The sequence below is a fragment of the Streptomyces kronopolitis genome (genome assembly GCF_050953795.1).
In the GTDB taxonomy this organism is placed as follows: Bacteria; Actinomycetota; Actinomycetes; order Streptomycetales; family Streptomycetaceae; genus Streptomyces; species Streptomyces kronopolitis_A.
The window spans coordinates 5,755,999-5,870,529 of the sequence record NZ_CP191850.1; the positions used below are offsets into that span (position 1 = coordinate 5,755,999).

Here is a 114,531-nt window from a genome sequence, read left to right on the forward strand (position 1 = left end):
GCCACCAGCCCGACGATCGCAGCACCCTCGACCTCCGTACCGTCCAAGGCTTCGGCGACGCCTTGCGCGGGGTTCACCGGTGTCGTGCCGTACCGCTCGAAGCCCGATACCAGCACTGTGGTCACTCGTCACGCTCCCCAGCTGTTCGCGACACCCGGGCCTGCCGACGGCTGTCCCCGTCCCGGCCGGCGGTCGTCCTCCGTCCCGGCCGGGCGGCCGCACATGCAGCGTCTCGCTGCCCGGCCGGCGCCGCTCCACTCCTCGTGGCGGACGGCACCACCCGATGGATTCAGGGTATTTGTGGTCATTTCGACCCGCCAGCCGGACGGGCGGGTCAGTCGGAGCGGCCGGGCCGGTCCGGCGCCGGCCCGCCGTCGGAGGGTGCGGACCGACCGTGGGCGGCGAGGTGCCCGGTCCCGTACCGGCCGTTCTTCCGGCCGGGAAGCGGCGCCCCGTGGAGAAACGCGCGGTAGGCGTCTGCGGCGTCGTCCTCCACGGCCGGCCCTTCCGGTCCGTACCGTGTGTCGCTGCGGTCCCGCTTCGGTCCGGAGAGCCAGAATTCCTCGTCGGTTTCGACGTCGTAGAAGTTGGCGTCGAACAAGCCGAACCCCGTGGCACGCCGTAGGGTCCGCCCTTGGAAATAGGCCGTTTTCCAGGTCTTGGAGAAGTCCACCCATCCGATCCACGACGGTCCGCGGTCGGTGTCGTAGCCCGTTTTGAGGTGGACGAACATGATTCTGCAAGGCATGGTCCCCACCTTGGCCGCTGCGCCGTCCCCAGCGCACCCCATTTCTGAGGACTCCGGCATCTCCGGACGAAACGCTCTGCGGGCTGTCCGATACGTGCTCCCGCGGGATCAGCCCGGCCCGGGCTGTCCCTTTGGCTCGGGCGACCCCTCCGCCGCCCCTGCGGCCCGGTGCAGCTCGGCCCGGACCAGCCGCAGATAGCGGTCCCAGTCCCAGTGCGGCCCCGGGTCGGTGTGATCCGTCCCCGGCACCTCCACATGCCCCACGATGTGCTCCCGGTCGGCCGGGAAGCCGTACCGCCGGCAGATCCCCGCCGTCAGCCGCGCCGACGACGCGTACATGGCAGTGGTGAAGGACTCCGGCCGGTCCACGAACCCCTCGTGCTCGATCCCGATGCTGCGCTCGTTGTAGTCGCGGTTCCCCGAATGGAACGCCACATCCAGTTCCCGGACCATCTGGGCGAGGAATCCGTCCCCGCGGACGACGTAATGGGCGCCCGCCTCATGATCCGGATCCTGGAAGACCCGCAGCGCGGTCGCGAAGCTGCCCTGGACGACATGGATCACCACCCGGTCTATCGGGTGGTCCGCCGGCCGGTCGGCCCGCCGGTAGTTCGCCGGGGACGCCGCGACCCACCGCGCGCCCCGGAAGTCGACCGCGCCCGCCGTCCGCGGCTTGTCGTTCCCCGGCAGCCGCCACCACCAGCCCGCCAGCTCGTCCCGTGCCGCGACGGCCGCCGCCCCCGCGGCCAGCACCGAGCCGCCCCCGATCCACAGCGCCCGCCGCCGCGTCACCCCGGGTGCGTCCTGCTCGCCACCGCTCCCGTCACCGTGCTCCCCGCCACTTTTCCCCATGCGCTCCTCAACGCTTTCCACCCTGTCGGCGGTTCCGTCTACCCTGGACGGGCTATGACTGATGACGCCCCCCGCCGCCTCCGCGTACTCGCCGCCATGTCCGGCGGCGTCGACTCCGCCGTTGCCGCCGCCCGCGCCGCCGAGGCCGGCCATGACGTGACCGGCGTGCATCTCGCGCTCTCCGAGAACCCCAAGTCGTTCCGCACCGGCGCCCGCGGCTGCTGCACGATCGAGGACTCGCACGACGCCCGCCGCGCCGCCGACGTCATCGGCATCCCCTTCTACGTCTGGGACCTCGCCGAGCGCTTCCGTGAGGACGTCGTCGACGACTTCATCGCCGAGTACGAGGCCGGGCGCACCCCCAACCCCTGCCTGCGCTGCAACGAGAAGATCAAGTTCGCCGCGCTCCTGGACAAGGCCCTGGCCCTGGGCTTCGACGCCGTCTGCACCGGCCACTACGCCACGGTCGTCCTGCGCGAGGACGGCGCCCGCGAGCTGCACCGCGCCTCCGACATGGCCAAGGACCAGTCCTACGTCCTCGGCGTCCTCGACGACCGCCAGCTGGCGCACGCCATGTTCCCGCTCGGCGACACCCTCACCACCAAGGCCGAGATCCGCGAAGAGGCCGCCCGCCGCGGCCTGTTCGTCGCCAAGAAGCCCGACAGTCACGACATCTGCTTCATCGCCGACGGCGACACCCAGGGCTTCCTCGCCAAGCGGCTCGGCACGGCCGAGGGCGACATCGTCGACGAGTCCGGCAACCGCCTCGGCACCCACGAGGGCGCCTACGGCTTCACCATCGGCCAGCGCAAGGGCCTGCGCATCGGCCACCCGGCCGCCGACGGCAAGCCGCGCTACGTCCTCGACATCTCCCCGGTCGACAACACCGTCACCGTCGGCCCCGTCGAAGCCCTCGACGTCACGGCCCTGACCGCCATCCGCCCCCGCTGGTGCGGCCGCCCCCCGGTGGCCGGCCCCGCCACGTACACCGCCCAGCTGCGCGCCCACGGCGGCGAGACCGAGGTCACCGCCGACCTCGTCGACGGCACGGAACTCCGCGTCTCCTTCACCGAACCGGTCCGCGGCGTGGCCCCCGGCCAGGCGATCGTCCTCTACGACGACACCCGGGTGGTCGGCTCGGCCACCATCGCCACCACGGAACGGCGGGCGCGGGCGGAGGCGTAGCGAGGGCGATCCGTCGCCGCCGCTTCACAGGCCTCCCCGGTCCACTCGCTCACCCGGCCTCCAGAGCCTCGGCCTCGCACTGGGCGGTGCGCACGATGGCCCCGATCTCCTGAATGGCGGCCTGTCTCTCGTCCTCGGCGTCGCTGGACCGCAGCAGCTGCTCCGCCGCATGGAACCGGGCCGCCCTGGCCGGGTCGCGCTCGATGGCGATGAAGGTGGCCCAGCGGCGGTAGAACATGCGGATCGGTGCCGTGCTGCCGTCCTGGCCGGCCCGGTCGAACGCCTGCTGCATTTCCTCGACCAGCTCCGGCAGCTTGGCGGGGGCCAAAACGGCGACCGCCGAGCGCAGGGCGGGGAGGGTCAGATCAGGCATCGGCATGAGGGGCCCGTCGTGGTGCACTGGTTGGCTGCTCATGCGGAACTCGTCTCCTCGCTCTGCCGGGCACCCCGGCCTACCCGCGCGCCTCCCGCAGGTGCCGGGGATCCTGACGGCTCTCGTGGCGGGGCTGGCCTCATGCGGCACAACGAGTCCTTTCGGAGGCTTGGCAACCCCGGCAGCGGCCGGGACGGGCGGCGCGAAAAGCGCGGTCGCAGCCCTCGCAGTTCTGGAGGGGGACGACGGGTGGCCGGTCGGTCCGTGGGGGCGGGGCCGGACGGGACGGTGGGCGCAGCGCGGCGAGGCGGTGGGCGAGGAGGCGGGCCGGACGCCGGGTGAGGCGTGCGGGCAAGCCACCGGTCAGGGCCTCGGTGATCTCCTGCGCGGCCGCTCCCCGGTCCAGCCATTCCGTGACGGCGGGGGCGAGCGCGGTGATCTCCCGCTCGGAGAGGAGCAGGCGGCGATCGCGGTGGGGGAGGGCGGCGAGGAGCTCCGCCGCTTGCGGCGAGGGCGGGCCGGTGACCGGCGCGGGCGAAGATCGCGGCGGGCGCTGCGGCCCGGTGGCGGGCTCGGAGCCCGGACCGGACGCCTCCGGGGGTGCTCCCGGGTCTGCCCGCCGGGCCCCTCGCGGCAGGTCGTGCACGAACGTACGGGTGACGATCCGGCCCCGCGGCCCGCGCTCGACACGGCGCTCCAGCCAGCCCTCGGCCTCCAGCTCGCGCAGCGCCCCGGCGAGGGCGGTCTTGCCCTCGGCGAAGTGCGTGCAGAGCGCGTCGATGGTGATCGGAGCGCCATCGGGGAGGGACAGGATGTACGCCGCGACACCTACCGTGACGGCGCTACCGGCGCGCTGCGCGAGGCGGTTGGCGAGGACGGTGAAGTGGGAGGTCTGGCGCGTACGGATGTGGATGACGCCGCCGGAAGGGCGTGAGGGCGCGGAGGAGGGCGCGTTAGAATGTGCTGAAGTCATCGGGAAGCTGATTTCTTCCTTGTGATCAGGCCCTCGGAGTGGGATTGCCGTCCCGCCGGGGGCCGTTCTGTGTGCGGTTGTTGCTGCTCTGGCGTTGCCGTCGCAGTGGAACTGCGGTGAGCGTAACCGCATTCCGGACGCTCTCGCGCCCAAGTCACCCGATGGGGTGAGGAGTGGGGATGCCGGTAGGTGGGTGGGGTTCTCTTCCCGGGTTCTTTGGTTGGTCGGCCGGGTCACCGGCGGACGGTGGGGCGGAACCTGGTGCCGCCCCACCGGTGTCCGGTCAGCCGGCTTCCGGTGCGACCTGGGCGAATGCGAGGAACGAAGCCCAGGTGGTGGGGGTGACCGCGAGGGAGGGCAGCGAGGTGTCCTTGGAGTCGCGGATGTGGACGGTGTGGGGGCAGGCGGATATCTCGACGCAGGCCTCGCCTTCGCCACCGCTGTAGCTGGACTTCCTCCAGGCGACGGCTATTTCGACGCAGGCTTCGCCCGTTCCGCCGCTGTAGCTGCTCTTGAACCATGCCAGTTCGGTGTTCATGCCTCTCCTGTCAGCAGACGCTGAATGAGGGCTCGCGACGCCTCGGCGTCGAGGGCCTGGGATCGCAGTGTGCCGTATCGGTGGCTCACCACACTGATGTCGTCCGGCTCTGTGAGGAAGTAGCTGCCCCTCTGGCCTTCCACGTAACCGATGGTGTGATGCTCCGGCGTCTCCAAGAGTGTCATCGGGCCATCCATGCCCGCGTGGGTCTCACGGGCGAGCGGCATGATCTGGAGCTGGAGATTGTGCAGCTCGGAGAGTTTGAGGAGGTTCCTCAACTGGCCCTCCCATACGGCCTGTCCGCCCATCTTCCGCCGGAGTACGGGCTCCTCCAGGACGAACGTCATCCGGCAGGCGGGCTTGCGGGTCAGCAGCATCTGCGTGGCCAGACGGGCTTGTACGGACCGTTCGATCTCGTCGCCGTCCATGCTCGGCCGTACGGACCGGAACACCGCGTCCGCGTACTCCTCCGTCTGCAACAACCCATGGAGGAAGTGCGTGCAGTAGGAATGCAGCGCCAACGCCTCCGCCTGCAGCTTCACGTACTCCTCGGCCCACGCCGGATGGTGCTTCTCCGCCACGTCGGGGATCAGTACGCGCAGCACGCCGCCCGCGCCGAGCGCCGCGTCCACCGCGTCGACGTATCCCGGCTTGGGCGGCCGCTCACCGCGTTCGACCATGGCGATCTGGGAGTCGGAGTAGGGGATGAGCGCGGCCAGTTCACGGCGGGTCATGCCGCGTTGCTCGCGCAGGAAGCGGGACTGCTTCCCGAAGATCTTGAGGCTGACGGGCGGTTCGTTGTTGTGGGGCATCGCACACCTCGCACAGTTGCGGAGTGGTAGCGCACAGTAGGCGCCGTTCGATGGCCAGGCTAGATCCGTACGGCGAGGCTTGTCCGCATGATGAATGAACCGCCGCGATGCGAACGCCCCGAAACCTCTGCACCCTCTGCAACCTCTGCACCCTCTGTGCCTTCCGGGTCTTCAGTGCCTTACGCACCTTCCACGACGCAGGTGCGGTTGCTGCCGTGGACCACGACGGACGACCGGCCCTGCCTCCTCATCACGGACGGTGAGGGCGGCCCGGTCTCCGATCTCGCCGACGGTATCGAGGAGATGCAGCTCGACATCGGCGAGGAACTACTGCGCCACGCACGGGCGATGCACGCCGATCCGAAAGTGCCGGACCGCGAGTTCCGCTTCCTTTCCCGGCGGTTGGCCGAGGCGCTGAGCGATGCGCTGCGCGTCGCGCGGAACTGAGCCCGGGCCGCCGTGCGTCGACACCCGCGTCCCGACACCCGCGTACCGACATCTGCGTACTGACAAATGTCATGCGGAAGCCAGGACGGTCGAGTCTGTTGCGGTCGGCGGCCGTGCCCGAAACTGAAGGCGTAGAAGGAACACGCAGTCGGACACCAACTCGGGGGAGCCATCGTGAGTCGGATCGAGAGCCGGAGTCAGCGCGAGAGTAACGGCGCCGGGGGCGGCAAGCAGCCCAACCCGCTGGTGCAGAGCCTGCTGCCGCTGGTGGTGGACGTCGGCGTTCCGATGGCCTCGTACTACCTCCTGAGCGACGGGTTCGGGCTGAGTGAGGTGGCCGCGCTGGCCTGGAGCAGTGTGGTGCCGGCGCTGCGCACGGTCTGGAGCCTGGTGCGGCGCACCGGCGTCAACGGCCTCGCGCTGCTGATCCTCGTCGTCAACCTCGTGGGCCTGGCCACCAGCACGGTGACCGGTGATCCGCGGCTGATGCTCGCCAAGGACAGCGTGACGAGCAGCGTCATCGGGATCGCGATCATCGTCTCCGTGTTCCTGGGGAAGCCGCTGATGACCGCGGGGCTCAAGCCGTTCGTGACGAAGGGCGGCGCGGCCGGTGAGGCCGCCTGGGACCGTCTGATGGCCGGGTCCGAACGGTTCCGCCGGGCCGAGCGGAGGTTCTCGCTGATCTGGGGGACCGTGCTGCTGACCGAGTGCGTGGTGAAGGGGATCGGCGCGTACACGGTGCCGGTGCACACGATGGTGTGGCTGGGGACCGTGCTGACGCTGGTGGCCGTCGCGCTGGCGATGGTCGTCGGGGGCGGAAGCTGCGCGGACCCGATGGAGAAGATGGTCAAGGCCGAGGCCGAGGCCGAGCGGGCGTCGGGGGACCCGTCCGGCGACGCGGGAGCCGCCGCCTTCGCCGCCCCCGTCGCCGGGGCCGCGAGCTGAGCGGACCGGGGGCCGGGAGACCGCCTCGTCAACCGGTGCGGGGTCGGCCGAGTGGGGGGCGGTCAACTGTGAGGTGCCGCACAGCGCGCGGGGGCGCCGTGCGGTGCCCGGTGACCTGTGGCGATGCGTTGACCTGCGGGCATGGGGCGGTCCCGGGGCACGTCCGGGGAGCCCGCCGGGGGCGTACGTGATCGACGTGTCGCGCATCCCACAGTCGATCGGCGCGATGTTGCCCCATAGTGTCGGCGGTGCGACAGGGCGTCGGCGGCTGCCGGGCGAGGAGTGGTGACGACATGCGCGCACAGACGTTCCGTGCGTGTGATGGGTCGTCAGATTCCCGGGACCGCAGACGGCCTTTCCGCGGCCACGAAGGGAACGGAAGTCATGTCGACTGTGCAATCTGAGGTCAAGCCCGGCGCTCATCAGGCCGGGCCGGCATCCCTGTACGCCGAGCTGGTCCGGCGCAATCCCGGGGAGCCCGAGTTCCACCAGGCGGCTCTGGAGGTCCTGGAGACGCTGGCCCCCGCGCTGGCGGCCCGTCCGGAGCTCGCCGAGGCGAAGATCCTGGAGCGGATCTGCGAGCCCGAGCGGCAGATCATGTTCCGCGTCCCCTGGCAGGACGATTCCGGGGCGATTCACGTCAACCGGGGCTTCCGGGTGGAATTCAACAGCGCGCTCGGCCCGTACAAGGGCGGTCTGCGCTTCCACGCGTCGGTGAACCTGGGGATCGTGAAGTTCCTCGGCTTCGAACAGATTTTCAAGAACTCCCTGACCGGGCTGAACATCGGCGGCGGCAAGGGCGGCAGCGACTTCGACCCGCACGGGAAGTCCGACGCCGAAGTCATGCGCTTCTGTCAGTCGTTCATGACGGAGCTCTACCGCCACCTCGGGGAGCACACCGACGTACCGGCGGGTGACATCGGCGTCGGCGGCCGCGAGATCGGCTACCTGTTCGGCCAGTACCGGAAGATCACCAACCGCTGGGAGGCCGGTGTCCTCACCGGCAAGGGACTGGCCTGGGGCGGCTCCAAGGCCCGCACCGAGGCCACCGGCTACGGGAACGTGCTGTTCACCGAGGAGATGCTCCGGCAGCGCGGCGAGGAGCTGGACGGGCAGCAGGTGGTGGTCTCCGGGTCCGGCAACGTCGCGATCTACACCATCGAGAAGGCCCAGGCGCTCGGCGCCAACGTGCTGACCTGCTCGGACTCCGGCGGCTACGTCGTCGACGAGAAGGGCATCGACCTGGCTCTGCTGCGGCAGATCAAGGAGGTCGAGCGCGGCCGGATCAGCGAGTACGCCCAGCGGCGCGGGGTGTCGGCCACCTATGTGCCCGGCGGGCGCGTGTGGGACGTGGCCTGCGATGTGGCGCTGCCGTCGGCGACCCAGAACGAAATGGACGAGGACGCCGCCCGGATCCTGGTCCGCAACGGCGTCAAGGCGGTCTCCGAGGGCGCCAACATGCCGACGACACCGGAGGCGGTGTCGCTCCTGAAGGCGGCCGGAGTGGCCTTCGGCCCCGGTAAGGCCGCCAACGCGGGCGGCGTGGCGACCAGCGCGCTGGAGATGCGGCAGAACTCCTCGCGGGAGGCCTGGGCCTTCGAGCGCACGGAGGGCGAACTCGCGACGATCATGCGCGGGATCCACCAGCGCTGTTACGAGACCGCGGAGCGCTTCGGCCTGCCCGGTGACTACGTCGCGGGCGCCAACATCGCGGGCTTCGAGCGGGTGGCGGACGCGATGCTGGACCAAGGGTTGATCTGAGGGCGGGGTATCCCCCCCCACCCCCGATCCCACCCCCGCCCCCTCCCCCGAAGGGGGAGAGGGGGAGGGGGCGGGGGAGCGCGCCGCGGGCCGGCCTCCGGTCCCTCGCGGCCCTGGCTCCCGGTCCCTCGCGGCTCCCGGCCCCGGCCCTCCACAGGTCCCCCCGCCCTCCACGGGCTCCCGGCCCTCCACCGCCTCAACGGTGAAGCCCGCGGTTGTCCACAGCCCCCGGCGCCCCCGCCGCCCGGCTCGTATCGTGGCCGCATGAACATCTGTGTCTTCTGTTCCGCCGCCGATCTCGACGACCGCTATGTCCTTCCCGCCCGCCGGTTCGCCGAGTTGATGGGTACGGGCGGTCATGCGCTGGTCTGGGGTGGTTCGGACACCGGCCTGATGAAGGTCATGGCCGACGGGGTGCAGCGGGCCGGCGGGAAGCTGATCGGTGTCTCCGTGGAGTTCCTGGCGCACAAGGCCCGTGAGGGGGCCGACGAGATGATCGTCACCAAGGATCTCGCCGAGCGGAAGGCGCAGATGCTGGCGCGCGCCGATGCCCTCGTCGTCATGGTCGGCGGCACGGGCACCCTGGACGAGGCCACCGAGATCCTGGAGCTGCGCAAGCACGGGCTGCACACCAAGCCGGTGGTGCTGCTGAACACCGCAGGTTTCTATGACGGGTTGCAGGAGCAGTTCCGGCGGATGGAGTCGGAGGGGTTCCTGCCGATACCGCTCGCCGACCTGGTCTTCTTCGCGGCCGACGGCGCCGGCGCGCTGGCGTACCTGGAGGAGCGCGCGGGCAACGGGGCCTGAACGCCCCCTTCCGCGGCCTCCGCGCTTCCGAGGCCCCGGCCGCCCTCCCTCCGCCGGGCCGCTGCTCTCCCTCCACCCCGCGGCGTCCGTCTCCCGCTCGTTAGGATCGCCCCATGGGTACGCACTTGATCACGGGCGCAGGGTCGGGCATCGGAGCGGCGGTCGCACGGCGGCTCGCGGAGCGCGGGGAGGACCTGTGGCTGCTGGCGCGCAACGCGGTCCGGGCGAAGGAGCTGGCCGAGCAGTTCCCCGGCGCGCGCACGCTTGTCGGTGACCTCGCGCACCCCGAGAAGCTGTCGTGGGCCTTCGGGCAGCAGCCGCTGCCGGACCGCATCGACTCCCTGGTGCACAGCGCCGGAGTGATCGAGCTGGGTCCGGTCGGCGATCTGCCGGCCAAGGCCTGGCAGCGGCAGCTGGCCGCCAACCTGGTCGCGCCCGCCGAGCTGACCCGGATGCTGCTGCCGCTGGTGCGCGTCGCCAAGGGACATGTCGTCTTCGTCAACTCCGGTGCCGGGCTGAGCGCGCGCGCCGAGTGGGGCGCCTACGCGGCGAGCAAGCACGGTCTGAAGGCGCTGGCCGACGCGCTGCGCGCGGAGGAGCACGACAACGGGATCCGGGTGACGTCGGTCTACCCGGGGCGGACGGCCACGCCGATGCAGGAGAGCACCCACCGGCAGGAGGGCAAGGAGTACGACGCGTCCCGCTGGATCGACCCGGAGTCCGTGGCGACGGCCATCCTCACGGCCCTCGATCTGCCGCGGGACGCGGAGATCAACGACGTGTCGGTGCGACCGGGGCGCTAGCCGCCGGCGGCGGCGGGCCGGGTGCGCGGAGCGAAGCGCCGGTGACGCGGCCGGTCCGGCGCGCGTACCGGCACCCGCACCCGGGCGTGAAGAGCGGGCGTGCGGGCCGGGGGCGGCCGGTGCCGCCCGTCCCGCCGCACCCCGGCCGGGGTGCCGCCGCATACCCTGCCTGGGTGAGTGAGAACAGCACGCAGAAGTGGGCCGCGGGCGCGGCGACCGGGGTCGGATCGATGCCGGGCGGTGACGCGCGGGAAGCGGCGAAGACCGTCACCGGGTCGCTGGAATCCTTCCCCCACCTGCCGGAACTCCCGGCCCGGGGGCCCGGCGCCGACATGATCGGGCGGACCCTCGGGATGCTCGTCGAGGTCTACGGTCATGTGGAGCCCAGCGGCTGGCGGATCAGTGACCGGCCGGGCCGCGACACCCGGCGCGCCCACTCCTGGCTGGGGGAGGATCTCGACGCCCTGGAGGAGTTCACCCAGGGGTACCAGGGGCCGCTGAAGGTCTCCGCGGTCGGCCCGTGGACCCTGGCCACCGCCCTGGAACTGCGGGGCGGCGAGGCGGCGGTCGGCGATCCCGGGGCCTGCCGGGATCTCGCGGCGTCCCTGGCGGAGGGGCTGCGCGGCCATCTCGCGGACGTACGGCGGCGGGTGCCGGGCGCCCAGGTGGTGCTGCAGCTCGACGAACCGTCGCTGACGGCGGTGCTCCAGGGGCGGGTGAAGACCGCCAGCGGCTACCGCACCCACCGGGCCGTCGACCGGTCCGTCGTCGAGGGCGCGCTGCGCGATCTGGTCGCGGTGGCCGACGGCGGTCCCGTGGTCGTCCACTCGTGCGCCCCCGATGTGCCCTTCGGTCTGCTGCGGCGCGCCGGTGTCGCGGGCATCTCGTTCGATTTCTCGCTGCTCACCGAGCGTGAGGAGGAGGCGGTCGGGGAGGCCGTCGAGGGCGGGACGCGGCTGTTCGCTGGCGTGGTGCCGGGCGTGGACGGTCCATTGTCAGACCCTGCCGGTAGCGTCATGGGTGTCAGGACGCTGTGGCGCAGGCTGGGGCTGACGCCGGGGACTCTGAGCGAGTCCGTGGTGATCACTCCCGCGTGCGGGCTCGCGGGCGCTTCGCCCGCTTATGCCCGCTCTGCCCTCGCCCACTGCGTCCGGGCGGCGAGATCACTCGCAGACAACCCTGAGTGACCGCACTCAAGGACCACGGGAGGACAAGACGGTGGCTGGCGAACAGCACGCAGCGGAATCCGACGTGCCCGCGGCGGCGCGGGAGAAGCACGCGCAGCTCGCTGAGCAGATCGAGGAGCACCGCTTCCGGTATTACGTGAAGGACGCCCCGGTCGTCAGCGACGCGGAGTTCGACCGGCTGCTGCGCTCCCTGGAGGCCCTGGAGGACGAGCACCCCTCGCTGCGCACCCCGGATTCCCCGACCCAGAAGGTCGCCGGCGCGTACGCCACGGAGTTCACCGAGGTCGAGCACCGCGAGCGGATGCTCTCGCTGGACAACGCCTTCGACGACGAGGAGTTGGCCGCCTGGGCCGAGCGGCTCGCCGGTGAGCTGGGCGGCGACCCCCGGAGCGCCGGCTACCACTTCCTGTGCGAGCTGAAGGTCGACGGCCTGGCGGTCAACCTCACCTACGAGCAGGGCCGGCTGACCCGCGCCGCCACCCGCGGGGACGGCCGGACGGGCGAGGACATCACCCCCAACGTCCGCACGATCGCCGAGATCCCGCACCGTCTGACGGGCGAGCGGGTCCCGGAGCTGGTCGAGGTGCGCGGGGAGGTCTTCTTCCCGATGGAGAAGTTCCTGGAGCTCAACGAGCGGCTGGTCGCCGAGGGCAAGCCGCCGTTCGCCAACCCCCGTAACGCCGCGGCCGGTTCGCTGCGGCAGAAGGACCCCAAGGTCACCGCCGGCCGCCCGCTGCACATGGTCGTCCACGGCGTCGGCGCCCGCCGGGGCCTGGAGATCGACCGCCAGTCGCAGGCCTACGACCTGCTCAAGGAGTGGGGCCTGCCGACGGCCACGCACAACGAGGTCGTCGACTCCCTGGAAGCGGTACGCGCGTTCATCGCCCACTACGGCGACGCGGACACCCGCCGTACGGCCGTCGAGCACGAGATCGACGGCGTGGTCGTCAAGCTGGACGAGATCCGGCTCCAGGGGCGGCTGGGCTCCACCTCGCGCGCACCGCGCTGGGCGATCGCCTGGAAGTACCCGCCCGAGGAGGTCAACACCAAGCTGGTCGACATCCGCGTCGGCGTCGGCCGTACGGGCCGGGTCACGCCGTACGCCGTGGTGGAGCCGGTGACGGTGGCGGGCTCCGAGGTGGAGTTCGCGACGCTGCACAACCAGGACGTGGTCAAGGCCAAGGGCGTGTTCATCGGCGACACCGTCGTGATCCGCAAGGCCGGTGACGTCATTCCGGAGATCCTGGGCCCGGTCGTGGACCTGCGGGACGGCAGCGAGCGGGAGTTCGTGATGCCGGCCGAGTGCCCCGAGTGCGGGACGGCGCTGCAGCCCGCCAAGGAGGGCGACATCGACCTGCGGTGTCCCAACGCCCGCGCCTGCCCCGCCCAGATCCGCGAGCGGTTGTTCTACCTGGCCGGCCGCAAGTGCCTGGACATCGAGAACTTCGGCTATGTCGCGGCCACGGCCCTCAGCCAGCCGCTGGAGCCCGCGGAGCCGCCGCTGAAGGACGAGGGAGATCTTTTCGGCCTCGACATCGAGCAGCTGCTGCCCATCAAGTCCTATGTCCTGGACCCCGATTCGGGTCTGCCCAAGCGGGATCCGAAGACCGGCGAGGAAAAGGTTGTCACCTTTTTCGCCAATCAGAAGGGCGAGCCGAAAAAGAACGCGCTGGCCATGCTGAAGAACATCGAGGCGGCCAAGCAGCGCCCGCTGGCCCGCATCATCACCGGCCTGTCGATCCGTCATGTGGGCCCGGTGGCCGCCGAGGCGCTGGCCCGGGAGTTCCGCTCCCTCGACCGCATCCGGGACGCCGACGAGACGGAGCTGGCCGCCGTGGACGGCGTCGGGGCCACCATCGCCGCCTCCCTGAAGCAGTGGTTCGCCGTGGACTGGCACCAGCAGATCATCGAGAGCTGGCGGGCCGCCGGTGTCCGCATGGAGGAGGAACACAAGGGTGACGAGGGCCCGCGGCCGCTCGAAGGCGTCACCGTCGTCGTAACGGGCACACTTCAGTCACACACCAGAGATGGCGCGAAAGAGGCCCTCCAGAACCTCGGAGCGAAGGTGACCGGTTCCGTTTCGAAGAAGACCGGATTCGTAGTGGTGGGTGACAACCCGGGTTCGAAGTACGACAAGGCCATGCAGTTGAAGGTCCCCGTGCTGGACGATGACGGCTTCGCGGTGCTGCTGGAACAGGGTCCCGACGCGGCACGAGCGGTAGCTGTCACTCCGCCTGAGGAGGAGTGAGGTGTCATCCCATCGGCGCATACCAGATTGATCCGCGACGCCTGGTCGCATTCGGGCAACCGTCACCGATCGCTGCCCGAGGCGGCCTTCCGCGGCCTACTGTTGAGGAGTGCGCCTGCCGTGGCGCGGGCACAGCCGGCTGTGAGAGGGATCGGAATGAAACCGACCGACAGCGCCGCTCCGGCGTCGCGGCTCCGGCGGCTCGTCGTGCCCGCGCTGCCCGCGACCATCGTCACCGTGGCGGGCCTCGCGCTCGCCACGGGCGTCCTCGTCAACCTCGGTGAAGGCGACGCGCTGTTCCCCGGCGGCTCCATAGGCTGGTCGCTGGCGCTCCTCACCGGCATCATCGTGGGCCATCTGGTCGCCCTCGGCCGGGACCGCTGGTGGGGCGGCACGGGCTCCGGCGCCGCCCTCGCCCTCGCCGTCCTGCTGCTGTTCGGCTGGGTGCCCGCCGCCCTCGTCAGCCTCTCCGTCGTCGTCCTGGTCGGCGCCGCCCGCCGCCACCGCTGGCGCCAGGCCCTGGTGCACGGCGCCGTGGACGTCCTGGGGATCGGTGCCGCGGCGCTCGGCCTCGCCGCGTTCGGGGTGGCCTCCAGCGTCCGTCACCCGTGGTCGCCGCCGTCCTGGAACCTCTCCGTCCTCCCCGAGGTCGTGGTCACCGCCGCGGGCTATCTGGCCGTCAGCCGCGGGCTGCTCTGGCTCAGCCTCACCCCGCGCACCGGCCAGCTGCCCGCCATCCCCCGCACCGCCGTCGTGCGGCAGGCGCTCGTCGGCACCGCGCTGCTCGGCATCTCCCCGCTGATCGCCGTCTGCGCCGTCCACGCCCCGCTGCTGCTGCCGCTGTTCGCGGTCCCGCTGATCGCGCTGGACTCCACCCTGTGGATAGCCCGCGCCCGCGCCGAGGAGCAGCTGCGCGACCCGCTCACCGGCCTGCCCAACCGCCAGTGGCTGCTGGAGCGCACCTGGACCGCGCTGGACGACGCCGAGCGCGTCAACGCCCGCTCCGCGCTGGTCCTCATCGACCTGGACCGCTTCCGTTCCGTCAACGACACCCTCGGCCACCTCGCCGGCGACCGCCTGCTGCTCCAGATCGCCGACCGGCTGCGGCACGCCCTCCCGCGCGGCGCCGAGGCCGCCCGGCTCGGCGGCGACGAGTTCGCCGTCCTGCTGCCCACCACCGACTCCCTCACCAGCGCCCAGCGGGTCGCCCGCCATCTCGTCGCCGCCCTCGGCTCGCCGCTGGACCTCGACGGGCTGACCCTCGTGCTCGAGGCCAGCGCGGGGGTCGCGGTCTTCCCCGACCACGCCCTGGACGCCGAAGGCCTGCTGCGCCGCGCCGATGTGGCGATGTACCAGGCCAAGCGGGACCGCAGCGGCGTCGAGCTGTACGAGGCCAAGCGGGACGGCAACACCCCCGACCGGCTCGGCCTGTTGGGCGATCTGCGGCGCGCCCTGGACGCGGGCGACGTCGAGCTGCACTACCAGCCCAAGGTCGGCTTCGACGGCCATGTCGCCGGTCTGGAGGCACTGGTCCGCTGGGTGCACCCGGACCGCGGCAGGGTCCCACCCGACGAATTCATCGCCATAGCCGAGTCCTCCGGGCTGATGCCGCGGCTGACCGAATACGTCCTGGAGACCGCGCTCGCCCAGGTGGCGCGCTGGCGCGCGATGGGCCTGGAGGTGCCGGTCGCGGTCAACGTCTCCCCGCGCGATGTGCACTCCCCGGGCTTCGCCGGCGCGGTCGCCGCCCGGCTGGCCCGGCACCGCGTCCCACCGGGAGCCCTCCAGTTGGAGATCACCGAGCATGTCCTCCTGGAGGACCCGCAGCGGGCCGCCGACACCCTCGCCGGGCTCACCGCGCACGGCGTGAAGATGTCCCTCGACGACTTCGGCACCGGCTACTCCTCCCTGGTCCATCTGCGGCGCCTGCCGGTCAGCGAGCTCAAGATCGACCGCTCCTTCGTGGCCCGGCTGGCGGTCGACACCGAGGACGCCGAGATCGTCCGCTGCACCCTCGACCTCGCCCACTCCCTCGGGCTCCTGGTCGTCGCGGAGGGCGTCGAGGACGACGAGACCTGGGAGCGGCTGCGCGACCTCGGCTGTGACGCCGTACAGGGCTGGCTGGTGGCCGCAGCGATGCCACCGGACGAAACCACGGCCTGGCTCAGAGCCCGCGGCGAACGCGGCTGGCAGCGTGAATCGGAGACGGCCGCCCTTGCGGCGGAGAAGGCCGCCGAGCGCCCTTCGGGACAGGTCCTGAACTGACCCGGCCACCGGCCGTCCCACATCCCCGCTCCGAAGAACACCCCGAAGCCACCGCCGAGGCCACCACCGAAGCCCCCGTGGAAGGTCCCACGGAGGGTCCGCCGCCGCGCCCGGTGCCGCAGCTCCCGCCCGGCCGCAGTGATCGCCGCACCGAGCCCGCCCGCGACGATCCCCGGGGCGACGGGGCCGAGACCCGTGAGTCCGGGCCCGGCAGGGCCGAGGCCACCGGGGCCGAAGCCGTCGATCCCGGGGCCGTCGATCCCGTCCGGGAGGATCCCGGGGCCGACGGACCGTAAGGCCGGCCCCGGCCGACGGGCCGCCGCCGACGGGCGCCCCCGAAGGACGCCCGCCGCCCACCCACCCGGCCCCCGGACGCGGGCCGCCACCCGGCCCGTGGCGGGCCCGCCCGCCCCCGCGGGAAAGCCCTGCGCAATTCCCCTGCGGTACGCCATAGGATTGGGCCCGCATATAGCTACAGCCAAGAACACTCCGAGAACCCAGCAGAGGATCGCTGCATGCCTGGCATCACGCGCGAGGAGGTCGCCCACCTCGCCCGGCTGGCACGTCTGGAGCTGCAGGCCGAAGAGCTCGACCACTTCGCCGGACAGCTCGACGACATCATCGGCGCGGTCGCCCGCGTCTCCGAGGTCGCCGACCAAGACGTACCGCCGACCTCCCACCCGCTGCCCCTGACCAACGTGATGCGGCCGGACGAGGTCCGTCCGTCGCTGACCCCCGAGCAGGCGCTCTCCGGCGCCCCGGCCCAGGAGCAGCAGCGTTTCAAGGTGCCGCAGATCCTGGGGGAGGAGTGACCGTGAGCGACGCACGCGCGGCCGCCGGGCCGCACCCGACCGCGAAAGCCGCACCTCTGCGCCGCGCGGGCGGAGAAGCGAACGAAGAAGCTAGGGCCATGGCAGACCTGATCAAGCTCACCGCCGCCGAGATCGCGGCGAAGATCGCCGCCGGCGAGGTCACCGCCGTCGAGGTGACCGAGGCCCACCTGGCCCGTATCGAGGCCGTCGACGAGAAGGTGCACGCCTTCCTGCACGTCGACCGCGAGGGCGCGCTGGCCCAGGCCCGCGCCGTGGACGACAAGCGCGCCCGTGGCGAGAAGCTCGGCCCGCTGGCCGGCGTCCCGCTCGCGCTCAAGGACATCTTCACGACGGAGGGCATCCCCACCACCGTCGGATCGAAGATCCTCGAAGGCTGGCTGCCGCCCTACGACGCGACGCTGACCAAGAAGCTCAAGGCCGCCGACGTCGTCATCCTCGGCAAGACCAACATGGACGAGTTCGCCATGGGGTCGTCGACGGAGAACAGCGCCTACGGCCCGACCGGCAACCCCTGGGACCTCACCAAGATCCCCGGTGGCTCCGGCGGCGGCTCCAGCGCCGCCCTCGCCTCCTACGAGGCCCCGCTCGCCATCGGCACGGACACCGGCGGCTCCATCCGCCAGCCCGCGTCCGTCACCGGCACGGTCGGCGTCAAGCCCACCTACGGCGGCGTCTCCCGCTACGGCATGGTGGCGTTCTCCAGCTCCCTGGACCAGGGCGGCCCCTGCGCCCGCACGGTCCTGGACGCGGCGCTGCTCCACGAGGTCATCGCCGGCCACGACCCGCTGGACTCCACCTCCATCGACGCGCCGGTCCCGCCGGTCGTCGAGGCCGCCCGTAACGGCAGCGTCGAGGGCATGCGCGTCGGCGTCGTCAAGCAGTTCCGCGGCGAGGGCTACCAGGCCGGCGTCATCCAGCGCTTCGACGAGTCCGTGGCGCTGCTCAAGGAGCTGGGCGCGGAGATCGTCGAGCTGGACTGCCCGTCCTTCGACCTGGCGCTGTCCGCGTACTACCTGATCGCGCCCTCGGAGTGCTCCTCCAACCTGGCCCGCTTCGACGCCATGCGCTACGGCCTGCGGGTCGGCGACGACGGCAGCAAGTCCGCCGAGGACGTCACCGCCCTGACCCGTGAGGCCGGCTTCGGCGCCGAGGTCAAGCGCCGGATCATGCTCGGCACGTACGCGCTCAGCTCCGGCTACTACGACGCGTACTACGGCTCCGCCCAGAAGGTGCGGACGCTGATCACCCGCGACTTCGAGAAGGCCTTCGAGCAGGTCGACGTGATCGTCTCGCCGACCACGCCGACCACCGCCTTCCCGATCGGCGAGCGCGCCGACGACCCGATGGCGATGTACCTCGCCGACCTGTGCACGATCCCCACCAACCTGGCGGGCAACGCGGCGATGTCGCTGCCCTGCGGCCTGGCTCCCGAGGACGGGATGCCGGTGGGCCTGCAGATCATCGCCCCCGCCATGGCCGACGACCGGCTCTACAAGGTCGGTGCCGCGGTCGAGGCCGCGTTCACCGACAAGTGGGGTCACCCGCTGCTAGAGGAGGCACCTGCACTGTGAGCGCCATGACCAAGAAGGCCAAGAACTTCAAGAAGTCCAAGGGCGGCCTGTACCTGTCGATCGGCAGCACCGCGTTCGGCGCCATCAGCGTCGCGAAGCAGGCGAAGCTGGCCCGTCAGGAGAGCGACACGCTGCGGCTGGTCGACGCCGCCGTGTCGGCCGCGGCGATCGTCACCGGCCTGGCGATCCTCTACCGCGAACTGAAGCGCCTGGGCGACGACGACGTCCTGCTGGGCTGAGAGGGAAAGTTTCACCGTGACTGTCACTGACCTGGTGTCGTACGAGGACGCCCTCGCGACGTACGACCCCGTCATGGGCCTGGAGGTCCATGTCGAGCTCGGCACCAAGACCAAGATGTTCTGCGGGTGTTCCACGACCCTCGGCGCGGACGCCAACTCGCAGACCTGCCCCACCTGCCTGGGCCTGCCCGGCTCGCTGCCGGTCGTCAACGCGATCGGTGTCGAGTCCGCCGTCAAGATCGGCCTGGCCCTGAACTGCTCCATCGCCGAATGGTGCCGTTTCGCCCGGAAGAACTACTTCTATCCGGACATGCCGAAGAACTTCCAGACCTCCCAGTACGACGAGCCGATCGCCTTCGACGGTTACCTCGACGTGCAGCTGGAGGACGGGGAGATCTTCCGGGTGCACATCGAGCGCGCCCACATGGAGGAGGACACCGGCAAGTCCACCCACATCGGCGGTGCCACCGGCCGCATCCACGGCGCCCGGCACTCCCTGCTGGACTACAACCGTGCCGGCATCCCGCTCATCGAGATCGTCACCAAGCCGATCGAGGGAGCGGGCGAGCGGGCCCCCGAGGTCGCCAAGGCGTACGTCGCCGAGCTGCGCGAACTCATCAAGGCGCTCGGCGTCTCCGAGGCCCGCATGGAACAGGGCCAGATGCGCTGCGACGTGAACCTGTCGCTGCGCCCCCGGGGGACCGAGAAGTTCGGTACGCGTTCGGAGACCAAGAACGTCAACTCCCTGCGCTCGGTGGAGCGTGCGGCCCGCTTCGAGGTCCAGCGGCACGCCGCGGTGCTCTCGTCCGGCGGCACGATCATCCAGGAGACCCGGCACTTCCACGAGGAGGACGGTTCCACCACGGCCGGCCGCATCAAGGACAACGCCGAGGACTACCGCTACTTCCCCGAGCCGGACCTGGTGCCGGTGGCCCCCTCCCGCGAGTGGGTCGAGGAACTGCGCGCCGCGCTCCCCGAACTGCCGCGGCTGCGCCGCAACCGGCTGCGCGAGGAGTGGGGCATCTCCGAGCACGACATGCAGTCGATCCTCAACGCCGGCGCGGTCGACCTGATCACCGCCACCGTCGACGCCGGCGCGGACTCCGCCTCGGCCCGTAAGTGGTGGATGGGCGAACTGGCCCGCCGCGCCAACGAGGACGGCGTCGAGCCGGCCGCCCTGCCGATCACTCCCGCGCAGGTGGCCCGGGTCACCGCGCTGGTCGCCGACGGCTCGCTCAACGACAAGCTGGCCCGCCAGACCATCGAGGGCGTCCTCGCCGGCGAGGGCGACCCGGACACCGTCGTCGAGAAGCGCGGCCTGAAGGTCGTCTCCGACGAAGGCGCCCTGGGCACCGCCGTCGACGAGGCCATCGCCGCCAACGCCGCCATCGCCGACAAGATCCGCGGCGGCAAGGTGGCCGCGGCCGGCGCCCTGGTCGGCGCCGTCATGAAGGCCACCCGCGGCCAGGCGGACGCGGCCCGCGTCCGCGAACTCATCCTGGAAAGGCTGGGCGTCGAGGGCTGACCCCCGCCACCTCCCGGCAACGCCGAGCGGCCGCCCCTTTGCGGAGGGGCGGCCGCTTCGTCGTCGGCCGGGCGCCGCGGACCGCTCAAACGACGCCGGAGCGGACCATGTCGCCGTCCAGCCCGTGGCGGGGGACGGCGGCCTGGGGGTCGAGCAACTGCGGCAACTCGCACCGGTGTTGCTCGGGTCCTGATGGCGAGGTGCCACTTGGGTGGCGGCGGGTGGTGCGTGCCGTTGCCCGCCGCCCCGCGTTCAGGAGGCGGTGCCCGTCGGCGGGTGCTCGTCCGGGGTGTCCCCCTGGCGGAGTGCCAGGTAGCCGACGAGGAGGGCGATCGGGGCGAGGAGGGCCAGGGTGACCGGGCCGGTGCCCCAGCCGAGGCCGCCGTGGGTGGGGGAGACGCCCATCCAGTCGGCGAAGGAGGCGCCCAGCGGGCGGGTCAGAACGTAGGCCCACCAGAAGGCGGCGACGGCGTTGAGGCCGAGGAAGCGGCCGGCGAGGGCGGGGATCGCGATGAGGGCGGTGAACAGGAGGCCGGAGGGCAGGTAGCCCCAGCGCAGGGTGCCCGCGGTGAGATCGCCGACCGCGGTGCCGAGGGCGAAGGTGGTGAGGACCGTCGCCCAGTAGAAGGTCTCGCGGCGGCGGGTGCGGATGCTGTGGATCGACAGCGTTCCCTCGGACACGTACCAGGCGGTCAGGAGCGCGGCGAGGCCGAGGGAGAAGGCGAGGACCGAGACCGTGTAGGGGATGCCGGCCATGACGTGCACGACATCGGCGGCCATCGTGCCGAAGACGCTGACCATGACGATGGCGGACCAGTAGACCCAGGGGCGGTAGCGGGTGGTCCGGAACTGGAGGACCAGCAGGGCCACCAGCCCGGCCAGTCCGAGGGTGCCGGCCGGTATCGGGCCGAGCGTCCGGCCGAGGTAGTCCGAGGCGGTCTCGCCCATGCCCGTGGTGAGTACCTTCACTGCCCAGAACAGGGCCGTGACTTGCGGCACCTTGCTCCAGCCCGGCCCGGGTCCGCCCACGGGAGCGGGGGTGCGGGCCCCCTCCCCGCCCACCGGTCGCCTCAGCGCCTCGCTGCTCGGCTGCGCCATCGTCCTGTCCGCCCTTCCGGCGCGGTGCGCCGTGTCGGCAAGCTTGTGCATGTCGGGCGCCGGGCGGTCGGCCACGCGTGAGCGGCGGCCACCGTCCGGCTTTGTCTACAAGACTGTAGACGATGGGTGGGAGGGGCGAGGGGGTGCCCCGTGGTGGTGGAGGAGGGTGCGTGGGTGGGCGTGGCCGGCCGTCGCGGGGAGTGAGCCGCCGTGGTCCTCGTGCGGGGATGTGGCCGCGCGCGACATCTCGAACGTCCGCGGGGCCTTGGTTTGGCACACTCGGCGAGTGACCGGAGCGGCGACCGTGGGGTGCGGCGGCCGCCGATGAAGACCCGGCGGTGCGGGCGGCAGTCCTGTCGAGCACGCCGGGGGTGAGGGATGAAGGGTACGTATTTTGTCCTCTGCGGGGATGAGTGAGGGCGACGGCAAGGCGACCGGGAAGGGTCCCGGTGCGCCGCGCAGGAACTGGCGTCTCTACGGCGTCGCCGCCCTGGGTTTCGCGTTGATTTGCGGAGTGGCGGCGACGGTCGGCCAGGTCGCCCGCGCTCACGAGGCGACCGCGGTGAACGCGCCGAAGGGCGCGGTGGGGCAGTCCGGCGGAACGCGGCTCGACCTGCCGGTCCGGCCGACCGTGCCGGTGACGCTCACGGTGTACGAGGACCCGCGCAGCCCGCAGTCCCGGGAGTTCGCCCAGCGGTACGCGGACACGTTCTCCCGTCTTCTCGCGTCCGGTCAGGCCCAGATCAACTACCGTCTCGTCACCCAGAGCGACAAGCGGTACGGCGGAAGCGGGGCGACGCAAGCGGCCGCGGCGGCCGCTTGTGCGCAGGACCAGAAGCGGTTCGCCCCGTTCATGGACCAGATATGGCAGCACCAGCCCGCTCCCGCCAAGGACGCGTTCACGGACCGCAAGCTGCTGTCGGACCTGGCGAAGAAGGCCGGGAAGATCGATCACGACTCGTTCGAGACGTGTGTCGACCGCAGCGAGCGGAAGGGCTGGGTGGCGCGGTCGCAGTCCGAATTCGCCGCCTCGGGCCTGGGGGAGGTGCCGGTCGTCGAGATCAACGGCCGTCCCCTTCCCGGGCCCACCGCCCAGCTGACGCCCGGCAAGCTGACCTCCCTGGTGCACAAGGAGGCACAGCGCGTCGCCGCGGCGGCCCAGCCGTGATCCGTGCGGCTGCGCGTCCGGCCCGGCAAGAGGGGCCCGCTTCCGGTGGTGGCCGGGCCACCGGCCCCGCCCCTCTCCGTGCGGAGGGGAGCGGGACTGTGGCGGCAAGGGCTACGGCAGGCCGTGCACGTGCGGGCCGACCGCGTTCGACCAGGCGTTGCCGTTCGCCGCGTCCCAGTTGGTCGACCAGGTCATCGCGCCCCGGAGGTCCGGGTAGGTCCTGGCCGGCTTGAAGGAGCCGCAGGACGTGCCCTTGGTGAGGCAGTCCAGGGCGGCGTTGACGACGGACGGGGCGACGTAGCCGCTGCCCGCGCCGTGGGGGGAGGCGGGCAGCCCCAGGCCCACCTGGGACGGGGCGAGGCCGCCCGCCAGCTGGATGCAGGCCAGGGCGGTGAGGAAGTCGACGGTGCCCTGGGAGTAGACCTTGCCGTCGCAGCCGAGCATCGAACCGCTGTTGTAGTACTGCATGTTGACGACGGTGAGGATGTCCTTCACGTTCAGCGCGGTGCGGAAGTAGCCGGCCGAAGTGGACTGCATGTCGAGGGTCTGGGGGGCCATGGTGAGGACGAGACGACCGCCCGCCTTCTGGGAGAGCGCGCGCAGCGCCTGGCTCATGTAGGTCGCATCGAGGCCGTTCTCCAGGTCGATGTCGACGCCGTCGAAGCCGTACTCCTGCATGAGGGCGTAGGCGCTGTTGGCGAAGTTGGCCGCCGACGTGGCGTCGTTGACGGAGACGGTGCCGCGCTCGCCGCCGATGGAGAGGACCACGGAGGTGCCGGCCGCCTGCTTGGCCTTGATGTCGGCCTTGAACCGGTCGACGGTGTAGCCGCCCAGGCCGGCCGAGTCGAGGGAGAAGGTCACCGCGCCCGGCGTGGTGGTGGCGTCCGCGAAGGCCACCGCGATGATGTCGTACGCGGCGGGCACGTCGCTGATCTTCTGGACGGTCGCGCCGTTGTCGAAGTTCTGCCAGTAGCCGGTGACCGCGTGCCGGGGAACGGCGGGGGAGCCGCCGCTTCCGGAGGGCGCGGTGGCGACCGTGAGCTGCGCCGAACGGGCCGATTCGCCGGCGGCGTTGGTGGCCGAGACCTGGAAGCGGTAGGAGGTGGCGGCGGCCAGGCCGGTGACCGTCGTGGACGCCCCGCTCACCGCCGCGTACGTGGTGCCGTCGCGGTAGACGGTGTAGCCGGTGGCGCCGGCGACCGGGGTCCAGGACAGGGCCACGGAGGACGGGGTCACCGTGCCGGCGGTGAGGCCGCCGGGTGCGTCCGGGACCTGTGACCCGGGGTCGGTGCCGCCCCCGCCGTCGGGCCCCAGGACGCTGAAGTCGTCGGCGAGGTAAGCGGGTTGCCCGTACCAGCCGTGAGTGTAGACGGTGACCGAGGTGGTCTCGGGGCCGGTGGTGAAGGTGGTGCTGAGCAGTTGCCAGCCGGTGGCGGACGGGGTCCAGGTGGAGACGTCCGTGGTGCCGGTGCCGGAGGCGCCCAGGTAGACGTAGGAGCCCTGGACGTAGGCGCTGAGGGTGTAGGCCGAGCCGGGCCGGACGGCGACGGTCTGGGAGCAGGTGGCGTTGTCGGCGGCGGTGGGGGTGGCCCTCAGGGCGCCGCTGCCGCTGTGGACGGGGGAGGTGACGGTGCCGCCGCTGCCCGCCGAACAGGTCCAGTCGCTGAGGCCGGATTCGTAGCCCGCGTTCCTGGCGGCGTTGACCTCGGCCGCGGTGGCCGGGGCGGAGCCGGCGAGGGTGGCCGCGGCGGCGGCGAGGGCGGTCAGTGCCGCCGTGAGCGGGCGTCTGCGGCGGGGTGGGCGGGGGCGCGCGGTGCGTGGCATGGCGGTCTCCAGTGCCGAAGGGGGGAACACGGGGAGAACTGCAGCAAGACGGTGGCCACCGCTTCTGGCCACAGAATGGTTCAGACCAATAGGGCGGTCAAGGGGTCCGGCGCACGGGGGACTTGTGGGGTGAGCCGCCGTCGACCCTCCGGACCGCACGGAATCGGCCCTGCCGGACTCCCATTCAACTCGCCTCGGGCAAAGTGAAGTTGGTCCCCCGCATGCCTGTCCTCCGGCGCGTCCGTCCGCTACCGTCCCCGTCGCCGCGTCGCACCGGACGGGCGGGGCGCGTGGCGAGGGCCGTCGACTGGGAGGTCGGGCGTGGCAGCGGAGTGGTCTCGTAGACGGGTACTGGGAGCGGGAGCCGCGGTAACGGGGGCGGCGGTGGCCGGCTCACTGCTGCCGCCGTCGCTGCAACAGGCGCTGGCGGCCGACGCGGCGCGGCCGGCGACGGGCGCAGAAGGGCCGGCCGACATCCGGCACGTCGTCGTGCTGATGCAGGAGAACCGATCCTTCGACCACTACTTCGGGACGCTGCGCGGCGTCCGCGGCTACGCCGACCGCAACGCCGTCGAACTGCCCGGCGGCCGCAGCGTCTACGCGCAGCCGGGGCTGCTGGGCCTGGGCACCGTACTGCCCTTCCCGGTGCGGGCGGCGGCCACCGCGCAGAAGAAGGACCTCCAGTACATCGGGGCCCTGGACCACAGCTGGTTCGGCGGGGCGGTGGCCTGGCACGGCGGCTGGATGAACGGCTGGGTCACCGCCAAGACGGCCGCCACGATGGCGCATTACGACCGGCAGGACATCCCGCTCCACCACGAACTTGCGGACACCTTCACCGTCTGCGACGCCTACCACTCCGCCATCCACTCCTCCACCAGCCCCAACCGCAACCACCTGGTGAGCGGCTGGACGGGCTTCGAGCCCAACGGCGCGCGGGCGGTGGGCAACGACGCCTACGAGGAGGACACTCACACCGGCTACACCTGGACCACCTACGCCGAGCGGCTGGAGCAGGCCGGCCGCAGCTGGCGGGTCTACCAGGAGTGGGACAACTTCACCGACAACAACCTGGAGTTCTTCGCCGTCTTCAAGGCGGTCGCGAAGAAGGCCCTGGTGAAGGTGGACGGGGTGCACACCATGACCGCCTTCTACACCAGGGCGGCCGGCGCGGACGAGGCCGGGCGCGCCCGGCTCCAGACGCTGCTGGAGGAGGGCGTGGCGGGCCTGGACCGCGGCGAGCGGAGCCTGTTCGAGCGGGCGCTGCGACGCGGCCTGCCGGGCAGCACCGCCACCGCCTTCGCCGCCGACGTGGCGGCCGGCACGCTGCCCGAGGTGTCCTACCTCGTCCCGTCGGCCGCCGATTCCGAGCACCCCGGGGCCTCCTCCCCGGCCGCGAGCGCCACCCTCGTCTACCAGGTGCTGGACGCGCTCGGCGGGCACCCGGACGTCTGGCGCCACACCGCGCTCTTCCTGACCTATGACGAGAACGACGGGTTCTTCGACCACGTGCCGCCGCCGGTGCCGCCGCCCGGCACGGACGGGGAGTTCTGGCAGGGGCTGCCGACCGGGCTGGGCGTCCGGGTGCCGATGCTGGTCATCTCGCCGTGGTCGGTCGGCGGCTACGCCTGCTCGCAGGTCTTCGACCACACCTCGATCACCCGGTTCCTGGAGCGCTGGACGGGGATCGCGGAACCGAACATCAGCGCCTGGCGACGCACCGTCTGCGGGGATCTGACCACCGCCTTCGACTTCTCGCGCGGGCGCCGGCAGCCGGCGGTGCACCGGCCGGGGGCCGTCCCGGAGTTCACCGGGCGCTGGTCACCGTGGCCGCCGCTGCACCAGGAGCTGCCCCGGCAGGAGCCCGGCAGCCGGCCGGCCAGGGCGCTGCCGTACCAGCCGGACGCCGACGGCGGCTTCGACCCGGGCGCCGCGCTCTTCCGGCTGGCCGTGCGCAACGCGGGGCGGGCCTCGGCGCACCTGGCGCTCTATCCGTACGCGAAGGAGTGGGACGCCCCGCAGCATCGCGAGGTGCACGGCACGGGCGAGTGGGATGTCCCGGTGAAGGGTGGTACCTACCGGTTCACGGTGACCGGGCCGAACGGTTTCCGGCGGGAGTTCGCCGGGACGGCCAAGGGCGCGGCCGCGGCCCTCGGCATCGCCACCCGGATCGACGCGGCGCGGCGCACCCTCCATCTGACCCTCACCAACCCCGGCCGCGCCGCGCTGACCCTCACCCTCGGCCCGCTGGCGTACGCGCAGACGGCGCCGCGCACCGTGACCGTGCGGGCCGGCGCCGCGCGCACCCTCGCGTACGACACCCGGGACGCGCACGGCTGGTACGACCTCCGCCTGACGGTCGCCGAGGACGCGAGCTTCCACCGGCGGCTGATGGGGCACCTGGAGAACGGGCAGGAATCGGTCACCGGCTGAGACTCGGGGGCCGGGCGGGCGCCCGGCCCTCCCGGCCCGGCCCGGCGGAGAGTTCCCGCATTCCCCTTCTGTGGGGAAGTCCACAAAGCCGTCAAAGGATCTTTTCGGGCTGCGACCCTGCTCGGAACAGGTCCGAACAGGTGGGACGCGCCCTCTCCGGAGGCGCGCGGCAGGCCGCTGCCGCCCCGCGCCGTTCACCGTTGCTCTTTCACATGTCATCGTTCATCCGCGCTCGGCACCACCCGTCCTCCGGGAGATATCGACGCACGACCCGGGAAGCAGACGAGGTCCGTGACCGCTCTGGCTCGGTGGTGTCTCAGGCGCCGCCTCGTGGTGCTGCTGCTCTGGCTCGCCGCGTTCGCGGGGGTCGCCGTCGCCGCGGGGCTGACCGGGTCCGCGTACTCCGACAACTACGAGGTGCCGGGGACCGAATCCAGCCAGGCCTCCGCGCTGCTGGCCAAGGAGTTCCCCGGGCGGTCCGGCGACAGTGACACCGTCGTGTGGCACACGGACTCCGGGACGGTGCGCTCCGGCGCGGTCACCAAGACGATGACGCACACCCTGGAGAAGGTGGCCCGGCTGCCCGGCGTCGCCGAGGTGCGCGGCCCCTACGACCGGCCCGCTGCGGGCGCCTCCCACGGGACGGACGGCCGGCAGATCAGCAGGGACGGACGTACCGCCTACGCCTCCGTGATCTTCGACCGGCCCACCGACGAGCTGGACGCCGGCCAGGTCCGCACGGTCGTCGACACCGCCCGGCGCGCGTCCGGCGACGGCCTCCAGGTCGAACTGGGCGGCGCCGGGATCGCGGTGACCGAGGCGCCGCGCGCCCAGCTGCCGGAGATCATCGGGCTGTGCGCCGCGGCCGTGGTGCTCTTCCTCGCCTTCGGCTCGCTCGCCGCGACCTTCCTTCCGATCCTCACCGCGGTGGCCGCCGTCGGCACCGCCTCGGCCGGCATCGCGCTGCTCAGCCATGCGATGACCGTCGCCGACTTCGCCCCGATGCTCGGGATGCTGATCGGCCTCGGCGTCGGCATCGACTACGCGCTCTTCATCGTCACCCGGCACCGCAAGGGCCTGCGGGCGGGCCTGTCCGTCGACGAGGCCGCCACCCGCGCCGCCGCCTCGTCCGGGCGCGCGGTCGTCTTCGCCGGGGCCACGGTCTGCATCGCGCTGCTGGGCATGCTGATCCTGCGGCTGAGCTTCCTCAACGGCGTCGCCCTCGCCGCCTCGCTCACCGTCGTACTGACCGTGGCCGCCTCCGTCACCCTGCTCCCGGCGCTGCTCGGGCTGATCGGGACGCGGGCGCTGAGCCGCCGCGAGCGCCGGCAGCTGGCCGCGCACGGACCGCGTCGCGAGAAGACCACCGGCATCGCCGCCCGCTGGTCCGGCTTCGTCGAACGGCACCCCAAGCTGCTGGGCCTGACCGCGGCCGTGGTCATGGCGGTCCTGGCGCTGCCGGCCTTCGGTCTGCATCTGGGCACCTCCGACCAGGGCAACAACCCGGCCACCTCCACCACCCGCAAGGCGTACGACCTGCTGGCGGGCGGCGGACCCGGCGCGGACGGAGGCAGCGGCTTCGGGCCCGGGTTCAACGGGCCGCTGACGCTCGTCGGCACCCTGGACGGCGCCAAGGACCGGATCGCCTTCGACAAGCTTCCGCACCGGCTGCGGGAGGTGCCCGGCGTCGCCCAGGTCAGCGGCCCCGAGTTCAACGGCGGCCGCGGCACCGGCGTGATCACCGTCGTCCCCGACAGCTCGCCCCAGTCGCGGCAGACCTCCGACCTGGTGGCCCGTCTGCGCGGCGAGGTGCTGCCCGAGGCCGGGCGCGCCACCACGCTGAAGGTGCGGGTCGGCGGCATCACCGCCAGCTACGACGACTTCGCCGGCATCATCGTCGGCAAGCTGCCGCTGTTCATCGGGATGGTCATCGCCCTGGGCTCGGTCCTGCTGCTGTTCGCCTTCCGCAGCATCGGCGTCCCGCTGAAGGCCGCGCTGATGAACATCGCCGCGGTCGCCTCGTCGTTCGGGATCGTCGTCGCGGTCTTCCAGTGGGGCTGGGGCAGCGAGCTGCTCGGGCTGGGCAGCGCCGGGCCGATCGAGCCGTTCCTGCCGGTCATCATGGTGTCGGTGCTCTTCGGGCTGTCCATGGACTACCAGGTGTTCCTGGTCTCCCGGATGTACGAGGAGTGGCAGCTGACGGGCGACAACCGGCGGGCGGTACGGGTCGGCCTCACCGAGACCAGCCGGGTGATCAACTCGGCCGCGATCATCATGATCGCCGTCTTCGGGGCCTTCATCCTCAGCGGCGACCGCACCATCGCCATGTTCGGCATCGGCCTGGCCTCCGCCGTCGCCCTGGACGCCTTCGTGCTCCGTACGCTGCTGGTGCCCGCCCTGATGCACATGCTGGGCGGCGCGAACTGGTGGCTGCCGTCCTGGCTCGGCCGGTGGCTGCCCCGCATCAGCATCGAGCCGCCGCCCGAGCAGGTCGCCGCCGTGCACCCGCAGGGCGGTCCGCGCGACGGCGAGAAGCCGCTGGTGGAAGCCTGAACCACGGCCGCCGGACGCCCCGCGGCGGACCGCCCGCACGGCGTGCCGCCGCGCGTCGGCCGCCTCCCGGAGCCGTTCTCATCAGACTCTCAGACACGGCACCTACGGTCGCGCCCATGGGAACGACCAGGACGACCGAAAAGCGAACCGACGAGACGACCGTGCCGGCCCAGTCCGCCACGGGGACCGACGCGGCGACGGACACTGCTGCGATCCCGGAGACCACCGAGGCGGAAGCGGCCGCGAAGGCCGCCGCCAAGGCGGACGAACAGCCCGATGACAACGCGGCCCTCGCCGAGCAGGACGAGGACAGCGAGCGGGACGACGAGGAGGCCGACGGCGGCGTGGACGGGAAGACCGTGCCCGCCCGGGCCGCCGCGACGGTCGCCGCCGGCGCCGGTGCCGTGGTCGCCGCGGGGCTCGGCCTGGCCTCCGTGACCGGCACCTGGCTGGGCACCCTGATGGCCGAGCGGCAGACCCTGATGGGCCAGATCAACCTCCAGACCGGCAAGACCAGGGACCAGATCGCCGCCGTCTACGGCACCCCCTGGCACACCACCGCGCTGGTCAACGGCGTCTTCGCGCTGCTCGCCGTGATCGCCGCCGTAGTGGTGCTCACCGGCCGCCGCGCCACCTGGGTGCGGGCCGTGGCCTGGGGCGGACTGGCGCTCGGCGTTCTGGGGATCCTGATCTCCGCCGGCATGTACCTCGACCTGTTCGCGAACATGCCCGTCGTCCCGAAGGGCGCCGGAGCCGGCGGCGGCCCCGCGGCCCCGTAAGGAGCCATGGCCCACGGGCCGCCGACGGAAGGCCCACCGGTTCTGCCGGTGGGCCTTCGCCGTCCCGGAGGCGGGGCGCGCCCGACGGGGTGCGCGCGCCGCGCCCCGCCATCGGTTCCCCGGTTCCCTAGGGCACGCACCCGCCCTCCCTAGGCATCCCCGCGTCTTCCGGCGCCGGATTCTAAGGACCGTGCCGGCGCGGAGATCGGGAACCTTCCCGATGTGGCGGACCCCCTCGGGCGACGAGGGTGGTGCACCTCGACAAGCCGTCGAGGCACCACCTCACCGTCTCAGGGAGACACCGTGTTCCACTCCGAGCTGGAGATCCGGGTCCGCCACGAAGAGCTGCGCCGCGCGGCCGACCGGCAGCGTCTGGCGCGTGCGGCGGTCGACGGTCGCCGCGCCGCCGCCCGTCCCGGGGGCGACGACCCCGAACGGCCGGTGAGGGCACGGGATCGGTGGGCGCGGATCCGCCGCGCCACCGCCTGACCCGGCGCCGCCCGTGACGCCCACCGCGCCGGCCACCCCGGCGGCCCGGACACCGCCCGCCCGGACCCGGTGCTCCCCGCACCGGGCCGGGCGCCGCGGCCACCGAAATCCACTGCCCCGCTGTCGGACCCCTGTGCGATGCTCAGCGGCGTGGAGACCAGGTCCGTCAGTCCCGTGTTCGTCGGCCGCGCGGCCGAACTCACCGCGCTCGGCGCCGCGCTCGCCCGCATCGCGGCGACCGGCGAGCCGCAGGCCGTGCTGATCGGCGGGGAGGCCGGCGTCGGCAAGACCCGCCTCATCGAGGAGTTCTGCGAGGCCGCCCGCGGCCGGGACGCCCTCGTCGCGCTCGGCGGCTGCATCGAGATCGGCTCCGAGGGCCTGCCCTTCGCGCCCTTCTCCGCGCTCCTGCACACCCTCAACTGGCATCTGCCCGGCGAACTCGCCGCCGCCGTCGCCGGCCAGGAGGGCGAACTCGCCCGGATCCTGCCCGAATTGGGGGAGACGCCCGGCGGGGTGCACGACGAGGAGATCGGCCGCGCCCGCCTCTTCGAGCTGACCGCGCGCCTCCTGGAGCGGCTCGCCGCCCACCGCACCCTCGTCCTCGTCGTCGAGGACCTCCACTGGGCCGACCGCTCCACCCGCGAACTCCTCGCCTACCTCCTGCGGGCCCTGCACGACGCCAACGTCCTGCTGGTCGCCACCTACCGCTCCGACGACATCCACCGCCGCCACCCGCTGCGCCCCTTCCTCGCCGAGATCGACCGGATGCGCACGGTCCGGCGCATCGAGCTGGCCCGCTTCACCCGCGACGAGGTCCGCTGCCAGATCGCCGGGATCAACGGCAGCGCGCCCGCCGAGGACACCGTCGACCGGGTCTTCGAGCGCTCCGAGGGCAACGCCTTCTTCGTCGAGGAGCTGGCCCGCGGCCTCGCCGACGGCGCTCTGCACGGCCTGAGCGACCCGCTGCGCGATCTGCTGCTGGTGCGCGTCGAGGCGCTCCCCGAGGACGCCCAGCGGGTGGTGCGCACGGCCGCCGAGGGCGGCTCCACCGTCGAACACGAACTCCTCTCCGCCGTCTGCGGGATGCCCGAGGACGACCTCATCACGGCGCTGCGGGCCGCCGTCGGCAGCAACATCCTGGTGCCCACCGAGGACGGCAAGGGCTACCGCTTCCGGCACGCCCTGGCCCGCGAGGCCGTCGTCGACGACCTGCTCCCCGGGGAACGCACCCGCCTCAACCGCCGCTACGCCCAGGCCCTGGAGGCCGACCCCGCGCTGGTCCGCGCCGACCTCTGCGCCGCCCGTCTGGCCAGCTACTGGTACAAGGCCCATGACGCCGCCAAGGCCCTGCCCGCCGTCCTCGCCGCCTCGGTCCAGGCCCGCCGCCGCCATGCCTACACCGAGCAACTGCGGCTGCTGGACCGCGCCCTGGAGCTGTGGGACGACGCGCCCCCGGAGGTCCGCCACGGCGTCCGCCCCGTCGACTACACCGAGGCCTACCCTGCCTGCGGCTGCGACGACGACGCCCTGCGCTTCCTCGATCTGCTCGCCGAGATCGCGGTGGCGGCCCGCCTGTCCGGCGACGCCGAGCGGGCCTTCACGATCACCAAGCGCGCCCTGCGGGCCCTGCGCGGCGAGAGCGACCCGCTGCGCACGGCGTGGTTCTTGATGCAGCGCTCCCGGCTCAGCCAGGGCACCGGCCGCGGCGACGGCTGGGAGGACCTGGGCACCGCGCAGGAGCTGGTCCGCGGCCTGCCGCCGTCCCCCGTGCACGCCGCCGTGATGGCCTCCGTCGCCAGCTGGGCGATGCTGCACGAACCGGGCCCCGGCACCTTCGCCACCGCCGAACGCGCCGTGGAACTCGCCCTGTTGGTCGGCGACGAAGAGGCCGAGCTGAACTCCCGGGTCACCCTGGGGAGCCTGCGGGTGGACGCCGGGGAGGTCGAGGGCGGCCTCGCCGAACTCCGCTCGGCCCTGGAGCGCGCCATCGACCGCGGCTACTTCGGCATCGTCGGACGCGGCCACGTCAACCTCCCCTCCGTCCTGGAGAGCATCGGCCGCTCCCGGGAAGCCGTCGAGGTCACCGAGCAGGGCGTCGCACTCGCCACCCGCTACGGCCTCAAGGACCGCACCAGCTGGGTGCTGGGCAACCGCGCCGAATCGCTCCAGTCGCTGGGCCGCTGGCAGGAGGCGGCCCGGGCCGCGGCGGACGCCCGCCGCTTCGCCCAGAGCCCCCGGTCGCTCGCGCTGGCCGCCAACCGCCTCACCCACCTCGCCCTGGACCGCGGCGACCTCGCCGAGGCCGCACGCGAACTCGCCGTCACCCGTGAGCACTACGGCACCCACGACCCCCAGCCGCAGCACACCCTCCCCATGGCCCGGCACGCCCTGCGCCTCGCCGCCCGCCGGGGCCACCTCCTCGACGCCCGGTCCCTCGCCGAACGGGCCCTGGGCGACGGCTTCCCGCCCGGTACCCAGCGCTACGCCTGGCCGCTGTTGTGGTCGGCCGCCGCCGTGGAGTCGGACGCCCGGGGCCTGCCCGCCGCCGGGCCGGGACGGGCCGCCTTCCTCGCCCGCGTCCGGCAGGCCGCCAAGGAACTGCCCAGGCTCCTGCCCGTCTCGGTGGCGTACGGCCTCGCGGTGGACGCCGAACTCCGCCGCGCCGAGGGCCGCGAGAGCCCGGACGCCTGGGCCGAGGCGGTCGCCGCGTTCGAACCGCTGGAGCGCCCGCACGAGCTCGCCCGGGCCTGCTACCGCTGGGCCGAATCACTGCTCCAGACCGGCGAGCGGGCCACCGCCGGGCTCCAGGGCCGCACCCCGCGTGAGGCCGCCGTGCTCGTGCTGGCCCAGGCACACACCGCCGCGGTCACGATGGGCGCCCGCCCGCTCGCCGAGGAGATCGCCCTCCTCGCCCAGCGGGCCCGCGTCCCCCTGCCGGGCCTGATACCGGCGGACGGCGACGGCACGGGCACGAGCAAGGGCGCAGGCGACGGGGACGGCGCCGGCCGGGGCACGGGCGACCGCGGCGGTCGTGGCGCGGAAGAGGAGCCCGCCGCCCCCGCCACCGACCTCGGGCTGACCCCGCGCGAACGCGAGGTGCTCCGCCTGGTCGCCGACGGACGCAGCAACCGCCAGATAGCCGACGCCCTGTTCATCTCACCGAAGACCGCCAGCGTCCATGTCTCGCACATCCTCGCCAAGCTGGGCGTCTCCGGCCGCGGCGAGGCGGGTGCGGTGGCCCACCGCCTGCGTCTCTTCGGCGAACCGGTGCCGGGGGTGCCCGCCCGGGGTGCGTGACGCGGCGCCGGGCGGCGGGGGCGCGGTGGCCTGCCGGTCGGCCCGAACAGCCCGCCTAGCCCTGGTCCGCCGCGTCCCGCTGCCGTTGCGGCGCCTTGACGACCACGGTCCCCGAGGAGAGGTCGATCGGCCCCTTCGAGGGGTCGGCATCCCCCACGTCGTCGACGACCAGGGTCATCCGCTGCCGCTCCTCCTCGGTGTGCTGACGGCCCGGCGCGAACAGCTCTTCCACGACATTGAACACGGTGCCTGTCCCCTCTTCGGCGTGACGTACACCCGTCCCCGGTACCGAGTGTAGGCAGGTCACCCGAAAAGGGGATCAGTGGGATCAGCTCACCGTGAGGCGGAGGATTCGGTCATCTCCCTTGCGCGGTGTGCCCCGCCCGTCCGTGTTGCTGGTGACCAGCCACAACGTGCCGTCGTCGGCCGCCACGACCGTCCGCAGTCGTCCGTAGGTGCCCCGGAGGAAGGCCTGCGGGGCCGCCACCGGCTCGGTCCCGTTCAGCGGGATCCGCCACAGCCGTTCGCCGCGCAGCGAGGCCATCCAGATCGAGCCCTTGGCGTAGGCGATGCCGCTGGGCGAGGCATCCGCGGTCCGCCACTCCTCGACCGGGTTCACGAACCCCGAACCCGCCGCCTTGCCCCTGGCCCTGCCCTCGGCCTCGGGCCAGCCGTAGTTCCTGCCCGGCTCGATGAGGTTGAGCTCGTCCCAGGTGTGCTGGCCGAACTCCGAGGCCCACAGCCGCTTGTCGCCGTCCCAGGCCAGCCCCTGCACATTGCGGTGGCCGTAGTCGTACACCACCGAGTCCGCCTCGGGGTTGCCGTGCGCCGGCTCGCCGTCCGGCGTCATCCGCAGGATCTTGCCGGCCGGCGACTTCTTGTCCTGGGCCAGCCCGGTGTCGCCGGTCTCGCCGGTGCCGGCGTAGAGCATCCCGTCCGGGCCGAAGGCGATCCGGCCGCCGTTGTGCATCTCGCCCTTGGGGATGCCCTTGAAGACGGTGTCGGGCGCGCCCAGCTGATTGCCCGGCGGACGCCTGGCGTCGTACACCATGCGGGCGATGCGGTTGTCGGACGCGGTGGTGAAGTAGGCGTACACCAGATGGTCGGTGCCGAACGACGGGGACACCGCGATCCCCAGCAGCCCGCCCTCGCCGCCCGGGTCCACGCCCGGGACCGACCCCAGCTCGGTGATCTTCCCGTTCTTCGCCGCGACCCGGACGATCTTCCCGGTGTCACGGGAGGAGACCAGCAGGTCCCCGCCCGGCAGCACCGCCACGCCCCAGGGCGACTTCAGCCCCTTCACCAGGGTGGCGGTCACCCTCACCGAGCCCTTGGCGGGCGGCGCGCCGGACGACGGGGCGGCGCCCGGCGAGGCGGCGCCGCTGTGCGCCGGGCCGGCGGACGCCCCACCGCCCCGGGGCGCGGTGCCGCCGGACGAGCAGCCCGCCGCCAGCAGCAGTGAAGCGGCGGCCAACACGGCGGTGCGGTGACGGCGTTGCACGGCAGGGTCCTCTCGTCGGCGGGACGTGCCCCACCCCACCACATCGCACCGCCCGACGCCCGTGCCCCGGCCGTGGCGGCGCCACTCCCGCCCGCCGGGATCCCGCGGACGGCCGGGCCGCGACCCCGCGGCGCGCGTACGGACCCGGAGGCACCCGGGCCCGTGAGGGGCTTCGCCCTAGTACCAGGACCCGCGCGCCGGCGGTAGCGCGGCGATCTCCGCCAGGTCCTCACGGGAGAGCGTCAGCTGCGCCGCCGCGGCGTTCTGCGCGGCCCAGCGCTCCTTCTTCGTCCCCGGCACCGGGACGACGTGCCGGCCCTGCGCCAGCGCCCAGGCCAGCGCCACCTGCCCCGGCGTCGCGTCGTGACGCGCGCCGACCCGCCGCAGTCCCGCCACCACCGGCTGGTTCGCGGCCATCATCTCGGCGGTGAACCGCGGGTGACGGGCCCTGGTGTCCTCCGGTTCGAAGCCCTGCCCCGGGGTGAGGGTGCCGGTCAGATAGCCGTTGCCCAGCGGCATCGCCGCCAGAAAGCCCACGCCCCGCGACGCGCACCACGGCAGCAGCTCCTCCAGCGCCTCCGGCGACCACACCGACAGCTCGGCCTGCACGCTGCTGACCGGGAACACCTGCTGGATCCGCTCCAGTTGGGCCAGCGTGCCGTCGTGCATCCGGGAGCGCCTCCGCGGCCCGCCGCCGGCCGGCCGCCGCTCGGCACGGCCCGCGCGCGCCGGCCGCACCGCCCGCGCGCCCACCGCGCACAGCCCCAGCGAGCGCACCTTCCCGGCCGCCACCAGCTCCGCCATCGCTCCCCAGGTCTCCTCGATGGGCACCTCGGGGTCGGCCCGGTGCAGTTGGTAGAGATCGATGCGGTCGGTCTGCAGCCGCCGCAGCGAGGCGTCGCAGGCACGCCGCACGTACCCGGGCCGCCCGTTGGCGACGATGTGCTGCTCACCCACCAGCAGCCCGCACTTGGTCGAGACGAACGCCTCCGCCCGCCGCTCCTTGAGCACCCGCCCCACCAGCAGCTCATTGGTGAACGGGCCGTACATGTCGGCGGTGTCGAGCAGGCTGCACCCCCGGTCCAGCGCGGTGTGCACGGCCCGCAGCGAGCTGTCCAAGCTGCGCTGCGACTCGGTGTACCCCCAGCTCATCGGCATGCAGCCGAGTCCGATGGCGCCCACTTCGAGAGCCGCCGCACCGATTGTCCTGCGCTCCACCTGGTTGTGCCTCCATCCCCTCGCCCCCGCTCAAGGGCCAGACCAAACTAACGTCTGGGCAGAACATCTCTTCGCATAGCCTGCGGTCATGGCAACCGCAGACCAGCGCACCGAGGCGCACACCGAGGCCCGTGACGTGTGGCTCCCGATCCCGCCCGACGAGATCGAGGGGCTCCCCGGTGGCCTCCGCTACGTTCACTGGGACGCCGGCCCCGACTACCCGGCCGACCCGGAGCGGTGCGCCTTCTACGCGGTCCCCTATATGAAGGACGTGGAGGTGAGCCTGCGCCCGCTGTCCCGGATGGGCCGGGTGCGGGTGGTGCAGACCCTCACCGCCGGTGTCGAGCACATGCTGCCGGGGCTGTCCCGGATGCCGGTCGGCGCCCGGCTGTGCAACGCCCGCGGGCTGCACGACGCCAGCACCGCCGAGCTGGCGCTGACGCTGACCCTCGCCGCGCTGCGCGGCGTTCCCGACTTCGTACGGGGCCAGGACGCGGGGGAGTGGCGGCCGGACCTCCGGCCCGCGCTTGCCGACAAATCGGTCCTCATTGTGGGCTATGGTTCGATCGGCAGTGCCATCGAGGACCGGCTCACACCCTTTGAATGTGCGCGGGTGGTGCGCATCGCACGCACCGCGCGTGACACTGTGCGCGGCCCTGTGCATCCACTCTCCGACCTGTCCGCCCTCCTGCCCGGCGCGGACGTCGTCGTGCTGGCGACCCCGCTCACCGAAGCGACGCGTGGCCTGGTCGGACGCGATTTCCTGGCGCGGATGAAGGACGGCGCACTGCTGGTGAACATCGCGCGCGGCGGGATCGTCGACACCGCGGCGCTCCTCGCCGAACTCCAGTCCGGGCGCCTGCGCGCGGCGCTCGATGTCACCGATCCGGAACCCCTGCCCGCCGGGCATCCGCTGTGGCACGCTCCCGGCGTGCTCATCACTCCACACGTCGGTGGCCCCAGTTCTGCCTTCCTGCCCCGCGCGAAGCGGCTGCTGAGGGATCAGCTGACGCTTTTCGCGGCCGGCGAGCCCCTGCGGAACGTGGTCGCCACCGCCGGCTGAAGCGGTCGCGGGTAGCGCTACGAGTCCGTAAGACTGCGGGGAGTAGGCGCAATTCCGCCCCCAGTCACGCTCCGTAGAGACACTATGTCCCTGAGTGACGGAACTGGTGTATCGTCCGAGCGGGGACGACGCCGGGAAGGACGCGGCGCGATGCGAAGGATCCGGGACTCGAGGGGGGCGACGGGCGATGTACGACCGATGGACGATGCGCGAGAAGCACGATCCACGAGCGCCCGCGGGGATAGGGCGAAACCCCCGGGAGCGCCGCTCGCGACGGCGCCCGGTACGGGTGGGCAGGAGAATCCGGTGAGCGCCCCGGGGGCGATGCTCTCCCGGCCGCCGGCGCCGGCCGGCAGTCCGCCGAGCGCGGTGCCGCAGGTCGTCCTCGCCGTGGTCTGCGGCGGCTATGCCGTCGGCGCCGCCTTCGGCTGGGGATCACCCGAAGTCGCGGCCTTCATGGGGGACTTCGGCCTCAGCTTCGCGGCACTCCTGGCGGCCGTCTCCTGCGGTCTGTACGCCCGCAAGCGCCGCACCCGCTTCCGCCCCGCCTGGATGCTGTTCGCCGTCTCCTCCTCGATGGCGGGCCTCGGCAACGGCGTATGGGGCTGGTACGAGGTCATCGAGGGAACCACGGTACCCAGTCCCTCCCTGGCCGACTTCTGCTTCCTGCTGTTCGCACCACCGGCGATCGTCGGTCTGCTGGTGCTCGCCAAGCGGCCGGTGAACAGGGCCGGTTGGGTCTGCCTGGGGCTCGACTCCTGGCTGATCGCCGGGTCGCTGGTCACCCTCTCATGGAGCCTCGCGCTCGCCCACACCGCCCACTTCCAGGGCCGCAGCGTGGCGCAGAGCGCGCTGTCGCTGGCCTATCCGCTGCTGGACATCGTGCTGGTGAGCATGGTGCTCGTGCTGCACTTCCGGCGCTCCTCGGTGCACCGCTCGGCGATCAACACCGCGGTCGCGGCGCTCGCCCTGACGGTGCTGTGCGACGCGCTGTTCAGCTCCCCGCTGCTGCGCGAGCACTACCGCTCCGGCCAGATCCTCGACGCCGGATGGTTCGCCGGCTCGATACTCCTCGCGTACGCCCCCTGGGTCGCCCGCCGCGCGGGCGACGAGTGCACCCAGGAGGAGGCCAGGCCCGCCGCGCGCCGGGTCCCCTCGCACGGCAGCCGCCCCATCGCCGGCTCGCTCGCCGCCCTGACCCCGTATCTCGCCGCCGCCGTCTGCACGCTGGGCATCCTCACCAACGTCCTGGACGGCCGGCGCATCGACCGCGTGGTGCTGTTCACCGGCTGCACGGTCGTGCTCGCGCTCGTCGTCCGCCAGGGCATCATGCTGCTCGACAACATCACCCTCACCCAGGAGTTGGCGCAGAAGGAGAACCACTTCCGCTCCCTGGTGCAGGGCTCCAGCGACGTCATCATGATCGCCGCCCCCACCGGTGTGCTCCACTACGTCAGCCCGGCCGCCGCCGGTGTCTACGGGCGCGACGCCGAGGAGCTGGTCGGCTCCGAACTCGCCTCGCTGATCCACCCCGAGGACCTGGGACGGGTGGTGCACGAGGTCCGCAGATTCCTCGCCGCCGCCCCCGAGGACGAGCCGACCACCCGGATCGAGTGCCGCTTCCGCGCCGGCGAGCAGCGCTCCGGCGGCGACGGCTGGCTGAACGTCGAGTCCACCGTCAACCGCCACCACGGCGGCCTGATCTTCAACTCCCGCGATGTCACCGAACGCGTCCGGCTGCAGGCCCAGCTCCAGCACAACGCCTCGCACGACGCGCTCACCGACCTGCCCAACCGCGCCCTGTTCACCGAGCGCGTCACCCAGGCCGTCACCGGCCGCCGTGCCAGCGACCACGACACCGCCGTGCTCTACATCGACCTCGACGGCTTCAAGCAGGTCAACGACACCATCGGCCACCAGGCGGGCGACGAACTGCTGATCCAGGCCGCCCGCCGGCTCGGCGACTCGGTGCGCGCCGGCGACATAGCGGCCCGGCTGGGCGGCGACGAGTTCGCCGCGCTGATCACCGGCGACGGCACCCGCGACATCGCCGCCCGCGAGTTCCGGATCCACGAGATCGCCGACCGGCTGCGCATCCGGCTCTCGGATCCGTACCGCATCGACGGCCGTGAGGTGCGGGTGGCGGCCAGCATCGGGGTGGCCTTCGCCGAGCCCGGCGTCAGCCCCGCGGGCCTGCTGCGCAACGCGGACCTCGCGATGTACCGCGCCAAGCAGGCCGGCAAGGGCCGGGTGGAGCTGTACGCCCCGCAGATGCAGACCGAGGTGGCGCACCGCGCCGAGCTGGCCACCAAGCTCCGCACCGCCCTGCAGGACGGTGCCTTCTCGCTGCTGCACCAGCCCGTGGTGGAGCTGGCCGGCGGGCGGGTCACCGCCGTCGCGGCGCACGCCCGCTGGCGCTCCGCCCAGGGCATCCTCTTCACCCCGGCGGAGTTCCTGCGGGTCGGCGACCGCGGCCGCTACACCGAGGACGGCGACCGCGCCGCCGAGCTGGACCGCTGGCAGCTGGAGGCGGCCGTCGAGCAGGCCGCGGCCCGTCACCGCGCCGGTCATCCGCTCCCGGTCGCGGTCCGCCTCCCGGCCCGCCGGCTGCTGGACCAGGCGCTGTCCCCCAAGGGCGTCGAATCGCTGCTCACCCGGCACGGCCTGCCCTCGCGCGCGCTCGTCCTGGAGCTGTCCGAGAGCGACCCGCGCCTTCCGCTGGACGACCTGGAGCGCCGGCTGGTCGCGCTGCGCCGGCTCGGCGTACGGATCGCCCTGGACGGCTTCGGCAGCGGATTCGCCGCCATCAGCGCGCTGCGCAGGCTGCCCGTCGACGTCCTGCGGCTGGATCGCGGGCTGGTCGACGGAGTGGTGGAGTCCGCCCGGCTGCACAAGATCACCGCCGGGCTGCTGCGGATCGCCGGTGACCTGGGCATGCAGTCCGTCGCGGACGGCGTCGATCTGCCCGAGCAGGTGCTCGCCCTGCGCTCCATGGGCTGCACGCACGGCATGGGGACGGCCTTCTCCGGGCCGCTCGACGAACCTCGGCTGCGGCGGTCCCTGACGCACGCCCACTATCCGGTCCCGGACGTCGCGGTCCAGAGCCGGGCGGTGGTGCTCACCGGCAGCGGTCTGCCCGTACGTCAGGGCGGTCCGGCGGGCCCGGAATCGCTCGTGCATCCGCCATTGCGCTCAAATAGTGAGACCTCCGTCCCACCCACTTGACACCCGGTGTACGGCGGGGGGAGGGTCAGTGCCATGCGCACCCGAATTCTCGTACTTGGAAAGCGCGTCGGCTGAGGCCGGGTCACTGACGAAACCCGGCTAACCGCACCGACGCGCTCCCCTCGCTTGCCACTTGGCACGGGGGGTTTTTTGTTGCACAGCAACCTCACAAATCCGTCAAAAACCTCAGCTTCGAGAAGAGACGCAGATGACCGAGCAGGCCTCCGGGGCCCACCATCCGCAGCCGCGGGCCCGTACCTCCGGCGGACCGCAGCAGCCCGCCGTCGAGCACGTCACGGGCGCGCAGTCGCTGATCCGTTCGCTCGAGGAGGTCGGGGCCGACACCGTGTTCGGCATTCCCGGCGGCGCGATCCTTCCTGCGTACGACCCGATGATGGACTCCTCGAAGGTCCGGCACGTCCTGGTGCGCCACGAGCAGGGCGCCGGCCACGCCGCCACCGGGTACGCGCAGGCCACCGGCAAGGTCGGCGTCTGCATGGCGACCTCGGGCCCGGGTGCCACCAACCTCGTCACCCCGATCGCCGACGCCCACATGGACTCCGTCCCGCTGGTGGCGATCACCGGCCAGGTCGCGTCCAAGGCGATCGGCACGGACGCCTTCCAGGAGGCGGACATCTGCGGCATCACGATGCCGATCACCAAGCACAACTTCCTGGTCACCGACCCGGCCGAGATCCCCCGGACGATCGCCGAGGCGTTCCACATCGCGTCCACCGGCCGGCCCGGTCCGGTCCTGGTCGACATCGCCAAGGACGCCCTCCAGGCCCGGACCACCTTCACCTGGCCGCCGCACACCGAGCTGCCCGGCTACCGCCCGGTGACCAAGCCGCACGCCAAGCAGATCCGCGAGGCCGCCCGGCTGATCGCCGAGGCCAAGCGCCCGGTGCTCTACGTCGGCGGCGGGGTGCTGAAGTCCGGCGCGACCGCCGAGCTGAAGGTGCTCGCCGAGCTGACCGGCGCCCCCGTCACCACGACCCTGATGGCGCTGGGCTCCTTCCCCGACAGCCACCCGCAGCACGTCGGCATGCCGGGGATGCACGGCGCGGTCACCGCCGTCACCGCGCTGCAGAAGTCGGATCTGCTGATCACCCTCGGCGCCCGCTTCGACGACCGGGTCACCGGCAAGCTGGACTCCTTCGCGCCGTACGCCAAGGTCGTGCACGCGGACATCGACCCGGCGGAGATCGGCAAGAACCGCGTCGCGGACGTGCCGATCGTCGGCGACGCCCGTGAGGTCATCGCCGATCTGATCGTCGCCGTCCAGGCCGAGCACGACGCCGGTCAGCTGGGCGAGGCCGCCCGGAGCGGATACGCCGCCTGGTGGAAGGACCTCAACCGCTGGCGCGAGACCTACCCGCTGGGCTACGACCTGCCGGAGGACGGCACCCTCTCCCCGCAGCAGGTCATCGAGCGCATCGGCAAGCTCGCCCCCGCCGACACCATCTACGCCGCCGGCGTCGGCCAGCACCAGATGTGGGCCGCCCACTTCATCGACTACGAGAAGCCCTCGACCTGGCTGAACTCCGGCGGCGCCGGCACGATGGGCTACGCCGTCCCCGCCGCCATGGGCGCCAAGGCCGGTCAGCCGGACCGCACCGTCTGGGCGATCGACGGCGACGGCTGCTTCCAGATGACCAACCAGGAGCTGGTCACCTGCGCGCTGAACAACATCCCGATCAAGGTCGCGGTCATCAACAACGGCGCGCTGGGCATGGTGCGCCAGTGGCAGACCCTCTTCTACAACCAGCGGTACTCCAACACCGTGCTGCACTCCGGCCCCGAGGCCAACGGGCTGGTGACGGCCGGCAAGGCCAGCGGCGGCACCCGCGTCCCGGACTTCGTCAAGCTGTCCGAGGCGATGGGCTGTGTCGCGATGCGCTGTGAGGACCCGTCCGAACTCGACGCGGTGATCGCCAAGGCCAATGCCATCAACGACCGCCCGGTCGTGATCGACTTCATCGTCCACGAGGACGCCCAGGTGTGGCCGATGGTCGCCGCCGGCACCTCCAACGACGAGGTCATGGCCGCCCGGGGCGTGCGTCCCGACTTCGGCGACAACGAAGACGACTGAGCCCAGGACGACACGGACGCACGGAAGAAGAGAGAAGACCATGTCCAAGCACACGCTCTCCGTCCTGGTGGAGAACACCCCCGGCATCCTCGCCCGGATCGCCGCCCTGTTCTCCCGCCGCGGCTTCAACATCGACTCGCTCGCGGTCGGGGTCACCGAACACCCCGACATCTCCCGCATCACCATCGTGGTCAGCGTGGAGTCGCTGCCGCTGGAGCAGGTCACCAAGCAGCTCAACAAGCTCGTCAACGTGCTGAAGATCGTCGAGCTGGAGCCGGGCGCCGCCATCCAGCGCGAGCTGGTCCTGGTGAAGGTCCGCGCCGACAACGAGACCCGCTCGCAGATCGTCGAGATCGTCCAGCTCTTCCGCGCCAAGACCGTGGACGTCTCGCCCGAGGCCGTCACCATCGAGGCCACCGGGTCGAGTGACAAGCTGGAGGCGATGCTCAAGATGCTGGAGCCGTTCGGCATCAAGGAACTCGTCCAGTCCGGCACGATCGCCATAGGCCGTGGCGCCCGGTCCATCACCGACCGCTCGCTGCGCGCCCTGGACCGTTCGGCCTGATCCCCCTCGCCGCGTCCCGCAAGGACCACATGGACCGCATGGCGAGACCACCCGCCCTTCCCCATCCCGCCCGACGTACTGTGTGGGCACCCGCTAGATCCAAGGAGAGACCCGAAGTGGCCGAGCTGTTCTACGACGACGATGCCGACCTGTCCATCATCCAGAACCGCAAGGTCGCGGTCATCGGCTACGGCAGCCAGGGCCACGCCCACGCGCTGTCGCTGCGGGACTCGGGCGTCGACGTGCGCGTCGGCCTGCACGAGGGGTCGAAGTCCAAGGCCAAGGCCGAGGAGCAGGGCCTGCGCGTGGTCACGCCGGCCGAGGCGGCGGCCGAGGCCGACGTCATCATGATCCTGGTGCCGGACCCGATCCAGGCCAAGGTCTACGAGGAGTCCATCAAGGACCACCTCAAGGACGGCGACGCGCTGTTCTTCGGCCACGGCCTGAACGTCCGCTTCGGCTTCATCAAGGCCCCGGCGAACGTCGACGTGTGCATGGTCGCCCCCAAGGGCCCGGGCCACCTCGTGCGCCGTCAGTACGAGGAGGGCCGCGGCGTGCCGTGCATCGTGGCCGTCGAGCAGGACGCGTCCGGCAACGCCTTCGCGCTGGCGCTCTCCTACGCCAAGGGCATCGGTGGCACCCGCGCCGGCGTCATCAAGACCACCTTCACCGAGGAGACCGAGACCGACCTGTTCGGTGAGCAGGCCGTGCTCTGCGGTGGCGCCTCGGCGCTGGTCAAGGCCGGCTTCGAGACCCTGGTCGAGGCGGGCTACCAGCCGGAGATCGCGTACTTCGAGTGCCTCCACGAGCTGAAGCTGATCGTGGACCTCATGTACGAGGGCGGCCTGGAGAAGATGCGCTGGTCGGTCTCCGAGACCGCCGAGTGGGGCGACTACGTCACCGGCCCCCGCATCATCACCGACCAGACCAAGGCCGAGATGAAGAAGGTGCTCGCCGAGATCCAGGACGGCACCTTCGCCAACAACTGGATGGCCGAGTACAACGCCGGTCTGCCGAAGTACAACGAGTACAAGAAGGCCGACGAGGACCACCTGCTGGAGACCACGGGCAAGAAGCTCCGCAAGCTCATGAGCTGGGTGGACGACGAGGCGTAAGCCACCGGACAGGGGGTCGCGGCGCGGCCGCGGCCCCCTGCCTCCCGCGCCACGCAGCGGCGCCCGTCCGCCGCGTGGAGCCACGCACGGGTGATCCTTTCGCTTCGGCACAGGACGCGCCCCGCACCGCCACTACACTGCATTGCACAAGCGCGTCAGGCTCACAGCGTCGTGCGTCTTCCACGCGGCTTTCCCCCTTCACCGCCTTCGGCCGTCGGGACGGCCGTCCGCGAAGGACTAGTGAGGACTGAAGACCACGTGAGCTCGAAACCTGTCGTACTCATCGCCGAAGAGCTGTCGCCCGCCACCGTCGACGCCCTCGGGCCGGACTTCGAGATCCGGCACTGCAACGGCGCGGACCGCGCCGAGCTGCTCCCCGCGATCGCCGACGTCGACGCCGTCCTCGTGCGCAGCGCGACGAAGATCGACGCCGAGGCCATCGCCGCCGCCAAGAAGCTGCGGGTCGTCGCCCGCGCCGGCGTCGGTCTGGACAATGTCGACGTCTCCGCCGCCACCAAGGCCGGCGTGATGGTCGTCAACGCCCCGACCTCCAACATCGTCACCGCCGCCGAGCTCGCCTGCGGTCTGCTGGTCGCCACGGCCCGCAACATCCCGCAGGCCAACACCGCGCTGAAGAACGGCGAGTGGAAGCGCAGCAAGTACACCGGCGTCGAGCTCAGCGAGAAGACCCTCGGCGTGGTCGGCCTCGGCCGGATCGGCGTCCTGGTCGCCCAGCGGATGTCGGCGTTCGGCATGAAGGTCGTCGCCTACGACCCCTACGTGCAGCCGGCCCGCGCCGCGCAGATGGGCGTCAAGCTGCTGACCCTCGACGAGCTGCTCGCGGTCTCCGACTTCATCACCGTGCACCTCCCCAAGACGCCCGAGACCGTCGGTCTCATCGGTGACGAGGCGCTGCACAAGGTCAAGCCGTCGGTCCGGATCGTCAACGCCGCGCGCGGCGGGATCGTCGACGAGGCGGCGCTGGCCACCGCGCTCAAGGAGGGCCGGGTGGCCGGCGCGGGGCTGGACGTCTACGCGACCGAGCCCTGCACCGACTCGCCGCTCTTCGAGTTCGACCAGGTCGTCGCCACCCCGCACCTCGGTGCCTCCACGGGCGAGGCGCAGGAGAAGGCCGGGATCTCGGTCGCCAAGTCGGTGCGGCTCGCGCTGGCCGGCGAGCTGGTCCCGGACGCGGTCAACGTCCAGGGCGGCGTGATCGCCGAGGACGTCAAGCCGGGCCTGCCGCTGGCCGAGCGGCTGGGCCGGATCTTCACCGCGCTGGCCGGCGAGGTCGCGATGCGCCTGGACGTCGAGGTGTACGGCGAGATCACCCAGCACGACGTCAAGGTGCTGGAACTCTCCGCGCTCAAGGGCGTGTTCGAGGATGTCGTCGACGAGACGGTGTCCTACGTCAACGCCCCGCTGTTCGCGCAGGAGCGCGGCGTCGAGGTGCGGCTGACGACCAGCAGCGAGTCGCCCGAGCACCGCAATGTGGTGACCGTGCGCGGCACCCTGGCGGGCGGCGACGAGGTGTCGATCTCCGGCACGCTGGCCGGCCACAAGAACATCCAGAAGATCGTCGCGGTTGGTGAGCACTCCATCGACCTGTCGCTCGCCGACCACATGGCCTTCCTGCGCTACAGCGACCGCCCCGGTGTCGTCGGCACCGTCGGCCGGATCCTGGGCGAGGCGGGCATCAACATCGGCGGGATGCAGGTCTCCCGGGCCGATGTCGGTGGCGAGGCGCTGGTCGCGCTGACCGTCGACGACACCATTCCGCCGCATGTGCTCACCGAGATCGCCGAGGAGATCGGCGCGACCTCGGTGCGCGCGGTGAACCTCGGCGACTGACCGTAGGTCTGCGCAGCTCAACGGGCCCGGATGCCGCTTCGGCGGTGTCCGGGCCCGTCGCTGTGCCGGCCTCGCGGGGCCGCGGCGGCGGTGCGACCCGGCCGTGGTGCCGACGCCTTGCCGTTCACCCGAATGGCGTAGCGGTGGGGGAGGTCGTGGAGGCCGCAGGCGCCGCCGTCGGGCCGCCGCGGACCCGGGCCGGCGGCCCCGCCGAGTCGCCCGGGGCAGGCGCGCGGCGCGCAATGGGTACTGCGCGTGCCCCGGCCGGTGCGTGTGGAAGGAGAGCGGACGCCATGAATGCACCCCTGGGGGATGCCCCGCACAGCCTCACCGGTCTGCAGGTGGTCGATACGGACGGCGTGAAGGTGGGCAAGGTCCAGCAGGTCTACCGGGACGACGCCACGAACGACCCCGAGTGGATCACGGTGCGCACCGGGCTGTTCGGGATGAAGGAGACCTTCATCCCGCTCGCCGGGGCCACCCGGACCGGCGACGAGCTGCACGTTCCGCACGACAAGCACACCATCAAGGCCGCGCCGCGGATCGACGTCGACGGTCATCTCGACCCCTCCGAGGAAACCGAGCTCTACCGCCACTACGGGATGCCCCGGCCGGGTGTGACCGGACCCCAGGACCCGCCGGAGACCGCCGGTGAGGTGCCCGATACCGGCGCGGCGGCGTCGCGTCCCCGGCCCGCCCGGGACGACGCGGGCCCGGCCGGTACCGGGGACGCCGGGGCGCGGGCGTCCGGGCAGGGCGACGCGCAGGGCCGGACGCACGGTGAGCGCAACAAGCTCGTCGACGGGCCGCTGGCCGGTTCGGGCGCCGGTACGCGGTCGGGGCCGGGGCCGTCCGGCCATGACGACGAGGAGGCGCGGCGCGGCAGGGAGCAGGCGCCCGAGAGTGACGACGGCACGGACCCCGGAGAGGGGCCCGGGCCGGACCGGCTCCGGTAACCGGGTGGGGTGCCCCGGACCGGGGGAGCGGCGGAGGCCGCCGTCGAGCATGCGGCCTCCGCCCGCACACGCCCGTGCTCCGCGGGGGAAGGCGCAGGGAGAGGCGGCCGTGTACGGACGTCTCATACATCCGTCCGGTACGCGCGTACGGGCGGCGATAGGCTCCCTTCATGGGACACCGTGAGGACCTTCTGGAGGGCGCCAAACGCTGCCTCCTGGAGAAGGGCTATGCGCGCACCACCGCCCGCGACATCGTGGCCGCCTCCGGCGCCAACCTCGCCTCCATCGGCTACCACTACGGCTCCAAGGACGCGCTGATGTGCCAGGCGGTCATCGCGTCCACCGAGGAGTGGGGCGCGGGGATCGCCCGGCCGCCGGCCGCCGCTGACGGGCAGGCGCCGGACGCGGATCCGCTGGGCCGCTTCGCCGCCGTCTGGGACCGGGTGTTGCAACGGATCGCCACGGAACCGCAGTTCATCGCGGCGCAGGTCGAGGTGCTGGGGCTGCTGCCGCGCGATGAGGCGCTGCGCGAGGCCGTCGGCGAGGTGCTCCCGGAGGGCGGCGAGGAACTCGTCGCGGCCTTCGAAGGGGTGCCGGACGCCGAGGTCGACGCCGAGACGGCGCGCGTCGTCGGCTCCTTCTACCGGGCCCTGCTCACCGGCCTGATGGTCCAGTCGCTGCTCGCCCCGGACCGGATGCCCACCGGCCGGGACCTCGCCACCGCGCTGCGCCGGGTCACCACGGGCGGGGTGCCGGGAACGGCGTGAGCCGGGGCACGAGGCTCCCGGCGGGCGGGGCGGGCCGCCGCTTTCACCCGGCCGGCCGAAGCGGTCCGGACCGGCCGGCTCGCCCGAACGGGCGCACCGGTGCGGCCGGTCGGGCCGGCCCGCTCACAGCCGTGCCGCCTTGAGGGCCATGTGCAGCAGCAGCCGGTGCTCGCCGTCGTCCAGGTCGAGGCCGGTGAGCTTCTCCACCCGGCCCAGCCGGTAGTAGAGCGTCTGACGGTGGATGCCCAGCAGCTGCGCGGTCCGGCTCGCCTGCCCCGCGCAGTCGAGGAACACCTCGGCGGTGCGGGCGAGTTCGGCGTGCGCGGGGGCCAGCAGCGGGCCGACGACCGGGTCGGGCGCGGGGTCCGGCAGCGTGGTCAGCAGGCGGTACGCGCCGATCGCGTCCCACTGGGTGACCGGGCCCAGCCGGGGCTCGGCGCGGGCCGCGCGGGCCGCGTCCAGCGCCTCGCGCCAGGTGGCCGGGAGGGCGGTCAACTCGGCGGTGCCGGCGCCGATTCCGGCGGCGCCCGGCCCGAGCGGCGCGGGCTGTCCGCCGCCGGCCGCCGCGGTGCCCCGGGCCGGTGGCGCACCGGCCGGGCCCGCGCCCGCGCGCGGGGAGCGCAGCAGCTGCTCGGCCACCGCGTGGGCCGGGGCGAGCGCACCGGCCGTGCGCAGCCGTACCAGCGCGGCCAGGGCGGGGACGGCCGCGGCGGGCCGCGGCCGGTCCGTCGCGGCCGTCCCCGCGCCGTTCTCGGTGCCGGACGCGGCCGCGTCGCCGCCCCGTCCGCCGTCCGGGCCGCCGCCCGCGGGCAGGGCGCACGCGGCGAGCAGGCCCGGCAGCCCCGGCAGCGGCGCGGTGTCGGTGTCGGAGGTGTCCCAGGGCAGCACCGCGACCACCGTGAGCGGGGCGCCCGGGGGGTAGCGCAGGCCCTCGCGCAGCGCCTCGCGCAGGGCGGCCGCCGCGGCCGGCCGCCCTGCCGCCGGCACCTCCAGCAACTCCCGCAGCAGCTCGCCGAGTTCGGACCCGGCGCGGGCCTCGTCGGCCAGCAGCGCGCCGATCCGGGAGGCGGTCTCCATCGCCTGCGCGATCCGCGGGTCGGGCGGCGCGCCCCGGCCGCCCAGTTCGAGGTCGGTCAGATGCCCGTCGTCCAGCAGCCAGACGTAGCCGTGCACGATGCCGCGATGGCGTACGGGCAGACAGATCCGCCCCCGGAAGACCCCGGCGGCCGGGTCCGGGGGGATGCGCAGCGCCGTCCTGGCGCGGGCGATGCCGAAGGCCTCGAACCAGGCCCGTACGGCCGCCGAGGACCGGCGCTGGAGGATCGAGCGGGTGCGCACCGGGTCCATGACGTCGTCGTCGTCACCCTCGTGCGCCCCGAACGCGATCAGTCCGAAATCCCGGTCCTCCAGCGTCGCCGGGGCGCCGAGCGCCGCCGAGATCTCGTCCACGAGCTGCTGGTAATCGCCCCGCATCCGCCGTCCGGCTCCTCTCCCTGGTGCCACCCCACCGGCATCTCCGGCATCTTCGACAACTGTCACACCACAGTCATCGCTGGCTTCGGCTCCTTCCCCTCATTCTCATACATCTGTCTGAGATCCCGACCACGAAGGCGTGACAGCTGTCGATGGCCGGGAAGTAGCGCGATCCTTAAGTTTCAGGTGGCTCAATCTTGCCGACGCGTTCGCCCGGTCCGGGGTCCGCACGGCATGCGTCCCCTGAATCGTGGAGGTGCCCATGCTGGGTCCCGTGCTTCTCGCCGCAGCGCGCAGCGACAGCATCCGCCGCATCGTCGCGGCCGCTCCGGTCACCCGCCCCGTCGTGGACCGGTTCGTCGCCGGCGAGCGGCTGGCCGAGTCGATGGCGGCCGTGCGGTCGCTCGCCGCCCGGGGCCTGGAGGTTACCCTCGACCATCTGGGCGAGGACATCACCGACCCGGCCGAGGCGCTGCGCAATCGCGATGCCTACCTGCACCTGGCCGCGGCCCTCAAGGAGCAGGGACTCGGTGTCAAGGCCGAGATGTCGGTCAAGCTGTCCGCTTTCGGGCAGGCGCTCCCCGGCGGCCACGAGCTGGCGCTGAAGAACGTCCGCCCGGTGGTCGAGGCGGCCGCCGAGGCCGGCACGACCGTGACCCTCGACATGGAGGACCACACCACGGTCGACTCCACCCTCGCGATCCTGGCCGATCTGCGCGAGCAGTTCCCGCAGACCGGCGCGGTGCTCCAGTCCTACCTCTTCCGTACCGAGGACGACTGCCGCGCGCTCGCCGGGGAAGGCTCCCGGGTGCGGCTGGTCAAGGGCGCGTACAAGGAGCCCGCGAGCGTCGCCTTCCAGGACAAGCGGGAGGTGGACAGGGCGTATGTGCGCTGCCTGAAGATCCTGATGGCCGGCGAGGGCTACCCCATGATCGGGTCGCACGACCCGCGCATGGTGGCCATCGGCCAGGAGCTGGCGCACCGCAACGGCCGCAAGCCCGCCGACTACGAATTCCAGATGCTCTACGGCATCCGCGAGGCGGAGCAGCAGCGGCTGGTCGCCGAGGGGCACCGTATGCGGGTGTACATCCCCTACGGGACCGACTGGTACGGCTACTTCATGCGCCGGCTCGCCGAGCGCCCCGCGAACCTCGGCTTCTTCCTGCGGTCGCTGGCGACCCGCGGCTGACGCCCATGGGCCACCGCGGTTTCCGGCTGGGGGTCCGGGGGTCATCCTCCGGGAGACGCAGCCTGCGGTCTCCGGCGACCCGCGGCTGAGAGCCCCGGGAAGCCCGGCGCGGGTGGATGCTGGAAGCCCGGGGCGCGCACCCGGACGGCGCCGCCCGCAGCCGCCCACCCGACGCGGCCGCGGCCGCACCACGACGTACGACAACCGACGAGCGAAATCGAAGGAGACACGGCCGCTATGGACGCTGTGACCCAGGTCCCCGTGCCGGTGAACGAGCCGGTCCACACCTACGCCCCCGGCAGCCCGGAGCGTTCCCGTCTGGAGGCCAAGCTCAAGGAGCTGGCCGACAACCCGATCGAGCTGCCGATGACCATCGGCGGTGAGCGCCGGATGGGCGGCGGCGAGCGCTTCGACGTCGTCCAGCCCCACCACCACGCCTCCCGGCTCGGTACGTACGCCAACGCCACCGTCAAGGACGGCCAGGACGCGGTCGACGCCGCGCTGGCCGCCGCCCCGGCCTGGCGCGCGCTGCCCTTCGACGACCGCGCCGCGATCATCCTCAAGGCCGCCGATCTGCTCTCCGGCCCCTGGCGCGAGACGATGGCCGCTGCCACCATGCTCGGCCAGTCCAAGACCGCCCAGCAGGCCGAGATCGACACCCCCTGCGAGCTCATCGACTTCTGGCGCTTCAACGTGCACTTCGCACGCCAGATCCTCGCCGAGCAGCCCCCGGCGAACTCCCCGGGCGTCTGGAACCGTTCGGACCACCGCCCCCTCGAAGGCTTCGTCTACGCGATCACGCCGTTCAACTTCACCGCGATCGCCGGCAACCTCCCGACCGCGCCCGCCCTCATGGGCAACGTCGTGGTCTGGAAGCCGTCCCCGACGCAGACCTACGCGGCCGTGCTGCTGATGCAGCTGCTGGAGGAGGCCGGGCTGCCCAAGGGCGTCATCAACCTCGTCACCGGCGACGGCAAGGACGTCTCCGAGGTCGCGCTGAACCACCCGGACCTCGCGGGCATCCACTTCACCGGTTCGACCAAGACCTTCCAGTACCTGTGGAAGACGGTCGGCAACAACATCGAGAACTACAAGACCTACCCGCGCCTCGTCGGCGAGACCGGCGGCAAGGACTTCATCGTCGCCCACCCCACGGCCGACCGCGCCGTGCTGAAGACCGCCATGACCCGTGGCGCCTTCGAGTTCCAGGGCCAGAAGTGCTCCGCGGCCTCCCGTGCCTACGTCCCCGCTTCGCTGTGGAACTCCGGCCTCAAGGAGGAGTTCGCGGCCGAGGTCGACGCCCTGTCCATGGGTGACGTCTCGGACCTGTCGCACTTCATGTCCGCCGTCATCGACGAGCGTTCCTTCGCCAAGAACAAGGCGGCGATCGACCGCGCCAAGGCCGACCCGACGGTCGAGGTCGTGGCCGGCGGCACGTACGACGACAGCGAGGGCTACTTCGTCCGCCCGACGGTCCTGGTCTCCACCGACCCGGAGAACGAGATCTTCAAGGACGAGTACTTCGGCCCGATCCTGGGCGTCTACGTCTATGACGACGCCGACTACGACGCGATGCTCACCCAGATGGAGTCCGCCTCGGCGTACGGCCTGACCGGTTGCGTCATCGCCCGGGACCGTGCCGCGGCCGCCGAGACCTGCGAGAAGCTGCGCTTCGCCGCGGGCAACTTCTACATCAACGACAAGCCGACCGGCGCCGTCGTCGGCCAGCAGCCCTTCGGCGGCGGCCGCGCGTCCGGCACCAACGACAAGGCCGGCGCCAAGCAGAACCTGATGCGCTGGACCTCGACCCGCTCCATCAAGGAGACCCTGGTCCCGCCGACGGACTACCGCTACCCGCACATGGGCTGACCCCAGGGCGGCACGCACGCCGACGGCCCGGCACCCCCTCTCCCCGGGGGCGCCGGGCCGTCGGTGTCGCGTCAGGCGTTGCGCGGCGGGCCGGTGATCTCCTCGCCGATGGTGAAGCCCTTGGCGGGGCCTTCGGGGAGGGTGATGTCGATGCCGTACGCCACGCGGTGGGTGTCCGCGTAAGCCGCCTCGTCGGGCCGGGGGACGGTGAGCACGGAAACCGTCCCGAGGCCGTCATGGTCGTCGATGAGGACACAGGCGGGAATGCCGGCGCGGGCGTAGGCACGGCACTTGCGCTCCCGGTCGCTTTCGGTGCCGGGGTGCCCCCCGGAGACCATCTCGATGATCAACTGCACGCCGGACGCGTCCATACCGATGCCGTCGCCGGAGACATGTCCCTCGGGTTCTTCGGCGCGACGAAGCAATCGGGGAACCAGACCTTCTGCTCGTGGACCACGTTCATGTCCTGGTACGCCGCGTAGGCACCCTCGTCGAGGTGCTTGTCGATGGCGCGGCGGAGCCGGTTGGCGATCAGGCCGTGTGTGAAACGTCCGGTGGGCGACACCTGGATGAACCCCTCGATGAACTCGGCGCGAAGGCCCTCGGGAAGCTTCATGGCTTTCCATGCCTGCCACAGGGCCTCGTCCGGATCCGGTCCGTGGGCGGGGTCCTCGGCTCTCGTGGTCTCGGGCGTCATGGTGCAGCACCTCCTCCTGAGTGTGGGTGGGCTCGGCCTCGTGGCGCGGGCGACACCGTCACGCTAGGGAGCGCTTGGACGGCTGTGACCAGGGAATGTTCGCGGATCACTCGTTCGAGCGCATGCGCGCCGTCTCAGATAGTAGGAAGCCCAAGTAATTGTGCAGACATCACGGCCGAGCTGTCCTAGCGTTGTAGGAAGCCGAACGTGGCGCTCCATCGAGCGCTGGCGGATGCGGCCCGGTGCGCACGCGCAGGTGACCCCTGCCGCGCCGGGGCCCCCGCCCTTTCCGGCCGCTCATGGTTCGACGCACCCATTTCTTCTCGGGGCTCTGGCATTGGAGACGTGCATCATGGCCGAGACCGCTGTCCGCAGGACCCGTCACTCCGTCCGGACGACCAACGAAGTCGACCGCAGGAACGCGGCGGCCGCCCTGCAACGTGCCCTCGACCGCCGGGACAACGGCGGCTCCACCGGGCACTGACGTGCTGCGCGTGCGAAGCGGGCCGGGGCCGACCAGGCAGGCCTCGGTACCGTGCCGCTGCTGCTGGCGGATCCGGCAGTCCGTGACCCGCTGGCTCTTCCTGTCCTGACCGTGAGGGGCGCCCGCACTCCGGGCGCCCCTCACGTGCGCGCACGGGGCTCACCCCATGTCCGTATGGCGGACGTTACGTGTCAAACAATGGGACGGGCGCGTAGGGTCCGCAGTATGTCTCGCAGCATTCGCCTCGCAGTGATCCCCGGTGACGGAATCGGCCGGGAAGTGGTGGCCCAGGGCCTGAAGGTCCTGACCGCGGTCCTCCCGCAGGACGTCAAGCTGGAAACCAAGGAGTACGACCTCGGTGCCCGGCGATGGCACGCGACCGGTGAGACCCTGCCGGACGAGGAGCTGGAGTCGCTCAAGCAGCACGACGCGATCCTGCTCGGCGCGATCGGCGACCCGTCCGTGCCGTCCGGTGTGCTGGAGCGCGGGCTGCTGCTCAAGCTCCGCTTCGCCTTCGACCACTTCGTGAACCTGCGCCCCTCGAAGCTCTTCCCGAACACCGCCACCCCGCTCGCCGGCCGCCCCGACATCGACTTCGTGGTGGTGCGCGAGGGGACCGAGGGCCCGTACACCGGCAACGGCGGCTCGCTGCGCACCGGCACCCCCGCCGAGGTCGCCACCGAGGTCAGCCTCAACACCGCCTACGGTGTGGAGCGCGTGGTCCGCGACGCGTACGAGCGGGCCAACGCCCGCCCCCGCAAGAAGCTGACGCTGGTGCACAAGAACAACGTGCTGGTGTACGCGGGCCACATGTGGAAGAACATCTTCGACAAGGTCGGCCGGGAGTACCCCGAGGTCACCACCGACTACCTGCATGTCGACGCCGCGACGATCTTCTTCGTCACCCAGCCCGAGCGGTTCGACGTGATCGTCACCGACAACCTCTTCGGCGACATCCTCACCGACCTCGCCGCGGCCGTCACCGGCGGCATCGGCCTGGCCGCCTCCGGGAACATCAACCCGACCGGCGCGTTCCCCTCGATGTTCGAGCCGGTGCACGGCTCGGCCCCGGACATCGCGGGCACCGGCAAGGCCGACCCGACGGCCACCGTCCTCTCGGTCGCCCTGCTGCTGCGCCACCTCGGCTACGCCCCGCAGGCCGCCCGCATCGAGGAGGCCGTAGCGGCCGACCTCCAGGCCCGCGGCGACGCGCCGCGCAGCACCGACGAGACCGGCGACGCGCTCGCCGCACGCGTAGCGGGCTGAGGCCCGCAGCAGCGCACACGCACCACCCACAGCGCCGGGCCGGGACGGATACGTCCAGGTCCGGCGCTGTATGTCGTGACCCGCTCGGCGCCCCGGCCCGCGGAGGTGCGACCATCGGAGCCGGAGCGCGCACACGGTTCCGGTGGCCGGGGGCCACGAGCGATAATCGGACGTGGCATCGCCGCCCGCGAGAACTCGGACGTTCCCGGCACGACCGGTACGTTCAAGAACTGCCGTGAGCGCGGCCGTACAGACCGCACCGGTGCCGCATGGTGGGGGCCCACCCCCTCACTCCCCGGCCGGAGTGCCGGTCCGGTGACGAGCGGTATCGGAACACGCAGTGAAGGACATGCACTCATGACGACGCCCACGATCGAGCTCAAGCCCTCCTCGCATCCGCTGTCCGACGCGGAGCGGGAGCAGATCCTGGCCGCCCCCGGGTTCGGCCGCCACTTCACCGACCACATGGTGACGATCAAGTGGACCGAGGGCCGCGGCTGGCACGACGGCCAGCTCGTGCCCTACGGGCCGCTCTCGCTCGACCCGGCGACCAATGTCCTGCACTACGCGCAGGAGATCTTCGAGGGCCTGAAGGCCTACCGGCAGCCCGACGGCACCGTCGCCACCTTCCGCCCGGACGCCAACGCCCGGCGCTTCCAGGCCTCCGCGCGCCGGCTGGCCATGCCGGAGCTGCCCGTCGAGACCTTCCTGGAGGCGTGCGACGCGCTGGTGGCGCAGGACAAGGACTGGGTGCCGGCGCACGGCGGCGAGGAGTCGCTCTACCTGCGTCCGTTCATGATCGCGACCGAGGTCGGCCTCGGCGTGAAGCCGGCCAACGAGTACCTCTTCGTGGTGATCGCCTCGCCGGCCGGTGCCTACTTCCCCGGTGGCGTCCAGCCGGTCTCGATCTGGCTGTCCGAGGACCGGGTGCGGGCCGTCCCCGGCGGCATGGGCGACGCCAAGACCGGCGGCAACTACGCCGCCTCGCTGCTGGCGCAGGCCGAGGCCGCCGCGCAGGGCTGTGACCAGGTCGCCTACCTCGACGCCGTGGAGCACACCTGGGTCGAGGAGCTCGGCGGGATGAACCTGTACTTCGTGTACGAGGACGCCGCCGCGGGCCACGTCAAGATCGTCACGCCCACGCTGACCGGCTCCCTCCTCGCCGGTGTCACCCGTGACTCGCTGCTGTCGGTCGCCCGCGATCTGGGCTACACCGCCGAGGAGGCCCGGGTCTCCATCGGCCAGTGGAAGGCCGACACCGAGAACGGCACCCTCACCGAGGTCTTCGCCTGCGGCACCGCCGCCGTGATCACCCCGGTCGGCACGGTCAAGAGCGCGGGCGGGGAGTGGACCCAGTCCGACGGCGAGCCGGGCAAGGTCACCCTCAAGCTGCGCGAGGCGCTCCTGGACATCCAGCGCGGCGTCGCCGGGGACACGCACGGCTGGATGCACCCCCTGGGCTGATCATGACCGGCCGCGGCCCCCGCGCCCCGTTCGGGGCAGGGGGCCGCGGCCGTCCGTACGGCCGGTCGGGCCCGCTCAGCCGGCCTCCGCGGGGGCCGGCGCCGGGGCCGCGGGCGGCCGGGCGGCCCCGCCCACCGGGTGCGGCTCGCGGGCGGTGAGGGCCAGGTAGGCGAGCCCGCCCACGGCCGCCGCGAGCAGGAAGCTGAGATCGATGCCGCCGGTCAGGGGCAGCAGCGGCCCCCGGTAGAAGGGCGTGTCCACGCCGAGCACACCGACCACCGAGCCCAGCGCCCAGGCGGCGGCGGCCCGCACGTGCCAGCCCGCCCGGTACCAGTACACGCCGCCGCGGGTGCCGCGGTTGTAGACCTGGAGGGAATCCGGGTCGTAGGCGCCGCGGCAGCGGACGAAGCCGATCACGGTGATCACCGCCCAGGGCGTGCCGACGGCCGTCATCAGCAGGACGAACGAGGTCATGGCGTCCTGCGCGGCCCACAGGAAGTGACCGGCGTAGACCAGCACGGTCGACAGCACGGCGACGACCGAGGTGGCCCGGGTGCGGGTGGCGCGCGGCAGGATCGCGTCCAGGTCCAGGCCCATGCTGTAGAGCATCAGACCGGCGTTGCCGACCGACCCTGCCGAGGCGTTGAGCAGCAGGAACGCCAGGTACCAGAAGGGGGCGCCGGCCACCAGCGGGCCCGCGTAGTCGCTGCCCGCGCCCACGGCGAGCGCGGTGAACGTGCCGAACAGCTGCGGCACCAGCAGGCCCACCACCAGCCCCAGACAGGTGGCGCCGAAGACCCGCCGGCCGCTGTGCCGGCGCGGGGAGATGTAGCGGCTGTAGTCCCCGAGCAGGGTGATGAACGCGATCGGGCCGCTCAGGCCCGCGGAGACGGCGGCCAGCAGCCAGGTCTGCCAGAAGCCGCCCAGCAGATAGCTGCTGCCGTGCGGCGGCGCGGTGGTGAACGTCCCGGCGTACGCGACGACGCCGACGGCCAGCAGCGCGGTCAGGCCCAGCGCGAGCACCTTGCTCAGCCGCAGCAGCACCCGGTAGCCGTAGACCGCGCCGAGGGTGGTGGCGCCGGCCAGCAGGGCGTAGACGACGGCGTAGGCCGCGCCGCCGGCCGGCAGGCCCAGGAGCCGGTGCAGCACCCCGACGACCGCGTCCCCGCCGACCCACAGCGTCAGCGCGGTGTAGCCCAGCGACAGCAGCAGGCCGATGACCGAGCCGATCAGCCGGCCGCGCACCCCGAAGTGGGCGCCGCTGCTGGTGGACAGGTTGGTGGCGCTGCGCAGCGAGACCAGGGCGAGCGGGGCGGTCAGCAGGGTGCCGGCGACGGTGCCGGCCGCCAGGGACGTCACCGAGGGCCAGAAGCCCAGCCCGAAGGAGACCGGGAGCCAGCCGAAGATCACCACACCCAGGGCGAGGTTCGACCCGAGCAGGATCGAGACGAGGTCCCGGGGGCCGCTGGTGCGTTCCTCGTCCGGGACGGTGTCGACTCCGCGTTGTTCGATCGGCATGAGGGCTCCCCTGAGAGGCCGGACAACAGTGTGGTGAGCGGTGCCGCTGCGGGCGCCGCCCGGTGGGTGCGGGGCTCCGAGCCGCGGCTGCGGAGCGCACCGGGCGCTGCGGGCGGCGAGATCATTTAGAGTGTCGCTCTATCGGCCCACATCTCTGGTTCAGCGCTCAATCTCGCTCATCCTCTTGCTCACGGTCAATGCTTTCCCCGTTGCGAATTTCATGGTTAGAGTGGCGCTCTAAACGACCGGGAGGTGTGACGGGATGCGGTTGACCCCGACCGAACGCGATCGGCTGCTGCTCTTCGGCGCGGCCGAACTCGCCCGGGCCCGCCGGGCCCGCGGACTGAAGCTGAACGTGCCCGAGGCGACCGCGCTGATCGCGGACACCGTCTGCGAGGCGGCGCGGGACGGGCGCCGCCTCGCGCAGGCCATCGAGGCCGCCCGCGGCGTGCTCGGCCCGGACGATGTGCTGCCGGGCGTGGCCGACGTCGTCACCGAGGTGCATGTGGAGGCCGTCTTCGACGACGGCTCCCGGCTCGCGGTGGTCGGCGACCCGATCGGCGCCGGCCCCGCGTCCGGCCGCGACGGCGCGGCGCCGGCCCCCGGCGCGGTGCTGCCCGGACCGGCCGGTCCGGCGCCGGAGCCCGAGACGCTGCTGACCGTGCGCAACACCGCGACGGTGCCCGTCAGCGTCACCTCGCACTTCCACTTCTTCGAGGTCAACCCCCGGCTGGCCTTCGACCGGGCGGCCGCGTACGGCATGCGACTGTGCGTCCCGGCCGGCTCGTCGGTGCGGTTCGACCCCGGCGGGACCGAGGAGGTCGGGCTGGTGCCGATCGGCGGCGACCGGATCGCGATCGGCTTCGCCGGTCTGGTGGACGGCCCGCTGGACGCGCCGGGCGCGAAGGCGGAAGCGCTGCGGCGGGCCGCCGCCTGCGGCTACCTGGGAGCGGAGGAGCAGGCATGACGGACGGCATCGATCCCCACGAGTACGCCTCGGTGCACGGCCCGCGGGCCGGCGACCGGGTCGTCCTCGGCGACTCGGGCCTGGTCGTCCGGGTCGAGTCGGACGCCCAGAAGCCCGGCGACGAGTTCCTGGCCGGCTTCGGCAAGACCGCCCGCGACGGGCTGCACCTCAAGGCCGCCGCGGTCCGCGAGACCTGCGACTTGGTGATCAGCAACGTGCTGGTCATCGACGCGGTGCAGGGCATCCGCAAGGTGTCCGTCGGTATCCGCGAGGGCCGCATCCACGCGATCGGGCGGGCCGGCAATCCCGACACCCTCGACGGCGTCGACGTGGTCGTCGGCACCGGCACCTCGATCGTCTCCGGCGAGGGCATGATCGCCACCGCGGGCGCCGTCGACACCCATGTCCATCTGCTCTCGCCGCGCGTCATGGAGGCCTCCCTGGCCTCCGGCGTGACCACGATCATCGGCCAGGAATTCGGCCCGGTGTGGGGCGTCGGTGTCAACTCGCCCTGGGCGCTGGGGCATGCCTTCCGTGCCTTCGACGCCTGGCCGGTCAACATCGGCTTCCTCGGCCGCGGTTCGTCCTCGGGCGAGGCGCCGCTGGTCGAGGCGCTCGCCGAGGGCGGTGCCTGCGGCTTCAAGGTGCACGAGGACATGGGGGCGCACGCCCGTGCCCTGGACACCGCGCTGCGCGTCGCCGAGGACCACGACGTCCAGGTCGCGCTGCACAGCGACGGCCTCAACGAATGCCTCTCCGTCGAGGACACCCTGCGGGTGCTGGACGGCCGCACCATCCACGCCTTCCACATCGAGGGCTGCGGCGGCGGTCACGTCCCCAACGTCCTGAAGATGGCCGGCGTCCCGAACGTCATCGGCTCCTCCACCAACCCCACCCTGCCCTTCGGGCGGGACGCGGTCGCCGAGCACTACGGCATGATCGTCTCGGTCCACGACCTGAAGACCGACCTGCCGGGCGACGCCGCGATGGCCCGCGACCGGATCCGGGCCGGCACGATGGGCGCCGAGGACGTGCTGCACGACCTCGGGGCGATCGGCATCACCTCCTCCGACGCCCAGGGCATGGGCCGCGCGGGCGAGACCGTGCGCCGTACCTTCGCGATGGCCGGCAAGATGAAGGCCGAACTGGGGCCCCTGGCGGGCGACGGCCCGCACGACGACAACGCGCGGGTGCTGCGCTACATCGCCAAGCTGACCATCAACCCCGCCCTCGCCCACGGCCTCGCGCACGAGATCGGGTCGATCGAGGTCGGCAAGATGGCGGACATCGTGCTGTGGAAGCCGCAGTTCTTCGGCGCCAAGCCGCAGCTGGTGCTGAAGTCCGGGTTCCCCGCCTACGGGGTCACCGGTGACCCGAACGCCGCCACCGACACCTGTGAACCCCTGGTGCTGGGGCCGCAGTTCGGGGCGCACGGCGCGGCCCCCGCGGAGATCTCGGTGGCCTTCGTCGCCCGGGCCGCGGCCGAGCAGGGCGGTGACCTGATGCCCACCCGCCGGCGCCGGGTCGCCGTCCGCGGCACCCGCGGCATCGGCCCCGGCACCCTCGTCCACAACTCCCGGATCGGTCAGGTGCAGGTCGACGGGGGCAGCGGCCTGGTCACCCTCGACGGTGACCCGATGCGCTCGGAGCCGGCCGACTCCGTCTCGCTGTCCCGCCTCTACTTCCTGTGAACCCCGCGCCGCGCACCGGCCGGTGCGCGGCGCCTCCCGTGCGCCGGCCCGCCCGCCCCACCGCCACCGACCCCGAGGACACCGCATGAACACCCCAGCCGCCGACGGCTTCCGGATGCCCGCCGAGTGGGCCCCGCACACGCGCACCTGGATGGCCTGGCCCGGCCCCAACCTCACCTTCGGCGAGGAGGGCGGGGCGGAGCTGGACCGGGCCCGGCGCGCCTGGGCCGCCGTCGCCCGCGCCGTGCGCCGCTTCGAGCCGGTCACCGTCGTCGCCGGACCGGGGCAGTCCGAGGGCGCTCGGGCACTCCTCGGCGCGGACGTCGCACTCGTCGAACGCCCCCTCGACGACGCCTGGATGCGCGACATCGGCCCCACCTTCCTCACCGACGGCACGGGCCGGCTCGCCGCCACCGACTGGGTGTTCAACGGCTGGGGCGCCCAGGAGTGGGCCCGCTGGGACCGCGACGAGGAGATCGGCGCGCACGTCGCCGAGCTGGCCGGCGCCCGCCGCTACGCCGGCTCACTGGTCAACGAGGGCGGCGGCCTCCACGTCGACGGTGCGGGGACCGTGCTGCTCACCGAGACCGTCCAGCTCGACCCGGGCCGCAACCCGGGCCGGACGAAGGCGGAGGTCGAGGCCGAGGTCCACGCGTACCTGGGCACCACCGAGGCGATCTGGCTGCCGCGCGGACTGGCCGCCGACTACGGGCAGTTCGGCACCCGCGGCCATGTCGACCTCGTCGCCGCCTTCGCCCGCCCCGGCACCGTCCTCGTCCACTCCCAGCCCGACCCCGCCCACCCCGACCACGAGATCTGCACCGAGATCGCCGCGCTGCTGCGCGCCTCGACCGACGCCCGGGGGCGGCGGCTGGAGGTCGTCGAGGTGCCGGCGCCGACCGTCGTCGAGAAGGACGGCGAGCCGGTCGACTACTCCTACCTCAACCACTACCTCTGCAACGACGGCGTGGTGCTGTGCGGCTTCGACGACCCCCGCGACGAGGAGGCGGCCGCGCTCTTCCGCCGGCTCTTCCCCGGCCGGACGGTGACGCTCGTGGACGCCCGTACGATCTTCGCTGCGGGTGGCGGTATCCACTGCATCACCCAGCAGCAGCCGAGGGCCTGAGCCAAAGGCCCGCCCAGCCGACCCCGGAGGTCCCCGTGCCCTCTCCCGCGCGCCGCCCCCGGCGCCGGCTCCAGCAGCCCCGCGAACAGGTCCTGGCCGCGGCGATGGCGACCATCGCCGCGGAGGGCCTGGACCGGCTGACCATGGCCGGACTGGGCCGCGAGGTGGGGATGAGCAGCGGCCACATCCTCTACTACTTCGGCACCAAGGACGAGCTGCTGGTGCAGACCCTCCAGTGGAGCGAGGAGCAGCTCGGCGCCGAGCGCCGGGCCGCCCTCTCCCGCCGTGTCCCGGCCCGCGAACGCCTCGACGCGCTGGTCGGCCTCTACCTCCCCGAAGGCCACCGCGACCCGCGCTGGACCCTGTGGCTGGAGGTGTGGAACCGCTCCCAGAACGCCGACGACGAGACCCGCGAGCGCCAGCTCGACCTGGAGCTGGCCTGGCACCGCGACCTGGTGGCGCTGCTCGTCGAGGGCGCCTCGAAGGGCGAGTTCCGGCCCGTGGACGCCGAGCGCTTCGCCACCCGAACCCGCGCCCTCCTCGACGGCTTCGGCACCCACCTCGTCGTCGGCCTGCCGGGCACGGACCGGGACCAGGTGCTCGGCCATCTGCGGGAGTTCTTCGACGAATCGCTGTCCGTGCCCCGGGACTGACGGGCCGTCGGGCACGGGCGCGGCGCCACCCGCGGCGCCCGCGCCCCACGGGCCGCTACGCCCCCGGCAGGTAGTGGCGGCGGTACAGCTCGACGGCCTGCTCCGGGGGGTGGTTGGGCAGCGCGCTGACCGCGCCGTCCGCCTTGGAGATCACGATGTGGGAGCCGCCCGGGTCCCGCGGATAGGCGGTGGGGTCCGTCCGGGGCGGGAACACCGGGTACACCAGGTAGCCGAGGTCGAATTCGTGGACGTGCAGCGTCGGCTGCTCCCCGTCCGGCCAGACGGCGGGGAAGTGCCCCCGGCCGATCTCCAGCGCCTCCCCGGCACTGGTGGGGACCGGCCGTTGCCCTGCTTGCGGTTGCGGTTCGGACATCTCGCTTCTCTCTTCTCTCGCACGGCCCGGGCCGCGTCCTTGACCGGGTCGCCGGCGCGCCGCGGGCAGCCTCGACGGTGACCCTATGCGGTACGGGTACCCGCGTGCCGTGCGGTCCCCGGCCGGCCCTTCCGCGGCCCCGCCGTGACCGCAAGGCACGCAAGTACGCGCGATCGTTGCGATCGTGACCCTTGCCCACGGCCATCCGGTCCGCGACCTTTAGCGGCTATGGGACGAGAGCAATGGAAAAAGATCTGGGTGGGCTCGGCCGGCAACATGGTCGAGTGGTTCGACTGGTTCGTCTACGCCAGCTTCGCGGTCTACTTCGCCGACTCGTTCTTCCCGAAGGGGAATGACACGGCGAACCTCATGAACACCATGGGGATCTTCGCCGTCGGCTTCTTCATGCGGCCGGTGGGCGGCTGGGTGCTCGGCCGGGTCGGCGACCGCAAGGGCCGCAAGGCCGCGCTGACCCTGACCGTCACGCTGATGTCCGCCTCGGCGATCCTGATCGCGGTGGCCCCCACGTACGGCGTCGCGGGCTACGGCGGCGTGGCCGTGCTGCTGCTCGCGCGGATGCTGCAGGGGCTCTCGGTCGGCGGCGAGTACGCGGCCAGCGCCACCTACCTCACCGAGGCCTCCGCCCCCGGGCAGCGCGGCTTCGCCTCCAGCTTCCAGTACGTGTCGATGACCGCGGGACAACTGCTGGGCCTCGGCCTGCAGATCGTGCTCCAGCGGACGCTGTCCGAGGACGCCCTGCACAGCTGGGCCTGGCGGATCCCGTTCATCATCGGTGCGCTGGGCGCCGCGATCGTCTTCTACCTGCGGCGCAACATGCTGGAGACCGAGGTGTACGCGGCGGACGAGGGCACCCGGGCCGACCCGGCGCGCGGCACCCTCAAGGCGCTGCTGGCCCACAAGCGCGAGGCGTTCCTGGTCATCGCGCTCACCATGGGCGGCACGGTCGCCTACTACACGTACACGACCTACCTCACCAAGTACCTCTCGGGCAGCGCCGGCCTGGACAAGCCGACCGCCTCGCTGGTCAGCTTCTGCGCGCTGTTCCTCTTCATGTGCCTCCAGCCGCTGGCCGGCAAGCTCTCCGACCGGATCGGCCGCCGTCCGCTGCTGATCACCTTCGCGGTCGGCTCGACCTTCCTGACCGTGCCGATCATGACGCTCCTCAAGCACGCCGGCAGCTTCTGGCCCGCCCTGGGGCTGTCGCTGCTCGCCCTGGTCGTGGTCACCGGCTACACCTCGATCAACGCCTGTGTGAAGGCCGAGCTGTTCCCGACCGGCATCCGCGCCCTGGGCGTGGCCCTGCCCTACGCCATCGCCAACGCGCTGTTCGGCGGCACGGCGGAGTACGTCGCCCTGTGGTTCAAGGGCGGCGGCCACGAGTCCGGCTACTACTGGTACGTCGCCGGCTGCGCCGCCGTCTCGCTGGTCGTCTACCTCAGCATGCGCGAGACCCGCACCATCGACCTGCACCAGGTCGGGACCGGCGGGAGCGTGTCCGTGGGGAGGACGCCGCAGCCGGCGCCGGTCGCCGACTGAGCGCACGGCCGGCCGCGTGGACGGTGCGCCCGCATGGTGAGACCGCCGTCCACGCCGACCGGGCTTGTGGCACACTGCGGACCGTGCTCTCGTTCGCCATGATTATTGGCAGCAGGCGCGCCGGTCCGCAGTGACCGCCCCGTACGAACCGAGTACGGCGCGGCCACCGTCGTCCCAGACCCGCGCGCAGACCTCTCGCACCCGCGAGGGGTTTTTTCGTTTCCGGCCCACACCTCACCGGAGGCGGAGCGCGAGGGAGCATGGAGGGGCGGTGGAACCGGTTATTCCGGTAGACCGAGATCCCGACAGGAGCCAGACCAGCATGACGGACGCAGCAGAACCCTCGCCGACCCCCGCTGCCGCGGTGTCCGACGACTTCCACCTCTTCGACACCACGCTGCGCGACGGCGCGCAGCGCGAGGGCATCAACCTCACCGTCGCCGACAAGCTGACCATCGCCCGGCACCTCGACGACTTCGGTGTGGGCTTCATCGAGGGCGGCTGGCCCGGCGCCAACCCCCGGGACACCGAGTTCTTCCAGCGCGCCCGCGCGGAGATCGACTTCCGGCACGCCCGGCTGGTCGCGTTCGGCGCCACCCGCAAGGCCGGTGTGCGCGTCGAGGACGACGCGCAGGTGGCCGCGCTCCTGGAGTCCGGGGCCCCGGTGATCACCCTGGTCGCCAAGTCGCACGTCGGGCACGTGGAGCTGGCGCTGCGCACCACGCCCGAGGAGAACCTCGCGATGGTCCGCGACACCGTCGCCTACCTGCGCGCCCAGGGCCGCCGGGTCTTCCTCGACTGTGAGCACTTCTTCGACGGCTACGCGCTGGACGCGGTCTACGCCAAGCAGGTCGTGCGGACCGCGAGCGAGGCCGGCGCCGATGTCGTGGTGCTCTGCGACACCAACGGCGGGATGCTTCCGGCGCAGGTCACCGCGGTGGTGCGGACCGTCCTCGCGGACACCGGCGCCCGGCTGGGCATCCACGCCCAGGACGACACCGGCTGCGCGGTCGCCAACACGCTGGCCGCGGTCGACGCGGGCGCCACCCATGTGCAGTGCACCGCGAACGGCTACGGCGAGCGGGTCGGCAACTCCAACCTGTTCCCGGTCGCCGCCGCCCTGGAGCTCAAGTACGGGCGCCGGGTGCTGCCCGAGGGCAAGCTCGCCGAGACCACCCGGATCTCGCACGCCATCGCCGAGGTCGTCAACCTCACCCCCTCCACCCACCAGCCCTACGTCGGCGTCTCCGCCTTCGCCCACAAGGCCGGGCTGCACGCCTCCGCCATCAAGGTCGACCCGGACCTCTACCAGCACATCGATCCGGCGCTGGTCGGCAACACCATGCGGATGCTGGTCTCCGACATGGCCGGCCGCGCCTCCATCGAGCTCAAGGGCAGGGAGCTGGGCTTCGACCTCAGCGGCGACCGCGAGCTGGTCGGCCGCCTCGTCGAGCGGGTCAAGGAGCGCGAGCTGGCGGGCTACACCTACGAGGCCGCCGACGCGTCCTTCGAGCTGCTGCTGCGCGAGGAGGTCCGGGGCACGCCGGTGCGCTACTTCACCGTCGAGTCCTGGCGGGCGATCGTCGAGGACCGCCCCGACGGGACGCACGCCAACGAGGCGACCGTGAAGCTGTGGGCCAAGGGCGAGCGGATCGTCGCCACCGCCGAGGGCAACGGCCCGGTCAACGCCCTGGACCGGGCGCTGCGGTCGGGCCTGGAGCGGATCTATCCGGAGCTGGCGCACATGGAGCTGGTGGACTACAAGGTCCGCATCCTGGAAGGCGCCCTGGGCACCGGCTCGATCACCCGCGTCCTGGTCTCCACCGGCGACGGCAAGGGCGAGTGGTCCACGGTCGGCGTCGCGGAGAACGTCATCGCCGCGTCCTGGCAGGCGCTGGACGACGCCTACGCCTACGGACTGCTGCGCGCCGGGGTCGAGCCGCAGGGCTGAGCGCCACCGGGCACGGCATGACCGCGGCCCCGCACGGACCTCCGGGGAGGCCGGTGCGGGGCCGCGGTCATGGGGGAGGGGCGGGTCAGGACTGCGGGGCGGCCTTGACGGCGGAGATGTCGAAGACGAGCTTGACCTTGTCGCTGACCATCACGCCGCCGGTCTCCAGCGCCGCGTTCCAGGTCAGGCCCCAGTCGGAGCGCAGGATCTCGGCGACGCCCTCGAAGCCGACCCGCTCGGCGCCGTAGACGTCGGTGGCCGAGCCGTGGAACTCCAGGTCGATGGTGAGCGGCTTGGTGACGTCCCGCAGGGTGAGGTCACCCGTGAGGCGGTAGCGGTCGCCGGCCACGCGCTCGGCGGCGGTGCTGCGGAAGGTCATCAGCGGGAAGAACTCGGCGTCGAAGAAGTCGGCGCTGCGCAGGTGGCCGTCGCGGTCCGCGATCCCGGTGTCGACGCTGGCGATCTTGACGTCGAGGGAGGCGGTGGAGCGCGAGGGCTCGCTGCCGTCGAGCCGCAGGGCGCCCTCGAAGTCGCCGAACGCGCCGCGGACATTGGTGACCATGGCGTGCCGGACGGTGAAGCCGATGCTGCTGTGCGCCGGGTCGATGGTGTAGTCGCCGGTCAGCGCGGCGAGCCCGGAGTCCGCGTCGAGGACGGCAGCGGCGGCGGGGGCGGTGGTGGCTGCGGCGCCGGGGGTGTCGGCGGTGCGCTTGCGGTGGAACAGAGCCATGGCTCCTCCTCGAAGACGGGGGTCCCGGCACGGGACCGATGTTGTTTAACCTTCAACGAGATTTACCGTAACCCATATCTGGTTCAACATTCAACCTCTCTGGGGGGCGGGCTCCGCCGGACGCCTCTCCGGGGGAGCGGGCTCCGCCGGACGGGTGGCCCGCGGCGCCCCGGCGCGGCCATTGCCGCCCCGCGGAGCCCCGTGCTAGACCATCGGAAACTCCCAAGTGCGCAGCGCCACCGCCCCGTTGACGCCATGGAGAGGACCGACCGTGCCGCCTGCCCCCGTCTCGCCCCGCTGGTCGCCGTCCGGCTGGTCCCGCCGCGGATTCCTCACCGCCGGCGCGGGCCTGCTCGGCCTCCCCGCCCCTCCCGCGCGGGCCCGCCCCGCACCGGCCGCCTCCGCCGCCGCGGCCGGTGACGAGTTCACCGCCCTGCGTGCCCGCTGGTGCGCCCTCACCCTCGGCAGCGGCTTCGACCCCGCCGCCCCGCCGTACGCCGCGGCCCTGAAGGAGACCGGCGCGCTCGCCGGCACCTTCCGGGCGGCCATGCGTCCGGCCGCGGACTCGCTCTGGCCGGACTGCCCCTACGACCCGCCGTCCGGCATCACCCGGAGCTACGGCCGGCTCGCCACCATGGCCCAGGCCCACGCCCAGCCCGGCACCGGCCACACCGGGGACGCCGGGCTCGCCGAGGACGTGCTCACCGGCCTGCGCCACCTCGAAGCCACCGTCTACCGCACCGGCACCACCCGCTACGGCAACTGGTGGGAATGGCAGATCGGCAGCCCCCGCCTCCTCCTCGACACCCTCGCGATCCTCGACGAGCACCTGCCCGGCGGCGTGCCCGGCGACCTGCGCGAGCGCTGCCTCGCCGCCGTCGACCACTTCGTCCCCGACGACGCGCTCGGCGACTACTCCGGCACCAGCACCGGCGCCAACCGCGTCGACCTGTGCCGGGTCGTCGCGCTGCGCGGCGTCCTGGGCCGTGCCCCCGACCGGATCGCGCTGGCCCGCGACGCGCTCTCCCCGGTCTTCCCCTACGTCACCCGGGGCGACGGCCTCTACGCCGACGGCTCCTTCGTCCAGCACACCTGGGTCGCCTACTCCGGCACCTACGGCGCCGTCCTGCTGGACGGCCTGGGGCGGCTGTTCACCCTGCTGGGCGGTTCGTCCTGGCAGGTCACCGACCCGGCGCGGCAGCTCGCCCTCGACAGCGTCGAGCGGGCCTACGCCCCGCTGCTCCACAACGGGCTGATGATGGACAGCGTCAACGGGCGGGCCGTCAGCCGCGGTTACCTGCGCGCCGACGAACGGCAGATCCTGCGCAGCGACCACTACCACGGGCACGCGCTGATCGCCGCCGTCGCGCTGCTCGCCGAGGGCGCGGGCGACGCCGAGCGGGCGCGCTGGCACGCCATGATCAAGGGCTGGACCGCCCGCGACCGGACGCTGCCGGTCCTCACCGACCGGCAGTACACCGTCGCCGACCTCGCCCGCCTGCACGCCATCGCCGACAGCGCGGCGCCCGCCGCCCCCGAGCCCGTCGGCCACCGGCTCTTCCCCGCCATGGACCGCGCCGTCCACCGCCGCCCCGGCTGGGCCGCCTGCCTGGCCATGGCCTCCGACCGGATCACGTACTACGAGAACGGCAACGGCGAGAACCCGCGCGGCTGGCACACCGGCGCCGGCATGCTCTCCTGGTGGGGCGCGGACTTCGGGGGCGACCAGTACACCGACGCCTTCTGGCCCACCGTCGACCCCTACCGGCTCCCCGGCACCACCGTGTCCACCAAGCGGCTGGCCGACAACGAAGGCGGCGGCTGGGGCGAGCCCAAGCCCGCCGCGCGCTGGGTCGGCGGCACCACCGACGGCGAGTTCGCCGCGATCGGCCAGGACCTGCGGGGCCTGTCCTCGACCCTCACCGCCAGGAAGTCCTGGTTCGCCCTCGCGGACTGCCTGGTCTGCCTGGGCGCCGGGATCACCGCCCGCGACGGCGTGCCGGCCGAGACGGTCGTCGACAACCGCTGCCTGGGGGAGCGGGGCACCGCCGCGCTCACCGTCGACGGGGTACGGCAGCCCGGCACGCTCGGCGAGACGCGCTCCTTCCGCCGCGCCCACTGGGCCCACCTCGCCGGCCACGGCGGCTACGTCTTCCCCGGCGGCGCCCCCCTGACGGCGCTGCGCGAGGCCCGCACCGGCTGCTGGCACGACATCAACACCACCTCCTCCACCCGCCCGTTCACCCGCCGCTACCTCACCCTCTGGCACGACCACGGCACCGACCCCACCGACGCCCGCTACGCCTACCTCCTCATGCCGGGCGCCACCCCCCGCGCCCTCGCCGCCCGCGCCGCCGACCGGCACTGGCTGACCGTGCTCGCCAACGACGCCGCCCGGCAGGCCGTCGCCGTCCGCCCGCTCGGCGTCACGGCCGCGAACTTCTGGCGGGCGGGCGCCGCCGGACCGCTCGCCGCCGACGGCCCGGCGAGCGTGCTGGTCCGCGCGGGGCACCGGACGGCGCGGCTGTGCGTGGCCGCCCCGGAGCGCTCCGGGGCGCCGCTGGAGATCACCTGGTCCGGGCCGGTGCGCGCGGTGCTCGGCCACGACCCGGCGATCGAGGTGCTGGCGACCGGACCCGCCCTCCGGCTGCGGGTGGCCCCCGGCACCGCCTGCGCCACCCACACCTGCACGGTCCGGCTGCGCTGACGCCGCCCCCGCCGGCCGGGCGACCCGGCCGGCTCCGGGCGCGCGGGCACTGGTGAGACCCCTACATTTGTCGGTCCCATACAGGCCCGGCGCGGCCCCGCCACCCGAACGGGCGCCGGGGAGCGGTGCACCTACAGCGCGGTTCTGTACTGCCTGCCCACCAAATCGCGTGCGACGTTGTACGAAACCGACATCGGTGCGGGACGCCTCGCACACGTACCGTCGATACATGACCACTGTCGAAGATCTGCCCGCCGGCGCCAACGACGCCCGCGGGCGCGTCGCCGAGCTGCACGCCATCCGCGAGCAGGTCAGGCGGGGCCCCAGCGAGCGGGCGACCGAAGCGCAGCGTGCCAAGGGCAAGCTGACGGCGCGCGAGCGGATCGAGCTGCTGCTGGACGAGGGCTCGTTCAACGAGGTCGAGCCGCTGCGGCGGCACCGCGCGACGGGCTTCGGCCTGGAGGCGAAGAAGCCCTACACCGACGGCGTGATCACCGGCTGGGGCACCGTGCACGGCCGCACGGTCTTCACCTACGCGCACGACTTCCGGATCTTCGGCGGCGCGCTGGGCGAGGCCCACGCCACCAAGATCCACAAGATCATGGACATGGCCATCCAGGCCGGCGCGCCCCTGGTGTCGCTGAACGACGGCGCCGGCGCCCGTATCCAGGAGGGCGTCTCCGCGCTCGCCGGCTACGGCGGCATCTTCCAGCGCAACACCAAGGCCTCGGGTGTCATCCCGCAGATCTCGGTCATGCTCGGCCCCTGCGCGGGCGGCGCGGCCTACAGCCCGGCGCTGACCGACTTCGTCTTCATGGTCCGCGAGACCTCGCAGATGTTCATCACCGGCCCCGACGTGGTGCGCGCGGTGACCGGCGAGGAGATCACCCAGAACGGCCTGGGCGGCGCCGATGTCCACGCCGAGACCTCCGGCGTGTGCCACTTCGCCTACGACGACGAGGTCACCTGCCTGGAGGAGGTCCGCTACCTCCTCTCGCTGCTGCCGGCCAACAACCGGGAGAACCCGCCGTCGGTGCCCTGCGAGGACCCGGCCGACCGCTCCGGCGACGCCCTGCTGGACCTGGTCCCGGCCGACGGCAACCGCCCGTACGACATGCGCAAGGTCATTGAGGAGATCGTCGACGACGGCGAGTTCCTGGAGGTCCACGAGCGCTGGGCGACGAACATCATCTGCGCGCTGACCCGGCTCGACGGCCGCGTGGTGGGCATCATCGCCAACCAGCCGCAGTCGCTGGCCGGCGTGCTGGACATCGAGGCGTCCGAGAAGGCCGCCCGGTTCGTCCAGATGTGCGACGCCTTCAACATCCCGATCGTCACCTTCCTCGACGTGCCCGGCTTCCTGCCCGGCGTCGACCAGGAGCACGGCGGCATCATCCGGCACGGCGCCAAGCTGCTCTACGCGTACTGCAACGCCACCGTCCCGCGGATCTCCCTCGTGCTGCGCAAGGCCTACGGCGGCGCCTACATCGTCATGGACTCGCAGTCCATCGGTGCCGACCTCACGTACGCCTGGCCCACCAACGAGATCGCGGTGATGGGCGCCGAGGGCGCCGCCAACGTCATCTTCCGCAAGCAGATCGCCGAGGCGGACGACTCCGACGCCATGCGCACCCGCATGGTCAAGGAGTACAAGTCCGAGCTGATGCACCCGTATTACGCGGCCGAGCGCGGCCTGGTCGACGACGTCATCGACCCCGCCGAGACCCGCCACACCCTCATCCGCGCCCTGGACATGCTGCGCACCAAGCACGCGGACCTGCCGGCCCGCAAGCACGGCAACCCGCCCCAGTAGCCACCCCGCAACCGCACCAGGCACCACGCCACCGCGACGACGGAGAAGACCGTGACCCCTGTGAACACCGACCGGCGCACCGACTCCATCCGTGTGGAGAAGGGGCAGGCCAGCGAGGAAGAGCTCGCCGCCCTGACCGCCGTCCTGCTCGCCCGCGCCGCCCACCGGCCCGCGGAGATCCCGGCCGGTCCGCGCGCCACCGCCGCCCGCTGGCGCCGCCTCGAGCGCCAGAACGGCTTCCGCGGCGCGACCAGCTGGCAGCGCTGACACCGGCGCACCACCGCCCGCACGAGGCGCCACCGCACGCACGACGGGCCCGCAGCCAGGCGCTGCGGGCCCGTCGTGCGTGTGCGCCCGCGGCCCGCTCGCCCCATCACGCGATATACCGCCGAACACCCGCCATACCGCCGAACAACCGCCGAATCCGCGGGATATGAGGCCACATCGCTTTTCGGACCGGGTGTTCCGGTTTGGCAGGGCGCGGCCGGAATGACGCGTAGATTCGCCCCAACCCTGGGGAGCGGAGCTGCGCGAGGAGCCCCGCCCGTGCTGGCATGCGCTCGTCATTCCTCTCCTGATGTTCCGCGCCGCGGGCCACAGGACGACCGGAAGGAAGAGCCCATGCTCAGCAGGCTCAGTGCTGGTGCCGCAGTGGCATCGTTGCTCCTCGCCGGATCGGCATCCCCCACCACCGCAGCAGGGTTCGGCGACGAACCGCCGACCGGAAAGATCACGATAACCGTGGCCACGGTCAACGGCTCGGGCTGCAGACCCGGCAGCGCCGCCGTCGCCATCGCCCCCGACAACACCGCCTTCACCGTCACGTACAGCGAATACCTCGCCCAGGCGGGCGCCGGCACCAAGCCGACCGACTCCCGCAAGAACTGCCAGATCGCCCTGAACGTGCACGTCCCGCAGGGGTTCACCTACGCCATCGCCCGGGCCGACTACCGCGGCTACGCCTCCCTCGCCCGGGGCGCCAGGGGGCTGGAGCAGGCGGGCTACTACTTCCAGGGCCAGGCACAGACGGCCCGTAAGAGCCACACCTTCGTCGGCGCCTACGACGCCAACTGGCAGACCTCCGACGAGACCGACGTCGACGCGCTCGTGTACGCCCCCTGCGGCGAGGAGCGCTACTTCAACATCAACACCGAGATGCGGGTGGACGCCAAGTCCTCGGACCCCAAGGCCACCAGCTACATGGCCATGGACTCCACCGACGGCAGCATCAACACCGTCTACCACTTCGCGTGGAAGGAGTGCCCCGCCCGCAAGTGAGGCCGCACCGGCCACCGGTCCGCGGAGCAGCGCACGGACCCGTGGCCGGGTATGACGAAGGCCCCCGCACCGGTGAGGTGTGGGGGCCTTTCGTCATACGGCGTGCGGGCGCGGGGCGCCCGGCCGCCGGCTAGCGCAGGCGGGCCATCAGCGCGTGCTCCACGAGCGTGATGAGGGCGCTCTTGGCCTCGCTGCGGTGCCGCGCGTCGGTGATGATGATCGGCGCGTCCGGGCCGATCTGGAGCGCCTCACGCACCTCGTCGGGCGTGTACGGCTGGTGGCCGTCGAAGCCGTTGAGGGCGATGACGAACGGCAGGCCGCTGTTCTCGAAGTAGTCGACCGCGGGGAAGCAGTCGGCCAGCCGCCGGGTGTCGACCAGCACCACGGCGCCGATCGCACCGCGGACCAGGTCGTCCCACATGAACCAGAAGCGGTCCTGGCCCGGCGTACCGAAGAGGTAGAGGATCAGGTCCTGGTCCAGGGTGATCCGGCCGAAGTCCATCGCCACGGTCGTGGTCGTCTTGTCCGGCGCGTGCGTGAGGTCGTCGATGCCCGCCGAGGCGGAGGTCATCACGGCTTCGGTGCGCAGCGGGTTGATCTCTGAGACGGCCCCGACGAACGTGGTCTTGCCCACGCCGAAGCCGCCCGCCACCACGATTTTCGCGGAGGTGGTGGAGCGGGCTGCACCGCTAGAGCTTGCGAAGTCCACTGAGCACCCTTTCGAGCAGTGTCACATCTGGCTGTCCGCCGGCGGTGTCGTCCCCGCCGGGCTGATGGATGGCGACGAGTCCGGCCTCCGCCAGGTCGGCGACGAGGATCCGGGCGACGCCGAGGGGGATGGAGAGTAGCGCGGAGATCTCGGCAACGGACTTGATCTCGCGGCAGAGGTGGCAGATGCGTTGGTGCTCCGGCAGCTGGCCCTGCATCCGGGAGGGGTCGGCGGTCGTGCTGACCAGCGCCTCGATGGCGAGCTGGTAGCGCGGCCGGGTCCGGCCTCCGGTCATGGCGTACGGGCGCACGAGCGGGTTGTTCGCGCCGGTCGAGGCGGGCTCGGGAGCCCGCCGCTGCGGCTGCACCGGCTGGATGCGCGGTGCCTGCGGCTGGTCGTACACCGACGGCTCGTACGGCTGGGAGTCGTACGGCCGGGGCTGCTGCTGGGATCGCGGCGGCTGCTGCGGCTGGGGCCGCTGCCGCCGATGGGTCGGCGCGGACGGGAAGTTGAAGCGGTTGTGATGGGTCTCGCCCACAGGCCCGGACTCCTGTCCGGAACCATACGGGTATCCGCTCGGGGGCGTTGCCACGTCTCCTCCTCCAACTTGCCTGTCTGACGCCGGTCGCGCCACCGAACCATAAGGCGCGGTGGCGGGAAACGCACTGCCTGTTTGTTAGTTGAGAAGGCTGCCCTGCAGTTCTGCGCGCAGGTCCGGCGTCAGTACCGTGCCCGCGCGGTCGACCAGCAGGGCCATCTCGTAGCCGACCAGGCCGATGTCGCACTCGGGGTGTGCGAGCACGGCCAGCGACGATCCGTCGGAGACGGACATGATGAAGAGGAAACCGCGTTCCATCTCCACCACGGTCTGGTTGACGCTCCCGCCTTCGAAGATGCGGGACGCGCCGGAGGTCAGCGAGGTGAGGCCGGAGGCCACCGCCGCCAACTGATCGGCTCTGTCACGAGGGAAGCCCTCGGACATGGCGAGGAGGAGACCGTCCGCGGAGACCACGACCGTGTGGGACACCCCGGGGGTGTTGTCCACGAAGTTGGTGATCAACCAGTTCAGATTCTGCGCCGCCTGGCTCATCGGGCTCACACTAACGCTCCTGATCGTAGGTGCTGCCGGGGCCGTAGCCCTGTTGGTCATTCTGGGGGACCCCGGAAGGGTCCGTGCCGACGTTGCGTCCCTGCTGGACGCCGCGGCGCAGGTTACTCAGCCTGCCGCGGACGTCCTCCGGGGCGCGGGAGACCTGGGGGCCGCCCTGCGGGGTCTGCTCCGCGGCACCTTCGACCAGGTTGGCCTTGGGCACCCGCCGGGGGAGGCCGGAGGAGGTGACTCCGCCCGCCTTCGGCTCGCGCAGCTGCTCCGCCCGCTCCCAGCGCTCGTCGTTGGAGCTGCGCCAGTCGGTACCGTCCTGGCCGGTCTCCGGCGGGCTCCCCTGCTGTTGCACCTGCGGTGCCTGCTGGTCGCGGCCTCCGCGGCGCGGAAGGCCGGCGTCCGTCAGCGGGTGGGCGTCGCTCGGTGTGGGGCCCGGACGCTCGAATGGTACGCGCTCGGGGGCGTCAGCGGGAGCGGCAGTTGCATTCCGGTCAGATTCCGCTTCGGTCCCGAAGTAGCCCTCGAATGCAGGGCGTTCGCTCCACTCGTCCGGCTGGGCCGGCTCGTGGGAGACGTATGGCTGCTGGCCGGTGGTCTCCGCGAAGCCGGAGCCGGGGAACGCCTGGTGCCCGGGGGCCCGGTCGTCGTAGAGCGGTTGATCGGCTTCCGCATATGCCTGGCCGGAGTAGCCCTGTGCCGGACCGGGGAAGTCCTGGTAGTTCTCGGCCGCCGGCACCTCGTCGCGGAAGAGCGGACGGTCACCGCCGACGGGCTGGTCACCGGAGGTCTGCGCCTCCAGCGCGGCCCGGCGCTCCTCGCGGAACAGCGAGCGGCCCACCATGTCCAGGTCCCCGTTGTCCGGGCGACCGTAGCGGCTGTCGTCGAAGCCCAGCTCGGCGGCGGTGCGCTGGCGGTCCTCGTACGCGTCGTGCCGGTCCTCGTAGGCGTCGTGCTGGTGCTCGGGGACGATCCGGGAGACCGTGAAGTCGTCGTCGAACCGCTCCTCGCCGCCACCACCGTGCGTGATCGCCTCGGGCAGCATGACCAGGGACGTGGTGCCCGCCTGCTCGCCGGAGGGGCGCAGCTGCACCCGGATCCCGTGCCGGTCGGCCAGCCGGCCGACCACGAACAGGCCCATCCGCTGGGAGATCGCGGCATCCACGCTCGGCGGGTTGGCCAGCTTGTGGTTGATGTCCGCGAAGTCCTCGGGGGTCAGCCCGATGCCCTTGTCGTGGATCTCGATCATCACCCGGCCGTCGGGCAGCCGGGTCGCGGCCACCCGCACCTTGGTCTGCGGGGAGGAGAACGTGGTGGCGTTCTCCAGCAGCTCGGACAGCAGGTGCACGAGGTCGGTCACGGTGGTGCCGTGGATCTCGCTCTCGGGGACGCCGGTGAGGTCTATTCGCTCGTACGACTCGACCTCACTGATCGCCGCCCGCAGCACGTCCACCAGCGGCACCGGCTGGTTCCAGCGGCGGCCGGGCTCCTCGCCCGCGAGGATGAGGAGGTTCTCGCCGTTGCGCCGCATGCGGGTGGCGAGGTGGTCGAGCCGGAAGAGGCTCTCCAGCTGGTCCGGGTCCGCCTCGTTGTTCTCCAGGTCGGTGATCAGCTCCAGCTGGCGCTCGATCAGACCCTGGTTGCGGCTGGAGAGGTTGGTGAAGATCGCGTTGACGTTGCCCCGCAGCAGCGCCTGCTCGGCGGCGAGCCGGACGGCCTCGCGGTGGACCTGGTCGAAGGCCCGGGCGACCTCGCCGATCTCGTCGGTGGTGGCGATCGGGATGGGCGTCACCCGGGTGTCGACCCGGCCCGGGTCCGTCCGGGAGAGCTGGTCGACCAGCATCGGCAGCCGCTGCTCGGCGATGCCGAAGGCGGCGGTGCGCAGCTGGCGCATGTTGCGGCTCATCCGGCGGGCCATCAGCCCGGCCACGACGAAGGCGATGATCAGCGCGGCGAGCACGATGCCGGAGTCGACGAAGGTCGACTGGCGGGCGTCGTCGGAGATCTGCGCCGCCTCGTTCACGGCCTTGTCCGCCAGGTCCTTCTCGATGGACCGGTACATGTTGAACTTGCCGGTCGCCGAGGCGAAGTAGCTGTCGGAGGTGATGCCGCGGGTGCTCAGGGCCTCCGGCGCCGCGCCGGTGGCGATCAGCGTCGACATCTGGTCGATCGACGGCGGGGTACGGAACGGCCGGCCGGCGGCCTGCGCCTGCTCCTTCGCCTGGGCGATCTTCTGCCGGGCGGCCGACTTGAGCGCGGCGGCGTCCTTGTTCAGCCGGGCGACGTCCTCGGGCGTGCCGCCGGAGGTGTACTCGCCGATGGCGATGCCCTCCAGGTAGCGGTACGACGCGAAGGCGGTCAGCTGCAGCTTGTGCTCCTTGCCGCCCTGCGGGGACGCCGGGTCGACCAGGAGGTGGGTGCCGATGGACCGCTCCAGCGACTCGGCGGCCTTGGCCAGCGAGATGGCGTAGACGGTACGGCCGTAGGAGGTGATGTTGCCGGTGCCCAGGCCGAGTTCGTTGGCGAACTCCATCAGCGGGTGCTGGATCTCGACGTAGCCCTCCTCGGTCTGCACACCGTGCAGCCGCGAGGTGTAGGCGACCTGGCGCAGCTTCTGCAGCTTGGGCTCGACCTTCTCGAAGGAGGTGAGCCGGCGCTTGAGGCCGGGCTTGTCGGGTATGGCCTTGGCGGCATCGTGGAACGTGGTGGCGGCGGCGTCGGTGGCGTCGCGCGCCTCCTGCACGGCCGGGTCGTCCTTCTTGCCCTTCAACAGCGGTGCCGCGGTGCGGTCCCGCTCGTCGATCATGGCGGTGCTGTAGGAGAGCGCGGCCCGCACGAGCTTCGCGGTGTTCTCCGCGTCCTGCGCCTCCTGCCAGGTGGCGAACGAACTGTCCACCCGCAGACCGCCGAATACCAGGGCGAGCAGCACGGGAATCAGCAGAATGGCGTTCAGGCGGGTTGCCACACGCCAGTTGCGCGGGGAGTACTTCCCGCCGCTGACCGGAGGCTTCGCGACCGTATTTTCGGGCGCGTCGGAAGCCGGTACGCCACCTCTGGGTGGCGGGGTGAAGTTGCCCCGCCGCGGTTCCTGCGGCTCGGGGCTCTCCTTGCTTCGCCTCACTCGACCAACAACCTCTCGGCGCCGGCACTGATTTGCTGTGCCGTTTCTTCTGGGCGTTCCTACTCCGGAGTTTCAGCGAATTTCAGCACGTCAGGGCGGTGCGTTCCAAACACTGGGGAAAGCCGGAGCGGGCACGGAAGTGCCTTAGATAAAAGGGGCGTTAAGGGCGAGCCGCGCCAAAGTGCGAGACAAATGTGAGCGCAGCGAAGCCGGGCATGCGCGCGGGGTGTCGAAACCCTCGGGATTCACTGTCGAAACGTTATGAAGCAAATTTGTCGGCGTGTCGAAGGACACAGATCGACTGGGGGATGCCGGGAACCCGCCCGGGGCAGGGTGGCTCGCCCGGGGTCGTGACAACTGCCGTACGGCCCGCGCCGGATGCCGGGCGGGCCGTTTCGGGCGGCTAGCGCAGGCGGGCCATCAGCGCGTGCTCCACGAGCGTGATGAGGGCGCTCTTGGCCTCGCTGCGGGTCCGGGCATCGGTGGTGATGATCGGGGTCCCGGGACCGATCTGCAGCGCCTCACGCACCTCGTCGGGCGTGTACGGCTGGTACCCCTCGAAGCCGTTGAGCGCGACGACGAACGGCAGGCCGCTGTTCTCGAAGTAGTCGACCGCGGGGAAGCAGTCGGCCAGCCGCCGGGTGTCGACCAGCACCACGGCGCCGATCGCACCGCGGACCAGGTCGTCCCACATGAACCAGAAGCGGTCCTGGCCCGGCGTACCGAAGAGGTAGAGGATCAGGTCCTGGTCCAGGGTGATCCGGCCGAAGTCCATCGCCACGGTCGTCGTGGTCTTGTCCTGGACGTGGCTGAGGTCGTCGATGCCCGCCGAGGCGGAGGTCATCACGGCTTCGGTGCGCAGCGGGTTGATCTCCGAGACGGCGCCGACGAACGTGGTCTTGCCCACGCCGAAGCCGCCCGCCACCACGATCTTGGCGGACGTCGTGGCGCGGGTCGTGCCCCCGTCCGATGAGCCGTCAGAGCTTGCGAAGTCCACTGAGCACCCTCTCGAGCAAGGTCACGTCCGGTGTTCCGCCGGCCTCGCCGCTGCCACCGGGCTGGTGGATCGCCACCATGCCGGCCTCCGCCAGGTCCGCGACCAGGATCCGCGCGACGCCCAGCGGGATGTGCAACAGCGCGGAGACCTCGGCGACCGACTTCACCTCGCGGCACAGATGACAGATCCGCTGGTGCTCGGGCAGCAGCCCGGGCAGCTGGGCGGGGTCGGCGGTCGTGCTGACCAGCGCCTCGATGGCGAGCTGGTAGCGCGGCCGGGTCCGGCCTCCGGTCATGGCGTACGGGCGCACCAGCGGCTGGTCACCTTCGTCCCCGTACGGCGCTTGGCTGTAGGCGCCGTACGGGCCGGAAGTGGCAGGTGGCGGGGTCATGGGTCCTCCGGACGGGACAGTGGGACTGTCGTCGGGTTGGGCCGGTGGGGGGTGGCGGCTCGAATGGGTGGGGTGGTGCCGTACGGGCGGCGCTGCGGGCGCCTCAGTGCAGCAGGCTGCCCTGCAGTTCTGCGCGCAGGTCCGGCGTCAGTACCGTGCCCGCGCGGTCGACCAGCAGGGCCATCTCGTAGCCGACCAGGCCGATGTCGCACTCGGGGTGTGCGAGCACGGCCAGCGACGATCCGTCGGAGACGGACATGATGAAGAGGAAACCGCGTTCCATCTCCACCACGGTCTGGTTGACGCTCCCGCCTTCGAAGATGCGGGACGCGCCGGAGGTCAGCGAGGTGAGGCCGGAGGCCACCGCCGCCAACTGATCGGCACGGTCGCGGGGAAAGCCTTCGGACATGGCGAGGAGGAGACCGTCCGCGGAGACCACCACCGTGTGGGACACCCCGGGGGTGTTGTCCACGAAGTTGGTGATCAACCAGTTCAGATTCTGCGCCGCCTGGCTCATCGGACTCAACTAACGCTCCTGCTGGTGAGTGGGATCGACAATGCCGTGGGTGCCGGTGGACGACGTCCCGGCCTGTCGGCCTTGCTGGATACCCCGGCGCAGATTGGTCAGCCGCCCACGGACATCGCTGGGCGACCGCGAGACCTGCGGCCCGTTCTGGTCGGCCTGCTGCTGTGCCGTGCCCGCGACGAGGTTCGCGCGCGGGACCCGGCGGGGCAGCCCGGAGGTGGTGATACCGCCCGCGGCGGGCTGACGGATCTGCTCCGCCTGCCGCCACGTCTCGTCGTTCGGCGAACTGCGCCACTGCGAGGCGTCGGACGGTGCCGGAGCGCCGCCCGCCGGGGTCGGCGAACCGCCGTGTGCGCCGCCGTCCTGCGCGGCCCCCCGCCGCGGCAGTGCGTCGGCCTCGGGCTCGGTGCCCTGCGGCGGCACACCGGCAGCGGCGGCGGCCGGTGTGTTGAACCAGTTGGACTCGATGGTGTCGAAGATCGGCGTACGCCCGTCACCGGGACCGGCGTCCGCGCCGCCGAGCACGTCGGGGGACTGCGCACCGGTGTCCTGCGGCCGCTGCACCGGGAACTGCCCGGTGCTCTGCGGCTCGTCGGCGTACGGCGCACGGTCGGCGTCCGGACGGCCGTACCGGCCGGAGTCGTAGGCACCGCTGTCACCGCCGGGGCGCGGGTACTGCCCGGTGTCGCTGTCGGGACGCGGGTACGGACCCGTGTCACCGTCCGGCCGCGGGTACTGGCCGGTGTCGCTGTCGGGACGCCGGTACTCGCCCGTCCCGTACGAACCGGTCTCGTACGAAGCCGTCTCGTACTGCCCGGTCTCCTGGCGGCCCGTCTCGCGGTCCGGCCGGGGGAACTGCCCCGTGTCGCCCCGCCCGTTGCCCTGCCCGGCCGGACGTCCGCCCTGCGGGTCGCGCCCGCCGCGGGAGCCGTCCGCCGCGGGCGGCGGCGCGTGGAAGTCGGGGCGGGCGAACGCCGCCGTGTCACCGGGGCCGGCGGCGGGCGGCGCGGGCCGCTCGAAGCTGCCGGTGCGCTCCGGCTCCTCGTGGCCGCGCGGTCGCTCCTGGGACTCACGGGGCGTCAGGGGCCAGTCGTCGGACCCGTCGCGCTCACGCCGGGCACCCCAGCTCGTACCGCCCTGCTGCTGGCCGCCCTGGCTTCCCTGGCCGCCCGGGGTCGGACCGCCGGGCAGTTCGGCGGCCGCGCCGCGCGCCGGCAGCTGCGGGCGCTCCTCGCGGCGCGGGGCGCCGGTGGGCGGGGCGACGGTGGGCGCCGGGCCGCTCTCCTGGCCGCGGGTGGGCAGCGAGGGGCGTGCGGCACCGGGGCGTCCGGCGGCCGGGCGGGCGTCGCCGCCCTGCGCCGGGGCGTTCGGGGAGGCACCGGGAGGCGCCGTACGGCCGGACGGGGCCGGGGCACCGAAGGCGTTCGGCGCGCCGCCGCCGGGACCGCCGCGACCGGGCAGCGCGGGGCGCCCGCCGGCCGAGGGGCCCGAACCGACCTGACCGCGCGGCTGGAGCCCGGCGAGCCGGCTGGAGCCGCCGCCACCGAGGTCGCCGGCACCGCCCTTGGCGTTGCTCGGGGCCGGCTTCTTGCCGCCCTGGGCGACATCGACCGGCAGCATGACCAGCGCGGTGGTGCCGCCGGAGTCCGAGGGCCGCAGCTGGATGCGGATGCCGTGCCGCAGGGACAGGCGGCCGACCACGAACAGACCCATCCGCCGCGAGACCGAGACGTCCACGGTCGGCGGGGCGGCGAGCCGCTCGTTGATCGCCGAGAGGTCCTCGGGCGACAGGCCGATGCCGGTGTCGTGGATCTCGACCAGGACGCGCCCGTCGGGCAGCGCGTGGCCGGTGACCTTGACCTTGGTCTGCGGGGAGGAGAACGAGGTGGCGTTCTCCAGCAGCTCGGCGAGCAGGTGCACGAGGTCGTTGACGACCCGGCCCGCGACCTCGGTCTGCGGGACGGCGTTGAGTTCGATCCGCTCGTACTGCTCCACCTCGGAGGCGGCGGCACGCAGGACGTCGACCAGCGGCACCGGCCGGGTCCACCGGCGTCCCGGCTCCTCACCGGCGAGGACCAGGAGGTTCTCACCGTTACGGCGCATGCGGGTGGCGAGGTGGTCGAGCTTGAAGAGCGAGGACAGCTGGTCCGGGTCGGCCTCGCGGGACTCCAGTTCGGAGATCAGCGAGAGCTGGCGCTGGATCAGCCCCTGCGAGCGGCGCGAGAGGTTGGTGAACATCGCGTTGACGTTGCCCCGCAGCAGCGCCTGCTCGGAGGCGAGGCGGACCGCCTCGTGGTGCACGTCGTCGAAGGCCGCGGCCACCCGGCCGATCTCGTCCCGGCTGTGCACACCGACCGACTCGACGGAGGTGTCCACGTCCTGCGGGTCGGACTCGGACAGCTGCTTGACCAGCTCGGGCAGCCGGTCCTGGGCGACCTTCTGCGCGGTGTCCTGCAGCCGGCGCAGCGAGCGGACCATGGAGCGCGCCACGACGAACGCGCCGACCAGCGAGACACCGAGGACGAGCAGGATCAGCGCACCGCTGATGATCGCCGACTGGGTGGCCTCGTTGCGCAGGCCACGGGCCTTCTGCTCCATCTCGGACAGCAGCGTGGTCTCGATCCGCGACATCTCGTCGATCTTGACGGTGTCGGAGTCGTACCAGTCGAGGTAGCGGATGTCCTGGCTGCGGATGCCGGAGCCGCTGGCGAAGGCGCGGTGCGCGAAGGCGACCGCGGCCTTGATCTCGTCGTTGTTGCCGTCCAGACCGCGGGTGAGCGCGCCGGCGTTGTTCGTGTAGATCTGCGAGAAGCGGTCCCGGGCGGCCTTCTCGCTGTCCTCGGCGTTACGGCCGGCCAGCCGGTCGTTGGAGGAGAGCTGCGGGCCGCCGTCGTGGGCGAGGCCGGCGCTGACCAGCGCGCGCTGGATCGACGCGTACTCCTTGGCCGACGAGAACGCCGCCAGCGCACGGGTACTGCGGATCATCTCGGGGTTGCTGGTGGCCTGCGCCATGTCCTGGGAGAGCGACAGCAGCGAGTTGATCAGCTGGTTGTAGCTGGTGACGGTCCGCGCGGTGTTGTCGTCGTCCTTGTAGGCGTTGGCGCGGATCTCGTTGAGGGTGTTGAGCTGGCGGCCGATCTCCAGGACGGTCGCCCGGACACCGGCCATCGTGGCGTCCTGGCCCTGGATGTCGCCGGTGGCCTGGTTGAACTTCAGCTTGGCGCGGTCGGTCTCCTGGCGCGGCGCGATGACGTTCGCGTCGTCCTTGGTGTTGCCGCTGCCGGCCAGCGGACCGGCCGACTTGTCCCGCTCGACCTGCAGCGCGTCGGCGAGCTCGGTGGCCTGCCGGGTCATCTCGGTGAGCAGCTGCATCTTGTCGAGCTGGTCGATGTTGTCCAGCGACGTGGCGATGCGCATGCCGCCCAGCGTGGTCGCGGCGACCACGGGGAGCGCGAGCAGGGAGACCAGACGGGTGCTGATGCGCCAGTTGCGCAGCGCTATTCGCGAACCGGGCCCACCGGGCCCCTTGGACGCCTTGGGCGCCCCGCTGTCCGCGGCGTCGCCGCCCGGCGCCTGGCCGCCCCCGTCGGTGGGCACGGTGCCCCCGCCGGAAGCGTTGTTCTGGGCGCGCTGGGGCGAGGAGCCGCGGTCGGTTCCGCCGCGGAGCTCCGGGTCCGCCGCAGCGCTGCCATCCCTCTTGAAACGTCCCTGCACTAGCGTCGCAACCTCTGGACCAGGCGTCCCGCCGCGGCGGGACGGTGTCGAGTCGTATGGGGGACCGCTGAGTCCCCCATGGCGGTCGTGAGTGACCGGCGGGCTGCTCTCTCCGGCCGAGAGAACGGCACCACCGCGCGGCGCTACGTTGCGCCCTGCGCGCCGGCTGAAACGTGCGGCGGTCCGTGGAATTCCAGCACAGTGCAGGATCTCCAACAAGAGCGGAGCCGCGCACTGTGACTTGGGTGACGCAATGTACGGACCGCGTCACGACTTGTAGAAGTTTCGGGCGTCGATAACGGACTTTTGCCCGCGAGTCGGCCGACCCTGTCCGCTGTCCCAGGTGCGGTGATCGGGCGCGGAACGTGCGCTTCAATCCGCCATTGTCCGATTCGCCCAAGGTTGTTGATCAAGGGTTATGTGGCATTTGTCGCACAGTTCGTGAGCAAACTCACAGGAAGATCGTTGAGTTCCCGTGCACGCCGCCGGGAATAGCGTGCATAGCCTGACGCTTTACACAGGTGCCCGAAGCGACAAGGCAGCTGTGGGCACGACCGGTTTCCCGAAGTTCCCCGAGATCGCCCGATCTCTCGACGACGCGAGGCATGACGCAGTGAAGACGACGATGTTCCGCAACATAGCCAACCCGCGGCGCACCACCCTGGCCCACCTCGAGGACGCCGCCGAGCTCGGCACCGAGGCCGCGGAGCACACCGTCGACCTGCCGGCCCGCACCGCCAACCCGCGGCGGACGGTCCTGATGGACGCACCCGCCCAGGACGCGTCGGCGTAAGCGGCGACGGAGCGGCGGCGGCCCCGCGATAGCCTGGAGTGTCAACTCCGGCCAGTGATCAATGAGGGGCAGCGGCAACCCGTGCGCATCGCCAGATTCTCCATCGACGGCAACGTCGGATTCGGCGTCGTCGAAGGCGACGAACTCGACGTCATCAAGGGACACCCCTTCGCCGAATTCGAGCGCTCGGGCCAGAAGGTCCCCCTCGACAAGGTCCGGCTGCTGCCGCCCGTCCTGCCCAACAAGGTCGTGGCCATCGGCCGCAACTACGCCGAGCACGCCGCCGAGCTGGGCAACGCCGTCCCGGACGTGCCGGTCACCTTCTTCAAGCCGTCCACCTCGGTGATCGGCCCCGGCGACCCCATCGGGTACCCCTCCTTCTCCCAGGAGGTGCACCACGAGGCGGAGCTCGCCGTCGTCATCGGCCGGATGTGCCGTGAGGTGCCCCGCGAGCGCGCCAGGGACGTCATCCTCGGCTACACCTGCGCCAACGACATCACCGCGCGCGATGTACAGAAGCGTGAGGCGCAGTGGGCCCGGGCCAAGGGCTTCGACGGCTCCTGCCCGCTCGGCCCCTGGGTCGAGACCGGGCTGGACCCCGCGGACATCGCCGCCGGCCTCGCCGTCCAGTGCACGGTCAACGGCGAACAGCGCCAGCTCGGCCGCACCAGCGACATGGTCCGCCCGGTCGAGGACCTCATCGTCCACATCTCCGAGGCGATGACCCTGCTCCCCGGCGACGTCATCCTCACGGGCACCCCGGCCGGGGTCGGCCCCCTCAACGTCGGCGACGAGGTCGCCGTCACCATCGAAGGCATCGGCACTCTCACCAACAAGGTGATCAAGCGTGGCTAACGCGACCCCCGGCACCCCCGTCCGCGTACGGTTCTGCCCCTCCCCGACCGGCAACCCCCATGTCGGCCTGATCCGTACCGCCCTGTTCAACTGGGCCTACGCCCGGCACCACAAGGGCACCCTGGTCTTCCGGATCGAGGACACCGACGCGGCCCGCGACTCCGAGGAGTCCTACCACCAGCTGCTGGACTCGTTCCACTGGCTCGGCTTCGACTGGGACGAGGGCCCCGAGGTCGGCGGCCCGCACGCGCCCTACCGGCAGTCCCAGCGGATGGACCGCTACAAGGACGTCGCCGAAAAGCTGCTCGCGGCCGGTCACGCCTACCACTGCTACTGCACCACCGAAGAGCTGGACACCCGCCGCGAGGCCGCCCGCGCCGCCGGCCGCCCCTCCGGCTACGACGGCACCTGCCGCACCCTCACCGCCGAGCAGCAGGCCGCGTACGAGGCGGAGGGTCGCAGCTCCATCGTCCGCTTCCGGATGCCCGACGAGCCGATCACCTTCCATGACCTGGTGCGCGGCGAGCTGACCTTCACCCCGGACAACGTTCCGGACTACGGCATCGTGCGCGCCAACGGCGCCCCGCTGTACACCCTGGTCAACCCCGTCGACGACGCCCTGATGGAGATCACCCACGTCCTGCGCGGCGAGGACCTGCTCTCCTCCACCCCCCGCCAGATCGCCCTGTACAAGGCGCTGATCGAGCTGGGCGTGGCCAAGGAGATCCCGGCCTTCGGCCACCTCCCGTACGTCATGGGCGAGGGCAACAAGAAGCTCTCCAAGCGCGACCCGCAGGCGAACCTCAACCTCTACCGCGAGCGCGGCTTCCTCCCCGAGGGCCTGCTCAACTACCTCGCCCTGCTCGGCTGGTCCTTCTCCGCCGACCAGGACCTCTTCTCGGTGTCCGACCTGATCGAGAAGTTCGAGATCGAGGACGTCAACGCCAACCCGGCCCGCTTCGACCTGAAGAAGGCCGAGGCGATCAACGCCGACCACATCCGGCGGCTGGACGTGCCGGACTTCATCACGGCCTGCGAGCCCTGGCTGAAGGCCCCGCACGCCAACTGGGCCCCCGAGGACTTCGACGAGGCCGCCTGGCGGGCCATCGCCCCGCACGCCCAGACCCGCATGACCGTCCTCTCCGAGATCACCGCCAATGTCGACTTCCTGTTCCTGAAGGAGCCGGTCGAGGACGAGGCGTCCTGGACGAAGGCGATGAAGGGCGACCCGGCCGCGCTGCTCACCACGGCCCGCGCCAGGCTCGACGCCGCCGACTGGGCCTCCGGCCCCGAGCCCCTCAAGGAGGCCGTCCTGGCCGCCGGCGAGGAGCACGGCCTCAAGCTCGGCAAGGCCCAGGCTCCCGTCCGGGTGGCGGTCACCGGCCGCACGGTCGGCCTGCCCCTCTTCGAGTCCCTGGAGATCCTCGGCAAGGAGCGCACGCTCCGGCGGATCGACGCGGCACTGGCCAAGCTCGCGGGCTGACCCCGCAGCGCCACCCGGGCCCGGAAGCCACCACGGCTTCCGGGCCCGCGGTGTGTCCGGACCCGGTCCGCCGGGCCGGCGCCCCGGGCACAATGGCGATACCGGCACCAGGAAGGCTGATCATGACCGCGCACGCCGACCGCCCGCCCGCCCCGGCACACCCCCCGCCCCCGGGCACCCCGCTGCGCGCCGTCCTCTGGGACGTCGACGACACCCTCTTCGACTACACCGGGTCGGACCGCGCCGGCGTGCTGCGACACCTGCGGGCCGAAGGGATCCTGGCGGCGTACGGCGGCGAGGAGGCGGCACTCACGCGCTGGCGCCACGCCATGGAGACCGAGTTCGCCCGCTTCCTCGCCGGCGAGCTCGGATTTCTCGATCACCGCAGGGCGCGGACCCGGACGTTCCTGGACCGCCCGCTGTCCGACGCCGACGCGGACGCCTGGTTCGGCCGGTACCTCACCCACTACGAAGCCTGCTGGACGCTCTTCCCCGACTCGCTGCCCGCGCTGGAGGCGCTGACCCCGCTGGTACGGCAGGCGGTGCTGTCCAACGCCGCCACCGCCAACCAGGAGCGCAAGCTGACCGCCCTGGGAATCCGGGAACGCTTCGAGGCGGTGCTCTGCGCCGATGAACTGGGGCACGCCAAGCCCGCCGCCGAGGCGTTCGACCGTGCCTGTCAGGCGCTCGGCCTAACGCCCCCCGAGGTCCTCTACGTCGGCGACCAGCTCGGCATCGACGCACTCGGCGCCCGGGACGCGGGCCTGGTCGCCGTATGGCTGGACCGGACGGGCGGGGAGCGCGACGAGGAGCCGCCGGAGGGGGTGCGCAGGATCGCGGGTCTGGCGGAGCTCCCGGACCTGTTGCGCGCAGTTACCGGTTTTGGTGCGCCGTCCACGATCAGGTAATGTTCTTCCTGCGCCGCCCGAGAGGGCCGAAAGGCCGGGCCGGGAAGCGCAGATCAAATCAAGCCCCCCACGGGGGGTTGTGTTTTGATGGCCTATGGTGTAATTGGCAGCACGACGGTTTCTGGTTCCGTTAGTCTAGGTTCGAGTCCTGGTAGGCCAGCTCGCAGAGCTCATCTGCACGCAGAGTCTCTCTGTACACGCCCCCGTTGTGTAGCGGCCTAGCACGCCGCCCTCTCAAGGCGGTAGCGCCGGTTCGAATCCGGTCGGGGGTACAGATCCTTCCCAGGGGGACAGTCCGGGTCGCACCCACTGTCGTTCATGCAGGATCGCTAGGGCCCCCGTTGTGTAGCGGCCTAGCACGCCGCCCTCTCAAGGCGGTAGCGCCGGTTCGAATCCGGTCGGGGGTACTGGTCTAAACCACCATGGGCTATGGTGTAATTGGCAGCACGACGGTTTCTGGTTCCGTTAGTCTAGGTTCGAGTCCTGGTAGCCCAGCGCAGCGTGTCCTCGGACAGGCTCAACTGCAGTAAGACTTGCCCCCGTTGTGTAGCGGCCTAGCACGCCGCCCTCTCAAGGCGGTAGCGCCGGTTCGAATCCGGTCGGGGGTACAGAGGGAAAAGCCCTCCGCATCATGCGGGGGGCTTTTTCGTGTCAACTGACGCTTCTGGCGCGGGGGTTGGGCTGGGGCCGTCGCGTCCGCGTTTGCCCCGGTCGCGGCGGTCGGGGTGTCGAACTCCGCGTCCGGATCCAGATCCTGTCCAGATCCCGGGTCAGGGTGGTGAGTTGGGCCGCCGCGGCGGTTCGACGGCGGCGCGCCGGCGCGCCGGGGTGACGGTCGCCGAGTCGTCGAGGGGGAGTTCCCGGCGGGCCGTGGACCGTGGGGAGTGGCGTCACGGCGGTGGGACGGTGGGTTCCCGCGGATGCTCCGACGGCGGGTACCGGGGCCCCGCGTGATCAAGGAGTCGGCCCGCGGCCGGGGGAGCGCCGCGGACCGGTGCGTGCCGCGGACCGGGGGTGGGCGCGCACGGGTCGCCCGCCACCGGAGCGAGGCCCGGGGCAGTGGGCGGCCCGTGCGGCCCCGCCCCCGCGGGTGTGCGGGACGGGGGCCACCGGTTTCGTCTCAGCCGCTGCGGCGCAGACCCTCGGAGAGGCGGGCCGCCGCGTCGATGACCGCCTGGGCGTGCATCCGGCCGGGGTGGCGGGTCAGCCGCTCGATCGGGCCGGAGACCGAGACGGAGGCCACCACGCGGTTGGAGGGGCCGCGTACCGGCGCGGAGACCGAGGCCACGCCCGGCTCCCGCTCGCCGATCGACTGGGCCCAGCCGCGGCGCCGTACGCCCGACAGGGCCGTGGCCGTGAAGCGTGCGCCCTGCAGGCCGCGGTGCAGCCGCTCGGGCTCCTCCCAGGCCATCAGGATCTGGGCGGCCGAGCCGGCCTTCATGGGGAGCGTGGAGCCGACCGGGACGGTGTCCCGCAGTCCGGACAGCCGTTCCGCCGCCGCCACGCAGATCCGCATGTCGCCCTGCCGGCGATAGAGCTGCGCGCTCTCGCCGGTCACATCGCGCAGATGCGTGAGCACCGGTCCCGCCGTGGCCAGCAGGCGGTCCTCGCCGGCCGCCGCGGCCAGCTCGGAGAGCCGCGGGCCCAGGATGAACCGGCCCTGCATGTCCCTCGCCACCATCCGGTGGTGTTCCAGTGCCACGGCCAGACGGTGGGCCGTGGGCCGTGCGAGCCCTGTCGCCGCGACCAGCCCGGCGAGGGTGGCCGGACCGGACTCCAGGGCACTCAAAACCAGAGCTGCCTTGTCGAGAACGCCGACGCCGCTAGAGTTGTCCATGCAACGATACTCGCGTCTCACACTGTGAAACGCAAGTTCAATTTTCCGGGGAAGTCGTCAATCTGTAGGTGTGGCCCTCTACCAGGGCCCGGCGTACGGCCCGGCAAGGGGATTTCTGCGGGCATCGCGCACGGACGAGTAAGGCCGGCACTGCGGCCGGCCGGAGGGAAAGCGATGGGACGGACACTCGCGGAGAAGGTCTGGGACGACCATGTCGTCCGGCGCGCGGAAGGCGAGCCCGACCTTCTCTTCATCGATCTGCACCTGCTGCACGAGGTCACCAGCCCGCAGGCGTTCGACGGTCTCCGCAAGGTCGGCCGCCAGGTGCGCCGTACGGACCTGACCATCGCCACCGAGGATCACAACACCCCGACCCTCGACATCGACAAGCCGATCGCCGACCCGGTCTCGCGCACCCAGCTGGAGACGCTGCGCAAGAACTGCGCCGAGTTCGGGGTCCGGCTGCACCCGCTCGGCGATGTCGAGCAGGGCGTCGTCCACGTCGTGGGACCGCAGTTGGGACTGACCCAGCCCGGCACCACCGTGGTCTGCGGTGACAGCCACACCTCCACCCACGGAGCCTTCGGCGCGCTGGCGTTCGGCATCGGCACCAGCCAGGTCGAGCACGTGCTGGCCACCCAGACGCTGCCGCTGGCCCCGTTCAAGACCATGGCGATCACCGTCGACGGCGAGCTGCCCGACGGGGTGACGGCCAAGGACCTGATCCTGGCGATCATCGCCCGGATCGGCACCGGCGGCGGCCAGGGCTACGTCCTGGAGTACCGCGGTCAGGCCATCGAGCAGCTGTCGATGGAAGCCCGGATGACCATCTGCAACATGTCGATCGAGGCGGGCGCCCGGGCCGGCATGATCGCCCCCGACCGGACCACCTTCGACTACCTCCAGGGGCGCGACCACGCCCCCGTGGGCGAGGACTGGGACGCGGCGGTCGCCTACTGGGAGACGCTGCGCACGGACGACGACGCGGTCTTCGACGCCGAGGTCTACATCGACGCCTCCGAACTGGCCCCGTTCGTCACCTGGGGCACCAACCCGGGCCAGGGCGCGCCGCTTTCGGCAGCCGTCCCCGACCCGGCTTCGTACGAGGACGCCTCGGAGCGCCACGCCGCCGAAAAGGCCCTGGAATACATGGGGTTGACAGCCGGCCAGCCGCTGCGCGACATCAAGGTGGACACCGTCTTCGTAGGTTCGTGCACCAACGGCCGGATCGAGGACCTGCGCTCCGCGGCCGCGATCCTGGAGGGCCGCCGGGTCGCCGACGACGTGCGGATGCTCATCGTCCCCGGCTCGGTCCGGGTCTCCCTGGAGGCGGTCGCCGAGGGCCTGGACAAGGTCTTCACCGCGGCCGGCGCCGAATGGCGGCACGCGGGCTGCTCGATGTGCCTGGGCATGAACCCCGACCAGCTGGCGCCCGGCGAGCGCTCCGCGTCCACCTCGAACCGCAACTTCGAGGGCCGACAGGGCAAGGGCGGCCGCACCCACCTGGTCTCGCCGCAGGTCGCCGCCGCAACGGCGGTTCTCGGCCATCTGGCCTCACCGGCCGACCTGTCCTCGGCGGCCGGCCAGTCCGACGTCGCCACGCCCGCGGGAGTCTGAACCATGGAAGCCTTCACCACCCACACCGGCCGGGCCGTCCCGCTGCGCCGCAGCAATGTCGACACCGACCAGATCATCCCTGCTCACTGGCTCAAGAAGGTCACCCGCGACGGTTTCGAGGACGGGCTGTTCGAGGCCTGGCGCAAGGACCCGGAGTTCGTCCTCAACCAGGAGCGCTACCAGGGCGCCACGGTGCTGGTCGCCGGCCCCGACTTCGGCACCGGCTCCTCCCGTGAGCACGCCGTCTGGGCGCTGCAGAACTACGGTTTCAAGGCCGTCATCTCCTCGCGGTTCGCGGACATCTTCCGTGGCAACTCACTCAAGAACGGGTTGCTGACCGTGGTCCTGCCGCAGGAGACCGTCGACCGCCTCCAGCGGCTGGTGGAGGCCGACCCGGCCGCCGAGGTGACGGTCGACCTGGTCGGCAGGCAGGTCCGGGCCGAGGGCGTCAGCGCCGACTTCGAGCTGGACGAGAATGCGCGTTGGCGCCTCCTGGAGGGGCTGGACGACATCAGCCTCACCCTTCGGGAGGAGTCGTCCATCGTGGAGTACGAGGCGAACAGGCCGTCGTTCAAACCGCGCACCCTCGAGGTCTGACCTCGGGTTTTTGGCTCAAAGCGTTATTGCGTACGATGCGCCCCCTGTGCAGTTGGCAGGGGGCGCATCGCCGTGTCGGGGCCGCTGTTGAGGCCCCGTGAAGCGACAACTCGCCGCAGATGGCACAATTAGCGCATGGAACGCGACGACCAACTCGAGCTCTACGGAGTTGTCGCCGACCGGCTCAAGGTCGCACACGCAAGAGTGCGGACACTGCAAGTCCCGGAGGGCGTACGGATGGCGCTGACCCGGAAGCTGCTCGTCATCACGGCCGCGGCTAAACACGATCTTGCGGACGCGGCAAGGCGTCTGGAGTGGTTCATGGCTGACCTCGACGAAGGTCGTTATCCCGAAGATGTGCACGCCGACGGAAGTCCGTGAAGGTCGACTTCGTTGCGGCACAAGGGTGATTAGCCCGTTTCGTGTTTGATTTGCGGTATATATCTGCCTAACGTGCGAAAAAGCTTGGAACTTTCCTTCCAGCAATGTCTCCGAAGGGGAAGACGTGAACAAGGCGCAGCTCGTAGAAGCCATTGCCGACAAGCTCGGCGGCCGCCAGAACGCCGCGGAAGCGGTGGACGCCGTACTGGACGCAATCGTCCGTTCCGTGGTCTCCGGCGACCGTGTTTCGGTCACCGGATTCGGTTCGTTCGAGAAGGTCGACCGCCCGGCCCGCTACGCCCGCAACCCGCAGACGGGTGAGCGCGTGCGGGTCAAGAAGACCTCGGTGCCGCGTTTCCGCGCCGGACAGGGCTTCAAGGACCTGGTGAGCGGCTCGAAGAAGCTCCCCAAGGGTGGCGAGGTCTCCGTCAAGAAGGCTCCCAAGGGCAGCCTGACCGGCGGCACGGCCATCAAGAAGGCCGCGGCGAAGAAGGCCACCGCCAAGAAGGCCGCCGCCAAGAAGACGACCACGGCCAAGAAGGCCGCGGCGAAGAAGACCACGGCGGCGAAGAAGGCCACCGCGAAGAAGACCACGGCCAAGAAGACGACGGCGAAGAAGACCGCCGCCAAGAAGGCCACCACGGCCAAGAAGACCACCGCCAAGAAGGCCACGGCGAAGAAGACCGCCCCCGCCAAGAAGGCGACGGCGAAGAAGGCCCCGGCGAAGAAGGCCACGGCGCGCAAGACCACCGCCAAGAAGACCACCGCCCGCAAGCGGTAATTCGGCATCGACGGTGCACGCGCCGGGCCGGTCTCCCTTCGGGGAGCCCGGCCCGCGGTGCGTCCGGGGGCCGTCTAGGCTCTCTTCCATGCAGGCCACCGCGTACACCTACGACTCCGAGACCCGCTCCGGCAGCGTGCTGCTGGACGACGGCACCCCGCTGCCCTTCGACGCCGCGGCCTTCGACGCCGGCGGGCTGTTGCTGCTGCGCCCCGGTCAGCGCGTGCGCATCGACCTCACCGGCGACGGGGACGAGCGGCGCATCGAGCTGATCACGCTCCAGACGCTCTGACCTGCGGCGGCCGCTGCCGCCCCGGCCCCGCGGGCGGGCCGTCCCCGGCCGCCCCGCCGGCGAGACGGGGGGTCTGCAGCGCGGTGTGCGGGCCCACGCCCAGCGCCAGCGCGGCCCGCAGGTCCTCGGCGGTGTCCACGTCCCGGCGCACCGACGGCACCCGGTGCGCGGTCAGCTCCCGAGCCCCCGACGCCAGGTGACGGGCCCGCGACGCACCCCCGAATGCCGGTTCCAATTCCGCGCCGGAAGTCGCGGTCAGAAGTGTTGTCCCGATATCCGCCGCGTCCGCGAGAAATGCGCGGGGGAATTGCGAAGCGGAATGGAGCACCAGTTCCAGTTCGGCGGGGCGCAGCGCCGGCAGATCGGCGTTCAGCGCGGCGAGGGGCGCGCCCGGGCGACGCGCCCGGACCGCGTCCGCGCCGTGGGCCAGCGCGGCGTTGAGCCCCCGGGCCGGTGTGTCGGGAACGACGCGCGCGCCCAGCCCCGCCAGCCGCCCGCCGGCCAGCCGGTCATCCGTGACAACCACCACATCCCGGACGTTCGCGCAGGCCAGCGCCGCTGTCACGGTGTCGAGGGCGAACGCGAGGGCCAGCCGGGGGCGGAACTCCTCGCCGGCGGCCCCGGAAAGCCTGCTCTTGGCCCGCACCAGCGGTTTCAGCGGCACCACCAGGCTCCATGCGGCCGCCGCCCCGCCCTCTGCTCCGTCGCTTCGCATCGGCGCCATTCTCCCCTGCTGCCGCCGCTCTCCGGGAGCGTCGGGGTTACGGTGTCCTCGACAGAGCGGGTACCTGGGGCGACACTTGTGCGGCTGCCGGCCCGCAGCAGCTTCACAGGTCCCCACAAGGAGGGTGTCCCAGTGTCCCGCCGCAGAATCGGCTTCTGGTACCGCTTGGCCGCGGTCATCTGCAAACCGCCGCTCTTGGTTCTGTTCAAGCGGGACTGGCGAGGAATGGAGCACATTCCGGCCGACAGCGGATTTATCACCGCCGTCAACCACAACTCGTATCTCGACCCGCTCTCCTATGCGCACTATCAGTACAACACCGGGCGGGTCCCGCGATTCCTGGCCAAGGCGGGCCTCTTCAAGAGCGGCTTTGTCGGCCTGATGATGCGCGGCACCGGGCAGATCCCCGTCTACCGGGAAACCACCGACGCCGCCACCGCCTTCCGGGCCGCCGTCAGCGCCATCGAGAAGGGCGAATGCGTCGCCTTCTACCCCGAGGGCACCCTCACCCGCGACCCGGACCTGTGGCCGATGCAGGGCAAGACCGGTGCCGCGCGGGTGGCCCTGCTGACGAAGGCGCCGGTCATCCCCGTCGCGCAGTGGGGCGCGCACGACGCGATGCCGCCCTACGCCAAGGAGAAGAAGCTGCGCCTCCTGCCGCGCAAGACGCTGCGGGTGCAGGCGGGGCCGCCGGTCGACCTGAGCGCGTTCCACGGCCAGGAGCCGACCGCCGAGGTGCTGCGGGCCGTCACCGAGGTCATCATGGCCGCCGTCACCGAGCAGCTGGCCCTCCTGCGCGGCGAGCCCGCGCCGGCCGAACCGTACGACTGGCGCAAGGCGGTCGCCCGGGAGCGCCGGGCCGCCCGCGAAGCCGCCAGGGCGGGCAAGGGCGCCGCCGCGGCCCCCGCCGGGCCGGCCGCCGCCCCGGAACCGGCCGTCGGCCCGCAGCAGGCCCGAAGCACCCAGCAGGCACAGGAGGATGAAAGCAAGTGACGCGCTGCGCCGTCTACGGCACGGGGTCCTGGGGTACCGCCTTCGCGATGGTGCTCGCCGACGCGGGCTGCGAGGTGTCCCTGTGGGGGCGCCGCCCGGCTCTGGTCGACGCCGTCAACAACGGCCGTACCAACCCCGACTACCTGCCGGGGGTCGAGCTCCCCGCGTCCGTACGGGCCACCACCGACCCGGCGGAAGCGGCGCGCGGCGCGGAGTTCGCCGTGCTGGCCGTCCCCGCCCAGACGCTGCGCGGCAACCTCGCCGAATGGGCGCCCCTGCTGTCCGACGGCACGGTCCTGGTGTCCCTGATGAAGGGCGTCGAACTGGGCACGGCCAAGCGGATGAGCGAGGTCATCGAGGAGGTCGCGAAGGTGCCGGCGGAGCAGGTCGCGGTGCTGACCGGCCCCAACCTCGCCAAGGAGGTCGCCGCCCGGCAGCCCGCCACCGCCGTCGTGGCCTGCGCCGACGAGGAGGTCGCCCGGCGCTTCCAGACCGCCTGCCACACCGCGTACTTCCGCCCGTACACCAACACCGACGTGGTGGGCTGTGAACTGGGCGGCGCGGTCAAGAACGTCATCGCGCTCGCCGTCGGCATCGCCACCGGCATGGGCCTGGGCGACAACGCCAAGGCGTCCCTGATCACCCGCGGGCTGGCCGAGACCACCCGGCTCGGCCTGGCGATGGGCGCCGACGCGCACACCTTCGCCGGTCTGGCCGGCATGGGCGACCTCGTCGCCACCTGCTCCTCGCCGCTGTCGCGCAACAACACCTTCGGCACCAACCTCGGCCGGGGGATGACGCTGGAGGAGACCATCGCGGTCACCAAGCAGACCGCCGAGGGCGTCAAATCCTGCGAATCCGTGCTGGATCTGGCCCGCCGGCACGGCGTCGACATGCCGCTCACCGAGACGGTCGTCGAGATCGTCCACGAGGGCAAGCAGCCGATGGCCGCCCTGAAGGATCTGATGGCGCGCAGCGCCAAGTCCGAGCGGCACCGCTAGCGGAACCGATTCATCCGGTTCTGCGCGGTCCGTCGGGGGCCCGTGCTCCGCGACGGCCCCCGCGGACGGCGGCGCGACGTCTCCGACGGCCGCCGCAGCACTGACTCCGCGCCGGTCAGCAGGTACGCTCAACGCGATATGAGCAGCCAGACCTCCTCCCACAAGCCCCGCGTCGCCGTCGTGTTCGGCGGACGCAGCTCCGAGCACCAGATCTCCGTCCTGACCGCCGGAGCGGTGCTGCGTGCCATCGACCGCGACAAGTACGACGTGCTGCCGATCGGCATCACCACCGACGGGCGCTGGGCGCTGACCGCCGACGACCCCGAGCGGATGGCCATCACGGACCGGCGCCTGCCCAGCGTGGCCGAGCTCGCCGAGTCCGCCGAGGGCGGCGTGGTGCTCCCCGTCGACCCGACCAACCGCGAGGTCGTCTACACCGAGCCGGGATCGGTGCCCAAGGCGCTGGGCGAGGTCGATGTGGTCTTCCCCGTGCTGCACGGCCCCTACGGCGAGGATGGCACCCTGCAGGGCCTGCTGGAGCTCTCCGGCGTCCCCTACGTCGGCTCGGGCGTGCTCGCCTCCGCCGTGGGCCAGGACAAGGACTACATGAAGCGGGTGTTCACCTCCTTCGGGCTGCCCGTCGGCCCCTACGAGGTCATCCGCCCGCGGGAGTGGGACAACGACCCCGCGGCGGCCCGCAAGAAGATCGTGGACTTCGCCGCGGAGCACGGCTGGCCGCTCTTCGTGAAGCCCGCCCGGGCCGGCTCCTCCATCGGCATCACCAAGGTCGACGACCTCGGCGGCCTGGACGAGGCCATCGAGGAGGCCCGCAGACACGACCCGAAGATCCTGGTGGAGGCGCTGCTGCGCGGCCGGGAGATCGAGTGCGGGGTGCTGGAGTTCGCCGACGGCCCGCGGGCCAGCGTGCCGGCCGAGATCCCGCCGGTCAGCGCGCACGACTTCTACGACTTCGACGCCAAGTACATCGACTCCGCCGCCGGCATCGTGCCGGCGCCGCTGAGCGCCGAGGAGACCGCCGAGGTCCAGGAGCTGGCCGTCGCGGCCTTCGAGGCGGCGTCCTGCGAGGGCCTGGTGCGCGCGGACTTCTTCCTCCGGGACAACGGCGAGTTCGTGATCAACGAGATCAACACCCTGCCCGGCTTCACGCCGATCTCCATGTACCCGCGGATGTGGCAGGAGAGCGGTGTGAGCTACCCGGAGCTGATCGACCGGCTGCTGCAGGCCGCACTGCAGCGCTCCACGGGTCTGCGCTGAGCCGCGCGGCCGGCCTCCGGGCCGGCCGCCGCAGCGGGCCTAGACCCCCGCGGGGACGGTCCTGCCGACGGCGCGGGCGAGATCGGTGAGCACATTGACCTCGGGGGCGTACTTCCCGGGCACGGTCACCTCGACATAGGCCTTCCGCAGCACCGTCGTGAAGCGGTAGCCGTCGTCCTGCTTCTCGAAGAGCCACTGGACCCCGTTGACTTCCGCCGCCTCGGCGTCAGGGTTGTAATGTTCACTCCCGTACGTCAGGACGTCGGGCTTCGGCACCCCGCAGCGCAGTTTCACGGCAGGATCGCCCCACATGGCAGTGAAGTCCGAGACCGGTTCGGCGTCGCCCCGCTCCAGCCCGTCCACGGTGCGCGGCAACTGCGTGTGGAGCGCCCGGCAATACCGTGCCGCCTCCCCTTTCGGGGAGGGCACGGCCACGTCACCGGGCGAGGAACAGCTCACCGCGGCGATCAGCACGGTGAGCGGGGGAAGGACCAGATACCGGCGGCGCGCAGAGATCACCCGGCAGAGGATACGGGGGAGCTAGAGATGGACGACGGGGCAGGTCAGGGTGCGCGTGATGCCGTCCACTTGCTGGACCTTCGCGACCACCATGCGGCCCAGCTCATCGACGGTGTCGGCCTGCGCGCGCACGATGACGTCATAGGGCCCGGTCACGTCCTCGGCCTGGAGCACACCGGTCAGGGTGGAGATCACCTCGGCTACCGCCGAGGCCTTGCCGACCTCGGTCTGGATCAGGATGTAGGCCTGTACCACGGAACCTCCAGGGCGGCTACGAGGATCATGTGGGAAGAAGGGACGCCACGGTACCGCGTCACCGGGCGGAGCGGGGAGACCCGCGCGGTGAACACCGAGAGTGCGGCACAGTCGTCAGCCACGTACGGACCGTCCGTACACATGGGAAGGGCAACAGCATGAAGGGCACCGTGGGCGAGCTGGGGGAATTCGGGCTGATCAGGGAGCTCACCTCCCGGCTCACCTCCACTCCGGCGGTACGGATCGGGCCGGGGGACGACGCCGCCGTGGTCACCGCGCCGGACCGCAGGGTGGTCGCCAGCACCGACATCCTCCTGGAGGGCCGGCACTTCCGGCGCGACTGGTCCACCGCCTACGACGTCGGCCGTAAGGCCGCCGCGCAGAACCTCGCCGACATCGCGGCGATGGGGGCGGTGCCCACCGCGATCCTGCTGGGCCTGGTCGTCCCCGCGGAACTCCCCGCGACCTGGCCGACCGAGCTGATGGACGGGCTGCGCGACGAGTGCCAGGTGGCCGGTGCCGCGGTCGTCGGCGGGGACGTCGTCCGCGGCGACACCATCACCGTCGCGATCACCGCCCTGGGCGATCTGCGCAACCAGGAGCCGGTCACCCGCGCCGGTGCCCAGCCCGGTGACGTCGTCGCGGTGACCGGCTGGCTGGGCTGGTCCGCCGCCGGGCACGCCGTCCTCACCCGCGGATTCCGCTCGCCGCGCGCCTTCGTCGAGGCCCACCGCCGGCCCGAGCCGCCCTACCACGCGGGCCCGGCGGCCGCCGGGCTCGGCGCCACCGCCATGACGGACGTCAGCGACGGGCTGGTCGCCGACCTCGGGCACATCGCCGAGGCCAGCAAGGTCCGGATCGACCTGCGGTCCGCCGGCATCGACATCCCCTCGCAGATGTCCGACATCGGCACCGCCGTCGGCGTGGACCCGATGCAGTGGGTGCTCAACGGCGGTGAGGATCACGCGATCGTGGCGACTTTCCCGCCCGATGTGAAACTGCCCGCCCGCTGGAAGGTCATCGGCGAGGTGCTCCACCCCTCCGCGCTGCCCCAGGTGACGGTGGACGGCGCCCCCTGGCTGAAGGCCGGCTGGGACCACTTCGGCGACAACGGGGATGCCGAACAGCACCCGTGAGGACGTCCGCGGCCCCCGGGACGGGCGGCCGCGGGACGGCCCGGTGCCGCCGAGTAGATTCGGCGGTATGCACACACCTCCACGCGTCCTGACCGTCGCCGGGTCCGACTCCGGCGGCGGCGCCGGCATCCAGGCCGACCTGAAGACAATGCTGGCGCTCGGCACCCACGGCATGAGCGTGCTCACCGCCGTCACCGCCCAGAACTCCCTGGGCGTGCAGGGCGCGTGGGACCTGCCCGCCGAGGCCGTCCGCGCCCAGTTCCGCAGCGTCGTCGACGACATCGGCGTGCAGGCCGTCAAGACCGGGATGCTCTCCTCGGCGGAACTCGTCGAAACCGTCGCCGCACTACTCGCCGGCCTGCGGGTCCCGGTCGTCGTCGACCCCGTGGGGGTCTCCAAGCACGGCGATCCGCTGCTCGCGGCCGGCGCGCTGGACGCGGTCCGCACCGCGCTGCTGCCGACGGCCACCGTCGCCACCCCCAACCTGGACGAGGTCGCCCAGCTCACCGGCGTCCGCATCGAGGACGAGGCCGGTATGCGCCGGGCGGCCGCTGCGATCCTGGACTTCGGGCCGCGCTGGGCGCTGATCAAGGGCGGCCACCTGCCCGCCGGCGCCGCGGACAGCGCCGTGGACCTGCTCACCGACGGCACCGAGGAACACTGGCTGCGCGCCCCCCGCCACGACAACCGGCACACCCACGGCACCGGCTGCACCCTGGCCAGTGCCCTGGCCGCGCAGCTCGCCAAGGGGGACACCGTCCCGCAGGCCGCCGCGGCGGCGAAGGACTACGTCACCGGCGCGATCGCGGCCGGCTTCCGGCTGGGCGCGGGCATCGGCCCCGTCCACCACGGCTGGCGGCTGCGCGACGGGCACTGACGGGCCCGGACCCCGCGCTCCCACCGGGGGAGCCGCGGCCGCGGCTCCCCGCCCCGGGAAAGGCGAAAGCCGGCCCACCACGGAGGTGGACCGGCTTCACAAGCAACCGGCTGGGCTGCGCTACGGCTAAGACGTCAGCGCGAGACCTTGCCGGCCTTGATGCACGAGGTGCAGGCGTTCAGCTTCTTCGGCGTGCGCCCGATCACTGCACGCACCGTCTGGATGTTGGGGTTCCAACGACGGTTAGTGCGGCGATGCGAGTGCGAGACACTCTTGCCGAAGCCCGGCCCCTTGCCGCAGACGTCGCAGTTGGCAGCCACGGGTCACTCCAAAGACTTCAGATGCACTTACGGTGAATCCCGACGAGCCGAGTGCATTGCCCGACCGGCACCGTCAGGAGAGGAATGGCCCGATTCTCATCGGGCAACCGGAGCAGCATACAACGGCCGCTCCCGTAGAACGAAACTACCACGCACCCCCCGGCCCCCCGCCCCGGCCCCGTGGCCGCAGCGCGGCTACTGTGCGAGGCATCCCGCGACCCAGGAGGACGATGTGCCGCACCCGCTCGACGCCGCCACGGTCCGCTCCTGGTGCGGGCTGGCACTGGAGGCGCTCGGCCGGGACCGCGAGCGGATCGACGCGATCAACGTCTACCCGGTGGCCGACGGGGACACCGGCACCAACCTCTATCTGACGCTGGAATCCGCCGCCCGCGCGGTCGAGGCCGCCTTCGACGGGCAGGCCTCCGCCGGGACCGCGCCCCGCCTCGCCGACGCCATCGGCGCCATGGCGCACGGCGCCCTCATCGGGGCGCGCGGCAACTCCGGCACCATCCTGGCGCAGCTGCTGCGCGGGATGACGGAGGTGCTGGCCGCCGCCGACGGCTCGGGCCAGGCCCTGGGGCGGGCGCTGCGCCGCGCCGCCGCCTCGACGTACGAGGCCGTCGCCCACCCCGTGGAGGGCACCGTCCTGACGGTGGCGACCGACGCCGCCGACGCCGCCACCCGCCGCGCGGCCGACCCCACCGCCGGGGCCGCCGAGGTCGCCCGCGCCGCCCACGAGGGCGCGGCCGCCGCCCTGCGGGCGACCCCCGGGCAGCTGGCCGTGCTCGGCCGGGCCGGTGTCGTGGACGCCGGCGGCTGCGGGCTCGTGGCCGTCCTGGGGGCGCTGGCCGACGCGCTCTGCGGGGAGGTCTCGGCGACGCCGGTGGCCGTACGCGCCGACGCCCCGCTCCCGCGGGCGGTCGGCTGTGCCCGCGCCGCGGACGGCTGCGGGGACCCGGACGGGCCCGCCTTCGAGGTGATCTACCTGCTGGAGGCCGGGGACGCCGAGGTGGCGCGGCTGCGCGGACGGCTCGACGGGCTCGGCGACTCCCTGGTGGTGGTCGGCGGCGACGGGCTGTGGAACGTCCATGTCCATGTCGACGACGCCGGGGCCGCCGTGGAGGCCGGGATCGAGGCGGGCAGGCCGTACCGGATCCGCATCACCCACTTCGGCCGGGCCACACGCGCCGAGGAGCCGGCGATGACCGCGCGGGCCGTGGTCGCGGTGGTGCCGGGCGCCGGGCTCGCCGGGCTGTGCGTCCAGGCCGGCGCGACCCCGGTCACGGCGCGACCCGGGGAGCCGCCCGCCAGCGGCGAACTGGTCCAGGCGATCCGGCAGGCCCACGCCCGTGAGGTCATGCTGCTGCCCAACGACCCCGAGCTGCGGCACACCGCGGCGGCCGCCGCCGAACAGGCCCGCACCGAAGGCGTCCGGGTCGCGCTGATCCCCACCCGCTCCGCCGTCCAGGGCATCGCGGCGCTGGCCGTGCACGAGGCGGCGCGCAGCTTCGACGAGGACGTGGTCGCGATGACCGCGGCCGCGGGCGCCACCCGCTACGCGGAGCTGGCGGTCGCCGAGCGGCAGTCGTGGACGATGGCCGGCGTCTGCCAGGCCGGGGACATCCTCGGCCTGATCGACGGCGATGTCGCGGTGATCGGCACCGATCTGGTGCGGACGGCGACGACCGTGCTCGACCGGATGCTGTCGGCGGGCGGCGAGATGGTGACCCTGGTCCTCGGCGCCGGGGTGCCCGGCGCGCTCGGCGAGCGGCTGGAGCGGCATGTCCGCGAGCGCCATCTCGCCGTGGACACGGTGGTCTACGACGGCGGCCAGCAGGTGGTGCCGCTGCTCATCGGCGTGGAGTGAGCAGCGCCGGGACGCCGAACGCACCGCGATTGTCACAGGCGTGGTGTGCAATGGAGGCGTGGCAGCGCTCGATGAACCCCTGAAGAAAATCCTCGGTGGCACCACCGCGAAGGTGCTGGACGAGCATCTCGGCCTGCAAACGGTCGGGGACCTGTTGCACCACTACCCGCGGCGCTACGCCGAGCGCGGCGAACTGACCCGCCTCGCGGACCTCCCGCTGGACGAACACGTCACGGTCGTCGCGCAGGTCGCGGATGCCCGGGTGCTGAAGTTCAACGGCGGCCGGGGACAGCGCCTCGAAGTGACGCTCACCGACGGCAGCGGCCGCCTGCGGCTGGTCTTCTTCGGCAAGGGCATCCACAAGCCCCACAAGGACCTGCTCCCCGGACGCCGCGCGATGTTCGCCGGCAAGGTGTCCGTGTTCAACCACAAACTCCAGCTCGCCCACCCCGAGTACGCGCTGCTCGACGGCGACGGCGACGGCGACGACGACAGCGGCGCCGAGGCCGCCGACGCCTTCGCCCGGCAGCTGCTGCCGCTCTACCCCGCCTGTCAGCAGATGGCCTCCTGGAAGATCGCCAAGGCGGTCGACGCGGTACTGCCCAGCGCGCAGGACGCCGTCGACCCGCTGCCCGGGGCGCTGCGCGAGGGCCGGGCACTGGTCCCGCTGCCCGAAGCGCTGCTCAAGATCCACCGCCCGGAGAGCAAGGCCGACATCGCCGCCGCACGGGACCGGCTGAAGTGGGACGAGGCCTTCGTCCTCCAGGTCGCGCTCGCCCGGCGCCGGCGCGCCGAGACCCAACTGGCCGCGGTGGCCCGGCGGCCCGCCGACGGCGGCATCCTCGACGCCTTCGACGCGAAACTGCCCTTCACGCTCACGGACGGTCAGCAGAAGGTCAGCCGTGAGATCTTCGACGACCTGGCGACCGAGCACCCCATGCACCGCCTCCTCCAGGGCGAGGTGGGCTCCGGCAAGGCGCAGCCGCTGGACGCCCTGGTACTGACCCCGCGCGGCTTCCGTCCCATGGGGGAGATGACGGTCGGCACGGAAGTGGTGGTGCCCAGCGGTGAGCCCGCCGTGGTGGACGGGGTCTTCCCGCAGGGCGAGCGGGAGGTCTGGCGGCTGGTGCTGTCGGACGGCAGCACCGTCGAGTGCGACGACGAGCACCTGTGGATCGTCGGCTCCGGCGGGTCGGACGAGCGGGTGCTGACCACCCGCGAGCTGCGCGGCGAGCTGCTCGGCCCCGACGGCCGCCCCCGGTGGTCGATCGCCGCGGCCACCCCGGTGGATCTCGACGACGGCGGGGAGCGGACGCGCGACCCGTATCGGGTGGGGCGGCGGGCCGCCGAGGCCGGCGGCGCCGCCGGCCGCCTGCCCGAGGCCTGTCTGCTGGCTCCCCTCAAGGACCGGCTGGCCGTGCTGCAGGGGCTCATGGACGCCGGGGGAGGCACCGCGGGGGCCGCCGCGGTCTTCCGCGCGGCGCCCGGCCCGCTGGCCGAGGACCTGGCCTGGCTGGTGCGCTCCCTGGGCGGCGCGGCCCGGACCGTCCCGGTGGGCGGCAGTGCCCGCGACGTCCTCGTGGAGCTGCCCGCCGCGTACCCGCCGTTCCGCGACGGCGGCGCGAGCGACGGGGCCGGTGTGCACCCCGGGGACGGCCCGGGCGTCCGGCGCACCGTCGAGGCCGTCGAGCACGTCGGCCGCAAACCCGTGCAGTGCATCAGCGTCGCGCACCCCTCGCACGCCTATGTGACCGACCACTTCACGGTCACCCACAACACCATGGTCGCGCTGCGCGCCATGCTCGGCGTCGTCGACAGCGGCGGCCAGGCCGCGATGCTGGCGCCGACCGAGGTCCTGGCCCAGCAGCACCACCGCTCGATCACCGAGATGATGGGCGAGCTGGCCGAGGGCGGGATGCTCGGCGGCGCGGAGCGGGGCACCAAGGTCGTGCTGCTGACCGGCTCCATGGGGGCCGCCGCCCGCCGTCAGGCGCTGCTCGACCTGGTCACCGGCGAGGCCGGGGTCGTGGTGGGCACCCATGCCCTGATCGAGGACAAGGTGCAGTTCCACGACCTGGGGCTGGTCGTCGTCGACGAACAGCACCGCTTCGGCGTCGAACAGCGCGACGCGCTGCGCGGCAAGGGCAACTCCCAGCAGGAGAAGCAGACCCCGCATCTCCTGGTCATGACGGCGACCCCGATCCCGCGCACGGTCGCCATGACCGTCTTCGGCGATCTGGAGACCTCCGTCCTGGACCAGCTCCCCGCCGGGCGCTCGCCGATCGCCAGCCATGTGGTGCCCGCCAAGGACAAGCCGCACTTCCTCGCGCGCGCCTGGGAACGCGTCCGCGAGGAGGTGGCGGCCGGGCACCAGGGCTATGTGGTGTGCCCCCGGATCGGCGACGAGGAGGAGGCGCCCGGGGTGAAGAAGAAGGGCGCCAAGGCCGCCGCGGCCGAGGAGAGTTCACCGCAGGACGCGGCGGAGAAGCGCCCGCCGCTCGCCGTGCTCGACCTCGCCGAACAGCTCAGGACCGGCCCGCTGGCCGGCCTGCGGGTGGCGGTGCTGCACGGCCGGATGGCGCCGGACGACAAGGACGGCGTGATGCGCTCCTTCGCCGCCGGCGAGCTGGACGTCCTCGTCGCGACGACGGTCATCGAGGTCGGGGTGAACGTCCCCAACGCCACCGCCATGGTGATCATGGACGCGGACCGCTTCGGCGTCTCCCAGCTGCACCAGCTGCGCGGCCGGGTCGGCCGTGGCGCGGCCCCCGGACTGTGCCTGCTGGTCAGCGAGATGCCCGAGGCGAGCCCCGCGCGCGCCCGGCTCGCCGCCGTGGCGGGCACCCTCGACGGCTTCGAACTCTCCCGTATCGACCTCGAACAGCGGCGTGAGGGCGATGTCCTGGGACAGGCGCAGTCCGGCGTCCGTTCCTCGCTGCGGATGCTCGCGGTCATCGAGGACGAGGAGGTGATCGCGGCCGCCCGCGAGGAGGCCACCGCCCTGGTAACCGCCGACCCCGAACTGGCCGGGTACCCGGAGCTGCGGATCGCCCTGGCGGCCCTGCTGGACGACCGGCGGGAGCAGTATCTGGACAAGGGATGAGCGTGGCCTCGGCGGCGAACGGGCCGGCACCGAGGGGCGGGGCGCCGCGTGAGATCGGTCACCGCCCGCGGCCTCCGGCGCCCCCGGCCGGGCCTCCGCGGCCCGCTGACGCCATATCGTGGAGGTCGGAGCCTGCCCGGCTCCCTTTCCGACCCGCGCAACGTAAGGACGGGCCCATGACCCGCGTGATCGCCGGTACGGCCGGCGGCCGCCGCCTGGCCGTACCCCCGGGCAACGGCACCCGGCCGACCTCCGACCGGGCGCGCGAGGGCATGTTCTCCACCTGGGAGGCGCTCGACGGACCGCTGTCCGGCGCCCGGGTGCTCGATCTGTACGGCGGCTCCGGCGCGGTCGGCCTGGAGGCGCTCTCCCGCGGCGCCGCGCACGTCCTGCTGGTCGAGGCCGACGCCCGCGCCGTGCGCACCATCCGCGACAACGTCCGCGCGGTGGGCCTCCCCGGCGTCGACGTCCGGGCCGGCACGGCCGAGCAGACCGCCGCCGCGCCGCCCCCGGGCGAGCCCTACGACGTCGTCTTCCTGGACCCGCCCTACGCGGTGACCGACGCCGATCTTCAAGAGATCCTGCTCACACTCCGTGGTCAGGGGTGGCTTGCGGAGCAGGCACTCGTCACCGTGGAGCGCAGCACCCGAGGCGGCGCCTTCCCCTGGCCGGACGGCTTTGCAGCGATCAAGGCCCGTCGTTACGGCGAGGGGACGCTTTGGTACGGTCGCGCCGCTTCGACGTCCGCCGAATCGACGTCAGCAAGCGTGTCATGACCGGATCGGAGAGCGAGGAACCCGAGTTGCGCCGCGCCGTCTGTCCGGGGTCGTTCGACCCCATCACCAACGGGCACCTGGACATCATCGCCCGTGCCTCCAAGCTGTACGACGTCGTCCACGTCGCCGTGATGATCAATCAGTCCAAGCAGGGCCTGTTCACGGTCGAGGAACGGATCGACCTGATCCGCCGGGCCACCGCCGAGTACGGCAACGTGGAGGTCGAGTCCTTCCACGGTCTGCTGGTCGACTTCTGCAAGCAGCGCGACATCCCCGCGATCGTCAAGGGGCTGCGCGCCGTCAGCGACTTCGACTACGAGCTGCAGATGGCCCAGATGAACAACGGCCTGTCGGGAGTGGAGACCCTCTTCGTCCCCACCAATCCCACCTACAGCTTCCTCTCCTCCAGCCTCGTCAAGGAGGTTGCCGCCTGGGGCGGTGATGTCTCGCACCTGGTCCCGGGGTTCGTCCTGGAGGCGCTCACCGAACGCCTGCGGCAGAAGGGCTGAGGCCGGGCCGGGCGCGGGGGCCGCGACGCCGGACTGATCGGGCGTCAGGTGGTGTCGGGCCGGTGGCGCGTGGCCGTACAGTCGTCCCGTTCCCTCGTTCCAACCCTTCAGAGAGTGGCGAGTCCAGGTGGACGTGCAGAAGAAGCTCGACGACATCGTCGCGACCGTCGGCGGTGCCCGGTCCATGCCCATGTCGGCCTCGTGCGTGGTCAACCGCGCCGAGCTGCTCGCCATGCTGGAGGAGGTGCGCGCCGCGCTGCCGGGCTCGCTCGCGCAGGCGCAGGAGCTGATCGGCGGCCGGGAGCAGATGGTCGAGGAGGCCCGGGCCGAGGCGGAGCGGATCATCGAGACCGCGCACGCCCAGCGCGGGTCGCTGATCTCCGACACCGAGGTCGCCCGGCAGTCCCAGGACGAGGCGGACCGGATCCTCGCGGAGGCCCGCCGGGAGGCCGAGGAGATCCGCGCCGAGGCCGACGACTACGTCGACAGCAAGCTCGCCAACTTCGAGGTCGTGCTGACCAAGACCATCGGATCGGTCGACCGCGGCCGCGAGAAGCTGCTCGGCCGCGACCCGGGGCTCGACGACCAGGGCTACCCCGACGAGGACGGCACCCGGGCCCCGGAGCGCAGCTCCGACCCGGAGACCCTCCGCCGGCGCGCCGACGCCTACGTGGACGCCAAGTTCGGGGCGTTCCAGGCGGTGCTGACCAAGACGCTGGAGGCGGTCGGCCGGGGCCGTGACAAGCTCCAGGGCGCCCGCGCGATCGACGAGCTGGCCCTTCACCTGGCGGCGCAGGACGATCCGCAGTCCGGGCAGCCGCAGGCCGACGCCGACTACCTCGCCGGCTTGGCGGGGATCGCCGCCGACCGTGAGCCGCAGCCGCCCCAGGCGCCCCCGATGCCGCAGGCCCCGCCGCAGCCCGTGATGCCCCAGGAGCACCAGCAGCCCCTCCAGCCCCAGCTTCAGCAGCAGGGCTACTACACCGACCCGGCGGCCTACCCCCAGCAGGACGTCTACGGCTACCAGCAGCCCGCGCAGGACCCGTACGCCCCGCAGCACCAGGACCCCTACGGCTACGACTGGCAGCAGCAGGTCCCGCAGCAGGGCTACGACCCGAACGCCTACCTCGCCCAGCAGATGCCGCAGCAGCAGGTGCCCCAGCAGCCCCAGCACGCCCCGCACGGCCACGCGGCGCAGGCCGGAGCGCTGGACGAGACCAGCCTCTTCGACACCAGCATGATCGACCTGGACCAGCTCCGGCAGTACGAGGAGGGGCGCCAGTAGGGCCCACGGCCCGCGGTCCGCACTCCGGCCGGAAGCGGATTGGGCCTATCGGGGCCCGTCCAGTATCCTGGCTCTTCGGTCGCGCGTATGTCCGCGATCACTGCTGCCCGGAATTCCACCTCTGGGATTCAGGCGGCGCGCAATCCCCGTAGAAAGCAGGAAGCCATCAACGCCCGCCTCGACCACCGTTCCCCTCTCGTGTTCGATACGCGCGAGCTGGGCCGGCGTCCCGGTGCGCTCAAGAGGGTCTCCCGCTCCGTCGAGGCCCCCCGGGACCTCGGCAACGAGGTCATCGGTGTGCCCGAGGGCGCGGCGATCGAGCTCGACCTCCGCCTGGAGTCGGTCATGGACGGGGTGCTTGTCACAGGCACCGGCCGTGCAACCGTCACGGGGGAGTGCGTAAGGTGTCTGGAGCCGCTGGAGCGAGAGCTCGACGCGGACTTCCAGGAGATGTTCGCCTACCCCGACGCCGACGCCAGGGTCCATGAGGACGCCGGCGACGACGCCGAGGACGAGGAGGACACCCTCTTCCTCGAGGACGACCTGTTCGACCTCGAGCCCGTGCTGCGTGATGCGGTGGTGCTTGCACTGCCGATGCAGCCGGTGTGCCAGGACGACTGCCCGGGCCTGTGCTCCGACTGCGGAGTGCGGCTCGCGGACGACCCGGACCACCACCACGACGCCGTCGACATCCGTTGGGCGGCACTGCAGGGACTCGCCGGGACCGTCAAGGACGGCGAGAAGGACAACATGGGCGGCGCCGAAGCGGGCGTCGACGAGAAGCAGGAGAAGTAGCCGTGGCTGTTCCGAAGCGGAAGATGTCGCGCAGCAACACGCGCCACCGCCGGTCGCAGTGGAAGGCTGCGGTCCCCACCCTGGTGGCGTGCGAGCGCTGCCACGAGCCGAAGCAGCAGCACATCGCGTGCCCGAGCTGCGGCACCTACAACAAGCGCCAGGTCCTCGAGGTCTGAGCGGCTGGTGACAGGCTCCGTGTCTAGCCCCAAGAAGGCGCAAGACGCCAATGCGACTTCCCGCACACGCGGGGATGAACCGACTCCGGCGGACACGGCCTCGTCCCACACGCTTCTGGAAGGGCGGCTCGGGTACAAGCTCGAGACCGCCCTTCTGGTGCGTGCGCTGACGCACCGCTCGTTCGCATACGAGAACGGCGGTCTGCCCACCAACGAGCGGCTCGAATTCCTCGGGGATTCGGTGCTCGGCCTGGTGGTCACGGACACGCTGTACCGCATCCACCCCGACCTCCCGGAAGGCCAGCTGGCCAAGCTCCGGGCCGCGGTGGTCAACTCGCGTGCGCTTGCCGAGGTGGGCCGCGGCCTCGACCTCGGCGCCTTCATCCGCCTCGGACGGGGCGAAGAGGGTACGGGCGGCCGGGACAAGGCCTCCATCCTCGCCGACACCCTTGAAGCGGTGATCGGCGCGGTCTATCTCGACCAGGGTCTCGACGCGGCGGGTGAGCTGGTGCACCGGCTCTTCGACCCGCTGATCGAGAAGTCCTCCAGCCTGGGCGCCGGCCTGGACTGGAAGACGAGTCTCCAGGAACTCACCGCGACCGAAGGTCTCGGCGTCCCGGAATACCTGGTCACCGAGACCGGCCCGGACCACGAGAAGACGTTCACTGCTGCTGCCCGCGTCGGTGGTGTCTCGTACGGCACCGGCACCGGCCGCAGCAAGAAGGAAGCCGAGCAGCAGGCGGCGGAGTCCGCGTGGCGCGCGATCCGCGCCGCGGCGGACGAGGCGGCCGAGGCGGCGGCTTCCGGCGACGAGGAGTCGCCCGCATCCGGTCGGCCCGACGCGGCGCCGGCCGCCGGCGACAGCCCGTCGTCGGCACACTGAAACCCCGCTTCTGACCCCTTCCGGGCGGCCCCGCGCCGCTCCGGACGGGGTCAGAGGTCTTTTCGCCACCCACGTTGCCGAGGAGCCCTGCCGTGCCCGAGCTGCCCGAGGTCGAGGTCGTACGCCGCGGACTGGAGCGCTGGGTCGGCGGACGCACGATCGACGCCGTCGAGGTACGCCACCCGCGGGCGATCCGCCGGCACACCGCCGGTGCGGCCGACTTTGCGGCCCGGCTGACGGGGCTGCGCCTCGGCACCGCCCGCCGGCGCGGCAAGTACCTCTGGCTCCCGGTGACCGGCGGCGGACCGGCCGCCCCGACCGCCGCCGAGGGGCTCACCCCCAGGGTCACCCCGTCCGTCACCCACGGGCTGGCGATCCTCGCCCACCTCGGCATGAGCGGCCAGCTGCTGGTCCAGCCCGAAGGTGCCCCCGACGAGAAGCACCTGCGGATCCGGCTGGGCTTCGCCGACGACCTGGGCACCGAACTCCGCTTCGTCGACCAGCGCACCTTCGGCGGCCTCTCGCTGCACGACACCGTGCCCGGCGACAGCGACCAGCTGCCCGACGTGATCGCGCACATCGCCCGCGACCCGCTGGACCCCGCCTTCGACGACGCCGCCTTCCACACCGCGCTGCGCCGCCGCCGGACCACCATCAAGCGGGCGCTGCTCGACCAGACGCTGATCAGCGGCGTCGGCAACATCTACGCCGACGAGGCGCTGTGGCGCAGCAGACTCCACTACGAGCGGCCGACCGCCACCTTCACCCGGCCGCGCACCGCCGAACTGCTCGGCCACGTCCGGGACGTGATGAACGCCGCGCTCGCCGTCGGCGGCACCAGCTTCGACAGCCTCTACGTCAACGTCAACGGGGAGTCCGGCTACTTCGACCGCTCCCTGGACGCCTACGGCCGGGAGGGCGAACCCTGCGGCCGCTGCGGCACGCCCATCCGCCGCCGTCCCTGGATGAACCGCTCCAGCTACTTCTGCCCCCGCTGCCAGCGGCCGCCCCGGGTCTGAGCGCGGGGCGGGGGCCGGTTCAGCCCGCGGCGTGCCGGGCGTCGTAGAGCTCCCGGGCCTCCATGACCTGCGGCATGCGGTCCTCCACCAGGTCGATCAGCAGCCGTAGTTGACGCGCGACCTGGTCGCCCAGGGGCGTCAGCGCGTAATCCACCCGGGGCGGGTTGGACTGCTGTGCCTCGCGGTGCACCAGCCCGTCCCGCTCCAGCGCGTGCAGGGTCTGCGCCAGCATCTTCTCGCTGACCCCTTCGACCCGGCGGCGCAGCTCGTTGAAGCGGAAGGTCCCGTCGAGCAGCGCGCCCAGCGTCAGACTGCCCCACCGGTCGGTGATGTGCTTGAGCGCCTCACGCGACGGGCACTCGCGCGCGAACACGTCATACGCCAGGTCGTCCGTACAGCCGGGGCAGCCGGGGGTGGATTCCCCGGCCGTCGCGGCACCGCTCTCGATCGTCATGGGGACACCATACTCCCAGGCAGCGCTAACCAGTGGGTTGCGCTTTCTAAAAGTTAGTGCTTCTCTTTTCCTCGTCGCAGCCGACGCTCCCGGGCACCGACCGCCCCGGGATGCCGTGATCTGGAGGAGAACACCGTGACCACCCCCGCCCTGCCCGCCCCCGTCGTCTCCATCGCCCACCACTCCGGCTTCGGCCACACCGCCGTACTGGCCGAGGCCGTGCGGGCCGCGGCCACCGCGGCGGGCGCCACCGTCCACCTGATCAAGGTCGACGAGATCACCGAGGCGCAGTGGGAGCAGCTCGACGCCTCCGACGCGATCGTCTTCGGCTCGCCGACCTACATGGGCACGGCCTCCGGCGCCTTCCACACCTTCGCCGAGGCGACCGCCAAGCGCTGGGCCCCCCGCGCCTGGCAGGACAAGCTCGCGGCGGGCTTCACCAACTCCGCCTCCCAGAGCGGCGACAAGCTCCACACCTTGCAGTTCTTCACGGTGCTCGCCGCCCAGCACGGCATGAGCTGGGTCAGCCTCAACCTGGCGCCCGGCGGGAACTCCTCCACCGCCTCCGAGAACGACCTGAACCGCCTGGGCTTCTTCCTGGGGGCCGGCGCCCAGTCGCCGAACGACCAGGGGGTCGAGGGCGTCCACAAGGCCGATATCGCCACCGCCGAGCACCTCGGGCGCCGGATCGTCGAGCAGGCACGGATCTTCGCCGCCGGCCGGGCCGCCCTCGCCGCCTGACCGGCTGCCCACCGGCCGGTACGCACCGGACGCCCGTCCCGCGCCGTGATGATCACGGCGCGGGACGGGCGTCCGTCAGTGGTCGGTCCTCCCCGGCTGGAACCCGAAGTCCTGCGTCCACCACGGGCCGCCCGGCCCGAAGTGGGCGCCGACGCCCAGGGTCTTGTACTCGCAGTTGAGGATGTTGGCGCGGTGCCCGGGGCTCTTCATCCAGGAGTCCATGACGGCCCGGGCGTCGGCCTGGCCACGGGCGATGTTCTCGCCGCCCAGGTCGGAGATGCCCGCGGTCCGGGCGCGGTCCCAGGGGGTGTCCCCGTCCGGGTCGGTGTGGCCGAAGAAGCCGCGCCGGGCCATGTCGTCGCTGAACCGCTGTGCCAGGCCGGACAGTTCCCCGTCCGCCGTCACCGGCGAGCAGCCGGCCCGGTCGCGCTCCTGATTGACCAGGGACAGCACCTGGGACTCGGCGGAGGACCCCGCACCGGGCGTCTTCGACGGCGCCGCGGAGCGCTCGGGCGCGGCGGCGGACGACGGCCCGGCGGGCCGGTGCGACGCGGGTGTGCCGGTCGGGGAGGTGGACGGCCGGTGCGGCGCGGGGGACGTCGGAGCGGTGCCGGGGGAGGAGGGGCCGCCGGTGCCGGGGGCCGGGGGGCGCGAGCCGCCGCGGCTCGCCTCGTGCGCGGCCCGGTCGTCCGGGTCCGCGGAGCCGCCGCCCAGCGGCGCGGTGGCCTCCGGCAGCGCGTCGGCCCGAGCGCGGTCGCCCTGATCGCCGCCGGTGGCGCCGTCGAGATCGCCGTGGCCGGGGATCAGCCCGGAGGCGGCCGCCACGGCTCCCATCGCCACCGCGGCCGAGACGCAGAGCAGTCCGGCGCGGACCGGGGCCGTCCCGCGGCCGCGCCCCGCGCGATGCCCGTGCGACCGGGCGCCGGACCCCTCGGTCCGCACAGCCGTCGGTGCGTCACCATGCCCCGCACCGGGGGCTTCAGGGGCTGGGGGAGCAGAGCGTCGATGGCGGCCCATCCGCGTTAGTCCTTCCGTCCTCAGCGTCAAGCCGGCTCACCCGAAAGAGTGAGCCTCGCTGACGGGGGACTGTACGCGATGCCCCCAGGGGCGGATGTGACCGCTGAGCAATTGGCCGGTTAACGTGCACACATGAACGAAGCTGTCCGTGTGACCGCGTGGGTGCGAGGCCGCGTCCAGGGCGTCGGGTTCCGCTGGTTCACCCGGGCCAACGCCCTGCGCATCGGGGAACTCGCCGGATTCGCGGTCAATCTCGGCGACGGCCGGGTCCAGGTCGTCGCCGAGGGGCCGAAGGATCACTGCGACGCGCTGTTGGAGTGGCTCCGGACCGGAGACACGCCCGGGCGGGTCGACGGAGTCACTGAGATATGGGACACGCCCCGCGGCGGTTACGACGGCTTCGCGATCCGCTGAGGGGCCCCGCCGAAACCGGCTGTACGACCGTCAGAGGCGATCTTCGGGACGCGGCCGTGTCCGCAGCTCACAGGAGATAAGGCCTGGTGGTTGCCAACTCGGCCGACCCGTGCAAGGCTGCCGCTGTACGGATGATCTCCACGCCCCCGCGGGACCTTTCTGGGGAGTCGGCGCAGCGCCCTCGCGGCCGCGCACTCTCAGGTGCCCGAGGATACGGGGCGTGATCGTGTTGACCGTCAAACCGTTTGGTGAGACTCTGGAATCCCCGCGCACCTTAGCTGTTTGGCATTGAGTACACCAGGAATGACAAGCACCGCGGGTGCGAATCCCTCACGACCCAACCTCTTCGGTCGGTCACTCATTGTGGAGGACCATCCATCATGGCAAAGGCGCTTCTCGGTTACGTCGGCGGCTCCGACCCCCGAGTCCTCTCCGAGATGCGACGGCTTCAGCAGCGCGTTCAAGACCTGGAATCCGAACTGATCCGGATGCAGGCCGAAAACGACATGCTGTCCGCTGCCGCACGTCGCGACGACTCGTTGCTCGACATCGACGTACCCCAGGCGGAGCCCGCGCTCACCTGACCCCGCCCCCCAGGGCCGGCAGGGCTGCTCGCCAGCCGCTTGAGGCACCGTTCTCTTCAAGATCTTCAAGGGACGCTTCGGCGTCCCTTCGTCGTTTCCCGGTTCTTCCACCGACGGCCATTCGTGCGGACCCTGCGGTCCATTCGGCCGTGCCCGCCCCTTCCTTACCGCATGATGTGCCCTGCACTTTCCGCCATGAAACCGAAATGGAACGGCGCGGTGTACGGGGGGTGATGCAGGGCCCGTGACCGGCCCCGGAATGTTGGGGCCGCCCGTCCGGGAGCGGCCGGTAGAGTCCAACGGCGTGCACCTCAAGAGTCTGACCCTGCGAGGCTTCAAGTCCTTCGCCTCCGCCACGACACTCCGCTTCGAACCGGGCATCACCTGCGTCGTGGGCCCCAACGGATCCGGCAAGTCCAATGTCGTGGACGCGCTGTCGTGGGTCATGGGCGAGCAGGGTGCCAAGTCACTGCGCGGCGGGAAGATGGAGGACGTCATCTTCGCCGGGACGACCGGGCGGCCGCCGCTCGGCCGGGCCGAGGTCGCGCTCACCATCGACAACTCCGACGGCGCGCTGCCGATCGAGTACGCCGAAGTCACCCTCACCCGGATCATGTTCCGCAACGGCGGCAGCGAGTACCAGATCAACGGGGACACCTGCCGGCTGCTCGACATCCAGGAGCTGCTCTCCGATTCCGGTATCGGCCGGGAGATGCATGTCATCGTCGGCCAGGGCCAGCTCGACTCCGTGCTGCACGCCGATCCGATGGGCCGCCGGGCTTTCATCGAGGA

102 protein-coding genes and 5 tRNA genes (2 of these 107 cut by a window edge) are annotated in these 114,531 nt (G+C 72.2%); 74 read left to right on the plus strand and 33 right to left on the minus strand.

Features of this window, described 5'->3' with window-relative positions; genetic code table 11:
- The 3 genes from pcp to ACQP17_RS25590 form a co-directional block, all read right to left on the minus strand.
- Positions 1-125, minus strand: the 5' end (the start) of a protein-coding gene (gene pcp / locus ACQP17_RS25580) for a pyroglutamyl-peptidase I (protein WP_433858379.1). Its footprint begins 544 nt before the window's first position; only the first 125 of its 669 coding nucleotides appear in the window; it begins with the start codon at positions 123-125; its stop codon lies off the left edge, out of view.
- Between the two features lie 209 nt (positions 126-334).
- Positions 335-748, minus strand: a complete 414-nt coding sequence (locus tag ACQP17_RS25585; RefSeq protein ID WP_433858380.1) for a hypothetical protein — start codon at positions 746-748, stop codon at positions 335-337.
- A 108-nt stretch (positions 749-856) separates the two neighbouring features.
- Positions 857-1,600: an N-acetylmuramoyl-L-alanine amidase gene (locus ACQP17_RS25590; protein ID WP_433858381.1), complete on the minus strand. Its 744-nt coding sequence runs from the start codon at positions 1,598-1,600 to the stop codon at positions 857-859.
- Positions 1,601-1,654: 54 nt separating this feature from the next.
- On the opposite strand from ACQP17_RS25590, the gene mnmA reads away from it, so the two are divergent.
- Positions 1,655-2,785 (plus strand): tRNA 2-thiouridine(34) synthase MnmA, encoded by a 1,131-nt coding sequence (mnmA, locus tag ACQP17_RS25595; RefSeq protein ID WP_433858382.1) that lies wholly within the window; start codon positions 1,655-1,657, stop codon positions 2,783-2,785.
- A 49-nt stretch (positions 2,786-2,834) separates the two neighbouring features.
- On the opposite strand, the gene ACQP17_RS25600 is transcribed toward mnmA, so the two are convergent.
- The 4 genes from ACQP17_RS25600 to ACQP17_RS25615 all read right to left on the minus strand — a co-directional run bounded on the left by ACQP17_RS25600 (position 2,835) and on the right by ACQP17_RS25615 (position 5,481).
- On the minus strand, positions 2,835-3,200 hold the full coding sequence (locus tag ACQP17_RS25600; RefSeq protein WP_433858383.1) for a hypothetical protein: 366 nt from the start codon (positions 3,198-3,200) through the stop codon (positions 2,835-2,837).
- A gap of 97 nt (positions 3,201-3,297) precedes the next feature.
- Positions 3,298-4,131, minus strand: coding sequence for a hypothetical protein (locus tag ACQP17_RS25605; RefSeq protein ID WP_433858384.1), 834 nt, complete (start codon positions 4,129-4,131; stop codon positions 3,298-3,300).
- Positions 4,132-4,414: 283 nt separating this feature from the next.
- The gene (locus tag ACQP17_RS25610; protein ID WP_433858385.1) at positions 4,415-4,669 is read right to left on the minus strand and encodes a DUF397 domain-containing protein; all 255 of its coding nucleotides are present in this window, start codon (positions 4,667-4,669) and stop codon (positions 4,415-4,417) included.
- Complete coding sequence (locus ACQP17_RS25615; protein ID WP_433858386.1) at positions 4,666-5,481, minus strand: helix-turn-helix domain-containing protein; 816 nt, start codon at positions 5,479-5,481, stop codon at positions 4,666-4,668. The genes ACQP17_RS25610 and ACQP17_RS25615 overlap by 4 nt, the downstream gene beginning before the upstream one ends.
- A 174-nt stretch (positions 5,482-5,655) precedes the next feature.
- Here ACQP17_RS25615 and ACQP17_RS25620 point away from each other — a divergent pair, with 174 nt between their 5' ends.
- The 12 genes from ACQP17_RS25620 to gatB all read left to right on the plus strand — a co-directional run bounded on the left by ACQP17_RS25620 (position 5,656) and on the right by gatB (position 20,112).
- Positions 5,656-5,928 carry a hypothetical protein gene (locus ACQP17_RS25620; RefSeq protein ID WP_433858387.1) on the plus strand — a complete coding sequence of 91 codons (273 nt, stop codon included), beginning with the start codon at positions 5,656-5,658 and terminating at the stop codon, positions 5,926-5,928.
- Between the two features lie 246 nt (positions 5,929-6,174).
- The gene (locus tag ACQP17_RS25625) at positions 6,175-6,873 is read left to right on the plus strand and encodes a VC0807 family protein (RefSeq protein ID WP_433860005.1); all 699 of its coding nucleotides are present in this window, start codon (positions 6,175-6,177) and stop codon (positions 6,871-6,873) included.
- A 384-nt stretch (positions 6,874-7,257) separates the two neighbouring features.
- The gene (gdhA, locus tag ACQP17_RS25630; protein WP_433858388.1) at positions 7,258-8,634 is read left to right on the plus strand and encodes an NADP-specific glutamate dehydrogenase; all 1,377 of its coding nucleotides are present in this window, start codon (positions 7,258-7,260) and stop codon (positions 8,632-8,634) included.
- A gap of 264 nt (positions 8,635-8,898) precedes the next feature.
- Complete coding sequence (locus tag ACQP17_RS25635) at positions 8,899-9,441, plus strand: TIGR00730 family Rossman fold protein (RefSeq protein WP_433858389.1); 543 nt, start codon at positions 8,899-8,901, stop codon at positions 9,439-9,441.
- Between the two features lie 113 nt (positions 9,442-9,554).
- Positions 9,555-10,244 (plus strand): SDR family oxidoreductase, encoded by a 690-nt coding sequence (locus tag ACQP17_RS25640; protein ID WP_433858390.1) that lies wholly within the window; start codon positions 9,555-9,557, stop codon positions 10,242-10,244.
- A 173-nt stretch (positions 10,245-10,417) separates the two neighbouring features.
- Positions 10,418-11,431, plus strand: a complete 1,014-nt coding sequence (locus tag ACQP17_RS25645; protein WP_433858391.1) for a methionine synthase — start codon at positions 10,418-10,420, stop codon at positions 11,429-11,431.
- A gap of 31 nt (positions 11,432-11,462) precedes the next feature.
- A complete protein-coding gene (gene ligA, locus ACQP17_RS25650) occupies positions 11,463-13,679 on the plus strand; it encodes an NAD-dependent DNA ligase LigA (protein ID WP_433858392.1) in 2,217 nt (738 codons plus the stop codon).
- 156 nt (positions 13,680-13,835) lie between these two features.
- Positions 13,836-15,944: a putative bifunctional diguanylate cyclase/phosphodiesterase gene (locus ACQP17_RS25655; protein WP_433858393.1), complete on the plus strand. Its 2,109-nt coding sequence runs from the start codon at positions 13,836-13,838 to the stop codon at positions 15,942-15,944.
- 515 nt (positions 15,945-16,459) lie between these two features.
- On the plus strand, positions 16,460-16,756 hold the full coding sequence (gatC, locus tag ACQP17_RS25660) for an Asp-tRNA(Asn)/Glu-tRNA(Gln) amidotransferase subunit GatC (RefSeq protein ID WP_189100097.1): 297 nt from the start codon (positions 16,460-16,462) through the stop codon (positions 16,754-16,756).
- Positions 16,757-16,854: 98 nt separating this feature from the next.
- Entirely contained in the window at positions 16,855-18,348 is a 1,494-nt protein-coding gene (gene gatA, locus ACQP17_RS25665) for an Asp-tRNA(Asn)/Glu-tRNA(Gln) amidotransferase subunit GatA (protein ID WP_364877681.1), read from the plus strand.
- A gap of 5 nt (positions 18,349-18,353) precedes the next feature.
- Positions 18,354-18,587 (plus strand): hypothetical protein, encoded by a 234-nt coding sequence (locus ACQP17_RS25670; RefSeq protein WP_168484043.1) that lies wholly within the window; start codon positions 18,354-18,356, stop codon positions 18,585-18,587.
- Positions 18,588-18,603: 16 nt separating this feature from the next.
- Positions 18,604-20,112: an Asp-tRNA(Asn)/Glu-tRNA(Gln) amidotransferase subunit GatB gene (gene gatB / locus ACQP17_RS25675; RefSeq protein WP_433858394.1), complete on the plus strand. Its 1,509-nt coding sequence runs from the start codon at positions 18,604-18,606 to the stop codon at positions 20,110-20,112.
- A gap of 252 nt (positions 20,113-20,364) precedes the next feature.
- Here the strand turns inward: gatB and ACQP17_RS25680 are convergent, their stop codons facing one another.
- Positions 20,365-21,210 (minus strand): COG4705 family protein, encoded by an 846-nt coding sequence (locus ACQP17_RS25680; RefSeq protein WP_433858395.1) that lies wholly within the window; start codon positions 21,208-21,210, stop codon positions 20,365-20,367.
- Between the two features lie 409 nt (positions 21,211-21,619).
- On the opposite strand from ACQP17_RS25680, the gene ACQP17_RS25685 reads away from it, so the two are divergent.
- Positions 21,620-22,378, plus strand: a complete 759-nt coding sequence (locus ACQP17_RS25685) for a DsbA family protein (RefSeq protein WP_433858396.1) — start codon at positions 21,620-21,622, stop codon at positions 22,376-22,378.
- 111 nt (positions 22,379-22,489) lie between these two features.
- Here the strand turns inward: ACQP17_RS25685 and ACQP17_RS25690 are convergent, their stop codons facing one another.
- Positions 22,490-24,202: a chitinase gene (locus tag ACQP17_RS25690; RefSeq protein WP_433858397.1), complete on the minus strand. Its 1,713-nt coding sequence runs from the start codon at positions 24,200-24,202 to the stop codon at positions 22,490-22,492.
- Positions 24,203-24,523: 321 nt separating this feature from the next.
- On the opposite strand from ACQP17_RS25690, the gene ACQP17_RS25695 reads away from it, so the two are divergent.
- The 5 genes from ACQP17_RS25695 to ACQP17_RS25715 all read left to right on the plus strand — a co-directional run bounded on the left by ACQP17_RS25695 (position 24,524) and on the right by ACQP17_RS25715 (position 33,753).
- A complete protein-coding gene (locus tag ACQP17_RS25695; protein ID WP_433858398.1) occupies positions 24,524-26,635 on the plus strand; it encodes a phosphocholine-specific phospholipase C in 2,112 nt (703 codons plus the stop codon).
- Between the two features lie 291 nt (positions 26,636-26,926).
- Entirely contained in the window at positions 26,927-29,188 is a 2,262-nt protein-coding gene (locus ACQP17_RS25700) for an MMPL family transporter (protein ID WP_433858399.1), read from the plus strand.
- A 116-nt stretch (positions 29,189-29,304) separates the two neighbouring features.
- A complete protein-coding gene (locus tag ACQP17_RS25705) occupies positions 29,305-29,967 on the plus strand; it encodes a hypothetical protein (RefSeq protein WP_433858400.1) in 663 nt (220 codons plus the stop codon).
- Positions 29,968-30,270: 303 nt separating this feature from the next.
- Positions 30,271-30,456 (plus strand): hypothetical protein, encoded by a 186-nt coding sequence (locus ACQP17_RS25710; protein ID WP_433858401.1) that lies wholly within the window; start codon positions 30,271-30,273, stop codon positions 30,454-30,456.
- Between the two features lie 138 nt (positions 30,457-30,594).
- Positions 30,595-33,753: a helix-turn-helix transcriptional regulator gene (locus ACQP17_RS25715; protein WP_433858402.1), complete on the plus strand. Its 3,159-nt coding sequence runs from the start codon at positions 30,595-30,597 to the stop codon at positions 33,751-33,753.
- A gap of 55 nt (positions 33,754-33,808) precedes the next feature.
- On the opposite strand, the gene ACQP17_RS25720 is transcribed toward ACQP17_RS25715, so the two are convergent.
- The 3 genes from ACQP17_RS25720 to ACQP17_RS25730 form a co-directional block, all read right to left on the minus strand.
- Positions 33,809-33,997 (minus strand): DUF6191 domain-containing protein, encoded by a 189-nt coding sequence (locus ACQP17_RS25720; RefSeq protein WP_364885226.1) that lies wholly within the window; start codon positions 33,995-33,997, stop codon positions 33,809-33,811.
- A gap of 84 nt (positions 33,998-34,081) precedes the next feature.
- Positions 34,082-35,254 (minus strand): PQQ-dependent sugar dehydrogenase, encoded by a 1,173-nt coding sequence (locus ACQP17_RS25725; protein WP_433858403.1) that lies wholly within the window; start codon positions 35,252-35,254, stop codon positions 34,082-34,084.
- 177 nt (positions 35,255-35,431) lie between these two features.
- Entirely contained in the window at positions 35,432-36,472 is a 1,041-nt protein-coding gene (locus tag ACQP17_RS25730; RefSeq protein WP_433858404.1) for an aldo/keto reductase, read from the minus strand.
- 88 nt (positions 36,473-36,560) lie between these two features.
- Between ACQP17_RS25730 and ACQP17_RS25735 the strand changes: the two genes are divergently transcribed.
- The 8 genes from ACQP17_RS25735 (at position 36,561) to ACQP17_RS25770 (ending at position 48,106) form a co-directional block, all read left to right on the plus strand.
- Positions 36,561-37,535 carry a 2-hydroxyacid dehydrogenase gene (locus tag ACQP17_RS25735; RefSeq protein ID WP_433858405.1) on the plus strand — a complete coding sequence of 325 codons (975 nt, stop codon included), beginning with the start codon at positions 36,561-36,563 and terminating at the stop codon, positions 37,533-37,535.
- A gap of 306 nt (positions 37,536-37,841) precedes the next feature.
- Positions 37,842-40,760, plus strand: coding sequence for a putative bifunctional diguanylate cyclase/phosphodiesterase (locus tag ACQP17_RS25740; protein ID WP_433858406.1), 2,919 nt, complete (start codon positions 37,842-37,844; stop codon positions 40,758-40,760).
- A 208-nt stretch (positions 40,761-40,968) separates the two neighbouring features.
- A complete protein-coding gene (locus ACQP17_RS25745) occupies positions 40,969-42,852 on the plus strand; it encodes an acetolactate synthase large subunit (protein WP_433858407.1) in 1,884 nt (627 codons plus the stop codon).
- 40 nt (positions 42,853-42,892) lie between these two features.
- Entirely contained in the window at positions 42,893-43,417 is a 525-nt protein-coding gene (gene ilvN, locus ACQP17_RS25750) for an acetolactate synthase small subunit (protein WP_189104618.1), read from the plus strand.
- Between the two features lie 116 nt (positions 43,418-43,533).
- The gene (ilvC, locus tag ACQP17_RS25755; protein ID WP_433858408.1) at positions 43,534-44,532 is read left to right on the plus strand and encodes a ketol-acid reductoisomerase; all 999 of its coding nucleotides are present in this window, start codon (positions 43,534-43,536) and stop codon (positions 44,530-44,532) included.
- A 258-nt stretch (positions 44,533-44,790) separates the two neighbouring features.
- Positions 44,791-46,383 (plus strand): phosphoglycerate dehydrogenase, encoded by a 1,593-nt coding sequence (gene serA / locus ACQP17_RS25760; RefSeq protein WP_433858409.1) that lies wholly within the window; start codon positions 44,791-44,793, stop codon positions 46,381-46,383.
- Between the two features lie 293 nt (positions 46,384-46,676).
- The gene (locus ACQP17_RS25765; RefSeq protein WP_433858410.1) at positions 46,677-47,339 is read left to right on the plus strand and encodes a PRC-barrel domain-containing protein; all 663 of its coding nucleotides are present in this window, start codon (positions 46,677-46,679) and stop codon (positions 47,337-47,339) included.
- Between the two features lie 170 nt (positions 47,340-47,509).
- Entirely contained in the window at positions 47,510-48,106 is a 597-nt protein-coding gene (locus tag ACQP17_RS25770; RefSeq protein ID WP_433858411.1) for a TetR/AcrR family transcriptional regulator, read from the plus strand.
- Between the two features lie 123 nt (positions 48,107-48,229).
- Here the strand turns inward: ACQP17_RS25770 and ACQP17_RS25775 are convergent, their stop codons facing one another.
- Positions 48,230-49,579 carry a PucR family transcriptional regulator gene (locus ACQP17_RS25775; protein WP_433858412.1) on the minus strand — a complete coding sequence of 450 codons (1,350 nt, stop codon included), beginning with the start codon at positions 49,577-49,579 and terminating at the stop codon, positions 48,230-48,232.
- Positions 49,580-49,841: 262 nt separating this feature from the next.
- Between ACQP17_RS25775 and ACQP17_RS25780 the strand changes: the two genes are divergently transcribed.
- On the plus strand, positions 49,842-50,768 hold the full coding sequence (locus ACQP17_RS25780; RefSeq protein WP_433858413.1) for a proline dehydrogenase family protein: 927 nt from the start codon (positions 49,842-49,844) through the stop codon (positions 50,766-50,768).
- A gap of 237 nt (positions 50,769-51,005) precedes the next feature.
- On the plus strand, positions 51,006-52,637 hold the full coding sequence (gene pruA / locus ACQP17_RS25785; RefSeq protein WP_364885196.1) for an L-glutamate gamma-semialdehyde dehydrogenase: 1,632 nt from the start codon (positions 51,006-51,008) through the stop codon (positions 52,635-52,637).
- A gap of 71 nt (positions 52,638-52,708) precedes the next feature.
- Here the strand turns inward: pruA and ACQP17_RS25790 are convergent, their stop codons facing one another.
- Both ACQP17_RS25790 and ACQP17_RS25795 read right to left on the minus strand, forming a co-directional pair.
- Entirely contained in the window at positions 52,709-52,993 is a 285-nt protein-coding gene (locus tag ACQP17_RS25790; protein ID WP_433858414.1) for a hypothetical protein, read from the minus strand.
- Positions 52,984-53,334: a hypothetical protein gene (locus ACQP17_RS25795; protein WP_433858415.1), complete on the minus strand. Its 351-nt coding sequence runs from the start codon at positions 53,332-53,334 to the stop codon at positions 52,984-52,986. The genes ACQP17_RS25790 and ACQP17_RS25795 overlap by 10 nt, the downstream gene beginning before the upstream one ends.
- A 352-nt stretch (positions 53,335-53,686) precedes the next feature.
- Between ACQP17_RS25795 and ACQP17_RS25800 the strand changes: the two genes are divergently transcribed.
- The 3 genes from ACQP17_RS25800 to ACQP17_RS25810 all read left to right on the plus strand — a co-directional run bounded on the left by ACQP17_RS25800 (position 53,687) and on the right by ACQP17_RS25810 (position 56,548).
- A complete protein-coding gene (locus ACQP17_RS25800) occupies positions 53,687-53,818 on the plus strand; it encodes a hypothetical protein (RefSeq protein ID WP_433858416.1) in 132 nt (43 codons plus the stop codon).
- A gap of 225 nt (positions 53,819-54,043) precedes the next feature.
- A complete protein-coding gene (locus ACQP17_RS25805) occupies positions 54,044-55,084 on the plus strand; it encodes a 3-isopropylmalate dehydrogenase (RefSeq protein WP_433858417.1) in 1,041 nt (346 codons plus the stop codon).
- A 357-nt stretch (positions 55,085-55,441) separates the two neighbouring features.
- On the plus strand, positions 55,442-56,548 hold the full coding sequence (locus ACQP17_RS25810) for a branched-chain amino acid aminotransferase (RefSeq protein ID WP_433858418.1): 1,107 nt from the start codon (positions 55,442-55,444) through the stop codon (positions 56,546-56,548).
- Between the two features lie 75 nt (positions 56,549-56,623).
- Here ACQP17_RS25810 and ACQP17_RS25815 read toward each other — a convergent pair whose 3' ends face one another.
- Positions 56,624-58,066: a cytosine permease gene (locus tag ACQP17_RS25815; RefSeq protein ID WP_433858419.1), complete on the minus strand. Its 1,443-nt coding sequence runs from the start codon at positions 58,064-58,066 to the stop codon at positions 56,624-56,626.
- A 262-nt stretch (positions 58,067-58,328) separates the two neighbouring features.
- Here ACQP17_RS25815 and ureA point away from each other — a divergent pair, with 262 nt between their 5' ends.
- The 4 genes from ureA to ACQP17_RS25835 all read left to right on the plus strand — a co-directional run bounded on the left by ureA (position 58,329) and on the right by ACQP17_RS25835 (position 62,503).
- Positions 58,329-59,033: an urease subunit gamma gene (gene ureA / locus ACQP17_RS25820; RefSeq protein ID WP_433858420.1), complete on the plus strand. Its 705-nt coding sequence runs from the start codon at positions 58,329-58,331 to the stop codon at positions 59,031-59,033.
- Entirely contained in the window at positions 59,030-60,724 is a 1,695-nt protein-coding gene (locus ACQP17_RS25825) for an urease subunit alpha (RefSeq protein WP_433858421.1), read from the plus strand. The genes ureA and ACQP17_RS25825 overlap by 4 nt, the downstream gene beginning before the upstream one ends.
- 85 nt (positions 60,725-60,809) lie before the next feature.
- A complete protein-coding gene (locus ACQP17_RS25830; RefSeq protein WP_433858422.1) occupies positions 60,810-61,850 on the plus strand; it encodes an agmatine deiminase family protein in 1,041 nt (346 codons plus the stop codon).
- A gap of 35 nt (positions 61,851-61,885) precedes the next feature.
- Complete coding sequence (locus tag ACQP17_RS25835) at positions 61,886-62,503, plus strand: TetR/AcrR family transcriptional regulator (RefSeq protein WP_433858423.1); 618 nt, start codon at positions 61,886-61,888, stop codon at positions 62,501-62,503.
- A 55-nt stretch (positions 62,504-62,558) separates the two neighbouring features.
- On the opposite strand, the gene ACQP17_RS25840 is transcribed toward ACQP17_RS25835, so the two are convergent.
- Positions 62,559-62,876, minus strand: a complete 318-nt coding sequence (locus tag ACQP17_RS25840; RefSeq protein ID WP_364884932.1) for a hypothetical protein — start codon at positions 62,874-62,876, stop codon at positions 62,559-62,561.
- A gap of 228 nt (positions 62,877-63,104) precedes the next feature.
- Here ACQP17_RS25840 and ACQP17_RS25845 point away from each other — a divergent pair, with 228 nt between their 5' ends.
- Together ACQP17_RS25845 and cimA are read left to right on the plus strand one after the other, a co-directional pair.
- A complete protein-coding gene (locus ACQP17_RS25845; RefSeq protein WP_433858424.1) occupies positions 63,105-64,433 on the plus strand; it encodes an MFS transporter in 1,329 nt (442 codons plus the stop codon).
- A gap of 322 nt (positions 64,434-64,755) precedes the next feature.
- Positions 64,756-66,384: a citramalate synthase gene (gene cimA, locus ACQP17_RS25850; protein ID WP_433858425.1), complete on the plus strand. Its 1,629-nt coding sequence runs from the start codon at positions 64,756-64,758 to the stop codon at positions 66,382-66,384.
- 85 nt (positions 66,385-66,469) lie between these two features.
- On the opposite strand, the gene ACQP17_RS25855 is transcribed toward cimA, so the two are convergent.
- A complete protein-coding gene (locus tag ACQP17_RS25855) occupies positions 66,470-67,114 on the minus strand; it encodes a YceI family protein (protein WP_433858426.1) in 645 nt (214 codons plus the stop codon).
- Positions 67,115-67,385: 271 nt separating this feature from the next.
- Between ACQP17_RS25855 and ACQP17_RS25860 the strand changes: the two genes are divergently transcribed.
- The 4 genes from ACQP17_RS25860 to ACQP17_RS25875 all read left to right on the plus strand — a co-directional run bounded on the left by ACQP17_RS25860 (position 67,386) and on the right by ACQP17_RS25875 (position 72,912).
- A complete protein-coding gene (locus tag ACQP17_RS25860; protein WP_433858427.1) occupies positions 67,386-69,821 on the plus strand; it encodes a polysaccharide lyase 8 family protein in 2,436 nt (811 codons plus the stop codon).
- 229 nt (positions 69,822-70,050) lie between these two features.
- Positions 70,051-71,634: an acyl-CoA carboxylase subunit beta gene (locus ACQP17_RS25865; RefSeq protein WP_381476429.1), complete on the plus strand. Its 1,584-nt coding sequence runs from the start codon at positions 70,051-70,053 to the stop codon at positions 71,632-71,634.
- Positions 71,635-71,694: 60 nt separating this feature from the next.
- Positions 71,695-71,901: an acyl-CoA carboxylase epsilon subunit gene (locus tag ACQP17_RS25870; RefSeq protein ID WP_433860006.1), complete on the plus strand. Its 207-nt coding sequence runs from the start codon at positions 71,695-71,697 to the stop codon at positions 71,899-71,901.
- Between the two features lie 354 nt (positions 71,902-72,255).
- Complete coding sequence (locus ACQP17_RS25875) at positions 72,256-72,912, plus strand: DUF4360 domain-containing protein (RefSeq protein ID WP_433858428.1); 657 nt, start codon at positions 72,256-72,258, stop codon at positions 72,910-72,912.
- A 130-nt stretch (positions 72,913-73,042) separates the two neighbouring features.
- On the opposite strand, the gene ACQP17_RS25880 is transcribed toward ACQP17_RS25875, so the two are convergent.
- The 8 genes from ACQP17_RS25880 to ACQP17_RS25915 all read right to left on the minus strand — a co-directional run bounded on the left by ACQP17_RS25880 (position 73,043) and on the right by ACQP17_RS25915 (position 83,469).
- Entirely contained in the window at positions 73,043-73,621 is a 579-nt protein-coding gene (locus ACQP17_RS25880) for a GTP-binding protein (protein WP_073760799.1), read from the minus strand.
- Positions 73,602-74,213, minus strand: a complete 612-nt coding sequence (locus tag ACQP17_RS25885) for a DUF742 domain-containing protein (RefSeq protein ID WP_433858429.1) — start codon at positions 74,211-74,213, stop codon at positions 73,602-73,604. The genes ACQP17_RS25880 and ACQP17_RS25885 overlap by 20 nt, the downstream gene beginning before the upstream one ends.
- Before the next feature lie 84 nt (positions 74,214-74,297).
- Complete coding sequence (locus tag ACQP17_RS25890; RefSeq protein ID WP_018087204.1) at positions 74,298-74,711, minus strand: roadblock/LC7 domain-containing protein; 414 nt, start codon at positions 74,709-74,711, stop codon at positions 74,298-74,300.
- A gap of 10 nt (positions 74,712-74,721) precedes the next feature.
- Positions 74,722-77,841: a nitrate- and nitrite sensing domain-containing protein gene (locus tag ACQP17_RS25895; protein WP_433858430.1), complete on the minus strand. Its 3,120-nt coding sequence runs from the start codon at positions 77,839-77,841 to the stop codon at positions 74,722-74,724.
- A 403-nt stretch (positions 77,842-78,244) separates the two neighbouring features.
- Positions 78,245-78,838, minus strand: a complete 594-nt coding sequence (locus ACQP17_RS25900) for a GTP-binding protein (protein ID WP_433858431.1) — start codon at positions 78,836-78,838, stop codon at positions 78,245-78,247.
- Entirely contained in the window at positions 78,819-79,229 is a 411-nt protein-coding gene (locus ACQP17_RS25905; protein WP_189099879.1) for a DUF742 domain-containing protein, read from the minus strand. The genes ACQP17_RS25900 and ACQP17_RS25905 overlap by 20 nt, the downstream gene beginning before the upstream one ends.
- A gap of 103 nt (positions 79,230-79,332) precedes the next feature.
- Positions 79,333-79,746 carry a roadblock/LC7 domain-containing protein gene (locus ACQP17_RS25910; protein ID WP_093485348.1) on the minus strand — a complete coding sequence of 138 codons (414 nt, stop codon included), beginning with the start codon at positions 79,744-79,746 and terminating at the stop codon, positions 79,333-79,335.
- Positions 79,747-79,755: 9 nt separating this feature from the next.
- Positions 79,756-83,469: a nitrate- and nitrite sensing domain-containing protein gene (locus tag ACQP17_RS25915; RefSeq protein ID WP_433858432.1), complete on the minus strand. Its 3,714-nt coding sequence runs from the start codon at positions 83,467-83,469 to the stop codon at positions 79,756-79,758.
- 544 nt (positions 83,470-84,013) lie between these two features.
- On the opposite strand from ACQP17_RS25915, the gene ACQP17_RS25920 reads away from it, so the two are divergent.
- The 9 genes from ACQP17_RS25920 to ACQP17_RS25960 all read left to right on the plus strand — a co-directional run bounded on the left by ACQP17_RS25920 (position 84,014) and on the right by ACQP17_RS25960 (position 88,116).
- The gene (locus ACQP17_RS25920) at positions 84,014-84,262 is read left to right on the plus strand and encodes a hypothetical protein (protein ID WP_433860088.1); all 249 of its coding nucleotides are present in this window, start codon (positions 84,014-84,016) and stop codon (positions 84,260-84,262) included.
- Positions 84,263-84,343: 81 nt separating this feature from the next.
- On the plus strand, positions 84,344-85,117 hold the full coding sequence (locus ACQP17_RS25925) for a fumarylacetoacetate hydrolase family protein (RefSeq protein WP_433858433.1): 774 nt from the start codon (positions 84,344-84,346) through the stop codon (positions 85,115-85,117).
- A complete protein-coding gene (gltX, locus tag ACQP17_RS25930) occupies positions 85,110-86,600 on the plus strand; it encodes a glutamate--tRNA ligase (RefSeq protein WP_433858434.1) in 1,491 nt (496 codons plus the stop codon). Before ACQP17_RS25925 ends, gltX begins: the two co-directional genes overlap by 8 nt.
- A gap of 122 nt (positions 86,601-86,722) precedes the next feature.
- Positions 86,723-87,508, plus strand: coding sequence for an HAD family hydrolase (locus ACQP17_RS25935; protein ID WP_433858435.1), 786 nt, complete (start codon positions 86,723-86,725; stop codon positions 87,506-87,508).
- Positions 87,509-87,596: 88 nt separating this feature from the next.
- A tRNA-Gln gene (locus tag ACQP17_RS25940) sits at positions 87,597-87,668 on the plus strand.
- 39 nt (positions 87,669-87,707) lie between these two features.
- Positions 87,708-87,780, plus strand: a tRNA-Glu gene (locus ACQP17_RS25945).
- Positions 87,781-87,842: 62 nt separating this feature from the next.
- Positions 87,843-87,915, plus strand: a tRNA-Glu gene (locus tag ACQP17_RS25950).
- Between the two features lie 16 nt (positions 87,916-87,931).
- Positions 87,932-88,003, plus strand: a tRNA-Gln gene (locus ACQP17_RS25955).
- Between the two features lie 40 nt (positions 88,004-88,043).
- Positions 88,044-88,116, plus strand: a tRNA-Glu gene (locus tag ACQP17_RS25960).
- A 512-nt stretch (positions 88,117-88,628) separates the two neighbouring features.
- On the opposite strand, the gene ndgR is transcribed toward ACQP17_RS25960, so the two are convergent.
- Positions 88,629-89,345 carry an IclR family transcriptional regulator NdgR gene (gene ndgR, locus ACQP17_RS25965; RefSeq protein ID WP_189099891.1) on the minus strand — a complete coding sequence of 239 codons (717 nt, stop codon included), beginning with the start codon at positions 89,343-89,345 and terminating at the stop codon, positions 88,629-88,631.
- A 174-nt stretch (positions 89,346-89,519) separates the two neighbouring features.
- Between ndgR and leuC the strand changes: the two genes are divergently transcribed.
- The 5 genes from leuC to ACQP17_RS25990 all read left to right on the plus strand — a co-directional run bounded on the left by leuC (position 89,520) and on the right by ACQP17_RS25990 (position 93,013).
- Positions 89,520-90,962, plus strand: a complete 1,443-nt coding sequence (leuC, locus tag ACQP17_RS25970; protein WP_433858436.1) for a 3-isopropylmalate dehydratase large subunit — start codon at positions 89,520-89,522, stop codon at positions 90,960-90,962.
- A 3-nt stretch (positions 90,963-90,965) separates the two neighbouring features.
- Entirely contained in the window at positions 90,966-91,559 is a 594-nt protein-coding gene (gene leuD, locus ACQP17_RS25975; protein WP_433858437.1) for a 3-isopropylmalate dehydratase small subunit, read from the plus strand.
- A 135-nt stretch (positions 91,560-91,694) separates the two neighbouring features.
- Positions 91,695-91,940, plus strand: a complete 246-nt coding sequence (locus ACQP17_RS25980; RefSeq protein WP_364878774.1) for a hypothetical protein — start codon at positions 91,695-91,697, stop codon at positions 91,938-91,940.
- Positions 91,941-92,064: 124 nt separating this feature from the next.
- Entirely contained in the window at positions 92,065-92,721 is a 657-nt protein-coding gene (locus ACQP17_RS25985; protein WP_364878776.1) for an HU family DNA-binding protein, read from the plus strand.
- 88 nt (positions 92,722-92,809) lie between these two features.
- Positions 92,810-93,013 (plus strand): hypothetical protein, encoded by a 204-nt coding sequence (locus tag ACQP17_RS25990; protein WP_364878778.1) that lies wholly within the window; start codon positions 92,810-92,812, stop codon positions 93,011-93,013.
- Here ACQP17_RS25990 and cofC read toward each other — a convergent pair.
- Positions 92,994-93,737, minus strand: a complete 744-nt coding sequence (cofC, locus tag ACQP17_RS25995; RefSeq protein WP_433858438.1) for a 2-phospho-L-lactate guanylyltransferase — start codon at positions 93,735-93,737, stop codon at positions 92,994-92,996. The two genes, ACQP17_RS25990 and cofC, sit on opposite strands and share 20 nt — an antisense overlap.
- A gap of 132 nt (positions 93,738-93,869) precedes the next feature.
- Between cofC and ACQP17_RS26000 the strand changes: the two genes are divergently transcribed.
- The 3 genes from ACQP17_RS26000 (at position 93,870) to ACQP17_RS26010 (ending at position 97,006) form a co-directional block, all read left to right on the plus strand.
- Positions 93,870-94,730, plus strand: coding sequence for a lysophospholipid acyltransferase family protein (locus ACQP17_RS26000; RefSeq protein WP_364878782.1), 861 nt, complete (start codon positions 93,870-93,872; stop codon positions 94,728-94,730).
- Positions 94,727-95,731, plus strand: a complete 1,005-nt coding sequence (locus tag ACQP17_RS26005; protein ID WP_364878784.1) for an NAD(P)H-dependent glycerol-3-phosphate dehydrogenase — start codon at positions 94,727-94,729, stop codon at positions 95,729-95,731. Before ACQP17_RS26000 ends, ACQP17_RS26005 begins: the two co-directional genes overlap by 4 nt.
- Before the next feature lie 138 nt (positions 95,732-95,869).
- On the plus strand, positions 95,870-97,006 hold the full coding sequence (locus ACQP17_RS26010; RefSeq protein WP_364878786.1) for a D-alanine--D-alanine ligase family protein: 1,137 nt from the start codon (positions 95,870-95,872) through the stop codon (positions 97,004-97,006).
- Between the two features lie 39 nt (positions 97,007-97,045).
- On the opposite strand, the gene ACQP17_RS26015 is transcribed toward ACQP17_RS26010, so the two are convergent.
- Positions 97,046-97,525, minus strand: a complete 480-nt coding sequence (locus ACQP17_RS26015) for a DUF3515 domain-containing protein (protein WP_433858439.1) — start codon at positions 97,523-97,525, stop codon at positions 97,046-97,048.
- Between the two features lie 21 nt (positions 97,526-97,546).
- Positions 97,547-97,780, minus strand: a complete 234-nt coding sequence (locus ACQP17_RS26020) for an Lrp/AsnC ligand binding domain-containing protein (protein WP_189099910.1) — start codon at positions 97,778-97,780, stop codon at positions 97,547-97,549.
- A 158-nt stretch (positions 97,781-97,938) separates the two neighbouring features.
- Between ACQP17_RS26020 and ACQP17_RS26025 the strand changes: the two genes are divergently transcribed.
- The gene (locus ACQP17_RS26025) at positions 97,939-98,916 is read left to right on the plus strand and encodes a thiamine-phosphate kinase (protein WP_433858440.1); all 978 of its coding nucleotides are present in this window, start codon (positions 97,939-97,941) and stop codon (positions 98,914-98,916) included.
- A 67-nt stretch (positions 98,917-98,983) separates the two neighbouring features.
- Positions 98,984-99,793 carry a bifunctional hydroxymethylpyrimidine kinase/phosphomethylpyrimidine kinase gene (gene thiD / locus ACQP17_RS26030; protein WP_433858441.1) on the plus strand — a complete coding sequence of 270 codons (810 nt, stop codon included), beginning with the start codon at positions 98,984-98,986 and terminating at the stop codon, positions 99,791-99,793.
- A 134-nt stretch (positions 99,794-99,927) separates the two neighbouring features.
- Here the strand turns inward: thiD and rpmB are convergent, their stop codons facing one another.
- Positions 99,928-100,113 carry a 50S ribosomal protein L28 gene (gene rpmB, locus ACQP17_RS26035; protein ID WP_006602870.1) on the minus strand — a complete coding sequence of 62 codons (186 nt, stop codon included), beginning with the start codon at positions 100,111-100,113 and terminating at the stop codon, positions 99,928-99,930.
- A gap of 232 nt (positions 100,114-100,345) precedes the next feature.
- Here rpmB and ACQP17_RS26040 point away from each other — a divergent pair, with 232 nt between their 5' ends.
- From ACQP17_RS26040 to mutM, 9 genes are all read left to right on the plus strand, one after another.
- On the plus strand, positions 100,346-101,983 hold the full coding sequence (locus ACQP17_RS26040; RefSeq protein WP_433858442.1) for a DAK2 domain-containing protein: 1,638 nt from the start codon (positions 100,346-100,348) through the stop codon (positions 101,981-101,983).
- 58 nt (positions 101,984-102,041) lie between these two features.
- Entirely contained in the window at positions 102,042-105,086 is a 3,045-nt protein-coding gene (locus tag ACQP17_RS26045; RefSeq protein ID WP_433858443.1) for a helicase-related protein, read from the plus strand.
- A gap of 176 nt (positions 105,087-105,262) precedes the next feature.
- On the plus strand, positions 105,263-105,862 hold the full coding sequence (rsmD, locus tag ACQP17_RS26050) for a 16S rRNA (guanine(966)-N(2))-methyltransferase RsmD (RefSeq protein ID WP_433858444.1): 600 nt from the start codon (positions 105,263-105,265) through the stop codon (positions 105,860-105,862).
- A gap of 26 nt (positions 105,863-105,888) precedes the next feature.
- The gene (gene coaD / locus ACQP17_RS26055) at positions 105,889-106,371 is read left to right on the plus strand and encodes a pantetheine-phosphate adenylyltransferase (protein WP_283781851.1); all 483 of its coding nucleotides are present in this window, start codon (positions 105,889-105,891) and stop codon (positions 106,369-106,371) included.
- A gap of 127 nt (positions 106,372-106,498) precedes the next feature.
- Complete coding sequence (locus ACQP17_RS26060; protein WP_433858445.1) at positions 106,499-107,656, plus strand: ATP synthase F0 subunit B; 1,158 nt, start codon at positions 106,499-106,501, stop codon at positions 107,654-107,656.
- 198 nt (positions 107,657-107,854) lie between these two features.
- A complete protein-coding gene (locus ACQP17_RS26065) occupies positions 107,855-108,451 on the plus strand; it encodes a YceD family protein (protein WP_433858446.1) in 597 nt (198 codons plus the stop codon).
- Positions 108,452-108,453: 2 nt separating this feature from the next.
- Positions 108,454-108,627 (plus strand): 50S ribosomal protein L32, encoded by a 174-nt coding sequence (gene rpmF / locus ACQP17_RS26070; protein WP_003951102.1) that lies wholly within the window; start codon positions 108,454-108,456, stop codon positions 108,625-108,627.
- Positions 108,628-108,634: 7 nt separating this feature from the next.
- The gene (rnc, locus tag ACQP17_RS26075) at positions 108,635-109,510 is read left to right on the plus strand and encodes a ribonuclease III (RefSeq protein ID WP_433858447.1); all 876 of its coding nucleotides are present in this window, start codon (positions 108,635-108,637) and stop codon (positions 109,508-109,510) included.
- 92 nt (positions 109,511-109,602) lie between these two features.
- A complete protein-coding gene (gene mutM / locus ACQP17_RS26080; RefSeq protein ID WP_433858448.1) occupies positions 109,603-110,529 on the plus strand; it encodes a bifunctional DNA-formamidopyrimidine glycosylase/DNA-(apurinic or apyrimidinic site) lyase in 927 nt (308 codons plus the stop codon).
- Positions 110,530-110,548: 19 nt separating this feature from the next.
- On the opposite strand, the gene ACQP17_RS26085 is transcribed toward mutM, so the two are convergent.
- Positions 110,549-110,983, minus strand: a complete 435-nt coding sequence (locus tag ACQP17_RS26085) for a winged helix-turn-helix transcriptional regulator (RefSeq protein WP_433858449.1) — start codon at positions 110,981-110,983, stop codon at positions 110,549-110,551.
- 135 nt (positions 110,984-111,118) lie between these two features.
- On the opposite strand from ACQP17_RS26085, the gene ACQP17_RS26090 reads away from it, so the two are divergent.
- Entirely contained in the window at positions 111,119-111,724 is a 606-nt protein-coding gene (locus ACQP17_RS26090) for a flavodoxin family protein (protein ID WP_433858450.1), read from the plus strand.
- A gap of 75 nt (positions 111,725-111,799) precedes the next feature.
- Here ACQP17_RS26090 and ACQP17_RS26095 read toward each other — a convergent pair whose 3' ends face one another.
- Positions 111,800-112,741 carry a CAP domain-containing protein gene (locus tag ACQP17_RS26095; protein ID WP_433858451.1) on the minus strand — a complete coding sequence of 314 codons (942 nt, stop codon included), beginning with the start codon at positions 112,739-112,741 and terminating at the stop codon, positions 111,800-111,802.
- Between the two features lie 132 nt (positions 112,742-112,873).
- Here ACQP17_RS26095 and ACQP17_RS26100 point away from each other — a divergent pair, with 132 nt between their 5' ends.
- From ACQP17_RS26100 to ACQP17_RS26110, 3 genes are all read left to right on the plus strand, one after another.
- A complete protein-coding gene (locus tag ACQP17_RS26100) occupies positions 112,874-113,155 on the plus strand; it encodes an acylphosphatase (RefSeq protein ID WP_364878810.1) in 282 nt (93 codons plus the stop codon).
- Positions 113,156-113,535: 380 nt separating this feature from the next.
- Entirely contained in the window at positions 113,536-113,739 is a 204-nt protein-coding gene (locus ACQP17_RS26105; protein ID WP_189099933.1) for a hypothetical protein, read from the plus strand.
- A 304-nt stretch (positions 113,740-114,043) separates the two neighbouring features.
- Positions 114,044-114,531: the start of an AAA family ATPase gene (locus tag ACQP17_RS26110; RefSeq protein WP_433858452.1), read on the plus strand. It continues 3,223 nt past the right edge of the window; the window shows 488 of its 3,711 coding nt (coding positions 1-488); it begins with the start codon at positions 114,044-114,046; the stop codon falls past the right edge of the window.

What these genes read in the sequence shown, in the direction of transcription:
- ACQP17_RS25590 (WP_433858381.1), bottom strand. Translation starts at nt 1,600, where the DNA reads ATGGGGAAAAGTGGCGGGGAGCACGGTGACGGGAGCGGTGGCGAGCAG.
- ACQP17_RS26100 (WP_364878810.1), top strand. Translation starts at nt 112,874, where the DNA reads ATGAACGAAGCTGTCCGTGTGACCGCGTGGGTGCGAGGCCGCGTCCAG.
- rsmD (WP_433858444.1), top strand. Translation starts at nt 105,263, where the DNA reads ATGACCCGCGTGATCGCCGGTACGGCCGGCGGCCGCCGCCTGGCCGTA.
- ilvN (WP_189104618.1), top strand. Translation starts at nt 42,893, where the DNA reads ATGTCCAAGCACACGCTCTCCGTCCTGGTGGAGAACACCCCCGGCATC.
- gatC (WP_189100097.1), top strand. Translation starts at nt 16,460, where the DNA reads ATGCCTGGCATCACGCGCGAGGAGGTCGCCCACCTCGCCCGGCTGGCA.
- thiD (WP_433858441.1), top strand. Translation starts at nt 98,984, where the DNA reads ATGCACACACCTCCACGCGTCCTGACCGTCGCCGGGTCCGACTCCGGC.
- ACQP17_RS25680 (WP_433858395.1), bottom strand. Translation starts at nt 21,210, where the DNA reads ATGGCGCAGCCGAGCAGCGAGGCGCTGAGGCGACCGGTGGGCGGGGAG.
- ACQP17_RS25585 (WP_433858380.1), bottom strand. Translation starts at nt 748, where the DNA reads ATGCCTTGCAGAATCATGTTCGTCCACCTCAAAACGGGCTACGACACC.
- ACQP17_RS25635 (WP_433858389.1), top strand. Translation starts at nt 8,899, where the DNA reads ATGAACATCTGTGTCTTCTGTTCCGCCGCCGATCTCGACGACCGCTAT.
- ACQP17_RS25705 (WP_433858400.1), top strand. Translation starts at nt 29,305, where the DNA reads ATGGGAACGACCAGGACGACCGAAAAGCGAACCGACGAGACGACCGTG.
- ACQP17_RS25890 (WP_018087204.1), bottom strand. Translation starts at nt 74,711, where the DNA reads ATGAGCCAGGCGGCGCAGAATCTGAACTGGTTGATCACCAACTTCGTG.
- ACQP17_RS25845 (WP_433858424.1), top strand. Translation starts at nt 63,105, where the DNA reads ATGGGACGAGAGCAATGGAAAAAGATCTGGGTGGGCTCGGCCGGCAAC.
- ACQP17_RS25780 (WP_433858413.1), top strand. Translation starts at nt 49,842, where the DNA reads ATGCTGGGTCCCGTGCTTCTCGCCGCAGCGCGCAGCGACAGCATCCGC.
- ACQP17_RS25615 (WP_433858386.1), bottom strand. Translation starts at nt 5,481, where the DNA reads ATGCCCCACAACAACGAACCGCCCGTCAGCCTCAAGATCTTCGGGAAG.
- ACQP17_RS25910 (WP_093485348.1), bottom strand. Translation starts at nt 79,746, where the DNA reads ATGAGCCAGGCGGCGCAGAATCTGAACTGGTTGATCACCAACTTCGTG.
- leuC (WP_433858436.1), top strand. Translation starts at nt 89,520, where the DNA reads ATGGGACGGACACTCGCGGAGAAGGTCTGGGACGACCATGTCGTCCGG.
- gatA (WP_364877681.1), top strand. Translation starts at nt 16,855, where the DNA reads ATGGCAGACCTGATCAAGCTCACCGCCGCCGAGATCGCGGCGAAGATC.
- ACQP17_RS25795 (WP_433858415.1), bottom strand. Translation starts at nt 53,334, where the DNA reads ATGACGCCCGAGACCACGAGAGCCGAGGACCCCGCCCACGGACCGGAT.
- ACQP17_RS25815 (WP_433858419.1), bottom strand. Translation starts at nt 58,066, where the DNA reads ATGCCGATCGAACAACGCGGAGTCGACACCGTCCCGGACGAGGAACGC.
- gdhA (WP_433858388.1), top strand. Translation starts at nt 7,258, where the DNA reads ATGTCGACTGTGCAATCTGAGGTCAAGCCCGGCGCTCATCAGGCCGGG.
- ACQP17_RS25865 (WP_381476429.1), top strand. Translation starts at nt 70,051, where the DNA reads ATGACCACTGTCGAAGATCTGCCCGCCGGCGCCAACGACGCCCGCGGG.
- ACQP17_RS25980 (WP_364878774.1), top strand. Translation starts at nt 91,695, where the DNA reads ATGGAACGCGACGACCAACTCGAGCTCTACGGAGTTGTCGCCGACCGG.
- ACQP17_RS25685 (WP_433858396.1), top strand. Translation starts at nt 21,620, where the DNA reads ATGAGTGAGGGCGACGGCAAGGCGACCGGGAAGGGTCCCGGTGCGCCG.
- cimA (WP_433858425.1), top strand. Translation starts at nt 64,756, where the DNA reads ATGACGGACGCAGCAGAACCCTCGCCGACCCCCGCTGCCGCGGTGTCC.
- ACQP17_RS26025 (WP_433858440.1), top strand. Translation starts at nt 97,939, where the DNA reads ATGAAGGGCACCGTGGGCGAGCTGGGGGAATTCGGGCTGATCAGGGAG.
- ACQP17_RS26105 (WP_189099933.1), top strand. Translation starts at nt 113,536, where the DNA reads ATGGCAAAGGCGCTTCTCGGTTACGTCGGCGGCTCCGACCCCCGAGTC.
- ACQP17_RS25875 (WP_433858428.1), top strand. Translation starts at nt 72,256, where the DNA reads ATGCTCAGCAGGCTCAGTGCTGGTGCCGCAGTGGCATCGTTGCTCCTC.
- ACQP17_RS26010 (WP_364878786.1), top strand. Translation starts at nt 95,870, where the DNA reads ATGAGCAGCCAGACCTCCTCCCACAAGCCCCGCGTCGCCGTCGTGTTC.
- ACQP17_RS25905 (WP_189099879.1), bottom strand. Translation starts at nt 79,229, where the DNA reads ATGACCCCGCCACCTGCCACTTCCGGCCCGTACGGCGCCTACAGCCAA.
- ACQP17_RS25810 (WP_433858418.1), top strand. Translation starts at nt 55,442, where the DNA reads ATGACGACGCCCACGATCGAGCTCAAGCCCTCCTCGCATCCGCTGTCC.
- ACQP17_RS25655 (WP_433858393.1), top strand. Translation starts at nt 13,836, where the DNA reads ATGAAACCGACCGACAGCGCCGCTCCGGCGTCGCGGCTCCGGCGGCTC.
- ureA (WP_433858420.1), top strand. Translation starts at nt 58,329, where the DNA reads ATGCGGTTGACCCCGACCGAACGCGATCGGCTGCTGCTCTTCGGCGCG.
- ACQP17_RS25690 (WP_433858397.1), bottom strand. Translation starts at nt 24,202, where the DNA reads ATGCCACGCACCGCGCGCCCCCGCCCACCCCGCCGCAGACGCCCGCTC.
- ACQP17_RS25745 (WP_433858407.1), top strand. Translation starts at nt 40,969, where the DNA reads ATGACCGAGCAGGCCTCCGGGGCCCACCATCCGCAGCCGCGGGCCCGT.
- ACQP17_RS25640 (WP_433858390.1), top strand. Translation starts at nt 9,555, where the DNA reads ATGGGTACGCACTTGATCACGGGCGCAGGGTCGGGCATCGGAGCGGCG.
- ACQP17_RS25775 (WP_433858412.1), bottom strand. Translation starts at nt 49,579, where the DNA reads ATGCGGGGCGATTACCAGCAGCTCGTGGACGAGATCTCGGCGGCGCTC.
- ACQP17_RS25800 (WP_433858416.1), top strand. Translation starts at nt 53,687, where the DNA reads ATGGCCGAGACCGCTGTCCGCAGGACCCGTCACTCCGTCCGGACGACC.
- ACQP17_RS25840 (WP_364884932.1), bottom strand. Translation starts at nt 62,876, where the DNA reads ATGTCCGAACCGCAACCGCAAGCAGGGCAACGGCCGGTCCCCACCAGT.
- ACQP17_RS25600 (WP_433858383.1), bottom strand. Translation starts at nt 3,200, where the DNA reads ATGAGCAGCCAACCAGTGCACCACGACGGGCCCCTCATGCCGATGCCT.
- ndgR (WP_189099891.1), bottom strand. Translation starts at nt 89,345, where the DNA reads ATGGACAACTCTAGCGGCGTCGGCGTTCTCGACAAGGCAGCTCTGGTT.
- ACQP17_RS25830 (WP_433858422.1), top strand. Translation starts at nt 60,810, where the DNA reads ATGAACACCCCAGCCGCCGACGGCTTCCGGATGCCCGCCGAGTGGGCC.
- ACQP17_RS25825 (WP_433858421.1), top strand. Translation starts at nt 59,030, where the DNA reads ATGACGGACGGCATCGATCCCCACGAGTACGCCTCGGTGCACGGCCCG.
- cofC (WP_433858438.1), bottom strand. Translation starts at nt 93,737, where the DNA reads ATGGCGCCGATGCGAAGCGACGGAGCAGAGGGCGGGGCGGCGGCCGCA.
- leuD (WP_433858437.1), top strand. Translation starts at nt 90,966, where the DNA reads ATGGAAGCCTTCACCACCCACACCGGCCGGGCCGTCCCGCTGCGCCGC.
- ACQP17_RS25715 (WP_433858402.1), top strand. Translation starts at nt 30,595, where the DNA reads ATGCTCAGCGGCGTGGAGACCAGGTCCGTCAGTCCCGTGTTCGTCGGC.
- ACQP17_RS25610 (WP_433858385.1), bottom strand. Translation starts at nt 4,669, where the DNA reads ATGAACACCGAACTGGCATGGTTCAAGAGCAGCTACAGCGGCGGAACG.
- pruA (WP_364885196.1), top strand. Translation starts at nt 51,006, where the DNA reads ATGGACGCTGTGACCCAGGTCCCCGTGCCGGTGAACGAGCCGGTCCAC.
- ACQP17_RS25990 (WP_364878778.1), top strand. Translation starts at nt 92,810, where the DNA reads ATGCAGGCCACCGCGTACACCTACGACTCCGAGACCCGCTCCGGCAGC.
- ACQP17_RS25765 (WP_433858410.1), top strand. Translation starts at nt 46,677, where the DNA reads ATGAATGCACCCCTGGGGGATGCCCCGCACAGCCTCACCGGTCTGCAG.
- ACQP17_RS25935 (WP_433858435.1), top strand. Translation starts at nt 86,723, where the DNA reads ATGACCGCGCACGCCGACCGCCCGCCCGCCCCGGCACACCCCCCGCCC.
- mnmA (WP_433858382.1), top strand. Translation starts at nt 1,655, where the DNA reads ATGACTGATGACGCCCCCCGCCGCCTCCGCGTACTCGCCGCCATGTCC.
- ACQP17_RS25735 (WP_433858405.1), top strand. Translation starts at nt 36,561, where the DNA reads ATGGCAACCGCAGACCAGCGCACCGAGGCGCACACCGAGGCCCGTGAC.
- ACQP17_RS25605 (WP_433858384.1), bottom strand. Translation starts at nt 4,131, where the DNA reads ATGACTTCAGCACATTCTAACGCGCCCTCCTCCGCGCCCTCACGCCCT.
- ACQP17_RS25670 (WP_168484043.1), top strand. Translation starts at nt 18,354, where the DNA reads ATGACCAAGAAGGCCAAGAACTTCAAGAAGTCCAAGGGCGGCCTGTAC.
- ACQP17_RS25805 (WP_433858417.1), top strand. Translation starts at nt 54,044, where the DNA reads ATGTCTCGCAGCATTCGCCTCGCAGTGATCCCCGGTGACGGAATCGGC.
- ACQP17_RS26085 (WP_433858449.1), bottom strand. Translation starts at nt 110,983, where the DNA reads ATGACGATCGAGAGCGGTGCCGCGACGGCCGGGGAATCCACCCCCGGC.
- ACQP17_RS25770 (WP_433858411.1), top strand. Translation starts at nt 47,510, where the DNA reads ATGGGACACCGTGAGGACCTTCTGGAGGGCGCCAAACGCTGCCTCCTG.
- ACQP17_RS26095 (WP_433858451.1), bottom strand. Translation starts at nt 112,741, where the DNA reads ATGGGCCGCCATCGACGCTCTGCTCCCCCAGCCCCTGAAGCCCCCGGT.
- ACQP17_RS25855 (WP_433858426.1), bottom strand. Translation starts at nt 67,114, where the DNA reads ATGGCTCTGTTCCACCGCAAGCGCACCGCCGACACCCCCGGCGCCGCA.